Genomic DNA, 115,343 nt, shown 5'->3' with positions numbered 1-115,343 from the left:
TTGAGGATTAAAAACCTCTTTAGTACGGCTCAGAGTGTTATATAAGTGAAATTGAATTTGCATATTTTATTTACCAAAAACTGAAGTACATTTCTTTCAAAAGTAGTATGTTAATACTACTTTTGAAAAAAGTTTAAAATTCGGAGTATACATTAGCATGTGATATATTAAACATATTTTGGCTAAACAATTCATTGGTTAACAAATATTAGTAATTAATAGTTTACATAAGTTAACAAATATTATATAACTCGCCTCGTTTATATTAAAAAAATAATAACTAATCGAGGTTTGAATGAATTTACAAAATTCCTACTCAAAAAAATATGTTTTAACTTTTTTCATGTCAATATGTTTGTTGACTAGTAGCTTTTTAAGTACAAGTGCTAGAGCGGCAAACTTTAAAGATTTAGTTAGTAAAACCCCGACATGGGAAAAGTACAATTCAACACAACAACAAAACATTTGGAAAAATTTGACTCCAAATGAAAAAATCAAAAAATGGCAAGAAGCAGATTTAGTTCCTAGTTTTACTCAAGCACAAGATGATCTAGGAATAAAGTATAAGGAAACAGATTTATCAAGTTTTGTAGATAATACTAGAAATAAAGCAAGACACGCAAGAGCTAAAATTTTATTATACATCGAAAGAGTAAAACAACAGGATTTTGATACAAAAAAACAAGAATATATTAATCAAGGTGTAGTTCCTACAGATATAGAAGCAGCAACAAATCTTGGAATAAGTTATGACCCTAGCAAAATAGACAATAATGTAGAAAACGATCAAAAGGTACGTCGTGCAGCAAAAGACAAAAAAGCGGTAATCGAGCTATATATCAGCTCAATAAACAGAGATATTAAATACAAACATTATGTTGATAATGATATTATCCCTGAAATGAAAGAAGTAAGGACTGCTCTTAACATGAATAAAGATGATGCAGAATCTTTTGTTGCTTCAATAAGAACTGAAATTATGGAAAACGCAAAGGGACAATATATAGCCGATAGCCATATTCCTACAGAAAAAGAGTTAAAAAATAGGTTTGGTATATCTCGTGATGATAATAGAGACGGCTATATTAAGTCAATAAGACTTAAAGTTATGGACAAAGAAAAGCCACAATATATAGCTGATAATAGTATTCCTACAGAAAAAGAGCTAGAGAAGAAATTTGGTGCTGATAAAGATGAGGCAACAAACTATATCGCATCAATAGCAACTCAGATGATGCTTGGTAAAAAATCGTACTATATAGATAATAATATTATCCCTAACGCTGACGAATTAATGAATGAATTTAAGATAGGGAAAATAAAAGCAAATTCTTATATAGACCAAATAAGAGCCGGAATAGACGCAAACCAGTTGCTAAACAACAATGATACTACTACTAAACAGTCTGCCGGACACTCTCAAAAAAAGAGCGGAAGCAAACACAATTGGTATATGTCAAATCAAGGTACACATAATACAGAAACATCTTCAGGGGTTTCAAGGACATCTTCAGGAATTTCCACGGGTAGAAAAGAGAAACAACCATATTTTTTTGATCCTATAAGTACTTTTAAAACTCACTTTAATCATAAAAAAAATAAGGGTAATTTAACGCAGTCTCAACACAATATAAATAGAATAATACAACAAGAAGAAAATATTGAAGCATTTAACAATCTTATTAAAACAAATCCTATAGCAGCATTAAATCTTGAAGTAGATAGTAGTTATACACAAGAAGCAGTAACGACTATCTTAAGTGATTTTAATGATGATACTATTCAAAGGGTATTATTTAGCAATGATACGGGACAATTAGATTTCAATACCAATATTGACGTTAAAAATAGACCTATTTTAAAAAAATTATTAGAAAATAGTTCTTCTGAAGAAAAAACTAAATTTACTGAAAGAATTCAAGACTATGCAACACGAAATATATCTAATAGTCAATTTAAAGAAAAGGCACGATTAGATCTTATCAAACTAGCAGCAAGTAAAGATAAGAGTTCAGTAGAAAACTTTTTAGCTCTGCAATTAGAGTTAAAAAACAAAATGCAGCCGTATATTGTAAAAAGCACCTATATTTTAACACCAGAAATAGTAAAAGCAATAAATATAGAACTAAAAAATAAAGGGCTAATAATAGATAGTTTAACTAAAGACGATATGATTAAACTAGTCAAAGCATTAAATAAACAAACATTAAATTCAGCAATTAAAGTAATATTATCTGATAGTAACATACTCAGCAATGAAACCAATAAAATTTTAGGGTTAGCAGTAGGTAATAATGCAAATAATTTAGAACAAACACAAAGCGGCATTCCGAATCCACCACCTCTACCGCTAAACGGGGGTATTCCAAATCCGCCTCCTCTACCACTAAATGGAAGCATGCCACCCCCACCACCTCCCTTAAATTCTCAAGACTTTAGTAGCAACTCTAACAATTTTGATTTAAATAAGTTACAAGCAGAATATCCTCACATACATTCATTATATATTCAGTTTACTCGCAATACTACTGTTCAACCGAAAGTACCACTTCAACCTACAACTGCTAGTGCAACCAGCACAGACAGAAGCACGCCAGAGACAGCTTATGCCAAATTATATGCAGCATATAGAACTGAGACAGGAGGTAAAAAAGCTGATGATTTACAAGATCAGCTTATAAAAAGACAAGCTGATCTTACAAATGTTATACGTCAAATATTAACAGAATCATACGCCAACCAAGGAGCTGACGCGAAAACTCTTATAAATTTATTTAGCATTTCAACCCCTGAAATCGCAGAAAAAGCTAAAGAAGCTTTTAACACCCTTGTTCAAGACCCATATATACAAGATATAACCGTAAATGGTAAGAAAACAACAACAAGCGAAGAGATAATTAAAAATCTTTTCAATGAAGACACTGATGATGCAGTAAAACGTATTTTATTATCGTCATGTAAAATATCTGAAGAATTAAAGAGACCTATTAAACTTGAATTCAATAAATCAGAATTGATTAGAGAGTTACAGAGCAAACAAAATCCGTTTGAACAATTAGAATTTGCCTATACTAATGCACAATACTTCGATCAAGATATATTTGGTAATAGAGTCGAAGAGTTAATTAACAACCCTCACATATTAACTATAGCACAACAAGCTACTTTTTTAATAACAGAAGATACACACTTAAGAAAAACAATTAATTCTGATCAAGCACAGGCTAAACTTGATGATTTAAGAACAGCTATTTTAAGCACAATAAAATTTGAAGAATTAATTAAAGCAAATTTACCTCAACATGAGTTTATTGCTATAGTAAAGGAAAAAGAACCCGAATTATTACAAGAGTTTTTAAACGCTACTACTATCAAACTAACAGGTAATAATAATTTAGATCAATTAAGATTAGCTTTGCCTTCATTTACAGGCATGAGCAATGAACAAGTAAGAATTCTTACTAGTAAATTAAATATGCCTATAATATTAAAAGCTCTTCACGAGTGCTCGCAAGAAAAAGCTAAAAAACACATCCATACCGGAAACATGCCACCACCGCCACCGCCACTGCCGCCTGATTCACAAGATTTGGAATTAGCTTATCTAACAAGATTAGGGATTACTAAATCCAATGCAAATACATCTACTTTTAAAACAACTCCAAAAATTTATAACTTTAGCTCTGATATAGCTGTAAGATATAAAGAATTTGCTTTATCAGGACAAAAAGCAGCAGGACATAAAGCAAAATACTCTGATGCCAATTTATTTAAAAAAGCTATAGCGGAATCAGTAGCATTTGAGCATTCAAAAAAATTACCTAAAGCTCATCAAAATAATAAGTATTTTGCAAAAATCCAAGAAGCAGTCGACACTATGCACTCTAGCTTTATAGGTCCTAGAACTGAAATAGGGCAAGAAGTACATAATATTTATACTTCTAAACTTTTGGAATTAGCAAAAGATAAAGAATTTATTAAATATGTTAAAGATGATATTATACTTAGCAAAAAATTAACGGAGGTGTTTACTTCCGCTGACTCTGATTTTATAGATCCTAGAACTGAAATAGAACAAAAAATACATAATATTTATACACAGCAATTGACAAAATATCCAGAAGAAGCGGTAAAAGAGGCGTTTACTTCCGCTGACTCTGATTTTATAGGTCCTAGAACTGAAATAGGACAAGAAGTACGTAATATTTATACTTCTCAACTTTTGGAATTAGCAAAAGATAAAGAATTGTTTCTATTTGTTACACAATTACTAGCAGAGTCTACTGCACTAGAACAAAAATATGGTAGTGATATTCAATCAGAAAATAGTAACAATGAAAAGAAAATAGGACGTTTAGATCTGAAAACATTACGATTATTCCAACAAAAAAACGAAGCCACAAATGACGAATCCTCAACAAAGGATGATACACAACCTGAAGATAACAATAAAAAGTCAGAGCAATCTGATTCCAAAACCGTTTTATCACCGAGATTATTGTGTTCTAACGATAGCAAAAATGATAAATCATCAGATGACAAAAAATCACTTCTAGCATTAAGATCTAGTGATGAAAACGATAAAGGGTATGAAACTGATGAAGAAGAATTAGAAGAAAGCAATAGCACCACTGACGAAGAATTAAAAAAAGATATAGTTTTAGAAAGCGAAGATGAAGCTCTCGATGTGTCATTCAAAACTGAAGCAATTACAGAACAAGATGAGGCGACACAGAGACAACAGGTATCTGATGACACTAGTAGGAAAGTAGCAATATTAGTTAAGGCGACTTCAACTCTTCACAAACCTGTTCACTATAATATTTTAAGTGATAGATTAAAGGTTGCTGCAATAGGGGCCGGTGATGAAGAAGCTAGTATAAACAGAGGGGTATGGATTAGCGGCTTATACGGCATCAACACACAAGAAACTTGGAAGAACATTCCAAAATATCAAAGTCGTACAACCGGCATAACTATCGGGACTGATGCTGAATTCATCAATAGTCATGATGTTATAGGAATAGCTTATAGCCGTTTGGAATCCCTAATTAAATATAATAAAAAACTAGGGAAAACAACAGTTAACGGTCATCTTTTAAGCATTTACGGTCTAAAAGAACTAATTAAAGGTTTCTCATTGCAGGCTATAACATCTTACGGTCATAATTATATTAAGAATAGATCTAAAAGCATTAATAATATAATTGGAAAATATCAAAACAATAATTTAAGTTTTCAAACTTTATTGAATTATAAATATCGTACAAAATACGATTTATATTTTATTCCTAATATCGGTTTTAAATATGATTATTCAAGAGCTAGCAACTATAAAGAGTATAATGTAGATATAGAAAATCTCATGATTCAAAAGAAATCAAATCAATCATTTGAAAGTAGCCTTGGCGGTAAAATAGTGTTTAAGCCTATAGTGACCACAAACAATATAGTATTAACACCAAGTTTGTATGGTAATATTGAGCATCACTTCAATAATAAAAATACAAAAGTTAATGCAAAAGCGACTTTTAAAGGACAAACATTACAAGAAAAAATTATTATACCAAAACAACCTAAGCTTGGATATAATATCGGTAGTAATATACTTATGAGTAGAAAAAATATAAATGTTTTACTTGAGTATAATTATTATACGCATAAAAAGTATCAAAGCCATCAAGGACTTATTAAACTAAAAGTCAATTTGTAAATCACCAATAGAAAATTTAAATCAGGATAAGCTTTTCCTAAGAGCTTATCCTTTCTTAATGCATAAGCTTATTAACCAAACTCCTGCATTATAGAATACTGGAGTACTAATATAGTAAAAAATAGTTTAAATGAATAGCTATTAAGTACAAGATGACCTAATTGGTCCAAAGGAAAAATATTAAATAAACTCATAATCCCAATTACAATAAAAGTATCGATAAATAAAGAAATTGCCGTACTAAAATTATTTCTTATCCATAAATAGATATTAATATCAACAAGTTGAGCTATATAACAGGCAAAAGTTGATGCTAAAAAAGATATATGGTATTGAACCAAAGACTTTATGAAAAGTTATGTTGTCAACATTAGACCAATTAGTAGCTTCCAATTTATCCATGAGACTTATTATTAAAATTACTATTATATTAAAAATAATAGCAAGCTTTACACAAAAATTGGCTCTTTCTTTACCGTAAAACTCAGCTATTAAATCCGTTAATAAAAAAGTTAACGGGTAAAAAATTGCTCCTATAGATAATTCAAGAATATAAAAATTAAAAATATTAAGGTAAACAAATTTTTAATATATTAAGTTTCCTACTTATAATAAGGACTGTAAAAAACGTACATAAAATGATATAAATTTTTTCTTTTATATTAAATTCTATAGACATTTCTAAAATTATTTTAGGTGCAAAAATATTACTGTACTCTAATAATATATATTGGGAGTTCTGAAAACTATACTAAATTCTCTAATGTCATGCCATTGATCTATAGGTGTTGTTACATGACTCCTGTTATGTCACTCCCGCAAAAGCAGGAATCCAGTACTTTTATCTGTCACCCCGTGGCTTGACCACGGGGTGACACAGTGGATTTTACCGACCCACGCGACAATACCAACAAAGGTAGACAATGAAAAGTATGAGAGATATTACTAAGATAAAGCTGTAACTACTTAGCTATAGGTAAACTATTTTCTGCTTGATTTTCTTCAATTTCATTAATCTTAGAAACTAAATCAGATTTCTTTTTTGAGGAAAGGTTAGCAAGTACTATTGCATTTATTAAAAATAATGTTGTAAGTATTATAGTGCTTTTAGTAAGAAAATTACCGACTGTTTTAGCACTGACTACTCCCATATTATTACCGCCGCTTATACTACTAATTCCATCCGATCCGCTACGCTGCATCAGAATAACTATAATTAGCAATATTGCAATAGTAATATGTACAAAGAGAAGAATGTCTATCATATAATAAAATAATCGTTATCGTATTTTAAATGTAAATCATACATTAGTTTTATATTATTTGCAACTTAGCTTTATAAAATAAACATAATACTATAATAGTATCTGACAGACACTAGACTAAAATCAGCATATGAGTTCTTCAAGAAAGGTTAAAAACTCACAAAGCTTAGGATGTGTGGTGGTGCTACTAGGGGGAATTGAACCCCCGACCTCTTCATTACCAATGAAGTGCTCTACCCCTGAGCTATAGTAGCAAGATTATTTCAAACCCTTTTTGCCACATATTTGTTATTAAATCAAGAAAAATTTTGGAAATTCGTTTACTATTTACAAAAAAGCTCTTATGCTAGCTCTTCATTCGCGCCACTTATATGTACCCCATCATAAAATGCTACTGTAGTTTCATTAGCATGCATCCCACATTCTTTCTGTAAATAATCACTTAAAATCTTTAGTGTTTTTTCTTTGGTTTGGCATGGTAATATCATTTTATTATCTTGTACTAACTTGTGTAATTTGGGTATCTCTTCTGCAGTAACAAGCCTCATGTCCAAACAACCGTTTTCTTCTTGTTGTAGAAGGTCAGCCGTTACACTCGTAACTCTATGACATGTACCGAATAAGTCTAGATCTATTATTGAAATTGCTTCGTCACTAGTTACTTCTTTAAAAGTTCTGGAATGATTGATGTTATCCTCAGAGATACTGGCAAAGACTAATCCCTTTTCAGTTATTTTATGTTCACAAGCATCGCCATAGTAATAACTCTTAGGTTTAAAGACTACAATTTTGTTATTAAATTCAACTAGGTTTGCAGGTTTTGTAATTTTTTTCATATTTTATCTAAACTTCTATTTTTGTAGAAAGATAAGGCAATCAATGCAAAAATACAGCTTAATATGACATAATAAACTGCTGAGGTTACATGCCCTGTTTTGTGTACTAAATATTCAAAGACAAGAGGCGTAGTACCACCAAAAATACTTGTAGCAGTGTTATATGAAATAGAGAGAGCAGTGTTACGTATATTTGTAGGATACAATTCTGCTTGTAATGCCGGTTCAGGACCGATATAGCTAGCAGCAAGTATAGCAAGTATCAATTGTGAGATAATTACACTTGTGAAGGCCCCATTCTCAAAATTATTAAGTAAAAACGACGTTGTTACAATAATTATTATCAGATTAATTACAAAAATTTTCCTGCGACCTATAATATCGGATAGATAACCGCTTAATAAAGTTACGGCTATCATAATCACGTAAGACACACTAGCAAGGCTATTTACCTCATTTTCAGTAAAGTTGCGGCTGATTTTTAAAAACGATACCAAGTAAATTGTAGTTAGATAGAATATTATCGAACCGGGAGCATTGATAAAAATCGAGATTAATATATCAAACCAATAATTGGTAATGACTTTTTTTAACGGTGATTGTAAAATCTTTTTCTGCTCTCTTAGATTTTTAAAATTCGGTGTTTCGTGTGTATTTTTTTTAATATAAAATGCTGCAAAAAGAATAAAAAAACCAAGTAAAAAAGGTATTCTCCAGCCAAAACTATCAAATTGTGAAGCTGTTAGGATATTCTTAACGATATAAGAAACAAAAGAACCAAGCAATAAACCGGAGCATATACTAGACATTGAAATACTACCGGTGAAGCCTTGGTGTTTATGGCTAGTATGCTCAATAACAAAGGAAATAGAGCCGGTCAAAGCTCCTCCCATTGATAATCCTTGTAGAATTCGTACACAAATCATTAATATAGTCGCAGTTATACCGATAGTATGGTAAGTTGGTAATATTCCTATTAACACGGTTGGGACAGACATGCAAAATAACGCACTAGTTAAGGCTACTTTGCGTCCAAATCTATCACCGATAACACCAAAAAATATGCCACCCAACGGTCTTGCCAAATAACCTATAGCAAATACTAAAAAAGCTTGCAGTAAAGAAGTATTAGCATCCTCATTTGGAAAAAATTTTGTTCCTATTATGGGTGCAAAATAACCGAATAATACATAATCATACCATTCAAAAGTGTTAGCGATACCGCTTGAAAATACTAGTTTACTGCGATTCATGTTTTCTATTCATAGCTTTTTTTTCGGAATATATTATAAATAAGGTGGTAGGAATTATTATTACTGCTCCATGAAGTGTGCTTTTATCGGGAAATTCATTAAATATGAAATATGCCGCTATTGCCGAAATCACCAGCTCTAAATATCTATAAGGAGCGGTAGCGGTTGCATCTACCATGGAAAAAGCTTTAAGCAGGAAGAATAATATTAAGCTTCCGCTACTACCGAGTACAAACAATAAAGCTAATTCAAAACTACTAGGAGTTAGCCAATACTGCGATGCTACAGGTAACGACACTATAGCAGTTACTATTGCCGAATAAAATAGCATGCTAATCATCGATTCTTTTATTACGAATTTTTTATTAATAATATCAAGCATAGCAAATGAAATAGCCGCTAATACAAAATACAAAATTTCTGGGTTAAAATCCTCGGCATGCGGTTTAAGCGTAACAACAAGTCCTATAAATCCTACTACGGTAACCACCCATCTTGGCCAAATAATATTTTCGTTCAGAAAAAATACGGCAAGTATTAAAGTAAATAAAGGAATAGAAAAACTTACGACTGTTGCAGTAGTAACGGGAGCTATGGTAAGACCGTAAGTCCAAGAAGTCATACCGAAAAATAATAATAACCCTCTTAATATATGTACAAAAGGACGACTTGTTTTTAAAGTATTTTTACCATAATAAACAACAAAAGGTAGTAAAACTATGCTACTGAAAAAGAAGCGGAAAAAAGCTACTTCAAAGCTATGTAAACGAGTCCCAAGATATTTAGACATTACATCATTGGCACTACTACTTACTAAACTAAGTAAAAACCAACCTATACCGGTTAAATATGTTTTTAATGCATCATTCATTAATATGCTCCAATAATTTCTATAATTTTACTTAAATGTCTTGACTTTTAGCATAAAAGAATTCTATCTTTTATGACAATGGTATGAATATATAAACAAAAATTTTATATAATAATACGGTAATCAATTTTAAGCAAGTAAAGGTTATAATTATATGTTAAGAATAGTGAAAAAATTAGGGATAATTTTGTTTGTATCCAGCATAAGTATTAATAGTTTTGCTAAAAGCATGTATGATGATGTAGACTCTGCTCCTGACTATGATAGTACACCGTATTACGAAAACGAAGGCAGTTTAGTTTTCAAGATGCGTCTAGGAGGTGTTGTTTCAAGTGCTAAGCAAAAAGGATTACCTACTCCTACCTCTCCTCAACCTATTTCAGTAGGAGAAGTTGCAAAAAACGGTTATGGAGGTGATGCGTCCACTACTATATTCTTTAATAATTATTTAGCTACTGAATTATCACTTGGCTTTAATGTTTTACGCACTAAATATACATACCTTGCAGCCATTGCTCATAATTATGGCGTTGATAATGTCAAACTAGGAAAAAACAAACCTATTTATATGATTCCTGCAACAGTTACCGGACAATTTCATATAGCTCCTTACGGTGGAATAAGACCATATATAGGTATAGGTTATCACGGTTCTTATATGCTTACGCAAGCTACCGGTCTTAAAATTAGAAACGGACACGGTGCCGTAGGACAAATAGGTGTAGATTTTTATGCTAAAGATGACACTTTAATCAATATTGACGTAAGACAATTTTTCTTAAATCCTAAACTTGAGTATAAACCGAATTTAGTAGGTAATAAAACCGTGATCTCTAAAGTTAAACTTAATCCTTTAATAGTTTCTATAGGTATAGGATTTACTTTTTAGCCTTGTTGCATGGTTCTTGAAGCGTATTTGTCATCCCGCGACTTGATCGCGGGATCCAGTTTTTTTATTTTTTTGGATACCGCGGTCAAGCCGCGGGATGACACTAAATAGCTAATAATATAAACATACATTCACCTATGTCCCTACAAATTATCCAGTTATTATACTTAGTTGCGGCTGTTTGCTTTATTCTATCACTCAAATTCTTATCCTCACAGAAACAATCACGTTTAGGCAGTACCATAGGTATTTTGGGGATGGCGATAGCAGTCGTCGTTACTTTTTTCCTACCGGATTTTACTCATAAATTACCCATTATAGCAACCATATTATTAGGTGCTGTAATCGGCGGGATTATCGCACTTAAAATCTCCATGACGGCAATGCCTCAATTAGTAGCGGGATTTCACTCTTTTGTCGGTCTTGCTGCGGTATTTGTAGCTTATGCTACAGTACTTGCTCCTGAAAATTTTTCTATAGGAATAGCAGGAAGTTTACCGATTAATGCATTAATAGAAATATCAGTAGGCGTCTCTATCGGTGCTTTAACTTTTAGCGGTTCGATTATAGCTTTTCTAAAACTACAAGGCTTAATGAAAAGTAGCCCGTTAAAATTCTACGGTCAGCAATATATATGCTTATTAACGGCAATAATATTGGTTATTCTAGTAATATCGTTTATTCGTTCAGAGAATATATTTTTATTTAATCTAATAGTCTTTTTATCACTGTTAATCGGAGTATTACTAATAATACCGGTAGGCAGTGCAGATACGCCTGTTATAGTCTCAATGCTAAATTCTTATTCAGGTTTTGCGGCAGCAGGTATAGGCTTTACGCTTAGCAATAGCCTACTTATTATTACTGGAGCATTAGTCGGTAGTAGCGGAGCTATACTGAGCTATATAATGTGCAAAGCGATGAATCGCTCATTAATTAAGGTTATTTTTGAGGCGTTTTTGCCTGCACATACTGGAATTAACAAGGATATAGACGACGATAAAATAGCAAAAACAAGCTGCCCTGAAGATGCGGCACATTTACTACTTAATACATCATCGGTGATAATTGTTCCCGGTTACGGTATGGCAGTAGCCCAGTCTCAACATATCATAAAAGAGATGGTTGATATATTAGAACGTTCAGATATTAATGTACGTTTTGCCGTACATCCGGTAGCAGGCAGAATGCCGGGGCATATGAATGTTTTACTTGCAGAAGCTAATATAGATTATGAGAAAGTACTTGAGCTTGAAGAAATTAATCGAGATTTCGCTACCACTGACGTAGTGCTTGTGATTGGGGCAAATGACGTAACTAATCCTGCTGCTAAAAATGATCCGAACAGTCCAATTTATGGTATGCCGGTACTCGATGTCGAAAAAGCACGTACGATTTTGTTTATTAAACGCTCTATGGCATCAGGATATGCAGGTATAAAAAATGCGCTATTTTATCGCGATAATACTTTTATGTTATTCGGTGATGCTAAGAAAGTAGTTGAGGAGATAGTTAAGTTTCTAAATGAAGATTGACTTAAATAACTCTATTTGTTATAACTTCTTAAATTAAGCCAAAAAACAATTATCATGAATTTGCAAAAAACATTACCGCTTCTGCCAAAAGCTACGGCTATGTGGTTAATTGAAAATACTTCTTTAACTTTTAAACAAATTGCCGATTTTTGCGGTATTCATGAATTTGAAATAAAAGGTATGGCTGACGGTGAAGTAGCACAATCTATAAAAGGTTTAAATCCAATTGCAAACGGTCAGTTAACTTTAGAGGAAATTGAGCGTTGCAGTAAAGATCCTAATGCTAATTTACAAATTTCATATAGCCCTGCTGATGAATTGATGAAAAACCAGAAAAAACAGCGTGCTAAATACACTCCTATAGCAAGACGTCAAGATAAACCGGATGCTATATATTGGTTGTTGTCTAATTATCCGAACATCCAAGACCATCAAATAATTAAATTAATAGGTACTACTAAAATTACTATAGATGCTATTAGAACCCGTAGCCATTGGAATATGAATTCTATTCATCCTCGTGATCCCGTATTACTGGGGATCTGTAGTCAAATAGACCTGAATAAAATAGTAGAAAGCCTAAAGCCTCCACAAAATCCTACAAAAGAATCATAAAATTATACTAACTGCTATCCTGCGAAAAGCTTGCTTACGTGAATTATTTTGTGATTGTTACCCCGCCCCTTGATCAGCGTTATTGCGTGGCTCGTTTATGTCATTCCTGTATAGTCGGAACATTGCTGGATGGACCGGTAAAATCCACTGTGTCACCCCATGGCTTGACCCACGGGGTCCATAAAAAAAATCTAAAATACTAATATTATTAGTATTTTAAGCTAGATTCCGTGGTCAAGCCACGGAATGACAACGGATGTGTTTTTCAATCTACACTGACAATACTTTTCTCACAAACGGATTTTTTATGGATTAGAAAAGTGATTATTGCCTAATAAATCGTTTATCGCTAGGTAAAGTATAACTTTTATCGGTAGAACGATAGGGACAAATGTCAATTCCTCCACGCCTAGTATATACTATAGAAATAGAAAGAAAATCAGGACTTATAGCGTTTTTAATATCTGTAAAAATACGCTCAGCACACTGCTCTGCAAACTCATTACAATTTCTAAAAGATATTAAATATTTCAGAAAAGAATCATGTTTTAACTTTTTTCCTTTATATTTTATAACGATTGTACCCCAATCCGGTTGACCGGTTACTAGGCAATTTGATTTGAGTAAATTAGAATTAATCTCTTCTTCTACCAAAACATCTTCATACTCAATTAAACTATTATCGGGTGCACCGTAATTATTGCATACTATATCTAAATCATCGATATTTTTACCGCTTGGAACACCAAATTCTACTTTTGTATTTATAGGAAATATACGTCCTGTTACTTTAGCGTGTGTAACATTACTTAGATCCTGCAAGATAATTCTTTCTAGTTCTTTTACTGATTCAACAACAAAGTTATTAAAAGAATTTAGATATAATTTAAATGATTTTGATTCTACTATATTTTCAGAATCCGTCGGTATATAAAAAGTGCCTACTCCAACCCATGGCTTACCGTTCTTATTAAGACAAGATAGTTCATATGTATTCCAAACATCTACACCGTAAAACGGAAGATTATTACTATTTATTCCAAGTTCGTTTCGATTATTTATACGTGGAATTTTAAATAATAAAGTCACATCATAACTATCTTTATAAGTACTTTTTTTACCAAGTAAAGAAGTAGATAAAGGCATTAATTATGCTCCTTGTGCTAAAATTTCTTTTTGTTGTAACTCATCATATTCTTTTAGCATATAACCACGTCCCCACACCGTGTCGATATAATCTCTACCGCCAGCAGCATCACTTAACTTTTTACGAAGTTTACAAATAAATACGTCAATAATTTTCATTTCCGGTTCATCAACACTACTATATAAGTGATTTAAGAACATTTCTTTAGTTAAGATAGTTCCTCTTCGGAGTATTAATAGCTCTAAAATAGCATATTCTTTGTTCGTCAAATGTACTTTTTTGCCGTCAACTTCTACACTTCTAGTATCTAGGTTTATGCTAACCTTATCAAACCTAAATACTGATGCTGCATGACCTTTAGAACGTCTAACTATAGCTTTAATTCTAGCAATTAATTCCTCTCTTACAAACGGCTTGGTTAGATAATCATCGGCTCCGGAAGAGAAACCAGTAATCTTTTGATCCGTATCCGTTAAGCTAGATAAAATTAAGATTGGGGTTTTTATTTTTGCAGCACGCAATCTTAGTAATATCTCAAAACCATTAATATCCGGTAACATAAGGTCTAAGATTACTAAATCATAACCACCAACTTTACCAAGTCTTAACCCTTCCACACCAACTGAAGCTTTATCGCAAACTATCCCTTCTGAAGCTAAAGTTAGCTCAATTAAGTTAGCCATTTCCGGCTCGCCTTCAATTAACAAAACTCTCATTATTTTTCTCCATAAAATTCAATTTTTATATTGTGCTATAATTTAATTACAGTTAATTATTGTTAACTAAATTATAATTTTTTATCTAGTGCTTTATACATTCATTAATAACATAAGTAAAGAATATTTAATCAAATTGATAAAATTTTTACTATTAAGCTCTATCTGTGATTTAAAAACCATGGCGTTTAAAACGAAATTTATTAAATAATTAAATGATTTTCTTAGTTTTGATGCTCCGACATTTTCTTATGATATAAGGCACCAAAATCTATAGGATCAATCATTAAAGGCTGGAATCCTGCATCTTGAGTACAGCTAGCTATAATTTTTCTGGCAAATGGAAATATCATTGCCGGACAATGAACGGATAATAAAATCGGATGTTGTTCAGAATCAATATTAATTAAATTAAATACTCCAGCATATTTTAATTCTATCTGAAATAATTTATATTTCTCATTTCTTGCAATTGCCTCGATATTTAACTCTACTTCATAGAAATTTTCTTCCGATAAATTAGTAACATTTATATCTAGAGATAAATCAATTTGAGGGCGTTGATCCAAAGCCGCAAGAGAAGACGGGGCAGAAGGGTTCTCAAGAGATAAATCTTTTATATATTGTGCATGAACAGAAATATGCGGCATTGTATCATTAGTATCGGTATTTATTGTACTCATAAAAATCCTTATTAAAAATTAAATATAATTTTCTACATAAAAGAGTTATGTCAGCGGTAAAGTTACGCCTACTTGTTTCATATATTTTCCTTGGCGATCGGCATATGAAGTATCACAAATTTGATCACTCTTTAAAAATAAAAACTGACAAGCTCCTTCATTTGCATATATTTTAGCAGGTAATGGAGTAGTATTAGAAAACTCTAAAGTTACATGTCCTTCCCACTCCGGTTCTAACGGAGTCACATTTACTATTATACCGCATCTTGCATAAGTGGACTTGCCGACACAAATAACTAATACATCACGCGGTATTTTAAAATATTCTATAGTTCTGCCAAGGGCAAAGCTATTAGGTGGAATAATACACACATCTACTTCTCTATCAACTAAATTATATTCACTGAAATTTTTTGGATCAACCGTAGTAGAATTTATATTGGTGAATATTTTAAATTCATTAGATACTCTAGCATCATAGCCGTAAGAAGATAAGCCGTAAGAAATAATCTTTTCTTTATTATGCACTCTTACCTGCTTTTCCGCAAAGGGCCTTATCATACTTTGATTTATAACAGCTTCTTTTATCCACTTATCTGACATTATAGCCATAATCAAAACTTGATTTAATTAATAAACTAATGATTATAACTCATAATTATTTACAATACAAAATTTTTCTTTAAAACTATAAGTCTGAGACTACTTGAATAATGATAGTGATAATAATACAACATTTATATACTTAAAATTATTACAAATTAAAATAGTTTTTTATTGTTAATTCTGAAAAGTATTATTATATTCTAGCGTAGTTGATTTATATTTATTAATACTAAAAATTTATAGTAAATCTTATTATTTAAGTTTATAGGAGCTTTATTAAAGTGAAAAAATTATTATTAGCTGCAAGTATTATTTGCCTTGCATCGGCTGGTCTTGCCGAAGAAAATCCAACACCTATTATTTCTAATTCTGATACTGAAATAAAATTAGAAGGATTCTATTTATTTGAAAGCGGTTATATTAAACAGAATCATTTAATTTTATTTGATAAAAATGTAACTGATAACAGGAAAAAGCTAGGGTTTTACACGGAAGCAGCGTTTGCGGCCACTATTGCTAAAACTATCAATGATGTAATAGCAGGTGCTAAAATAGTGCTTCAGCCTACTACAAGAGCAAAAACCTCTACAAGTTATAATGGATCACATATCTTTATTGAAACTAGTTACGGTAAAGTAGAACTCGGCTCTCCTGCTGACGCAAGCACTAAGTTGCGTATTACCGGTAGTCAAGTAACTGCAGGTACCGGAGGATGGTATAGATATGCTCTACTTGACGGTCAATATATGCGATATAACGGTTTAAAATCGGATTTTGATACTAGTGCTAGCTTTTATCTTGAGTCATACTCTAATTCTTTTGATCAAATCAATGATAAAGCTGAGAAAGCTAGAAGATTGAATTTTTTCACGCCTAAAATAAAAGGCTTCCAAGCCGGAGTTTCTTATACTCCCGATACTGCTAATACAGGCGGTAATAGAGATATAAATAATCTAACACTTGAAAGCTCAGGCCGAAACGGAGTTAGTGTTTCTAAAACCGGAATAAAGACAGTTAAATTAGAGAATAACGAAACCATGACTATTAATCAGAATATTAGGGATGCTTTTTCTGCCGGCTTAACTTATGAACATGAAATTAGCGAAGATGCAGACTTAAAATTATCTATCACCGGAGAATACGGTAAACCTGCTCGTCGTCTTATTCATGCTAAAATGGACAGAACTACAATTCAAGTACTTAATACCTATAAGCTTTCTAATTTAAAAGCATATAATCTTGGAGCTGTATTTACTTACGGTAATTTTTCTTGTGGTGCTTCTTACGGTAATTTAGGTAAAAGCTTAACCGCTAAGGAATATTATAAAGTCGGTCGTGATACCTATTATTACAATGGAGCAGTTGCTTATGGACAAGGGCCTATAAAAACAAGTCTTGAATATCTTAAAACTTCAAGATATAAAAACACCGTTGATGCTGTAAGCCTCGCTACTGAATATAAGATCATGCCTGGTTTATTACCATATGCTGAAATTTCTCATTTCCAAGCTAAAGGTAAACCTGTATATTACCCTGAAGCACCTAGTAAAACAATACGAGGTACTGTTGGTCTTATAGGTACAAAACTTAAGTTTTAATTATTTACAAATAAATTGCCATCACTATTATAATCAAGGTATAAGATTGCTCTAAGCCTTGATTATTCCATTTTTTTAATTGAACTATCAATAAACTTTATAGTTCCGTCGTTGTAATAATCTTGTTTTCTCTTCTGTTCAATCTTTAAACCATTCTATTAGCTTACAGCTCTCTAATTCTTGTCAAATTATGCTTAGCTTTTGTACTTCAAGTACCGGCGAACCTTGAAAAATTTATGCTATACTGCCTTTTGATTAAATAAAATTATATATTTTACTTTTTTTATTTTTAGATATTGATTTTCTCTGATTACCATATATTGTGATACAACCATAATATATGGTAATCATGTGATATATGATTTTTATTATTTTAAAACAGGAGTAACACTATGAATCATGCTCAATTTACAAGCTCAGGATATTTCTTTGTAAATGGATTAAAAGCAGTTACAAGATATATGCCAACCGCTTCTAAATTATTATTTAAAGATGCATATAATTTTGTTTCTAGTTCCAACTTAAAAAAATATTTACAATATTACATGCTTTAAATATTCAGAAAATCTATACAAAAGACGGGGATTTTGAGGCAGCATTGAAGTTTTTTAATATGAAACAGGATAATTCTCTAAAGATAAAGATAGATGTACTCAGAACATCGAAAACCAGCATCAGGGGACAATGAAAATCTTTTCTCCCCTATATTAAATGTATTTAAAAACATGATGGAAACAAGTAACATTATAGATAAATATATTACTGCAATCCCTCATTTAATGAGTATAGATTTTACCTTAAAAAAAATTTCAAGCCCCAACCACGTTATAAGCAAATTTGATGCAATAAAGGTACCAGAGCACTTATGGCTGCCACTATTGAAAAACCTTTAATAGATACAATTAGAGAGGATTGTTCTACTATAATTCAATTTTTCAAAGATAGTAACGCTATTAACTGGTGTTTATAACCTTTTCGGTAATAATAATGAAGATTTTACATATTATCAATTAGAGGAAGGTTATCAGGATGATCAGGTTGATGTTATAGGAAGTAGGAGATAGTAACATCTATTAATTTAAATAGGTGAGATGAGTTTAAAAGCCTATAAAAACTTTTAATAATAGAACGGTACAAGCGAATTTATAAATAATTCGCTTGTATCAAACTATATAAAATATGCTATTTTTTTGTATATACTCAATCTTTATTATAATTATGATGAAAATCTATTATTTTTTGGGAAGCCCATAGGAGGTAATTTACCGGTACTACCTCTTTTGCCTAAAAATGCAACAATGTTTTTCTCAAGTTTTACTTTTCCATTGTTATTCCAACCTAAGCCGTCTTCTTTATTGAATATTTTAATATCTAGAAGCTTAGCATTCTTAAATTTTTGCAGCGTTACACCTTGCCCTTTTTTCATTTCAGGTATTTCATCTATATTAAATACCAGTAATTTACGACTTTCACCGATACAAGCAATACTATCCCCGTTTACAGGTAAACAAGCTATACATACATGACCATCCGGTACATTCATAATTTGCTTTCCTGTTTTTGTTTGAGCCATTACTTCATTTGAATTAACTAAAAACCCCTTACCTACACTACTTGCAAGTAATAAAAGCTGATCAGGTTTATAGACTAAAATATTCGTAATATCATTATTGCCTATATCCACAAGTAGCTTTATAGATTCCCCTGTTCCTTTACCTTTGGAAATATTATCGGCAAGCAAAGTAAAAAATCTGCCTTCTGAACTAACTATTAATATTTTATCAGTCGTGTAAGCTTCTAAAATAAATTTTTCTGCATCACCTTCTTTATATTTGATAGTCGATAAATCGGTGTTATGGCCTTTTAACGAACGCACCCACCCCATTTTTGAGCAGATAATAGTAATCGGCTCTTTAGTAATGAAAGCCGTTATATCAACTACTTGATTCGTAAGCGTTACTTCCTCAAAGCTTGTACGCCTTGCTCCTATTACCGTATTTAATCCAAATTTCGTTTGTACTGTTCTGATTTCTTTTTTAACTACTTTCCATAGTTCTTTAGGGTTATTTAGAATTTCTTCTAATATAGCTTGTTGCTTCTGCAAATTACTATGCTCATTAATAATTTCCTGCTCTTCAAGCTTGCGAAGCGAGCGAAGACGGGTATTGAATATCGCTTCTACTTGTATTTCGGTTAGTTTAAACCGCTCCATCATTATCGCTTTTGGCTCATCTTCTTCACGAATAATTTTAATTATCTCATCAAGATTTAGATAAGCTATCCTAAGCCCTTTTAGAATTTCTAAACGATGCTTGATTTTGTTTAAAAGATAAGTTGATCTGCGAGTAACAATATTTTGTCTATGATCTAGAAACTCTTGTAAAATCTCCAAAATATTCATTACTCTCGGCACGTTATTACTGCCGATCACATTCATATTTAACTGAATGCGGCTTTCTAAATTCGTTAGCTTGAATAGCGATTCCATAACTATTTGCGGATCACATCCCCGATCTCTCGGCTCTATAACCAACCTTATAATGTCTGTTGATTCATCTCTAATATTGCTAACAAGGGGAATTTTTTTATCCTTTAGTAATATTGCTATTTGTTCTATAAGTTTTGATTTCTGAACCTGATAAGGTATCTCGGTTACGACGATCTGATATGTACCGTAACTTAGCTCCTCTTTTTCCCATCTGCTTCTCACTCTAAGACTACCGCGTCCAGTAGTATATGCAGCATTAATAACTTCAGCTTTATCAATAATTATGCCGCCGGTCGGAAAATCAGGACCTTTGATAAAGTTCATTATATCGTTAATTTCAGCTTTCGGATGGTCGATTAAATGTATTAGAGCATCACAAAGCTCATGTAAATTATGAGGCGGTATATTGGTTGCCATACCGACTGCTATCCCTTCAGAACCATTAGCTAGTAAATTCGGAAAACCTGCCGGCATTATTACCGGTTCTAAATCGGCATCATCATAAGTAGGGCGAAAATCTACCGTATCTTTATCGATGTCCTCCATTAATAACGTACATATGTCCGTCATACGTGATTCGGTATAACGCATAGCTGCCGCATTATCACCGTCGATAGAGCCGAAATTACCCTGCCCATCAATTAAAGGATAACGCAACAAAAAATGCTGAGCAAGGCGTACCAAGGTATCATACACTGCCACATCACCGTGCGGGTGGTATTTACCTATTACATCACCGACCACCCTTGCACATTTCTTATAGCCGGAATTCGGCTCAAGCCTTAACTGTAGCATTGCGTATAATAACCTACGATGTACAGGCTTGAGTCCATCACGTACGTCAGGAAGCGAACGTGACATAATTGTTGATAACGCATAAGCAAGATAACGCTCTGATAATGCATTACCAAAGTCAATATTTTCTATTTTAGCTTCTTTCATAAGTTATTTAGTTTTTATTTATCGTCATTGCGAGCAGTTGTTGTTGCGTGGTTCTCTATGTCATTCCTGCGAAAGCAGAAATCCATCATAAAGCGAGATAAATCGAGCTTTTAATTTTAAGAATTTGCTGTGTTTATACTTTTTTTCTGGATTTCTGCTTTCGCAGGAATGACATAAGAGTATACAAATATCACTTCAACACACAACTCTGCTTATTATAAGCTAATTTCTTACAAACCGCTTTAGCTTGACTAAGACTACCATAATCACCGGCTAAGATTAAATAGAAAAATTTGCCGTCATCATATTTAACTTTTTTGGTTGTGATAACAACATTTTTAAGAATTTTCGGGAATTTCTTTTTTATTCTTTCCCCTTCTTTCATTGCTTCTGCTTCAGATTTTACCGAACCTAGTTGTACTTTATAACTTTCATTATTTTTACAATTTTTAGCATTACTAACCTTATCTTTACTTCCTTTTTCAAGCTTTATTATATTTAAATCCGTTTCATTTTTGGAGTTATTATTTGGCTCTATTAATGCAATAAGGTTAGATATTTCATCAAAAGATTCATCGCTTTGACTTTGGTTACGAGAATCTATACGCATAGGTTTCTCAGGGTCAGGAAGCAATTTTACGGTTTTAATATTTGTATCTTTAGCAATAAGATTTTCATATATCGTACTATGTACTGCTGCTATTTGGTTATTTTCTATTATAGACGGTTTTATTTTTGTAGGCAGCTCATCAGGATAAATAGTAATTACCGGCTTGCTATTCTGATAATATTGATAACCAAAATAAATAGCGGATATACATACTAAAAATACTAGAAATATTTTAATAAAAATATTATTGATCATATTTAGTAATTTGATAATAGAAAAACGTCATTGTGAGGAAAAATTGAAAATTTTGACGAAGCAATCTCAGGAGTATTATTTCATGAGATTGCCACGCAGCCTAAGGCTGCTCGCAATGACAACTCGGTATCCACACGAGCAATACCTCCTTGCAATGATGATGAAAACCTCACTACATTTTGTTCATTGGTTCTACACCTATCACTTCGAGACCGCTAGCTATAACTTTCCGTATGGCACTTGCAAGAGCAAGGCGTGCTAGAGTTAATTCTTTATTGCTCTCAATTACAAATCTATAATCGCTATTTTCTTTACCGAAATTCCACATAGAATGAACTTTTGAGGCTAAATTTATTAAATAAAATGCGATGCGATGCGGTTCAAAATATTTTGCAGCTGCTTCTAATGTTTTTGTCCAGCTAGCCAAAAGTTTTATAATCTCAATTTCTTCTTCAGAGGATAATAAAGATAAATCATACTTACCTGCTTCAAAGTGATTATAAGATTCAGGCATTAATTCTCTAGCTTTTGATAAAATAGATATCGTTCTCACATGTGCATATTGTACATAAAAGATAGGATTTTCTCTTGATTGTTCTTTCACTTTTACCAAATCAAAATCAAGTGGCTTATCATTTTGTCTAGTCAACATCATAAATCTTATGATATCTTTTCCTACCTCATGATTTACGTCTTGCACACTAGCAAAGCTCCCAAGACGTTTTGACATTTTAACCGGCACACCGTTTTCAACGAAATTGACCAATTGACAGATTTTAACGTCCACTTTAACCTGCTCCTTACCTAAAGCTTTAACTATTGCCTCAATTCTTTTAACATATCCACTATGATCGGCACCAAGTACATAAATTAAGTGATTCGCTCCCCGCTCTATTTTATCCTTAGCATATGCAAGATCAGAAGCAAAATAAGACCAACTTCCATCAGCTTTTGCTATAGGACGATCTTGACTATCACCATACTTAGTAGATTTAAATAATTTTTGAACTCTATTATCCCACTCTTCGTGAATTTTACCTTTAGGGGCAGGTAACGTACCTTCATAAATGAGCCCCATACGCTCCAGTAGTTTAACTGTTGCCTCTATCTCACCTTTATCATGCAATGATTGCTCAGAGAAAAATATATCATGTTTAATCCCTAAATCTGCTAAATCTTTTCTATTTAAATCAAGCATTTTTTCTACGGCAAAACTTTTGATTATTTTGAACCTTTCAGCATCGTTCATCGTTAATAATTTATTGCCGTATTCTTTCGCTAAAATTTGCCCAAGCGGAATTAAATACTCTCCCGGATATAACCCGGCAGGGATAGTCATTTGCTCACCTAAAGCCTCTTTATAACGTAATAATACCGTACTAACTAAATCATTTATTTGTGAGCCTGCATCATTAACATAATATTCTTTTGTAACGGAGTAACCTACCTTTTGCAAAATCCTTGCTAGCACATCACCATATACCGCACCCCTAGCATGCCCTATATGCATTGGACCGGTGGGATTTGCCGAAACATACTCGATGTTAATATTTCTGCTTTTATCTATATCAATTTCAAAAAACTTTTCTTCATGCTGTAAAATATCCTTTATTGATGCCTGCCAACTATCAGCTTTTATAGTAAAATTAATAAAGCCCGGTCCTGCTATTTCTATACTTGCAATATAAGGTAATGTTATAAGGACTTCTTTAAATTTTAAAGCCACTTCCCGAGGAGAAATACTTTCTTTAGCTGCAATAATCATTGCAATATTACTTGATAAATCACCGTTAAAACTATCTTTCGGTGTTTCAATAGTAGCAGTATTTGCTATTTCTTGATTATTATATAATTGCCTGCTTGCCACAATTATATCTTGTTTCAATTGATTAAATATATTCATAATTATTAAATGTTATTAAAATTCAGCGAATAGAATTCTTACAAACGCTCGTTAATAAGGAGGAATTTGTAGGAGACACAGAACGCAGCACCGCAGCGTACACTTTAGTACGTGAGGATGCGAGTACCGGAGCGACGCACAAATTACCCTTAGAAGCAAGTTATGTAGGAAGTCGAGCAGAGCTGATTATATTCCTGAATGGCAAAACGGTCAGTCATCCCTGCTATATAATCAGCAACAACTCTAGCTTTACTATATGTTTCATTAGAGTCTATTAGCATTTTCCAATTAACCGGCAATAAATTAATATCATCCATATAAACCTTAAACAGACCTTGTACGATTTTAGTACATTTAAGGCTGATGGCCGTAATTTTATTACTTTTATAAACTCGCTCATGAAGAAACTTCTTAGTTTCCTTAATATTTTCACTAGTTTTTTCCGTAAAATCCACTATCTGATAATTCAAGTTACGTATCTCATCTATGTTAGTAATTTTTTCTTTATTTAAATTTTCTTTTGTTTGCCATAATAAATCGGTAATTAACTCCTGTATTAGCTTACGTACTACCTCATAAATCAGACATGAGGAACTAATATTTTTAAATTTTGACTTGAGTTCAAAAACATGTTGATCAATATATTTAAGTTCAGCAAGACTATCAAAATCGATAATTTTAGCACCGATACTATCTTCCAAATCATGCGAAATATAGCTAATATCATCGGCAAGAGCTGCTATTTGAGCCTCTGCTGATGCATAGGTACTAAGTTCTAAATCATTTTGCTTATTATACTCTGCTATATATTCATTTATCTCTCCTAGTATAGGACCGTTATGTTTTACTATTCCTTCTAAAACTTCCCATGTTAAATTTACTCCATTATAAGCCGCATATCTTTTTTCAAGTAATGTTAGTATCTTTAAAGATTGAGCATTATGAGAAAAGCCGTTATATTCTCTCATACATTCATTTAAAGCCCGCTCTCCCGCATGACCGAAAGGCGTATGCCCAAGATCATGAGCAAGTGCTATTGTCTCAGCTAAATCATTTGATAAATTTAAAGTATTAGCGACCGAACGTGCAACAGTCGAAACCTCTAGAGAATGAGTTAGCCTATTTCTGTAATGATCTCCCTCGTGATTAATAAAAACTTGAGTTTTATATTGCAAACGCCTAAATGCATTAGTATGTATAATGCGATCACGATCACGTTCAAACTCGTTTCTATAAGAGGTCGGGATTTCCTTATATAATCTTCCCCTACTTTTAAGAGGATCAGAAGCGTATGAAGCAAGCATCGTTATCCTTTATTTTGAAAGACGTTGTTGTGTGGTTCTAACTTTTCGTCATTGCGAGAAAATTGCATAGCAATTGACGAAGCAATCATTCTGAACCGGAATTTTATTTAATAACTTTAGGAGTTTGTTATTATTTCATGAGATTGCCACGCAGCTTACGGCTGCTCACAATGCCGATTTGGTATCCACACAACAAAGCCAACTTGAAAAATATCAAGATATACTATATAATTTATGAGACTTTTACAAGGTAATTTTAAGTGACGATAACAATTACGGATAGAGCTTTTGAACGGGTTTGCGAGTTAGTAAAGCTAGAAAAAGATAAGAATTTAGTACTGCGAGTTTCGGTTGATAGCGGCGGTTGCTCAGGACTTATGTATAATTACGAACTAGTCTCAAAAGATAATATAGAGCAAGATGATTATGTCACTACTAAACATAATGCTACAATTATTATTGATCCTATCTCTCAAAAATTTATGCTAGATTGCACTCTTGATTTTATAGAAGAGCTAGGCAGTTCATATTTCGATGTTAGTAATCCGCAAGCTAAAGCAAAATGCGGCTGCGGTAATTCTTTCTCGGTGTAAATGCAAGTATTGCGAGTGGGCATTGTTATTAGAATGCCGATGTCATTCCTGCAACAGCAGCAATGACATCGCAACGTCAAACTTTTAATGTTAATCATCAAGTTGCATAGTTGCTCCACCTACCTCAACTTCGTCATTATTATCATAAGGAGGACGCTCTACTTCATTACTATTAACGTTATTATCTTTATCTTCTTCGTTATCTGAAGCATTACTATCTATGTTAATATAAACATGTTGTTCTTGGACTTGTTGAGCTATTAAACTTTGTTTTAATGTTTCAGCTTGAGATTTTCTTAAATTTAGTCCTTGTCCTTTACATTGCTCCGTGGAGAGAATTTTAAGGCCTTGAGATTGTCTTATTAAATCATCGCATACCAACCAGTCCGAAGTATTTCCTTCTTCTTGTTGTTGAGTTTTTAAATCCATTATTTCATCAGAGCAAACCTCGGTAATAAGTTTTACTAAGTCAGGACGACCATTTAACGATCTGCCCAAAGGATCATTATAAGTAAATATTATCTTATTTGTATCATTATCTTTACTAATCATCATACTTACCCAATGCCCATGTCCTGTATTAATCGGCATAAGTACAACTTTACCTTTGTTCTTCAAATCCTCATGCACTCCCTCTAAGTGCATCTCTTACTTGTTCAGGGCTTGTTAAATCAACATAGGGTACTATAGAGAATTTATTTTTGTCTATATTTGCTTCTAATATATTTTTTATATCATCTTCACTATACCAGTAATCCGATTCTTGTATATTTTCTATAGTGTAAAGCGGGGTACTTTTCGTTGGCGGCGGTTGTTGTGGATGCTTTTGCTGCGGCTGCATTAAAGCTTCTTCTTGTTTTTGAGGCTGCGTATCATTTTGTTTGTTTACTTCTTGTTGATCATTAGTCAATTGCTCATTTTGATTTTGTTGTACTTCTGGCTACTCCTTGGCTTACGGCTCCGGCAGTGAAACAAAATCATTTATTATAGTCTGTGTATCACTTAAAAATTTTGTTCTGTCAGCCTCTTTAGTAACTATACTCAGATCTTCCATCTTACCTTTGTCAAGTATTGAGCGTATAAAAGTAGTATTTTCCTCCATCTTCGTACTATAAACTTTATGCACTTTTAACAATACCTGAGAGCTAGCTATACTTGCAGCCTTTAAATATTCAAAAGCAGCTAGCGGTATTAAATTTAAATAAAAATTCCCCTAAAGATATAAAGATCTTTTTTTAAAGATAGATAATTCTCTACTTCTTTTTTATTCTTAGGTATGTTAAAAATTTCTCTAAGAATAAAACTACACTCTTCTATCGGGTCTATACTTAAACTTACCTTGAAATATTTTATTGCTTCAAGAAGCAATTTAATTACTATTTCGCTTTTATTTTCGTCCTTATAGAATCCTCCCTAAATTTAAAAACAATCCACCTATTTTTTTACAAATATTGCTAAAAATGTACGGAATTGTATCATGGCCATAGAGAAAGTTAAAATCTTTATCAATTTCCAGAGTATTAATATATTCTCTTATTGCTCTAAACCAATCTAATTCCGATTTACTATTTTCATAGATCATACCTAAATAATAATGAGCATTGGCTTTTATTGCATTTATAGATATAACAATATGCTCAGCTTGCGATCCCGTAAGTTTATTAAGCCATTCTAATGCTTCTTTATAATATTTTTTTTGTTCTTTATTAGATTCTACATTATCGGTTACTTGATAGTTAATATATCCTTTCTTCAAGAACAGTTAAGTTTGGAGTGTTTTTTTGTTCCAAAATATTATTAAAATACTCCGTCAAAAAATCATTTATGATCTATAAGTTGAATAAATAAATATTAATACTATTTAAAAAATTCTAAATAAGTAAATTTACAACAAAGATTTAAAGGCGAATTGGTGAAATTCTAATGATAAGAAAGTTCTATTTTTTACATTGTAAAAAATTATTACTTCTATTTTAAAATTGAATTAATAGGGGATATTTTTATATATATTTTGAAAGGTAAAATTTGAAGTTATTTTTCTTTTGTAATTTTATCATATTTTTTTAGTTTGATAAGAATGGACTCTAGATTATCCAACTTCATCATACATGGACCGTCGCTTGGAGCGTTATCGGGGTCTTGATGTACTTCCATATACATACCGGCAATACCTACAGAAGTTGCTGCCTTTGCAAGTAACTCTACATATTTTCTTTCTCCGCCGGTACTACTTCCTAGCCCGCCCGGCTGCTGAACGGAATGTGTGGCATCAAAAACTACAGGTACATTTAACTCTGCCATTATTGCAAGACTACGCATATCAGATACCAAGTTATTATAGCCAAAACATGCTCCTCGCTCTGTAAATAATATATCCTTTACTCCAAAAGCTTCTAGTTTTGTTTGCACATTTTTCATATCCCACGGAGCTAGAAACTGTCCTTTTTTTACTTTTACTATTTTACCTGTTTTTGCTGCAGCTTGAAGCAAGTCGGTTTGTCTACATAAAAATGCCGGAATTTGTAAAATATCTGCTACTTCGGCTGTTTCGGTACATTGACTCTCTGAATGAACATCAGTAACAATAGGGCAATCGAATTCAGATTTTACTTTTGATAAAATTTCTAAACCTTTCTCAATACCAAGTCCTCTAATCCCATGTACGGAAGTTCTATTAGCTTTATCAAAAGAAGATTTATAAATAAATGGAATCTCAAGCTTGCTAGTTAATTTAACAAGTTTTTCTGCCATAAACAACGCATGATCTTTTCCTTCAATCTGACAAGGCCCTGTAATTAGAACAAACGGTAAATCATTTCCTATTTTGATATTGTTAAGTTTTACTACTTTCTGCATAATTCTTAGATTTAATTAATTGAGCGAGGCACGGATTAGTGTTTCTCTGTTATATCAGGTACTGATTCATTTTCTATTAAGTCATTATTAATTATTAGTGTATAATATTTTTCTTTTATTGTCGTTAAATCATAACTACCATGATAATAACCTTCTAGGTTAATAATTTTTTTTAAATAAAAATTTACCTGCTCTGTTTCTAACGGTTCATCTATATTTTGTACAATAGACGACTTAATATTAATTAAATACGCTTTTATTTTTTTTAATTCTTTAATAATTATAAAAATATCATGCGGTTTTGTTACCAATATTCCTACAAACAAAATTAATAATATTTGCGTTAAAGACATATTTATATTAATTTCTTATGTTTATATTTTGGATTTAAAATACTTTCCCCGTTAATACTTAGCATATATTCATGATAATCTTGATAATTTCCTTCAAACCATGTAGCATTATTTTCTTTATCATATGATATAATATGAGTGGTTATTCTATCTAAAAACCACCTATCATGACTAATCACTAATACACAACCTGCAAAATCTAAAATAGCATCTTCAAGTGCTCTTAACGTATCAATATCTAAATCATTAGACGGCTCATCTAATAATATAACATTTGCTCCTTCTTTTAATAATTTTGCCAAATGTACTCTGTTACGTTCTCCACCTGAAAGTTGTCCAACTTTTTTTTGTTGATCACCGCCTTTAAAATTAAAAGCTGCACAATAAGCTCTACTTTTAATTATTCTATTACCAAGTTGTAATTCATCTAGACCTTCTGAAATTTCTTCCCATATAGTCTTATTATCATCTAAATGATCCCGTGATTGATCGACATAACCTAATTTTACCGTTTGACCAATTTTAATAGAACCACTATCTGGCATTATTTTACCTGTAATAATATTAAACAAAGTAGACTTACCTGCTCCATTCGGTCCAATAATTCCTACAATAGCTCCACGTGGAACTTTAAAACTAAAATCTGATAATAATATTTTATTATTAAATTTTTTAGCTATATGTTCTGCTTCAATAACAAGATCACCTAAACGAGGTCCGTTAGGTATAATTATTTGAGTAGGATCGGTTTTTTGTTCTTGTTGTTTATTTAATAACTCTTGATATGCTGTAATACGTGCTTTATTTTTTGATTGTCTAGCTTTTGGAGTTTGACGAATCCATTCAAGTTCACGATTCAATTGTTTTTTTCTATCATCGTCTTCTTTACTTTCTAAAGCTATTTTTTTTTGCTTCTGCTCAAGCCAAGAACTATAATTTGATTCCCACGGTATACAATTTCCACGATCTATTTCTAATATCCATTCTGTAACATTATCTAAAAAATAACGATCATGGGTAATTAATATTACAGTACCTTCATAATGCTTTAAATAATCCTCAAGCCAAGCAACTGATTCTGCATCCAAATGATTTGTAGGTTCATCAAGTAACAACATATCAGGTTTCTCTAAAAGCAATTTACATAAAGCCACTCTTCTTTTTTCTCCACCGGAAATTTTTGTAATATCTGCTTCTTTTGGTGGGCAACGTAAAGCAAACATTGCGACCTCTATTTCACGTTCTAGATTCCATCCATCACAATTGTCTATTTTTTCTTGCAATTCTGCTTGTTTATCAAGAAGCTTTTGCATTTCTTTATCAGTGATTTCAGCAGCAAATTTGTTACTTATATAATTAAATTCATCAATAAGTTTTTTCTTTTCATGAAGACCTTCTATGATATTATTAAAAACATTTTTACTAGCATCCAGATACGGTTCTTGAGGTAAATATCCTACTTTTATACCAATTTTAGCTGTTGCTTTACCTTCAAACTCTTTATCAATACCTGCCATTATTTTTAATAAAGTCGATTTGCCTGCTCCATTTGGACCTATTATACCGATTTTAGCTTTTGGTAAAAATGATAAATTTGTTTCTTTTAAAATTCGTTTACCATTTATAATTTTGCTTAAACCAACCATTTCATAAACATATTGATATGACATAAATTACTTATTTCCTTATATTATTATTTTACTCCGATATATATATATATTTACTACTGTATTGTATGAATTTATTGCTCTATGATCATATAATTCAAAATCAGACATTGTAATTTCTATCATTGTTTTTCTCGTTTAGATATTGATCTTAAGAAATAAAATGCTGTATATATACTTTAATTTTAGCAGCTTGAGGATTGTGTATACTTTTATACTTATAATTTTTCGTTCAAGCTTATTGATAATTTTTCCATATGCATTTTAATTTAATTTTAATAATATCAAGTCTAATTCTTCCAAATCTTTATAATGAAATATTAATTTTCCGCCTAATGGATAATTTTCTATTGTTATTTTTATACCAAATTTTTCTGATAAAGCTTTTACTAATAATTCTAGATCATTATCCGTAGCGTTGTCCTTTAAAAAACGCTTTCCTATTTTGTTATTATTGTTAGGGGATTTTGTATACTCATTTTTTTTATACCATTGTCTTACTAGTTCTTCTGTTTGACGTACATTTAAATCATTATTTATAATATGATCGGCTATTACTTCTGCATGTTCATGATTTATTAAACACCGAGCTTGCCCCATACTTAGTATATTTTCATTTACTTTATCTTGAATAGACTGCGGCAAATTATTAAGCCTTAATAAATTAGCTATATGACTACGACTTTTACCAAGCCTTTCAGCTAATTTTTCTGCCGTATAATTAAAATTTTCTATTAAATATTTAAAGCCACGAGCTTCTTCCATCACTGTTAAATCAGTTCTTTGTATGTTCTCAATTAATGCTATTTCCATACTCTCTCTAGCATCTAAATTTTTTATAATTACCGGTATCTCTAAAACTTTTGCTAATTTACATGCACGCCAGCGTCGCTCTCCTGCTATAATTTGGAAATTATTATCAACAATAATAGGCTGTAATAAACCATTATTCAATATAGAATCTGCTAATTCTTTTATTTTATCATATTCAAAGTTTTTTCTAGGCTGATTCTCATTTGGTCTTATTTTATCAATATTTATTATTTGTACTACTTCTGATTCTATAGAAATAACTTCTTCTCCAAGTAATGAAGATAATCCTCTTCCTAATCCTTTATTTTTCGCCATATCTTTCTAAGATTTCTTTTGTAAGTTCTATATATGCCACTGCTCCCGAACATTTATAATCATATATAATAGCCGGTTTTCCATATGAAGGAGCTTCAGATAGTTTAATATTTCTTGGAATAACGGTTTTAAATACTAATGCTCCTAAGCATTTTCTAACATCATCTTCTACTTGTTCAGTTAAACGATTACGTTTATCATACATTGTAAATAATATACCTGCAATCTTTATCTTAGGATTTAATTTTTTCTCTACAATTTCAATTGTTTTTAACAAATGACTCAATCCTTCTAAAGAATAAAAATCACATTGCATTGGAATCAGTACTTCATCGCTTGCAACTAAAGCGTTTACCGTTAATAAATTTAATGAAGGAGGGCAATCAATAATTATATAATCATATAATATTTTTATTTCTTCCAATAGCTTCATTAAAATATATTCTCGGTCCTTTAATTTTGTTAAGTCTAATTCAGCCGCAGATAGATTAGTGTTTGAAGTAATTATTTCTAAATTTGGTATATCTGTAGAAATTATTGCATCTTTCAATTCTATTAAATTTGTTAATACTTGGTATATAGTATTTTTGCGTTGTTGCTGACTAATTCCAAAACCGGTACTACTATTCCCTTGAGGATCAAGATCTATAACTAAAATTTTTTTATTTACAGCAGCAAAAGCTGTAGCTAAATTTACAGTAGTTGTAGTTTTTGCTACCCCTCCTTTTTGATTAACAATAGCAATTACTTTCATATCATTTTTGTTAAATTACTAACTTCTAGAATTTTCCCTTCTTCACAAGTAATACTTTGATGTATTAAATAACCAAATAACCATCTCTCTTTAGCTTCTACTATTTCAGTTAAATAATTTTTTCCTTTTAATAACAAAAATTTTTCTCGTACTGAAATATTTTTTATGCAATTAAATATTGTATTTAAGTTAGAGAAAGCTCTACAAGTTAATATACTACAATCTATTTCTATTTTTTCTATTCTTTGATTGATTATTTGTATGTTATTATTTGATATCTTTGATGCTTTTTCTAAAAATATACATTTACGTAAATCAGCTTCTATTAAACTTACTTGTGCTACCCCCGCTATAGATAATACTATACCAGGCAAACCGGAACCGCTTCCTATATCAACCAAATGTATTTCTTTATTATCAATATATTGTATTAATTGTAATGAGTCTAATATATGACGTTGCCAAAAATTATGTATAGTATTATCCGATACAAGATTGATTGATTTATTCCATTTTTTAACTAACTTTTGAAAAATTTCTAACTTTTCAATTATTTCACGTGGAACTTCCATCACTATATTTAGTTTTTAAATAAATTATAATAGCCGTAATTGCTGCAGGTGTAATCCCTGGAATTCGACGTGCTACACCAATAGTAGTAGGTTTATGGGAAGAAAGTTTTTCCTGTATCTCTAATGATATACTTGGTATTTTAAAATAGTCAATATTTTTAGGTATTAACTGCGCCTCTTCACTTTGAAATAAATTAATATCTGCGTGTTGTCTAGTTAAATATGAAGCATATTTTGCTTCAATATAGAGTAATTGCAAAATGTTATTATTTTGTGTTTCTTTAAGCATAGGAAAAATTTTAATAGCTTGTTCAACATTAAAATTAGGTATTTTAAATAAGTCTAATACTGTTTTATATGTACCATCCTGTGCAACCTGTATACCCATTTTAGCAAGTTTACTAGTAGTTAAAGACAAGGTATTTAATAATGATTTTATTTTTTCTATATCTTCACATTTTTTTGTGAATATTTTTTTACGTTTTTCTGATACGACTCCAATGTTCATCCCTAATTCTGTTAAACGTAAATCAGAGTTATCTGCTCTTAAAGATAATCTATATTCTGAGCGAGAAGTAAACATACGATAAGGTTCTATAGTACCAAATGTTGTTAAATCGTCAATCATTACTCCAATATAACTGTTTGCTCTTGTTAACATAAACGGTGCTTGATCTTTTACTGCTAAAGCAGCATTTATACCGGCTATTATACCTTGCCCTGCGGCTTCCTCATATCCTGTAGTACCGTTAATTTGCCCGGCAAAATACAATCCAGCTATTTTTTTTGTCTCTAGCGTAACACTTATTTCACGTGGATCAACATAATCATATTCTATAGCATAACCTGGACGTAAAACCTTTACATTTTCTAATCCTGGTATTGTTTTGATTAATTTATGTTGCACATCTTCAGGCAAAGAAGTAGAAATACCGTTTGGATAAATCGTATAATCATCTAACCCTTCAGGTTCTAAAAATATACGATGTTCTGATTTTGTACTAAATCTGACTATTTTATCTTCAATAGAAGGACAATATCGCGGTCCTATTCCTTCTATTTGCCCTGAATACATTGCGGATTTATCAAGATTCTCACGTATAATATCATGAGTTTCTGAGGTTGTTTTTGTGATAAAACAATTTATCTGAGAAACATTAACAATATTTGTTAATTCAGAAAAAGGACGAGGAATTTTATCGCCGGGTTGTAAAATTGTTTTACTATAATCAATAGTACGTCCATCAATTCGAGGCGGTGTACCTGTTTTTAAACGAGCCAGTTTAAAACCTATTTGTTTTAATGTATTTGATAATCCATACGAAGGCTCTTCATCTACTCTACCAGCAGGAATTTTTTTTTGTCCAATATGAATAAGCCCTGATAGGAAAGTACCTGTAGTTAATATAATTTTTTGACAAAGAATTTTGCTACCGTTATTTAAAATAACCGCTTCAATTTTAGAAGATTTAATTTCTATATCTTCCACTTTTCCATATAATATATCTAGATTAGGATAATTTGTTAATATTTGATACATCGCTTTTTTATAAAGCTTTCGATCAGCTTGAGCTCTAGGTCCCCAAACGGCTGGTCCTCTAGTCTCATTCAGCATTTTATAATGTATACCGGCTTGGTCTATAACATAACCCATTAACCCATCAAGTGCATCGATTTCTTTAACTAATGTGCCTTTTGCAATTCCACCGATTGCTGGATTGCAAGACATTTCGCCTAAATTTTCCGGTTTTAACGTAATTAAGAGAGTAGGAACTCCAAGACGTGCAGAAGCGGCGGCCGCTTCTACGCCTGCATGTCCACCGCCTATAACTATTACGTCATATTTTAGCATTAATTATTCTATAATTTCAGATTTATTAAAGAAAAATTCGATTTCTCTTTTCGCACTATTTTCACTATCTGAACCATGAATACTATTAGCCTCAATTGATTCGCCTAAATCTTTTCTAATAGTGCCTGCTTCAGCTTCAGCAGGATTAGTTGCACCCATAACTGTGCGGTTTAAAGTTATAGCATCCTCCCCCTTAAGCACTTGAAGTACTACCGCTCCTGAAGTAATATATTCAACTAAGCTATTAAAAAACGGTCTTGCTCTATGCTCATCATAAAAACATTCAGCTTCATATTTAGTTAAAAATTTCATTTTCTGGGCTACTATTTTTAAACCGGCATTTTCTAAGTAAGTATTAACTTGCCCTATTTTATTCCTTTTGATAGCATCAGGCTTAATCATTGAAAAAGTATATTGTATTGTCATTTTGTAACCTATTTATTATAATTATTAAATTTATTTTTTAGCTGAACGATTCCATATTAAAGCAAATAACCCTCCTCCTAAAAGAGCAGAAATACTGAAAAATATAAATACCCCATTCCAACCATAATTATCGCTAATCCATCCTACGCCGACTCCCGCAATAGCCGCTCCTAAATAACCAAATAACCCTGATAATCCATTAGCCGTACCGACAGCCTGACGGGTACTAAAATCAGCAGCTGCTATACCCACAAGGAGCTGAGGTCCTGAAACAAAAAAGCCTATTAAAGAAAGAATTACTATACTGAATAATTCACTATGAATAGGAAGTTTCCAAAATAAGACTAACAATAAGCTAAGCAATACCATACATATGGATGCAACAGGACCTCGACGACCTTGAAATAGTTTATCAGATAAAACACCTGCTATTAATGCCCCTGGGATACCTATCATTTCATATAAACCGATTTGTAAGCCTGCATTTGCAAGACTTATATTACGTAAATCTTTTAAAAATGTTGGAGCCCAATAAATTACTCCGGAACGTATTATATAAACAAACATGTTTGCTAAACAAACATACCATATTAGCTTATTACAAAAGACCATTTTAAGTAATTGTGGAGTTAATAGCTTCTCATAATCTCCTATAGCTTCAGGCGGATATTCTTTATATGCCTCTACGGTAGATAAACCTACTTCTTTTGGAGAATTACGAAGCCTATTATATAAAAAAAGTGATACTACACAAGCAACTACACCTGGAACAAAAAAAGCAGCTCTCCAATCAAATTTATCGATTAAATAACCGCAGCTTATCATAGCAAGGGCACCACCTATTTGATTAGAAGTTGCACCCATAGCCCATTTAGTTCCAAGTTCTTTTGAAGCGAACCAGTGAGTAAGCATCTTTGTTGCAGGAGGCCAGCCCATAGATTGAAACCAGTTACTGGCTATCCATAAAATTCCTATAAGCCATAAAGAATCTGAAAAACCTATTAGCATAGTAATGATCCCGACAAATAAAAGACCCAAAACCATAAATATCCGAACATTAACTTTATCGCTAATAAACCCGTTACAAGCTTTACTAACTCCATACATAATAGATGAAGCAGTTAATATCCAGCCAATTTGTGTTTTAGTAACCCCAAAATATGCTCTTATAGCAGGAGTTGCTATATTAAAATTCTGACGACAAAAATAAAAAGTTGCGTAACCTATAATAATAGAATACAAAATTCTTACTCGCCAACTATTATATTTTTTTACATATGGCGATCTTGGAGTTTTAATTTTGGATCTTGTATTTGTCATATTGTAAACTCTCCGACTATAAAAAAGCAAGTTTCAGAGTCTATTTTTCGTTTTATTTACCAAAACTTTATACTCTTTATTTAAACCTTTAACGGCATATATCCATAATATTACTATTACAAAGAATATAGAAGCAAAATAAGGAGTTGCCTCTACAAAACCAAATGCAGGAAATAAAATAAAGAATGTAGATTGAATAATAGCACCGCCTGATTTACCAAATCTTCCTCCGATAACTTCAACAGCAGCTTGCCCTTTTACTCGTAAATCCTTATCAAGCGGAATATACGCCATGTTTTTAGTGGCATCAAATAAAGAATATTTTACACCTTTACTTAAAACATTTTGAATCATACCGATCATAACAGCAAGTGCTAAAGGACCTGAAGCAAGAATACCTGTTAAATGCATAGCAATAACACTATCAAAAAAGATAAATGCAAAAAACGCTGCACCGGTAATTAACATCATTAATGGAGTTATCATAGCTGCAGTTAGCCATGATACTTTTCTTAAAAGATTACTACCTATAAGCATGAAAACAATTGCAACCCAACCCTGATAAAATTGGAACTTACCCATATATATAGTATAAGCCTCTTTTGTCGGATATAATTCTTTTACTTTGGATTTCCAAACACCTTCAACTAAATTTACTGAAACACCGTAAGCAATAAGTAACAATGCAATATAACCTACATACTTAGAAGTAAAGATCATTTTAAAACTATCTATTAATGACATTTTAGATTTAGCTTTCTTTTCTTTTACTAATGCCGGATCATAAAGTCTAGGATCAGTTAGAACGTTTTTATTCATCCATCTATATGTTAATATTACCAAAAAGCTACTTGTTATCATTATAACAAATAAAGGCACAAATTTTAGATGTTCTGCAACTATTTGAGTTTTTTCATGCAAGCAATATCCAATAATTACGGATGTTACAGGCAATGCTAAATTAGCAAGTAAACCAAACATTGAGTAAAAACGTTTAGCTTCATCGGTTTTAGTAATTTGGTTAGCAAATTGCCAAAATAATAAACTAAGCATCATTGTTCCCCAAAGCTCTGCCATAGTATAAAAAGATGCAAAACTCCATTTCCCAACTATTCTTATAAACCATTTGAAATTAGGATAAGCTAAACTCCAAGATTCTATGGTTTCAGGATCAGGATGAACTAAATCAGGGTAGGGGTAAAGAACAAACGCAAATAATGCAAAATACCCTAAGAAAAATGAAGTAATAACATAAAACACGTTTTCTTGCTTTAAAATATCGCAGAGCTTAACATAAATTACCATAGCGATTACGGCAGAAGGTAGTACTATATATGTTTTTAAGAAACTTATTGCTTCTGCCCCTATATCCGTTACTACAAACCCGTCTTTAATTGAACGAAGCGTTGAGTAGTTTAATAAAATACAGAACATCATAAACGCCATAGGAAGAAACTTCTTATTTTCATATCTTTCTATAGGCCAAATTACCTTTCTTAATTCCGAGAGATAATTGTCACTTTTGGAAGTACTCATAAATTAAATTTTTCTTATTTTGAAGATAAATATTGTACTAGAATATGTTAGAAAAGTCAAACCTATTGATTTTTTCTCAAAAGAAATTAAATAAAATTATTAACTATAGGATGCGTAAAAGAAATATGACAATTTATTTACTCGATTTTAGTTTCTATCTATAATTTTCTATTTATAAATTATTATAATAAAATTAAAATATATGTCCAAATTAAAAACAGCTCTATTATTAACTGCTATAATTTTTATAACAGGTTGTAAAAGTAATATGAAAAATGAAAACAATATTTCATTACCGCAATATGTAACTTTGAACATTCAAACCTTAAATAGTTCAGAGGATAAAACTATTAGAATAAAGGCAAAAACTTTAAACTTTCCGTTATCTTCAGAAGATTTACGTGATATATCTATTTTAGAAAAGAAATATGATCAAGAAGAAAATTGTGCAGGACTTGCTGCACCACAAATAGGCATATCAAAATGTATAATAATATTTGCAGTACATGAAGATGCAGAGTTAAAAAAATGGCGTCCTGACCTTAAGGATACAATGCCTAAAACTATTTGGATTAACCCCTCATATAAACCGATAGGTATTGATAAACATGAAGATTACGAGGGATGCTTTTCTGTTGAAAATGCTATAGGACCGGTAGCAAGATTCAAGAAAATTCATTATCACGCATATGATATAAATGGAAATCAAATTCAAGGTATCGCAGAAGGATTTTTAGCAAGAGTTATCCAGCATGAAATCGATCATCTAAACGGAAAAGTATTTTTAGATTATGTAGCTCCCCAAAAAATAATGACTAAAGAAGAATATTTAGAAATGCGTAAAAAAGCAATGGAGCAGGAAAATATAAAATCTTAGAGTTCTCTAAATCTCAAATATCATTCTAGCTAAAATTTGAGTATGTCATTCCCGCGAAAGCGGGAATCTAGAAAAAAGCGAAATTATCCGAGCTTTTAATATAAAAATTAAATATATTTGTATCTTTTAGTTACTGAATTCCTGCCTTCGCAGGAATGACATTGTTCCATGTTAGGGCAACGTAAATTTACTTTATATTATTTGGTATAATACTATTGCATCGGATACGGGACGCACGAGATGTTCGCCTAAAGCTTCATCTTCATCACCTGTTACATTATTTATAATTTTTCCGCCCATGAATAATGTAGAAGAACCGCCACCGTCTAAATTGATTGCCGATTCATATCCAAGGCTTAACATATAATCTGCAAGTTCTGTTTTAGTTAATCCTATCACAGTATCATTAACAAGGTGTTTTTCTAAAATTTTTAAAGCTTCAGGGATATTTATTTCTTTCTCTTTCCGTAATATTGATCTTACTTGCACAAGCTTAAGGTCTTTTACATGTTGCTTATAAATATGCTCAACTACAACTATAGTGCCGTCATTACGCACTCCTTAAGGCAGTACGAGCATGAGCCGGATCATCTTGCTTTGGATTATCTACAACATTTTTACCGTTTTGAATCAATAAGGGAATACCGGTTACTATTGAAGCAGTGTTACTTAAATTTATAAGCTTACCGTCTTTATTTGGAATAACAGATTTATCGTCTATTTCTACTAAAATTTTTGCACTAGCCTTGGTAATTTGAATATTGCCCTGATCTATAATTAACAAACTTTGTAGTTGTTGTCTAAGACTAAATAGCTTGCCGTCAATCATTAAAGTAAGGCTTGGTCTGCCGTCATCACTACCGGCGATTTCAAAGAATCCGGCATTAATAGCAGCAGCTGCATTAGTGCGGTGTGCCATAACGTTTACTGTTTCTCTGCCTATAACCTGATTATGAGCTTTAACTAGTTTTAACCCAAAATTCTTAGGATCAATAGTTAACACATGAATCACATGCTTATCTTTTTCATAACGATTATATGTTAAGCCTTTATATTCCTTTGCATATATTTTAAAACTGATTATTAAAGCAAGAAATAAGTAAACTAACCTAATCATATTGTTTTACTTTTTTTAACAATAAAATTTAACCATAATGCCTCTTTACTTGTAGAGAATCTCTTACTCTTTTCCGTCCATATTTTAACTATTTCAAAAAGCCTGTTAAAATAAGGTTTTATTGTATCTTCATGCATATTGTAAAAATCACGATCATCACGTTGTATAATATCTGAACCGTATCCGTAAGAAGCATAAAAAATACCTTCCGGCTTTAATGCAGCATGAATTTTTTATACACATTGATTGTTTCATTATAAGGTACATGAAGGAGAGTTGCTTGAGCCCAAACACCATCAAACGACTCCTTAAAATCGATATCTTGAAAAGTGGAGTGCAGTACATCTATTCCGGTTTCTTTTGTAGCTAATTTAACCATTTCGGTTGAACCGTCAAAAGCAGTAACTTGATATCTTTGACTTAAAAAATATTTTGTATCACGACCAACTCCGCAACCTGCATCTAAAATATGAGCTTGTTCAGGTAAATAGTTAGTAAATGCTTTATAGTTATCAGACAAATCTGCATTGATTGTTCTGCTATAAAACTCTTGAGCGTTATTATTATAATACTGTATATTTTTCATAATTTTATATTTTTCCCAACTATTAGTATATTTATACTCACCAAACAATAAAATACAAATAGAAAATACATATAATTTCTATTATATATTAGACTTCTTTTCGAACTCGCTTATAGGGAGGAATTTGGAGGAAACACGGAACGCAGCACCGCAGCGTATAAAAAAGTACGTGAGGATACAAGTACCAGATTGACGTACAAATTACCTCTAGAAGTAGAGTTCCAAAAGAAGTCTATTGACTATTAGACTTAAAAATGGTCTACTTATCAAGAATAAGGCTTAAGGTTTATATGATAAAAAAAATAATATTTGGAATAACTATTTTACTTAGTACAAGCTGCTTTGCCAATAGTACAACTTCTGACGGCTCAAAAAAAGATGCAGCAAAAACTAACGATGTTACAACACAAAAAATTATAGATGATTTTTCTGCTTACGCCGGTACTATAAAACCGGAAGTACGGGAGGAAATACAAAAATATAGAGTAGCAATAGTCAAGATTAATAAGAAGAAACGTGAACTATATAACAGCCTTTCCAAAGAGGCTCAAAATTTTTTAGCAGAGCAACAAAAATATAAACAAAAACTATCTATCTCTAAACTAACGGCAGAAAACGACCAAAAGAATAATACCGCTGATTCTAATGATAATAAGAGCAAAGATACAAAATAAATTACTTTTGCTCTTATTATCATTCTTAGCCGTTATTGTGCGGATCAAAAATCGTCATTGCAAGCAGCCATAGGGCTGTACGGCAATCTCATGAAATAATAACAAACTCCTGAGATTGCTACGCAATTTCCTCACAGTGACGGATAAACCTATCCATACAACAACTCCGCTTTTAGCTAGGTATTTCATAAATCTGCTCTACTACACCATCAAAACCCATTAAAAAAGTATAAACTTTTAATTGAGGGAATTTTTCTTTTATTATATCACGGGCCTTGTTTAAAATTGCTGCATGTGCTACCGTTTCTTTTTCCTTGGTATTTAGCTGTTCCTGACCTATAAGTATTTTATAAGCTCCACATTCTCTATGATCAAGAAAAACAATTTGTTTTATGTTATGTAATTCTTGCAAAATCTCAATAGTATCTTCTATTGTTTTTCCCCAATAAGTATATTTGTCGTTAACGAGGGCAAGCGATGCACCGGGCAGTGATACTTTATCAAAATTATCTTCTAATCCTAATTGCTTCATTAATTTATCTGTTTCGTCTATTAATCTAAAATCTACACAACTAATTAAAAGAGTAGAAGCTTCATTTAATGTGTTTAAATGTTCATTACTTACTTCTACCTTTACAACTTTCTTATTGGCAATTATATCATTTTTAGCAGCGTAAAGATTTAAACTAGACACCATAATAAACCCTAAAATTATATATTTTACATGTATCATAAAATTCTCCTATTTAAAAATATTTCTTACAGGCTTTAAAATAAGAATAACCTGTAATGATTGTTAAAAAAGCGGCAATCCATAAAATTATTTCCCCTACTATATCTAAATAAATAATTCCTGAACCTTTTGAGCCTAGTATCAATATCGATAAAGCAAACATTTGTAAAAACGTTTTTACCTTAGCGAGTCTCGATACAGGCATACTAACCTTTACTAGAGCTAAAAATTCCCGAAGACCGCTAACTAAAAATTCTCGTGCTAAAATTAATAAGCAAGGTATCTCATCTACATTATCTTTTTTTAGTAGCATGATAATAACGCAACCTACAAGTAGCTTATCTGCTATAGGGTCAAACATCTTGCCGAAACTTGTAACTAAATTATATTTTCTTGCAATATAACCGTCAAAAAAATCCGTAATACTAGCTAAAGCAAATAATAATGCCCCAAGTTTACGTGCAAGTGAATTATTTATATAAAATACCAGTATAATAACCGGAATTACCATTATTCGAGCAATAGTTAGATAATTAGGTAAATTTTTATCTATTCTCATTAATTAAATTTATTAATATAATATTGTTGAATGATGGATAGAATATTATTCCAAGACCAATATATTAAAAGTCCCACAGGAAAACTACTAAACATAAATAAAAAAATTAGCGGCATAAATTTCATTACTTGAGCTTGCATCGGATCCGCAGGTTCAGGACTCATTTTTTGCTGTAAGAACATAGTAATAGCCATTAAAATAGGCCATGCTCCAATCATTAAAAATGACGGCGGCGAGAACGGTAATAAGCCGAATAAATTAAAAATAGTAGTAGGGTCAGGTGCAGATAAGTCTTTAATCCAGCCATAAAACGGTGTTTGCCGCATTTCAATAGTTACATACAATACTTTATAGATGGAGAAAAATACCGGAATTTGAACAAGTATAGGTAAACAACCAGCTACCGGATTTACTTTTTCTTTTTTATATAAAGCCATAATTTCTTGATTTAAACGTGCTTTATCATCACTGTATAAATTTTTTATCCTATCGATTTCCGGCTGTAAATTTTTCATTTTTTTCATCGAACGATAAGACTTATTAGCTAAAGTAAACATTAATAGCTTAATTATAACCGTAACAATTAATATACTAACACCGAAATTACCGACATAGCCATAGAAAAAATTCATGGCGTAGAAAACCGGTTTGGTAATTATATAGAACCAGCCGAAATCAATAGCTCTATCAAATAATTTAATATCATATTGCTTTTCATATTTATCAAGCAAGTCTACTTTTTTTGCTCCGGCAAAAATTCTGCTTTTAATTGAAAAATTTTCGCCGGGCTTTATTATTTGTACCGGTGAAATAAAATCTACCTGATATCTTTCAGTCCCTTGCTTAAGAGCATAATTAAAATTCGAGCTGTAATTACTTGATTTATCCGGAATCAAGGAAGATAACCAATATTTATCGGTAATTCCTATCCAGTCAACCTTACTTGCTGCAAATTTTTCACTTTTCTTATCTTTAATATCATCATAAGAATATTCTTTAAGATTCTCGTCTATACACCCGATAGGTCCTTGATGTAATATATTCACCGCTTTCTCTACGGCAATATATTTACGATTTATTAAACCGTAAGATTGCACAGGAAGTTCTTTATCACTATAATTAACGATGGTTTGCTCTATAGTAAATAAATAGTTTTCATCGACAGTAATAGTAACTAAAAATTTAACTCCGTCTTCATTAACCCAAAATAAATGAACAGGTTTTTCAGGGCTTAATATTTCACTATCACTATTCCATATAGTATCGTTGTTAGGGAGTTTTACACTAGATAAATTACTCACTAAACCAATTTCAGCAAAATATGCATTTTCTGTATTAGACGGTGAAAATAATCTCACTTCAGGACTATTTTTAGATAAATCTTGTTTATATTTCTTTAATATTAAATCATCAAATCTAAGTCCTTTTAATGAAATAGAACCGGTGAGTGATTCAGATTCTATTTTAATACGCTGTATTTGACTTTCTTCTTGAACAACAATACCAGTTGCAGGTTCGACTAAAGCTTTTAACTGTTGTTTCTTTAAATTTTCTGCTTTCTGCACTGCTATTTGCTGTTGCTGTTTTTTTTGTTCAGGTTTTACAACAAAATACTGCCAACCGAAAATTATACTTAAAGACAGTATAATAGCGGCTACTAAATTAATTATATTATTATTCATTCCTAGGTCTTAAATTTTAATATTTTTAAAGCTTAAAGTTTTAAAGCATTTAGAGAAAATAATCAAGTAGTATATATACTTCTTTGCTTTCAAAAGTAGTGAATATCCAAGATGAAAGACGACTTCCATCTTGGATACAAATGCAATTTATTTTTTTACTACTTTTCATTTTACTTCGGATATATTATACCACTCCTACATTCTGAAATATTTTTAATTTAAATTCAGGAAGTATAGAAATGAAATGTTCAGAAATATTGTCCTGTATATTTTCATAACCTACTAAATTTACTTCTTTAACAAAGATATATATTTCTATAGGCAACCCATTAATCGTAGGTTCAAGCTGTCTTACTAGAAAAGTAAACCCTTCGGTATAAACTGCCGGATTATTTTTTAGATATTCCTGAATATATAATTTGAATAGTTTAATGTTGGTTAAATCTTTCTCTTCTTTATCAAGAGTGATTTTATCTATTACATCCTTTGATATATAAGGAGATTTTTTTAGTGCTTTTAAAATAGTAGCATCACAGAAGTTAATAGTTGCCATATTAATATTAAATACTCTCTTTACCCTTCTTGCTCCTGATTCACTAATTCCTCTATAATTAGTTATGTTAGAATTTAAAATGCTGTAAGTAGGAACTGTGGCAATAGATTGGTCAAAATTCCTAATTGTTACTACGGAAATAGTAATTTTTTCAACTGTTCCTTCAATTTCGCCTATACGTACCCAGTCTCCAATATTAATAATTTCTTGAGTAGTTAGTTGCAAGCTTGCAAGTAATCCTAAAACGGTATCTTTGAAAACAAATGTTAAAAGAGCTGTGGCTGCACCTAAGCTTGTTAAGAATGTACTAAGCGAAATATTTAATATATATGAAATAGTTACCATTGCTGCAATAACTATGACAATAATTTTTAATATTTGAAAATATAAGCTAAGCGGTGCATTTTTTGTAACGGCTTTGATTCTATTGTGATACAGATCTGCAAAAGCATCTATAAGCGTTAATAATAACATCGTCACAGATATACCAGTATATAAGATTACTATAGTATCTTCGATTCCCAGTAATACATGTGCTTTAAAAGAAGTATGATGAAAAATATTTCCCCAACATATAAAGTAAAGCGCTAATAAAGTATGTAATAAATAACGAAATATAGGATATTTTTTTATCCTTTCATAATCATCATAGTGATGTTTAGTTAAATAATTTTTTACAGGAATAAAAATTAATCTTTTAATTAGAAATATCACCGGTATAAGAGATACTAACATAACAAACAATAATACTAACTCAGTACTTGAGGTATGATATAGATCCATTAAATATTGCATATTTTACCTATCATTACTATTATAAATATAAATCTTTTTTATTATTACTAAGAATTTTATTTTTATCAATAATTTTAACTCAAAAGAATTTGGTATTGCTAAGCAAATATAGATACTGTCATTGCGAAGCCACGAAGCAGCTACGGCAACCCATAAAAATAATAAAAAACTGAATTACCTCGTCAATTACTTACATAATTTTCCGTAACTCAGACGTTAAATGAATTAAATAACTTATTTATCTATGACATTTCCTAATATCAATCCAATTATTTTCTCTATAGGTCCACTTGCTATCTCTTGGTATTCTCTTTCATATGTAATAGGAATTTTGCTAGGCTGGTTCTATGCAAATAAAATTATAGAAAAATTTAAGCCTCAAATTACCAAAAAAAATCTAGAAGATTTCATTACTTATGCCGTTATAAGCATAATAGTCGGAGGCAGACTAGGGTTTGTTTTATTATATAACCCTTCTAGATATTTTTCAAATCCAATAGATATCTTAAAAACTTATGAAGGCGGGATGTCTTTCCATGGCGGAGCTTTAGGGGTGATTATTGCTGCTTATTTGTTTTGCCGAAAATATAAAATTAATTTTTTAAGTCTCACGGATATAATAGCCCCTGTAGTACCTATCGGATTATTTTTAGGTAGAATCGCTAATTTTATTAACGGCGAATTATACGGACGTATTACAAATTCTTCTTTTGGTATGATTTTTCCGAATAGCGATTTGATGCCAAGACATCCTAGTCAATTATATGAAGCTTTTTTTGAAGGTTTAGTATTATTTAGTATCTTAGCATATGCAACATTTAAGCACAAAACTCTTAAAAAGTGCGGTTTAAACTTAGGAATATTTTTAACATTTTACGGTCTTTTCCGAATCACTATCGAAATATTTAGAGAACCCGACATACAAATCGGGTTTATTTTAGATAGCTTAACTATGGGACAAATTTTATCTGTACCTATGTTACTTTTAGGAAGTTATTTAATATGTCAATCGAATCCAAAATAAGACAATTAATTGATCAAAACGGTTATATTACTTGCGATGTCCTCATGCAGGAGGTATTAAACTTAAATCCTACTTCCTATTATAAGCAAGTAAAATCATTGGCTAGCGAAGGTGACTTTGTTACGGCTCCTGAAATTTCACAGCTATTCGGTGAAATTATCGGCTTATGGTGTATCAGAGAGTGGCAAAGAATTGGCTGCCCAAAAAGTCTTAGTTTAGTAGAGCTTGGTCCTGGTCGAGGTCTATTAATGCGTGATTTACTACGTACTGCAAAATTAGTACCGGAATTTTATAAAGCTTTATCAATTGCACTAATAGAAATTAATAAAAATTTTATTGCTCATCAAAAGGCTAATTTACAAGATATTAATTTACCGATTAGTCATCAATCATTTGTAGAAGATATACCACAAAAACCTACTATAATAATAGCTAACGAATTCTTTGATGCTATACCGATAAAGCAATATATTAAAGTCAAGGAATTATGGTATGAAAGAATATTTGTAGTGCAGCCGGTAGACGAAAGAATTAAATACGATAAAATAAGCATTAATAAGCAATTACAAGAATATCTGCTGCGTACTCATATTGAAGCAAAAGACGGGGCAGTACTTGAAGAATCTTATAAATCGATAGAAATTATAAAATTTATAGCGCAGCATCTAAAAAGACTAAGCGGCAGTGGCTTAATAATAGATTACGGCTATGATATAGCTCCGAATGGTAGAACTAGATATCAATATAATCAAACATTACAAGCGGTTAAAAACCATAAATATTGCCCCATCCTTGAAAATCTTGGAGAAGCTGATTTATCGGCACATGTGGATTTTTATACATTAAAGACGGTAGCTAAAAACAGCAAAATAAACGTAATAGATACAATATCGCAACGAGATTTTTTAATAGAAAACGGAATCTTATTACGCAAACAAACATTGCAAGACAAGCTTAATGATAGACATCTTTCCAAATTCGCTTATAGAGAGGAATTTAAAGGAGACACGAAACGCAGCACCGCAGCGTGCACTTTAGTACGTGAGGATGCGAGTATCGGATCGACGTATAAATTACCTCTAGAAGTAGAGTTTGGAAAGATGTCTGAGCAGGCACAAATAATAGAAAGACAGGTAGAAAGACTAATATCACCGAAACAAATGGGAGAATTATTTAAAGTATTACAAATTATGAATTAATTTAGGTTTTGTGGACATTTCAGCATGGCTTCAAATTCTTTTATACGCTCTTCGGTTTTTCCTGTAAGACACATAAGCAGTATCATTGGATATACGGAACCGCCATAAACCCCAAAACTTTGAAATTCACAATCAGCATCTCAGTACTTAATCCATAAATTTTGGGATTTTTTAAGTAAATTAACTTGTTCTTGTTTGTCTGAAATATGTTTTAATATTTCTTGGTATATTTGATTTAGTTTCTTATCAACTTTCTTATATTCTGCAGCGACACAATAATTCATGTCACCTTGTGTCATGGTATTATTACAAATTTTATCATTTGTAAAAATAATTAATTAAGAATCACACACCGTGACGTTCTGCAATTAAACTTTTTATTTTACCGATAGCTTTAGCAGGATTTAAGCCTTTCGGGCAGGTCTTAGTACAGTTCATAATCGTATGACAACGATAAAGCTTAAATGGGTCTTCTAAAGCTTCAAGACGTTCACCGGTATTATCATCCCTTGAATCGGCAATCCATCTATATGCTTGTAGTAAAATCGCAGGACCCAAATATTTATCACCGTTCCACCAATAGCTAGGACAAGAAGTAGAACAGCAAGCACATAATATACACTCATATAAACCGTCAAGCTTTTCTCGGTCTTTAATCGACTGTAACCTTTCAGAGTTTGAAGGGGTAGGGCTATCGGTTTTGAGCCAAGGTTCTATAGATTCGTATTGTGCATAAAAATGCGACATATCAGGTACTAAATCTTTCACTACTTTCATATGAGGAAGCGGATAGATTTTGATATCGCCTGATATATCTTCTATTGGTTTTATGCATGCTAAAGTATTTGTACCGTCAATATTCATTGCACAACTACCGCAAATTCCTTCCCGACAAGAACGCCTAAAAGTTAAAGTAGAATCGATTTCATTTTTGATTTTAATTAAAGCATCTAAAACCATCGGTCCGGTTTTGCTTAAATCTATCTCAAAACTATCGATAGTAGGATTCTCATCAAGATCAGGGTCATACCTATAAATTTTTATCTTTTTAGGTTTAAGCATTTCCTCTTGTTCTTTATGCTCTCTACCTTTTTTTACTACTGAATTTGGCGGTAACCTTAACTCTGCCATTTAAGTACTCTCTTAAAATTTGTTTTTAGAACTATACAAAATAATTAGCTAATTCACAATCTTTCATACCTGTTACGTGGATGACATTAATGTCTCTAGGTTGCCATGCTACTTACAGTTACTCACAAGGTATTGCCAGCGTGGATACCGATGTCATTCCCGCAGAAGCAGGAATCCAGAAAAATTAGTATTAACAAAATAAACCTAAAAAAACAAGTTTTTTGTAGGTTTTACTGGATTCCCGCTTCTGCGGGAATGACATCAAGAGCATTTACTGGTCCATGCAACAATGCCTACTCACAATGACGATATTTATAGTTAGCAATCCATATACGAAGATCAACTTTAAAATTGGCTACGTCGTTTTACAAGTACTGCGGTACTCACGTATTAAGTATACGCTGTGTTCCTCGTCTTGTGAACTCCTGGCTCTTTTTGAAGTTGATCTTCGTATATTCCATTATCCATTAAACTGCTCTTATTGAGTCATATATATTTGCTATTATTTGTGGAATTACTGAATTGCCTATAACCCTTTAATCCATCTGCAACATAATGATCTTGAGGGAAACCCATTAAATATTTACATTCATTGATTGTTAGTCTTCTTATCTTATCATTTATATAATAAAGATCGGTTCTAGCACCGACACCGCCACCAAAAGCTGATAAAGTGAATGACCGAAAGGGCTGTAAATCCTTTCACCTTGACCGCCTTTATTAACTTGACCAATCCTAATTGGCTTTAATTGCTTTTCAACCAGTGTTTTATCTAAAATAACATTATCTCTATTAATATATAAGTTTTTATCAACATCCTGTTCTAAAATATCATTAAGAAAAATCCTTTCATAAGACTCTTCCGGTTTTACATATTTGAGTGTATATTCACTGCTAAAATCTTTTCGTAAACAAACAAAATAAACTCTTTCTCTTTGTTTGCAGTACTCCGTACTCCACAAATAATGCAGCATTTAACACATTTCTATATACTTTATAGCCAATCTCATCTAACTTTAGTCTATAGTTTCAATTACGCTGCCATTATTAATATTCAGAATATTTTTAACATTCTCAAGTAATAATATATAGGGTTTGTGATATTGTGCTATTCTGATTATTTTATACAAGAGTCTACATCTCCTATACCAAGCCTCTTACCTGAAATACTAAAAGATTAGCAAGGAAAACCGGCACATAAAATATCATGTTTAGGGATTTTGGTTTCTGATATTTTCGTAATATCACCGTATGGCTTATCACCGAAATTTCTTTTATATGCTTCTTGTACGTCTTTGTCTATATCAGAAGAAAACACACATTCAAGACCCTTTATTTCCAAGGCTTTTCTAAAACCACCGATACCACAAAATAAATCTATAAATTATACTACTAAACTTAGGAAGCGGAATTTTCTTTTTTAGCTTTAGTTGTTTTTGTTTTCTCAGGTGCTTTTTCTTTATCTATTTTTATAGTAGATGAATCATTAAAAGGAAATTTATTCTCCTCTTCTGAATCTAAAGCTCTACCACTAAGTAAATTTTTAATTTGCTGACCGGACAATGTCTCATATTCAATTAAAGCATTTGCTAAGGTATGAAGTTGATCTATATGTTTTGTTAAAATATCTTTTGCAAATTCATATCCTTGCGTAATAATTCTTTTAACTTCAGCATCAATTAATTCTGCAGTAGCTTCCGAGGTTTCATTATTAGGTTGTCTACCATACATATCGTCACCACTTGAACCGTGAAATATCGGTCCTATTAAATCACTTAAACCTGCTTTTGTAACCATCGCTCTTGCAATATTAGTTGCACCTTTTATATCCGACGAAGCTCCTGAGGTAACCTTATTTCTACCGAAAATAATTTCTTCCGCTACTCTTCCTGCCATATAAACTGCTATAGATGATTCCATCTGTTCACGATTCTGAGAATATTCATCAGTTTCAGGAAGTCTTTGCACCATCCCAAGAGCATTACCACGCGGTATAATCGTGGCCTTATGAATAGGTGATGCTGCAGGACAATAAAGTCCTACTAATGCATGTCCGCCTTCATGATATGCAGTCAACCTTTTTTCTTTCTCCGACATTGCAATAGAGCGACGTGCCACTCCCATCAGCACCTTATCTTTTGCCTCTTCCATGTCGTGCATATCTACTTCTTTCTTACCAAGCCTTGCAGCAATAAGAGCAGCTTCATTAACTAAGTTAGCAAGTTCAGCACCGGAAAAACCCGGGGTACCGCGAGCAATAATTCGTGCTAGTACCGTACTATTATATTTAATTTTCTTTAAATGTACTTTTAGAATTTGCTCACGACCGTTTATATCAGGGTTTGCAACGGCAATTTGACGATCAAACCTACCGGGACGCAGTAATGCACGATCAAGAACGTCAGGACGGTTTGTAGCTGCAATGATCACAACTCCCTCGTTTGCTTCAAATCCATCCATTTCGACTAACATTTGGTTTAAGGTTTGCTCACGTTCATCATTACCGCCACCCATACCGATACCTCTATGGCGACCTACCGCATCAATTTCATCGATAAAGATAATACAAGGAGCATTACGTTTACCCTGTTCAAACATGTCACGCACACGGCTTGCACCGACACCTACAAACATTTCAACAAAATCAGAGCCGGATATGCTAAAAAACGGAACATTAGCCTCACCTGCAATTGCTTTAGCAAGAAGTGTCTTACCGGTTCCGGGAGGACCTATAAGTAAGCAGCCTTTCGGTATTTTACCGCCAAGCTTTTGGAACTTGCTTGGATCTCTTAAAAAATCTACTATTTCAGTTAATTCTTCTTTTGCTTCATCTATACCTGCTACATCTTTAAAGGTAATTTTTGGTCCTTTATCTGATAGCAACCTAGCTTTAGATTTTCCAAACCCCATGGCTTTCCCGCCTCCATGCATTTGACGCATGAAAAAAACCCAAACACCTATCAATAAAAGCATAGGAAACCAAGAAATTAAAAAGCCTAAAAAGGTATTCATTCTTGTTTCAAGAGGCACTACTTCAATATTAACGTCATTGCTAGTAAGACGATTTACTAAATCAGGATAATCAGGAGCATAAGTGTTAAAAGTAGAGCCGTCATTTGAAGTGCCTTCAATTACTCTACCCTGAATTTTTACCGCATTAACGGTCTTTTCATCAACTCGTGTTAAAAAATCCGAGAAAGTTATATTATTTCTTCCACCAAGTAAACCGTCAGATTGGAACACATTAAAAAGTAATATTATAAAAACAAAAAGTGCTGCCCAAGCTAAAATACTTCTACCTTGATTATTCATCGATATAAAACCTAATAAAAATTTTTATTGGTATAAGAGGTCTATAAATAAATTTTAATTAGTAGTTAAAATTTATTTACAGATAACCTCTTAAATACCGGTGTTAGCAAAAATGGGTGAAACGAGATACAAAATTTGGAGCAAAAGATACTTCAAAGTTCCACATGTCATTATCATAATATGATATATGTGGTATTGCTATAACTTTTTCAAGTATTTTAATGATAGGTAAGGTCAATAAAACTGCATTGTGGTTTTTGCAGGATAGATTTTTCAAAGGTTCTAAATCTAATTGTTTCTTTATTATTTTATAATCTTCTAACGATAGATGAGTTACAAAACAATTTGGAGTTTCTTGATTTTTTGTGATACAAAATCTATTATCCCAAATAACGGATTTATCTAGTAATATTTTACTCTCAGGTAATTTTTTGCCGAATTCCCTGTATATAAGTAACTCGTTTTGTATACGCTTAATTATACAGCCATGAAGTGTATTCTTAAAGTTTACGTCTTGAGTAATTAATTTCAAAATAGGTTCTACCGAATAAAAACGAGCTGCTCTAGATTGTCCACTAATTATTATCAGTAAAAAATTAATTATTTGTACTTTCACCTCATTTGAAAACTTATCAAATTTAACTAAATCAAGAAAAGCAAAGCCATATTCAAAAATCTTGACCGCTTCAGCTATCGCCGATATTAATTCAGGCTTCAACTCGTTTTCTATAAGTTTGTTGGTTTTAAGTTGTTGTGAAATTATTGCGGCTTTAGACATCGTTCCAAACTTCGCTTCTAGAGATAAAATTGATCCACGCAATAATGCCTCCTCACCTACGCTTGTGTACGCTGCGGTGCTGCGTTCCGTGTCTCCTTTAAATTCCTCTCTATAAGCTGGTTTGGAACGATGTCTAATATAATCTGCACCTTTAGCTAATTTTTGCCTAATAACATTTCGTCTATATTTATCAGATGAATTTGACTCATCTTCAAACCATTTTATATTATGACTGACTAAATATTCTACTAATTCACTTTTTGGAATATTATATAGCGGTCTAATTATTTGTATATTATTATACCAATTGATATTACTGCTACTAAGTCCAAATATACCGCTATTACGCTCTAATCTTAAACAAAAATTTTCTACGTAATCATCTTCATGGTGAGCAGTTAAAAGTACTAATATATCGAGTTCTAGACATAGATTTGTCATCAAATCATAGCGTCCTTCTCTTGCTCTTTCTTGTAAATTGGAAAAATTATTTTGATGGTCAAAAGATAAACTATAATGCTTGCGATTTAGACTATTACTGATATTTTGGATATAATGGGTCTCTTGCTTCGACTGTTCCCGTAAGTTATGATCAACCGATATAACAAATAATTCTATATTATTTTTTTCTGCCCAAATATTAGCAAGATAAAGAAGTGCTACCGAATCGCTCCCACCAGATACTGCAATCGATATTTTAGATAAGCCAAAATTACCTATTAGATTATTGATATTATACTCAAATTTTTCATATAGCATGGTTGAAAAATGTTAGTATTGTAAAGTGTTTGGATATTGAAACGTAGTAGTATATCATTTCCGCGTAGGCGGGACATTGTTGCATGGCTCTTATGTCATTCCTGCGAAAGCAGGAATCCAGAAAAAAAGTATAAATACAGCAAACTTTTGAAATTAAAAGCTCGATTTATCTCGCTTTATGCTGGATTCCCGCCTACGCGGGAATGACATCGAGCAAGTTTCTCAATCCATACAACAATGCTCTGCTTTTGCAATGGTAACAAAAAACCACACAATTAGATGATAAAGAAAATTTATGCTGACTCAGCTAAATCTTCCGAAGTTTCAGTCTTTTGTTCGCGTAAATAATCTTGTGCTTCTGATTCTGATCTTGCAACAATAACCATAACTATAGCATTAAGCTCTGCATGGAGTCTTATTTCAACTGTATAAATTCCGGTAGATTTAATTTGTTTATCAAGAATAATATTTGAATGAGAAATATTATAAGATACATTTTCAGATAATTTATCGGCTATTTCTTTATTAGTAACCGAACCGAAAAGTTTACCGTCATCTGATGTTTGACGGATAAAAACTAATTTTTGATCTTTAATAAGAGCATTAATTTTTTCTACTTCTTCTCTTATTTGCTTATCTTTTGCTTCAAATTCGTGTTTTTGTTTAACTATTAGCTCTTTATTAGGCTCAGTAGCTCTAATAGCTAATTTTTGCGGTAAAAGATAATTACGACCAAACCCGTCTGCTACTTTGAGTATGTCGCCAATTTTTCCTAATTTTCTTACGGGTTTTATTAATATAATTTCCATGTATTATGCCTTTATTTAGCTTGAAATACAAAAGGTAATAACGCTAAAATTCTTGCAATTTTAACAGCATTATTTAGCTTTCTTTGTTTCTTTGCACAAACATTTGTGATCCTGCTTGGTAACATTCTACCGCCTTCAGAGACAAATTTTATTAAAAGCTCAGGATTTTTATAATCAATAACAGGTGCATGAGGCACAGAAAGAGGGCATCCTTTACGTCTTCTAAAAAATACTTTTTTAGCAGTTTTATCTCCTACCTTGCGAGCAGCTGTTTCACTAGCATTATTACTTTTTAACATTCTTTAACCTTAATTCTTACAAATTTAATTATTAATCGTTACGTCAATTACCGGAGTATTCTCTGTACTCTGATTTTTTAATATCGGTGAAGGTTCACTACTAATTGAATCTGCTTGAATTGTAAGAAATCTAATGATATTTTCATTAAGCTTCATTTTTCTTTCTAGCTCTTCTTTTACATTACCAGTAATATCTAGACCTAAAAAATAATAATGTCCTTTTTTGTTATTACCGATTTTGTAAGCTAAAGTTCTTACCCCCCAATATTCTTTTTTGATGATAGTGCCATTATTATCTTTAATAATTTTAGCAAAATCATTAACGATTTTATCTATATCGTTTAATGATACGTCTTGGCGTATAATAAAAACTGATTCATAAAAGCTCATGATATATAAGAATCTCCAACAAACAAACTTTAAAATAAAGCTATTTATAGCAACTAAAACTATTAAATTCAAGTATTATCTTTACAAAATTATTATTTCTTTGTTTCTTTTTATAAAAAGTTTGCTATAAACCCTAATAAATTAGAAAATTATTACAAAAATTTTTAATTATTTACTAAATATTGATGAAGATTAATTCAGTGTTTGATAAGCTATTACCTGAAGTTTTAATTATAGAAGAAAAAAATAAAAAAAGTGTTAATATTTCTTTTAAGTAATGATATAGAAGAGAGCAGGATTTAATATAATGAGGGCTTCAACTCTAGAAAAAGCATTAACTTATTTTTTTAGTCAGCCGCTTGCTATCATGATTATTAGTGCAGAATTACAAGAAAATCCTTTAATAACAATAAATAACGTTAGAAAAATTAATAAATTTTCTAAAACGCCTATAATATAGGTACTTTAATTGAGACGTTCCAAGTCAGCTGTACAAGATAATATTATTAAATTTAAGAATCTAAATATTGAAAAAGTATACAAAGACGGACTGAATATTCGTCTAGGTCCTACTGAGTTTAAAATTTTACGACTTTTTTTCAGGTTCCAAATGAAGTATTTTCGCGTCAAGAAATAATAAAATATTTATGGGAAAGTGAAGAGATCTTTAATGAACGTCTCATAGATGTTCATATAAATAGGATTAGAGAGGCCTTAGGGAAAGACAATTTAATTATTACAACCGTTCGTTTTATCGGTTATTGTCTAAATAAGGATAACTAGAATTTTATTATCAAAATTTTCTTTGTATTTATGCATTAAGTATGTTATTAATGTCCATTAATATTTATGTATAATAAATATAATTAAGATTTTATTCGTTGCCGATTTATATATTTTATAACTAAAAACTGTAAATTTTATGTTAAGTAAACTAAATAAGCCCGCTTTATTTGCTTTAATATTTTATCCTATTTTTATTATATCTCTTATAGTTAAATATTCGTTTGATTATGGAATAGGGCTAACTGAAGTTATTTTTATAATTGCTAGTTATTATATTAATAATATTACCGTTGGGATCGGTTTGCATAGGTTATGGTCTCATAATGCTTATAAAATAAATAAATATGCCGAGTTTGTCTTAATTATGCTGTCTGCAGGGACATTACAAGGACCAGCTTTATCTTGGGCATCGAATCATTATAAACATCATAGATATACGGATCAAGACCAAGATCCGCATACTCCTTTAAAATTTGATAATAAATTTTTAGGCTTTATGTGGTCTCATATAGGATGGATGCTAGTCGGAAGCGGTAGCTATAAGTCTATTGATCGCATTACTTGGGCTAAGCACGGGAAAAACAATTTATTAAAATGGCAGCTAAAATATTATTGGCAAATAGCAGCTTTTATGAATATTGTCGTGCCTTTATTTATCGGTTACTTAGTCGGCGGTACTATACAATCGGCATATGCAGGATTTTTATTTATGGGGCTCGGTAGATTCCTACAGCAACAAGCAACCTTCTGCGTTAATTCTTTATGCCACTTTGCCGGTAGTAAAAAATATTACAAAGGCACTGCCGGAGATATTTGGTGGATGGCATTATTCTTACTCGGTGAAAATTGGCATAATTACCATCATGCTTTTCCTTCAGATTATCGTAACGGTGCAAAATGGTATCATTTTGACGTTCACAAATGGATAATATTTTTAATGAGTAAAATCGGTTTAGCTTCAGAACTTGAACGTACTGCAAAAGTACGTATACAGGCAAAAATGCAAGAAACTTTAAGCTATCTTAGTGAAAAACAAAAGCAAAAATTGACTTTAATGCAAACTAAAATAGATCATTTATTAGAAAATCTATGCTTAAAAATTAAAGAGCTTGAAGAATCATCTATTACTATTAAAGAACAATTTAAAAAATCTTTTGTAGAAATACAAGAATCACTTAAAAATTTAGCGGAGCAAGTAAGTTCTACAACGCAAATAACAGAAAAACCTTCGGAAAAACTATTAAAAATAGTTAATAACAAAATTATTGATGCCGAACAATCTATTTATAAGCTGTATAATCAATTAAATACCTTAAAGGTATCTAATTAGGCATTATTAAATAAAGATAGATATCGTGATTGCAAGCGGGTGTTGGTGTTGTCGCATGGATCCTGTTATGTCATTCCCGCTTACGCGGGAATGACATCGGTATCCACGTGGGCAACACCTTCTCACAATGACGCAAACTATCATTTTTTACTTAACAACGCCTCTAATTAGTTTCAATTTGAATGATAAAAATTTTAGGTATAGAATCAAGCTGTGATGATACAGCTGTTTCTATAATCACCGAAAATCGAGAAATCTTATCTAATATAATCATTTCACAAAATACAGAACATACAGTTTTTGGAGGGGTAGTACCTGAAATTGCTGCACGTTCTCACTTATCACATCTAGATAAAGCATTAAAAAATGTTTTAAAAGAAAGCAACACTAAATTAACGGACATTAGTACAATTGCCGCAACTTCCGGTCCAGGTTTAATCGGCAGTGTTATAGTTGGCTCAATGTTTGCAAGATCGCTAAGCAGTGCTTTAAAAAAACCCTTTATTGCAATTAATCATTTAGAAGGTCATGCCTTAACCGCAAGACTAACCGATAATATTCCTTATCCTTATTTACTCTTGTTAGCTTCGGGCGGACATTGCCAATTTGTAGCAGTTTTAGGCCTCGGAAAATATAAAATACTAGGATCTACTATAGATGATGCCGTAGGCGAAGCCTTTGACAAGGTAGCCAAAATGCTAAACTTAGCTTTTCCCGGAGGACCTGAAATTGAGAAAAGAGCAACACTTGGCGATCCTAATAAATATAAATTTCCAAAACCTATAATTAACAGCGGTAATTGCAATATGTCCTTTTCAGGGCTTAAAACTGCCGTGCGTACTTTAATAATGAATTTAAAGGAAATTAATGACACTGTAATCAATGATATAGCGGCAAGTTTTCAATTTACTATAGGAGAAATTCTAAGTAGTAAGGTACAAGATGCTATTAGAGCATATGAACAAATAACAAATAATTTTGATAAGAAGAATATAGTTATTGCCGGCGGTGTCGCTGCTAATAAATATTTACAAGAAATATTAAGTAGTTGTGCTAAAACATATGGTTATCGGCTTATTTATCCACCTATCCACTTATGCACCGATAATGCTGCAATGATTGCATATGCAGGACTTGAGCGTTACAATAATAAGTTATTTACTCCTTTGAATTTCTGTCCAAAAGCTAGGTGGAGTTTAGAGGATATTAGTAATTAAAATTTATTTACTGATATCCTCTAAGAAGAAATATAATTTTTTAATATTGACACTTCTTAATTTAGTAGTATGATATGTAATTACCATGTTTCATGGTAATTACATATATAAAAAAAGAGGTAAGTTTATGAGTAATAGCAATTATGAAAACATATACAAAGCATTTAATTGTTTTTCAGAAGCAGCCAATTCTGCCTATTCAGCCGCAAATACTTTTTTAGAACTACCTAATGTATTTAATAAATATCCTACTGTTATTTCTTTAATTTTTTCTAAAACAGCAAAATTAGACTCTAATATAACCAATATAATTAAAAACGGTGTTATTATATATGAGATATCAACAACCTTAATAGGGGCCGTAAATACTTTTTATAAAGATAAAAAACTAGTCGATAAAATATTAAAAGACGGACAGAATGCTATTGATAAGCTTATTGAAACAACAACCTATTTATCGCCAATAGTTACAGATATTACAAATTCTTACTTAGTTGATCCGTATAAAGAAGAAAAAGCACTATTATTTGACTTACAAATTCCTAACTCTACTAGTAGTGATTATTATAAATTATCAGGTACTGAAAGTATAACATTAGCTGAAATTGAATGTTATTAATACTAATTAATAGAATTTTTTATTACTTTTTCTAGATGACCATACTCCTTTTAGTTGTGGTCTTATTGCATTGCTCGTTTTGTGTCATTCCCGCGAAAGCGGGAATGATATCAAACGCGTTTTTTGAGCCATGCAACAAATCTTTTAATAGCCCGCAATGACAAAATCAATAATTATTAGACAGTGCCTTTAACAAGAATAGTGGATTATGCGATAATGCGTTATTCGGAAAAAATTAATCAACTCATTGTTACCTTCAATTCTTTATTATCCTTTGCATTTATTTTAACCGTTTTACCGCTACTTATTTCGCCTGCTAAAATCATTTTGGCTAAATTATTTTGTATTTCCCGCTGGATAAGGCGTTTTAAGGGTCTTGCTCCAAAGCTTGGATCATAACCTTTTTCGGCTAAATAATTTAAGACAGATTCATCAAATTCAAGAATAATATTTTGTGCTAGTAAAATTTTCCTTAAGCTTTCAAGCTGTATCTTAACTATATCATGAATATTATTACGATTTAGGCGATGGAATAATATAATCTCGTCTAGTCTGTTTAAAAACTCAGGTTTAAATACTGCTTTTACATATTCCATAACCTCATCCTTTACTTTATATGTATCTTCGTCCTCTTTCTGATTAACGAGTATCTCAGCACCTAAATTAGACGTTAAAACTATTATAGTATTCTTAAAATCAACCGTTATACCTTGACTATCTGTTAATCTTCCCTCATCAAGTATTTGCAGCATAATATTAAATATGTCGGGATGGGCTTTTTCAACCTCATCAAATAATATTACCTGATAAGGACGGCGTCTTACTGCCTCCGTCAACACCCCGCCTTGATCATATCCGATATAGCCGGGAGGAGCTCCTATCAGGCGAGAAATAGCGTGCTTCTCCATATATTCCGACATATCTATACGAAGTATTGCATTACGGTCATCAAAAAGAAAACCAGCTAAGGCTTTGGTAAGCTCGGTTTTACCGACTCCGGTCGGTCCTAAGAATAAGAACGAACCAAGCGGGCGGTTAATATCTTGAATCCCTGCACGTGATCTTCTTACCGCATCACTAACACCTTTAATTGCCTCATCCTGCCCTATTACCGATTCTCGTAATTTCTGCTCCATCACAAGCAGACGCTCACGTTCACTTGATAGCATCGTATCAATTGGAATACCAGTAATACGTGAGATAATACTTGCTATATCGCTTTCCGATACAATTTCTTTTAACAGCCCTTTATTATCCATACTTTCGGCTTCCTGAATCTTTTTCATAATCTCAGGTATAATTCCGTATTTTAGCTCACTAGCTTTAGCGAGATTAGCATCACGTTCAGCACGTTCAAGCTCGTTTCGGCTACGGTCTAGTTCTTCTTTGAGCTTTTGTGTTTGCTGTAGTTTAGACTTTTCAGCTTGCCATTTAGCTCCCATATCATAGGATTTAGACTCTAATTTTTCTAATTCTGTAGTTAAATGCTCTATTTTCTTTTTAGAATGCTCGTCATTTTCTTTTTTAAGTGCTGCAAGCTCTATTTTTATCTGAATAATACGACGGTCCAGCTCATCAAGCTCTTCTGGTTTACTTGATAGCTCTATTTTCATACGGCTACAAGCTTCATCAATCAAATCAATAGCTTTATCAGGTAAATAACGATCGGTAATATAACGGTTTGATAACATCGCTGCTGCAACTATTGCACTATCGGAAATTCGCACTGCATGATGCAGCTCATATTTTTCTTTAATTCCTCTAAGTATTGATATAGTATCCTCAACCGTCGGCTCACTCACGTAAACAGGCTGAAAACGACGAGCAAGTGCCACATCTTTCTCGATATATTTACGATATTCCTCTAGAGTAGTAGCACCGATACAATGCAGCTCACCACGAGCAAGCATCGGCTTTAGTAAATTCGAGGCATCCATAGCACCGTCGGTTTTTCCCGTACCGACTAATAGATGCAATTCATCGATAAATAAAATAATTTCACCGCTTGATTCTTTGATTTCGCTAAGCACTGCTTTAAGACGCTCTTCAAATTCGCCTCGATATTTAGCTCCCGCTATTAAAGCTCCCATATCCAGCTCAATAATACGGCAATTAATAAGCGATTCAGGTACGTCCTTACTAAATATTCGTTGTGCAAGCCCCTCTATTATAGCAGTTTTACCGACTCCAGGTTCACCGATCAATACAGGATTATTTTTCATACGTCGTGATAGTACCTGCACCGTTCTTCTTATTTCTTCATCACGCCCGATTATCGGGTCAAGCTTACCGCTTTCGGCAAACTCTGTTACGTCTCTGCCGTATTTCTTTAGAGCATCGTAACTATTTTCTGCCGATTCGGTATCTGCTTTTTTGCCTTTACGAAGCTGTAAAATAGCTGCTGCTATTTTTTTATTATTAATTCCATTATTCGTTAAAATTTTACCGGCTATAGTATTATCATAAGTTAATGCTTCAAATATACGCTCTATGGTTACAAAGTTATCCCCACTGTCTTTAGCAATGCGACTAGCTTTTTCTAAAACTTTAAGAGCTTCAGCAGAAGAATAAACTTGCCCCCCTCCCTCAACCTGAATTTTTGGGATTTTATTTAGTTCTAGCTGAACTTGATCTTTTAATAAGTTTATATTACCGCCGGTATTATTAATAAGGGTTTGAATTATACCTGTTTCTTCACTTAAAAGACTAGATAATAAATGCAAAGGTAATATTTGCTGATGATCATTTTTAGCAGCAAGTGATTGGCTACTAGCTATCACTGATTTAGCATGTGCAGTAAATTTATCAATATTCATATAAATAACATATTTTAATTAATAAAGTTAAATATTTTTAACTAGACTATTTTTATATAATAATTTTTAATTAAAATAACAAGAGATGCACAACTACATATAGAATTTTATAATGCTTTCATCATTAAGAAAACAATTTGATAACGATAAGGGGTTTTTATTAAATCATACAAAAGAATTTTTACACACCCGGAGTAGGCGTTCCTTTAGAAACACATAGAGCTAAAATTGAAGGGCAAAACGGTGAAACTCCAATATTAATACGTGACGGTCGTAACAATCCATGAAAAAATTGTTTTAGGCACTAAAGCTTTTGAAATGTAATATTTAAATGCTATCAGAGGAGCGATAGACATAGCAAAGGGCGAAAATAAACCTGAGCTTGTGCTGAAATTAAATAAAGAAGCAATAAAATTTATTAATAGTTTTAATGCTTTGAATATGGAAAAATCACAAGAAAATATCTCAAAAAATATGCAAGCTGAAATTGACAGTGTTGCTGAATTGCTAGGAAAAAATGGTATTAAAAATGCTCATAAAAAATTAAATGTTGCTAAAGATTTTCAAAATTTCAATGATGAGCATTGTAATATAATAACTTTGTCAAAAGTCATCAATGATGAGGGAAAAGAGCATATTGTAGTCGAAGTGGAAGTAGCTTTTAAAGGCTTGACAGAAGAACAAAAGCAAGAATATCAAAATAGAGACGGTAAAAACTGGTATAATGTAATGCCTGATGGGAGAGGAAGCTTGTTGATCAGTATACTGATACAATTTAAAACGGTAGGCATGTTATCCCAACCCAGTGACGACAAATTGTTGGCATGAAAAACGCCTTTGAGAAAATTGAGGCAATAACCGACAAAGACGGTAAAAATTTTGAAACATTGCTTACATCTAAACATGCAGGTACATTAGCCTCGATTTCAAATGATATAGATTCTAGACAAAAAATTACCGACTTAAATGCACGCAAGCCCAAGAATGGCTTGAAGACGGCGTTACTCTTCATACTAATACATTAAACTCAGGTCCTATAGGAGAGCTGGCAATGATCCCACAATTGTTGATCAGACAAAAAAATCTATGGAAAATGTCGGTGGGAAAAATACTAATACTCCTTTTAATTTATTTAGGCTTATAGGAGTAACAAATAACTTTGCAGGAGTGAGTGATACTTTAAACAAAATAGCAGAAAATTTACCGACTGAAAAAGGAATTGATGAATTAAAAGCACATATTAAACCTAGAAGCAAATTTGAACGTTTTTTTAGGATAAATAAACCTAAAGGAAATGCAGCAGAAATAATTAACAATGCAAATTTAACGGATCAGGAAAAAGAAATATTAAAAAAACTGTAACATTAAGAAAAAATATTGAGCAAGCAGATATTCCTTTTAGAGTATCCTTCGAGACAAAACTTCCTTTTATATCTTTTGATAAAGAAAATATTAATCTAAATATATCAGATGTCTTAAGTAATTTAACAGCGAAAATAAGACAAAATAAACAAGAAACTAAAACCACTAGTTTAATAAATTTACCTCAGGAAGAAATATTAACAATGTGTGCTAGCGGTAAAGATAGAGAAGGGCTTAATGAACATAATAAAATATCTCAAGCAGTATCAAAAATATACCGGTATAAAAAAAGAAAACAGACATCGATAAACAATCACTTAAAAACTGTCATATTGCTCAGCAAGCAGGTAGTATTTATGCAGGCGGTGCAACAATAGGTTGTTACGGCACTAAAAAAGAAAATAAAAGAGTCATTCCAAAAAGTAGAAAAGAAACACTTGCTGCTATAATGGCATTAACTGCTAAAACTAATAAAATTGAAGACAAAAAAAGATGGATAAAAAGATAGATGCAGAATATGAAAAAATCACCCTAGAGAATCTATCGCAATACGCAGTGATAGGAAAGTTGTTAAACCGTTAACTAAATCGGTGTCACAGCTTAAACCAAGTATAACCCCACCGATTAAATTTAATAAAAGTCAAAATATAGGTATGGAGAAATAATGTCAGAACTTGCAATTGTAACAGGCGGTACTAGAGGAATAGGTAAAGCTACCGCTTTAGAATTAAAAAATAAGGGTCTTACGGTAGTTGCTAATTTTTTCAGCAATTACGACGCTGCTAAAGGAATGGAAGAAAAATACGGTATAAAAACCAAATGCTGGAATGTTGCGGATTTTGAAGAATGTAGAAAAGCAGTAAAGGAAATTGAAGAGGAGTTTAAAAAACCGGTAAGTATTCTTGTAAATAATGCCGGTATTACCAAAGATAAAATGCTATATAGCATGAGTCATCAAGATTGGAATGAGATTAACGTTAATCTCAATTCTTGCTTTAATATGTCTAGTAGCGTAATGGAGCAGATGCGAAACCAAGATTACGGTCGTATAGTAAATATCAGTTCAATTAATGCTTAAGCAGGGCAAGGTTGGGCAGACTAATTACTCTGCTGCTAAAGCTGGAATTATCGGCTTTACTAAGGCCCTTGCTCGTGAAACTGCTTCTAAAAATATCACCATTAACTGTATAGCTCCAGGGTATATTGCAACCGAAATGGTAGGAGCAGTACCCGAAGACGTGCTTGTTAAAATCGTTAATAGTATCCCCAAAAAAAGACTAGGACAGCCGGAAGAAATAGCTAGAGCCGTGGCATTTTTAGTTGATGAAAATGCCGGATTTATAATAACAGGTGAGACTATTTCTATCAACGGCGGCCATAATATGATTTAAACAATTAACTAATAATAGATTAGAATATGAAAGAGATCGTAAACCAATTAATCTCTAAAGGAAGAGAACTTTTAAGTAAAAATGAATATAAAGAAGCACTTAATATATTTTTACCTTAATTAAACAATATAAAGGTTTTCTACATATCTATTATTATGAAGGCATCATTTACTTGTGTTGGGGAGAGTATTATAATAATGTTGAACAAACAGACCTTTACCTTAAGGCAGTAGCTTCATTACGACAAGCAGCTCTATATACATCTAAACCTAAAGATACTGATTTTTATTAGGAAAAGCTTTTTATAAAGCAGGCAAATTAAGCAAAGCTGGTACTGTACTTAACAAATATATAATATCTTGTCCAGAGAATGAAGAAGAATTTCAGGAAATTCTCAGTCAAATAATTCTAGAACTTAATAAAACTACTAATTCACCGATGTTATCGAGAGATAGTAGTCAATTATCGTTTAATAATAAAGATTCGCATGATATAATAGAAGTGAGTCAAACATTAAATGCATTAATAAGCATAATAGCTAAACATGACCACGATATAGCTCGACATGCGCAAGCAATTGCAGACATAAAAAAATGTTACAATCTGCAAATGTTAGGTATACTGCAGATATAAACAACCAAATTAAAGAATTGAAAGTCATTAACCCTAAATTAGAAGAATATTATAATAGTATGGCTTTACACAATGTATGTATTGCTGCTAGTGCTGTATAAGTAGCGGCCTAGTAGTTCCCTGATGCATGGGCATTTGGAACGTGTGAGTGCCTCTTCTCTTATAAAATGGGTTTGTTATCTTGGCGACATAGCAGCGTCCGGTTTTTTAAATTCTATTGCCACTGCTCTAATAGCAGTTCTGCACATGATGCCGGTGATAATATGTTTAACTCTAAGGAAGAAAAAAAGCTAGTAGATGTACTTACTAAATTTTGTAAAATGATTAATAAACAATCTGATATAACCATACCTGTAGGACAAGATCTACAGAGATTAGCTTTACTTTTTGCTAATTTAAGGAGTATAGAAATCAAAAAAAATAATGAGACAGATTTCAGTAATTTCTTTACGACTAAATTGCCAATGCAAAATAAATTTTTTCGTTATGATACCAATAATACCAAAGAAATGAATAGTAATCCTATGGAAAAATTAGCGTTTCAAGATGCTATTTCTTTGATTAGTTATATGTATCCATCATGCAGAGGATATATTAAAGAGTTCTAAATCGTTGTTAACTCAAATTTTAACTACTACAAAAGAAGGATTAAGCACATCATCATGGGATGATATAACGAAAACTACTCCCGGCAATGTAGAATACGATTTATGGCAAATGGAAAAGCAAGTACCTGAATCTGAAATAATCACTGAGAAAGCAAAAAGCGGACAGCTGCGAAGTATAAAGATATCTTGCTTTTCGGTTGATTGCTCAAAGCCATTTTTGAAAAAAATAGCGATTTCTTCAACCGGCATCAGAAGAAGAGTTGAAGATTTTCTTAATCAAAAATATTTTGCTGATAAATTTACTGAAGAAAAACAAGGTTGTTTTGTCTTATTCTTAACATATAAAATATTTAGATATGGTAATAAGGTATGTCTCGAATATTTTAGCGAGCAACAGCCGGAGCTAATTACAAAAATTTTTGATGATTATCCTCATTTATTTTTTAGGAGAGAGGCAATTAAAATATGTATTAAAAATGAAGATGGTAGACAAAAAGCATTAGATGCAATAAAGTTAAAATCGTCAGATAAATTTTTTAAAGATTGCTTTGATACAGTATTCCCTAAGGTAGATGTTGTTGTAAACCTCATATTTGAAGAAGAACCTAAACCGAAGCACGTACCCTACTAATGAGCCTGAGCTTGTATTTAACTTAGAGCTCATACCTTTAAATATAGACGAAAATGATGATGTACTACCAACAGGTAATGTAGAAAATAACCACTAAATTTTTAAAATGACTAGCATATATCACATTCTTGACCGTGTTCCTGCTATTTATAAGCAGGACATGGAAATAGAGTATGAGCATTTGGCTATGCAATTAATTAAGTCCGGTAAATTACGGATAGATACCGATGATTGCTGCAATTTTGCAAGGTTTACCGAACCTGCTCTTAATATAAGCTTAATGGTTAGTCAAGAAGAGCTAACAAGCCCGCATTTAATCCCTGAAACTACCAAGCTTTTTCAAAATTTATACAGAAATTCCGCTTCAGATCAAAAAATAAAATCAATTTTCGATAATTTAAAAAAGCAAATACAAAAGCTACAGCCGGTTAAGAAAGAAGTAACCGAAATGCTAGCACGTATTTTTGTTCAGTCGGCTCATCCGATCGTAATAAGGTGGCTTCTTCTTAATAAGACGGAAGTATTTCTTACCTACTCACATAATATCGGCGATATGATGGATATGGTTAGCTGGCAACGAGTAGGCGGTAATAGCGGTATGCAAAGCACTAACGGCAAGGACGTAGCTATTTTTGTTTCATGCGGCGGTAATCCTTTTGCTGAAAACAATAAAGATCATCCGACTTACGGCAACGGCTTTGCTGCGGCAGCAAGACTTCAGATTATCGCAGCCCAAGAGCTTGGGCATTTTGCCGATATAAAAAGAGATGATAAAGGCAGGCAAATAACTCGCCATTCGGCTAATTTTTCCGGTACTAAAGCTACCGATAAAGTACGAATTGCTAGAAAAAATGACATAATACATTGTCATAATTTGCTGAGTAAGCTCCTTAAAGCAGGTATGCAAAAGCAATTAGATTATGAAACGAAACTTAAATTTTATAATGCAAATAAAGTTAGCGGCTTAAAAGTTTATGCTATAAAATTCATGATTTTTATATATAAATTTCGGCTTTTAAATTATAGCAGTAGGAATAATCTAATATTTGTAAGAAAATTTAAAACCGATGAATATATGGCATTAATGATTTATGCTATGTTTAAAGATATGCAAGCTAATTTATCACCGGCAGCTGACGTGTATAAAAATAAAAACCCTGAAATTGAAGAAGCGATAGCCTGCATTGAAGCCTTAGCAAGAGTACCGCAACAAGCCGTAAAATGGGGATATTTAACTACCAAAGAAACTATGCATGACCTTTATAAAATATATTATAACGAGGTTATACCTTCTTTAATTACTAGCTATAATGCTGTCACCGGTGAAAATTATCAACGTGATTTTAAAAAGCCAAAAAGTAATTTCTTTTCTAAAATCAATATCTTTAGTAACAAAAAGTTAGTACTAAAACCGGTTAGGGAATTATGAGTATACTGATGTGAAATGAAGAATGGTAGACGAAGATTAACTTCAAAAAGAGCAAGGAATTCACAAGGCGATGAGGTATTGCTGCGTAAATTACAGTTATACGTTGCAAGTAGCTCAATATTCTTATGAGCGGTAAGTAAACTTGCACCTACATTATAGCCGACTTTCGGTGTGCTGCTACTTGTAGTGTTCTCAAAGTAATTATCTGCCCAAATAAATCTAACTTTCACCTTAGGTTGCTTATTGCTAAAGCTATTTTCTACGGAAGCATGTAGTCCCGGTACTATTTGAGTATCGTTTGATAATCTCTTAGGAGCGGTTAATTTTATGCCTGCAATCCCTTTAGTTAAGTTACCGGACTTACCAGCGACATACATATTATTCACACCTGTACCATTATCTTTATATGATACCGATATTAGGCATTAAATTTATACCGTCCATGGCAGAGAATTGATAACCGACATTACCCTCAAAACCATAAGCTTTGCTTGTATATTTACTGCTAGCCATTTTATAGCTATTAAGTCCGACCGATCTTAAGTCCTTTTTGTTGATTTTACTGTTACTTGCTGAAAATATTTCTTGTAATATAAGGCCATTACTAAATTGTGGTTGACCGTATAGAGCAATAATATCGCTTTCTGCCGATAATTTGTCACCAGTGCTTGAACCTTTAAACTTAAAGTCAGAGTTCATACGGCTATATGCGATACCGACAAGACTATTTTCCCCGATGTAAAGCTCACCGCCGATCGTGCCCCGCCGGATACCGCGTACCTTTATAGCTAGGATTACCTTTATATACATCTTGATTACTTGAACCGAAAGTACCGGCAACCCATAATCCTTTTTTAGTAATTATAGGGTTTGCTTCATCACCTGCTGCAACGGCTATCATAGTACCACCTGATAAGTGATTATTAATATTAGTAGTTACTGCTTTAGCTGTAACATTTGCTACACTAACCGATCTTGTTCCTTGCTCGGTTAAATGCTCTACTACTTTTTTTGTATTATCAGGTGCAACTTGAGCTAAGTTTGCTACGAATAATAAGGATTGTTCTTGTTTTGTTTTACTCACTACAACAGTATCATCATTAGCTACTTCTTTAAGCTCAGCTTTATTATTTACTAATTACTTAGCAAGCTCTACAGCGTGTTTTTCAGGATTTTGCATAACAAGTGCAGATTTTTCTCTAATCACTTCTTTTTGTGCTTCCGCTACAAAAGTATTTTCCATATGGACAACGATAGTATTATTGATTGCCTCAGCTAATTTTTGCGACTCAGTTTTTTAACATATTCCTCTGCTACTCTTATTTCGTTAGCTTGACGTTGCTAACTCCGCTTGCAGTCTTTGCGCTTCTATTCTTCTATTATTTTTTTCAACCACTGCTCTTTCGTTAGCCTCTTGTTGTGCTAATCTTTCATTTTCATTTCTTCTTTCTTCTTGCTGTTGCTGAGCTTGCAGTCTTTTGCTGTTCAGCTCTTTCGTTAACGCTGAGCTTGTGCTTGTTGCTGTGCTTGTGCATCTGCCGGTACTACTAAACCGGCTAGGTTAGCTTGTGTCTCTGCATCAACTTGATCTTGTCTAGCTTGAACCAATTCTAGATCTATATTATCAATTGGTTATTGTATCTACGGAGCGTTACGAATATCAAATAAAGCTTGCTGTGCTCGGATTTTGTTCCCCTATACGGCTCCTGCACGTGCAGCATTTAATCGTTGTTGTGCATCTGCTAATTGTTGCGGATTCTCGGCTTGTATTCGTGCTAGTCGCATTCTGTGCTTGCCTTAACCTTAAGTTTTCTCTGTCTACTTGTTGCTGAACCCTCACCGGAGCCGCTACCATATCTTGCTGTAGTCGTGCTTATCTCTGTCCTAACGTATCTACTGTTTCTCTTGCTACTATTACGTTTCCTACTATCGCTGTTTCCGCTCTTGCTTGAGCATGTGCCGGTTGTGCCGCTGCTTGCACTCCTACTTGTTGTACTTGTAATCCTTGCAGTAAAGCAACGGTTCCGGTAGCTGCAGTATAAGTATATCCATATTACTCATCCTCAAAATTGATAGGGCGGCTCTACATCATTCGCCGTGTGAGCCCTATTAATATTAATCACAATATTTGTACCGAATGCCGTAGGGAGATTTTGAAAAACTATACCGCTTTCTCCTAAAGCATTTATAGTAATATTGCCTTCAAGTACTACATCGCCGGTAAGAATTACGTTACGTCTAAGATCGAATGTCGAACCGTTAATGTTAGCATTACCGTTAATTGTAATGTCCTGCGTGCGAATATTATAAGTCCCCGAATCAAAATTAGTTTGTCTAGAATGAATATCATTATGCAATTTGTGTTCATGATTACCTTCAAACGTCACTTTAGAAACTTGTTTGGTTTGTGAGCCGATTTCATAAATATCAGGAGTCTTTACGAAAGTTACCTCTCCTCTCATAGTTTTAGTAGTAGTAATATTACCGGTAACATCTTTCTCTTTGTCTAGCTTGTCCATCTCGCTGCAGTACTGCAACTTGTCTTCTCTTTGTGCATTTGTTAAGTCCAGCTGTGCTACAAATTAACCCTTACCTTCCCAAAACTTATAAAGTCTAAATTCCCTGTATTTATTACACCACCGTTGCGATGTTTCATATCAACTTTTTCTTTAAATACAAGCTCAATAGACTCAACGGCACTAATATCATTACCGGTAATGGTTAGCTCAGAACCTGTTCCATTACCGCTTGTAAGCTTTAACTTTGCTTTTGCATTATTATTGGCTCCATATGCAAGAGGTGCTCCTAAAGCATTTTGAACTACCCTTTGAGTTTGCGGATTTTCAACGTTAGTTATATTGTTAATACTAACTCTTGTAGTTGGATTGCCTTCAATAACAGTAAATACCCCATTAAAACCATAAATATTAATATCATTAATATTAATCTTTTGGGTAAAATTAACCCTATGGTTATTTTCTATGATAATAATATTGTCATTATCTTGCGGAAGATAATGGTTGTGATTATATCTCCAATCATTCATCGTACCTGTACCTATATTAGAAGATGGATTTCCCGCCGGAATAATATCCGCTGCGAAGCCTTCTATGCTTGCAAGTAGCCCGATACTACTTACTGGTTGCTAGTAAAAGTTTATTAAAAAAAGTTTTTTTCTTATTAGTCATAATTTCCCCTATAACTTATTGCTTTTAATGATTTTACCACTTAACTTATCGGTCATTATAAACTATTTATTTACGACACACAATAATTAATTAATAAGTTTACTATTAGTTAATATTTATTAATTATTTACGATGGCGTGATTTCCTTGCAATGACGTCAAAATAACATCCTATTCATCATCTATATTAGAAAGCTCATCTTGTAATTCTTGAGAAAATACATCCTCATCATCGTTAGAATCATTCGATTTCTTAAGAGAGTGTTTGAAATTATTTAGGTCTTTATTTTCAAATATTTCAATAGATTTTAAAGTCTCGTTTGGAATTATAACTATAATATTTTTACTTAATTCATCTAAATAATCAGTGGTAACGGAAACTTTCAGTACTCCTCCATATTTGCTCTGTTTGCTACTTACTACAAAATCTTTTAAAGATTTACTTTTAAAATAGTTTTCAGAAGTAAAGATCATTGTTATAAAAAATAGTACTAACGAGATAGTAGTACCTACGGCAAATCCTGCTAATAGCCCTAAAAATCTGTCAATAAAACCGTTTCTCATAAATGAAATTATAGCAAGAAATTTATAAACTATAAAAACACATAAAATTAAAGCAATAACATAAGATATAACACCGACAATAATTATTCTTATAACCTCATTATCCATATATTTCCCGATTAGGTCAGAAATATATGGATATAAAAAATATCCTAACATTATAGAAGTAATAAAACCGAGTATTCTAGTTGCAAACCCGATTATGCCTTGATATAAGCCGAAAAATGAGAAAAGAGTAATAATAGCAAAAATAGTAATATCAAAAAATGTGATCATTATTGTTAACTTCTATTGAATAATTGGATTTAAAGCTTATATATTATATAATTAAAAAGTTTTATTTATGGGCGATAAAATTTTTCATAACTTATCCGGTAAAACACTAGTTGCTACACCGCATGTAATTACAAAAGGCATTTACCATAAATCCTTAATTTATATGTTATCACACACGGAAGAAGGAGCAATAGGATTAATATTTAACCGCTTAGTAAATCATATAGATTTAAAATCGTTTTTTAAAATAAAAAATGACAAAATAACAACCCCGGTTATGGTTCCTATATATCTTGGCGGACCCATAGAACATGAAAAAGGGTTTTTTCTTCATTCTAGCGATTATAATAAAAATTTATTATTGGATTTCCATAATGATTTAGCAGTAAGCTCTAATTTAGAAATTTCAGAAGATATAGCTTTCGGTAAAGGACCTAAAAATAGCTTATTCATTGTCGGTTATACAGCATGGAAACCAGGGCAGCTTGAAGAAGAATTAGAGAAAAACCTATGGCTGGTTATGGATTGTAATAAAGAATTTATTTTTGCCGATAATCCTGAAAGTAAATGGCATAATGCATTAAAACACTTAGGCATTGATGAAATACATTTCTCATCACAAATAGGAAATGCTTAGAGATTATCTGTTAACCATTTTTCGGTAAGCCTAAGTAATAATGCTTTAAAAATTTTCCCTGACTGCTAATTAAATACACAAAATTAGAATGTTGTAATTCATATTTGTTTGTTTTTACATCAAATATTTTGGATGTATAGAAGAAGACCTTAAATTGATCTGCCAATTGTTCAATATCTTGGACTCTCCCCGTTAAACCTATAAAATTATCATCTATTTTTTCTAAATATTTTTTTAATACCTCACTTGTATCATGCTCAGAATCTAGAGTAATAAAAACTACTTGTACTAAAATATTCTCTTTCTTCAAAATCTTAATAATATCTTCTACTCTTTTTAGTACTTGATTGTCATATAAGGAATAGGTAGTACCAAAATAAATCAAACTTAAATGACCTTGCAAATGGGTACTATCAAATTTCTTTCCTTCTTGATCTATAAGAGTAAACTTAATTTTAGGCGAATCGTCCATATTACTAGTTTTCGCACCAATCTTAAGCTTGGACGGAGTTAATGAAGAATACAATAAAAATATTATGCTCGTAATCATAGCTAGAGCTATAAAAATTTTTATAATATACATTTGGTTTTTATTATTTCTCATAACCTAAGTAATTATCAATATTTATTTATAATAAAACTTATTCTTATAATATATGAAATAAAAATCATCTTTCACTATATTAAATATCGTAATATCTAAATTGTGATATTTTTAGTTAAAATTAATTTATTTATTAACTAAATTGAAATTTTTTGAGTTAATCTTAAAGTTAAGATTATTAAATAAAACAACAACTAAGAAACGGATTAATTATGTACAATTATACCGCTTATGTAAAACGTTTAAATGATAAATTTAAAAAACAAGAACATACGAAAATAGTAGATAGTACTATTTCTGAAGACCATTTATTTCAAATACTAAATGACAACAACAATGCAACTCAACCGATACAAACACTCCTAAATCAAAATTCGTTTGAAATAACAAATAATATTGAACACAATAAAGCAGAAAATATGAGGGATATAATGATGTTGAAAAAAGAAGAAATAAAGGAAGCAGAAATGGAAAATTTTATATCCGATATGTTAAAAGATAAAAATTTTATCGACTTAATTAATAAAAATAGTGAGAAATATGAATCTATTATTGATAGGAGTAATAAAGCTATAATTATATTAGGGCAAGAGCAAGAAGATTTAAATCTCATAGCTAATTTTCTTAAAGACGGTGAATTAATATTAGAAAGTAATGAGTATGGAGATTGGGACTTCTCAAAAAAAAGTCTAACAGCAAGTTCAAATACTTTAGATAGTTTTTATATAAAAAACGAAAAATATTTAACATATAACAGTTCTTATTTGGATGCTGCTAATTCATCCTCTGAATTTACTATTGACAAATTTTTCCTACAAAAAATTCTCTAAGTACGACTCCTACTAAATTTATATTAGCAATAAAAAATATTGAAACCAAAAACTCTAACTCTTCCCTTGTCAAAGCCAATCTAGAAAAACTTGTCGGTATATTTGAACAATTTACTAAATTATTGAGATATATTGATATAAATGAAGGTAATTTATCTATAGTAGTGACCGATAGCCCAAGCAAGCAATAATCATACTCGTATATCTAAAATTATTGATGACATTATAAAACTCGGTAATTTTAGCGATGAACACAAGAGTATCATTAATAAAATAAAAGATTCTATTTATTACCTCAAGCTAGCGAGCAAGCAAAAGACTATACAAATCTATTAAATATTAGAGATGATAATTATATCATTCTAGATGAATATAATAAAATAACAATCGACGGCGAAAATTTAACATATATTTTAAATTCTATAAATGTAATTAATAAAGAAGTACCAATTAGTATCAATGAGCTTAAAACATATATAGAAAAAAATGGGAACAAAATATAGAAAATAATTTAAGTTTTGAAGATGTTTTGCCTAAAACAGACAAATTGAAACAATTAATAGATATAGTAAATTATTATAAACAGTTAGAAGACAATGCCAAAACTATAGGAAATTTCTTAGAAACCGTTAAAAAATTAAATCAGCTTTTAGAAACACCGAAATCAGAAAATAAATTAGAGAATCTTCTAAATTACCTTAAATATTTATCTAACATCAAATTTTCCGAAAAAGAAAATTTGGTTACACTTAATTCTGCAAAATGGTTTAACGATTTATTTAGTAACCTCGGGGCATATAATATAAAAGAAAAGTTATTAGAATCATTTAAGCATACAATATGCAAAGATAAAGATTCATTTTATAAAAAATTAAATGAAACTATTGAAAAATTTTATGAAGATATCAAAAATAACGATGTTTTAGACTTAAAAGCAATCAATAATATATATACTTAAAAAACTTTTTACAGCATATTAACAATTCTAGCACTGATGTTGAAAATTTAGATAATATTAAATTATTTTTAACAAAGAGCTTTAAGAATTTTAATAATATATTAGGTATAACTATAAATAATAGCATTAGTAATTTAGAAAAACTAATAGACTCAGTCAGCAAACAAGAAGCTAAATCTCTTTGGAGGTATATTACCGCCTCTAAATCTATTACAGAAATATCTCAAAATCTCGATAAAGTAATATATGATAAGCTTTTACATCAGCCTGTATTACCTGATCAAGCGCTACCTATTTATAATTTATTAGAAAAATTACTAAAAGAAACTCATAAATCTATTAATGATTGTTATAAAAATTGTTATAAAAACGAAAACTTATATAAAAACATCAGTTAGCAGAAATTTATTGTCAACAAGCACAAATCTGTACACCTAATGGCTCAACAAAACTATCTAAAGACTCAATAGGATTGTATGAAAACGCTGCTAACCTTGGTTCTGAAGAGGCAAATATAAAACTTGGGAAGATTGAATTTAAGAGCGGAAATTATGTAAAAGCTTTAGAATATTTTAAAAATACTACTCATATATCTTATGCAAAAGAAGCTTTTAATAAATTATTACATCTCAAAGAATCAGAACTAAAAAAGAAAATACAGCAAAAGAATCCGCAAGATATAGCTAAATTAGCATCAGAAATAATTGAATTATATTCAAGCCAAGGTGATTTTTATAACCAATATAATCTAGATATATCAGAAAAAAGTCTGCAAGATTCACTAAAAGTATTTTGTCTTAATACGAAAGCTCTCATAGAAGAACAAGGAAGACCTCTAAACCTTATGGAATATTATATGATTTGTCTAAAGAGTTAACATCAATAATTTCTTCACCGTGTAGTCAACTTAAACTTATACAAAAAACTGAAAAATATAAAAATTTAGCAGAAAAATTTAAAGAAGAAAAACTAGAAACTGATTATACGAATATTACGACAAGCTGGTCACATGATTCATACTTTAAAGAACCTTTACTTAAGTTTGATGATGTAAACCTTAATTCTTCATTTGACCATCATTATTATGATAATAATGAAGATTCTAGCAATATGTTAGGTGCTTGTTATAATTCCTCAGAGTATCCCTCAATGAGAAAAATTTAATATCTCTTAATACAATTTTTATAGACAAGCAGAAATGTGGTGCTAGTATAAAAATAGCTATATTTAACGATGAATTAGATTATGACAAATAATCAATTTTCCAAAGATACCAAAAAAATTGCTGATCAAATAAAAGATGCATTAATGGGTATTAGTGACAATCTTGTACTTGAAAGTAAAGAGGTAGAGGAAATTTTTGAAGAATTAAGCCAAAATGAAGAATTTGAGTATGAGATGGAACGAATGCTTGCTATCTTAAATGAACAAACTATGGATTTAACTCAACTGCAAAGTCGGATTATCTTATTAATCCGTAAGTATTTAGGTAAAACTAAAAACTTAAAGCTTAAAATGCTTAAAATGGATGAGAAGCTCATTAACAAGAATGTTGCCGAAGTCAGTAATTATTTAATGCATCAGCATTCTAAAATAGTTAGAGATGCTAATAAAAACCTTGCAAACCCAAAAGACAAATTACAAGGTTTAACCAAACAAGCTAGAATAGACTTAAAACGTTTATTAAAAAGCTTTGCCGTTTACCAAATTTATATGTTTATGAACCCAAAAAGAATAGCAGGCGAAACGAAGCTAATGAACTTCGCCTATAATATGATCAGAGGGGGCATGAAACTCGCTCAAAAATATGAAGGCGGCAAGGCAAAAGACATTAAATCATATTCACCTAGACTTATTAAAAAACTTGAAAAAGCTCATGCCGGCTTTAAAAAAAGTGGCGGTATATCAATTTAACTACTGTATCTTTTTATAAAGAGCTTATACTAAACTAACATTAAGATTATGGATAGGTATCAAGCTTTCAACTTAAATTATGCATGTAAACTTAATATTTCGGAACTAATAACTTGGGTACATCTTGGCTGCAGTACTCAAGAAAAACACCACGCTCAACCTGTAAAAATTAACATAAAACTCTTTCTCTCAATTCCTCCCCTTGCTACTGTAACGGATAATATAAACGATACTGTTTGTTATGCAGAAATCGTACGGCTAGTACAAAAACTTTCTCAAGAAAATCACTTTAATCTTATCGAGTATTTAGCCGTACAAATATATGATATTATTTATCAAAATTTTATCGAATCTAAATTAGAAAAGATTTTTCTAAACGTAACCGTTACTAAATTAAAATCACCGGTTTCAGGAGTGCATGGCGGAGTTTCTTTTTCTTATTCAGGAAAGGAGACACTATGATTTATATTTCTATAGGCAGTAATTTAGGTAATAGACTTGTAAATATTAAAAAAGCTCTAAATTTACTCAAAAGTTGTGATTTTACCACCTAATGCAGATAAAGCTTGGGATAAATCATATTTAAATATGGTGGTGCAGGGCAAAAGTACTTTAACGCCTAGTAAACTTCTAATTGAGTTTAAAAAGATTGAAAACAACTAGGGCGAGCAAGCTTTTACGATAAATGGTTTCCAAGAGTTATTGACTTAGATATCCTACTTTGGAATAATTGCCATATAGATTTACCTGATTTAAAGATACCGCATCCTGAATTATTAAACAGACCGTTTCTTATTCATCTAATTGCAGGTTTAAGCTTTGGAATGTCGTTATTCATGTCCGATCAATAATTTTACAACAATAAAACTTTTGCAGAAATAGCACATTTAATTGAAAATCAAGGAGTTATACGCTCTCTTGTTTTAAATCCTCAATTTGTCGGTATTTTAAACATTACTCCTGATTCTTTTTCTGATGGAGGATTGAGTTTTCATAAAGAAGATGCCGTTAGAAATTTTGTATGCTTGATAAATGAAGGGGCTACAATAATTGAACTTGGATCACAATCAACACGTCCTTCTGCTTTAATTATTAATGAAGATAAAGAATATGCAAGGCTTGATAATATTCTTGAAGAGCTTAAGGAAGTTATAGTCAGTATTGATAGTTTTACTCCTGAAGTAATTAAACGTGTTTAAAAAAAATACCCTATTTCCTGTATCAACTTGGTTAAAAATAATCTAGATGATTATTACACTACGATTAATTGCCGATTATAATTGTAAAATTATTACTATGCATTCATTAACCATTCCACCGCAAAAACAAAAATGTCTTGATTTCGATAAATCTCCGCTTGCTAGCTTAAATATATGGACAGAGCAAAAAATAACAAAATTAGAAAAATGTGAATTTGATAAAAAAATATCATTCTTGATCCTGGAATTGGTTTTGGAAAATCCGTTTATCAAAATTTATATATATTACAACATATTAAAGAATTTAAAAAAATATGTTGTAATATATATAAATTCTAGGATGTGAGATATTGGTAGGACACTCACGAAAATCTTATATTTCTGCTTTTTATAATTCCAAAGCACCGGAAAGAGACTTAGAAACAATAGCAATATCAAAATATTTAATGGAAAACGTAGTTGATTATGTACGAGTGCATAATGTTTATAGAGCATCAAAGATTTTTTGTAGCAGACCATATGATTAAATATGTATAGTTAAATGCATTGATCTTATATACTAAGGAGTTTGAATATTTTTATCAGACGGTAAAAAATAATATTATAAGTCATGGGACGAAAAACCTTTCACTCTATACCTGCAAAGATTTTAAAAAATTGTATTTGTATTGTTTTTTCAAGAAATACACCACCATTACAATCTTATAATAATATATTTTTTATTAAATCTTTAGATGACTTTAGGTAATAAAACCTTTTACTGATAAGAAAATTTTTATGGTTGGAGGGGCAGAAATAGCGACTCTTTTCCTAGAGCAAAATCTTATTGATGAATTTTTACCTACAAAAATAAATAAAAATTATGATGGAGATACTTTTTTACCTCTTAATCTTTTAGCAGAATGGCATTCTGTAATAATAGATAAAACAAACAATTATCAGATTTATAAAATTACTAAGAGGTTATCAGTAAATAAATTTTAATTAGTAATTAAAATTTATTTACTGATAACCTCTAAAAGGAGGTAAGATGCAATTTTTAGAACAGCTTAATATAAAAATCTTGAGCAATATAACCTTTTAAATCATCCATTTTATCAATTATGTAGAATATGGGAAAACTTACTCATTCTACTTTACAAATTTACGCAAAAGAATATTATCATCACGTTACAGCTTTCCCACGTTATATAAGTGCAATACATTCCAAATGTAGTGATATACAAGCTAGACAAATATTACTTGGTAATCTTATAGAAGAAGAACAAGGTGAAGAAAATCACCCGGAACTATGGAAACGTTTTGCTGAAGGACTTGGATATTTAAGAAAACCAACTCACTTCAGAACCTAAATTAGACTCAACTCAAAAACTTGTTCAAGGTTATTTGAAATTAACAGAGAAATCTTTTTCTATAGGTCTTGGAGCACTTTATGCTTATGAGCGTCAGACTCCTAAAGTATTTGACTCTAAAATTCAAGGGTTACAAAAATTTTATGGAATTTCAGATTACAGAACTTTACAATATTGTTCATAGTAAAGTTGATCAATGGTGTATACACAAGAATGTGCAAATTTAATTAATAATTTAAGCTCAGACGGTATAAATGCAACGTATCAATAATTTAACTATTATTCTCTCATAAAATGAAAAATATCTTCCTACATTCCTTAAGTCTTGAGAATTATCGTAATTTTAAAAATCTTGAACTAAAAACAGATAATACACCAATAATTTTAATAGGTGAAAACGGTAGCGGTAAAACTAATATTTTAGAAGCTATATCGCTATTTTATCCAGGAAGAGGGCTGAGATCAGCAAAACTTGCCGATATATGCAAAACTTCAGAAGATCATTGTCTAGTTAAAGCTCTATTGCAAAGTAAGCTAGGACTTGCAGAATTTACCACCCAATTTAAACGTAGTTCTAATAGAAGGATAACTGAGTATAACGAAAGTAAAATAGCCAATAATGAGTTAAGTAAATTCACTAGCATGGTATGGCTGACTCCGCACATGGAAGGAATCTTTACAAGCAGTAGCAGTGATAGAAGAAAATTTCTTGATAGAATAGTTTATAATTTTGATCCAAAGCATACAGAGCTAGTTAGTAAATACGAATATTACATGCATGAGAGAAATAAAATTCTAGTAGAAGATATAAGAGATGATAATTGGCTTAAAATTATTGAAGAAAAGATGGCTGATATTTCTAACCATATTGCTAATAATCGCTTAAAAACCTTAGAATTTATGCAGCACGCAATAGATGACCTTGAAAATGAATTTCCAAAAGCCGATTTATCGATTGACGGCATTGTTGAACAAAAAATATTAAACGGCGAAGAAAATATTGTTAGTTTTATTACTGCAGAACTTTATCAAACAAGAAACAACGATAAACTACTTGGTCGCACTAGTTTTGGAGTTCATAAAAGTGACTTTTTAGTAAAGCATCAAAAGAAAAATATCTTAGCCAAATTCTGTTCTACCGGTGAACAAAAAGCTATATTAATTGCAATAATCCTTGCTGAAATGAATTATGCTATAAAGCTAACTAAAATAGCACCGATTTTACTTTTAGATGAGGTCTTTGTGCATTTAGACGACAAAAGACGTCAATATTTAATCGAATTTTTTACCGGTTTAAACATGCAACTATGGGTTACCACTACCAATCTAGAGGGAATAGAAAATTTTGCAACTAAAGCACAATTGATTAAGTTATAGTTTGTGTAATAATGTCATTCTTGCGAAAGCAGGAATCCAGAAAAAAAGTATTAAATACAGCAAATTTTTGAAATTAAAAGCTCGATTTATCTCGCTTTATGCTGGATTCCTGCTTTCGCAGGAATGACATTGAACACTTTTCTCGCACCATGTAACAACGCCCGCTAAAAGCGGGAATGACATCAAGAGTATTTTCTGATCCATACAATAAAGCACTATCCCAATCAGATTCACAAGAAAAATTTACAATATCCTTCTTGATTTTTATCGCACCTCTTAAAAAACCAAAATAACTATTATTATTTTTCATAAAATAACACTTCACTTACATATTATATGAGCATTAGTTAAATTTAAAGTTTTTTGTATATAAATATATTGCTTAATCTTTTAAAACTGCTTAAAATTAATTTTTAATTTATGTAAATACTATGACAAAACAAGCTAATAAAATATCCTATGATGAAGTACCTTATTCTCCATTTACTTTCAGTTATACCTCCCCACCTTATTTAAGAACTATCGGCAAGCTATTCGGGCTAAACCCTCCACCTCTTGAAACTGCTAAAATACTTGAACTCGGTTGTGGAATCGGTGTTAATCTGCTTAACTTTGCTGAAACATATCCTAAATCACAATCTCTAGGTGTTGACTTATCCAAAACACAAATAGAATTAGGTAAAAAAATTATCAGTGATTTGAAAATAAAAAATGCCGAACTAAAGGCATTATCTATATTGGACCTTGATGAGTCATACGGTAAGTTTGATTACATAGTTTGTCACGGCGTATATTCATGGGTACCTGAAGAAGTACAAGATAAAATACTCGCAGTCTGTAATGAACTGCTAAATCCGAACGGCATAGCTTTTGTAAGCTATAATACGCTCCCGGGCTGGAATATGCAGGGAACAATACGTGAAATGATTATGTTCCATTCAGAGCTATTTAATACTAGCCACGATAAATTACAGCAAGCTAGATTACTTTTAAAGTTCATCAATGACTCATTAGAAAGCTCCACAACGCCTTATTCTAATTTCTTACGAGATGAAACAAAATTATTATCTGCATATACGGACTCATATGTATTACATGAATATTTAGGCGAAATTAATACAGGTACATACTTTCACCAATTCATAGAAAAAGCTCAAAAAAATCATCTAAATTACTTAGGTGATACATCGCTTACTGCAATGTTTATCGGTAATTTACCTACTCAGGCAGCAGAAAAGCTACAAGCCATTAATGATATTGTTCGTACTGAGCAATATATGGATTTTATCACTAATAGAAAGTTCCGCTCGACATTATTATGTCATCAAAACATACCTATAAACAGAAAAATTGAATTTAATAATTTAAAAGAGTTTTTTACTAGCCTTAATATTAGACCGGTAATTCTAGAAAAAGCTGTTGATTTAACTAACGAACAGGAAAATGTCAGCTTCTATTACGAAAATTTACCTGAGCCTTTTATTTCAACCACTTCGCCGATCATGAAAGCTATTTTATATGTATATGCTGAAAATATTAGCAATCCGATAAGCTTAGAACAAGTAGCAAAAGAAGCTTTTAAAAAGCTTGGTAAATATCAATTACAAGATTTCTTAGCAGCATTAGAACAGCATTTTATCATATTCATTTTTCAAGGTTATCTCAAAATATTTGAGACCAAACCTCATGCTATAGCAACTATCACCGAAAAACCTAAAACTAGCGAATTTGCAAGATACCAAGCAAAACAAGCACATTTTAATAATGTAACTAGCGTGTTTAGCGTCACTAATAGACTTAACGATATGGTAGGTATACCGATACATGAAAAATATATTTTAGAAATGTTAGACGGTACGCATAATATTAATGATATTAAGAAAGGCGTTCTTGAAAAAATTAATTCAAAACTTTTAACTGCTCGTGACGATAAAGGACAGGAAGTAACAGATCCAAAATTATTAAAAGAATTTGTTGACTATGTAGTTAATACATCCCTTGAGAAATTCCGGATGAATTATCTGTTAGTAGAGTAATTAAAATGTTCGTGGTCAAGTCTGCTTTGTTGCATGGATCAGCTTTTCCATTATTGCGAGTAGTCGTAAGACTACAGCCAATCCATAAAAATATAATCTGAGTAAATGAAGAGTAGCTATACGAAGCTCAACTTGGAAAAGAGCAAGGAGCCTGTAAGCCGAGGAGTGGAGCGTATACTTAAATACGTGAGCATCCGAGGACTTACAAAGACGACACAGCCAATTTTTCAAGTTGAACGAGTATAACTATGCTACTAATTTTTCACGCAATACTTCAACTAACTTATTAATTGCTTCGGTTGGGTGGATGTTTTCAAGGATAGCAAGCTCGCCTGCAAGTCTATTTAAAGCTGATTCGTAGAGTGTTCTTTCACTGTAAGAACGATCATTATCAACATTTTTATGTAAGTCCCGTAATACTTCGGCTATGGCTACAATATTACCTGAGTTAATTTTGCCTTCATATTCTTGGGCTCTTCTACTCCACATTCTATTTCCTTGTTTTGGTTTACCTTGAAGAGTTGAATATATGACATCTAAATCTTTTCTGCTTGCAACTGCTCTAAGACCAACAACCGCAGCTCTACTAACAGGCACTTTTAATGTCATTTTATCCTGCGAAAAGGAAATTACATATACTTTAATTTCAGTACCTGCAATAGTATGATATTCTATATTTGTTATTTCACCAACTCCATGTGCAGGATAGACAATTCTCTGCCCTATTTTAAACTCGGATTTTTGTTCGGTTTTATGTTCGGATTGTGTTGTATTTGCCATTATTAATTCCTCCGTAGTGGTTTTAATGCCTAAGAACTTAATGTTAGACATTATTTTCTATAGTATAGCACATTTTGCTTTTATTATAAAGTAGAGATTTTTATTGAAATAAAATTGATACGATCTTATTGTAGATAATATTAATAAGTTAAAGGAATAAATATGCGAAGTATTTTTATTGTACTAATATTTTTATTATTTTTGAGTAGCTGTTCAGAAGAAAAAGCACAAGATAAGAAGCATGAGGAAAAACAAATAATAGAGCACGAAACTCTACAAAATAACGAAACTTCTAAAGAAACGAATCAGGAAGCCGTAAATTCTGAAAATACGGCTGAATCAATAGTTCCTGCTAATGATAATAATCAGACTGATGAAGTATCAACGCCGGCTTCACAAGAACAAGAACCAAAAAATCCTGCAATAAAACCTGTTAAAGTCACTTTTAAAGTTGATGATAATGATATGGTTCTCGGTAACAAAAAATCAAATGTTATAGTAGTCGAGTATTTTTCTCCTACCTGTCCGCATTGTGCTTATTATCATCAAACAATTTTTCCGGAACTTAAGAAAAAATATATTGATACTAACAAAATTGCATATGTGGTTCGTGAATTTATTGCTACTAAACAAGATTTAGATGCTGCAATTTTAGCCCGCTGCAAGGGGGATACAAATAGTTTTACACAACTTCATAATATTATATTAATACAACAAGATAAGTGGGCATATAGCAATAAATACAGAGAATTATTAACTGATATAGGACAACTTGGCGGTATTTCTCCAGAAGAATATAAACAATGTTTAAATAATGATAAAATTACTGAAATACTAATTGCTAATACCAATTTTGTAGCAAAAGCACCCCAATTTATAGGTACTCCTTCTTTCTTCGTTAACGGAGTACAAACAGGAAGTTATAGCATAGATACTATTTCCACAGCAGTTGATAAAGCTTTAGAGGAGCAGAAAGAAAAAGCAAAAAATGAAATGAGCTTGTAATTTAGATCGTCATTGCGAGCAGTCGTAGACTGTGCGACAATCTCGTTAAATATCCTGAGATTGCTTCGTCGACGCCTATGGCGTCTTCTCGCAATGACGGAGATAAACTAATGAATACGGAAAAACTAAAAGATATCAAAGCAAGAATTAAAGACTTAAAAACTCCTAAGTTTTCTAATCCTAAAATTCGGCAAGAAATTAGCCCGTTCACTATCGCTGTAGATTTAGTTTCAGGTACAATGGTAGGTGTCGTAATTGGAATATTTACGGATAAATTTTTTAATTCTAAACCTTTATTTCTTATTATATTTACAATAATAGGAATGATTGCCGGCTTTAACATTATAAGGCAAAAAGTAAATAATAAAAAGTAAGGAAATGACGCATAGCCCTTTAGCACAATTTGATATCAAAAAATTAATAGACATCAAAATGTTCGGTTTTGACGTCAGCTTTACTAATTCGAGTATCTATATGTTACTTGCTAGCATCTTAGCTCTAACTTATTTTTACTTAGCTTTTTATAACCGGAAATTAGTACCTTCTAGATTACAAGTGAGTGCTGAAATAGTTTATAATCTTGTAGCTGATATGTTAAATCAGAATATAGGAGTAAAAGGACGTAAATTTATTCCGTTAGTTTTTAGTTTATTTATTTTCATTTTATTCTGTAATTTACTTGGTATGACACCTTATAGCTTTACTACTACTAGTCATATTATCGTTACTTTTACCTTGGCAATTCTAGTATTTTTAACGGTAACTATAGTCGGTTTTGTAAAACACGGCTTACGTTTTTTAACCCTTTTTTTACCGCACGGTACTCCTTTATGGTTAGCACCGTTGATGATAGTAATTGAACTATTTACATATTTAGCAAGACCGGTTAGTTTATCATTGCGACTTGCCGCTAATATGATGGCGGGACATGTTTTATTAAAAGTAATAGCCGGTTTTACCGTTTCATTAATGATTTACTTGAAATTCCTGCCAATCCCTCTTATGATGATACTAATTGGGTTTGAAATTTTTGTTGCAATACTTCAAGCTTATATTTTTACTATTTTATCTTGTATGTATCTTAATGATGCTATTAATTTACACTAGGCTTTTTGCACAACTTGCTTCTAAAGATGATTAGATAAAATTTTTTGATTAATTAAAAGTGAGGTTTTTTATGGATATGGTTTCTTTAAAATTTATTGGTACAGGATTTATGGCTATCGGCATGTACGGTGCAGCTTTAGGCGTTAGTAATATATTTAGCTCTCTACTTAGTTCAATAGCACGAAACCCTTCGGCTACAGAAAACTTACAAAGAATGGCTCTGATCGGTGCAGGTCTTGCTGAAGCAATGGGACTTTTTTCCTTTGTAATTGCTATGTTACTTATTTTTTCTTAAAATTCATTTTTAAATGAGATGCCTCAATTTGATATTGCTACCTATCATTCACAAATTTTTTGGCTTATCGTGACTTTCGGCTTATTGTATATCTTTGTTTATAAATTTATAACTCCAAAAGCTGAAGAAATTTTTAATAATAGACAGACAAATATTCAAGATAATATTACGCAAGCCGATACATTGACCATAGAAGTAGAAAAGCTAAATAAATATTATAACGAGGAAATAGACAAAACAAATACTGAAATAGATAGGCTAAAAAAAGAAAAAATAGACTCTTTAGAATCAGAATTTTTAATTAAAAAAAAGAATCTAGAGCAAGATTTAAAAAATGCTATAAATCAAAACATTGAAGATATAAATTTAGCTGCTAAGCAATTTAGAACTAATAAAAGCGCAGCAATCATAAAGCTTGCCGTTAATATTATTGAAAAAATAACCGGCACTAAAGCAGATATGAATTTACTACAAAATATAAAAGTAAAATAATGAATTTCCTAGATGAGAGCTTCTGGCTTGCCGTTAGTTTTGTAATTTTTGTATATTTAGTTTATAGACCGGCAAAAAAAGCCATTTTAAATTCTTTAGATGCTAAGATTTTAGAAGTCCAAGAAAAAGTTCTAAAAGCTGAAAAGTTAAAAGAAGATGCTGCTTTGCTCTTTAAACATACCAACGCACAAATAAAGAAATTAGAAACTTTACGCTCTCAAATGATAGAAGAAAGTAATGAAGTTACCAAGAAAATCATTCAAGAAAAAACTAAAGAAATTGAAGAATTTTTAGAGCATAAAAAATCTGATGCTATACAGTTAATGCAAAACCAAAAATCAACCGCAAGTAAAGAGCTACAAGATGAATTTTGTGACGAAGTGATAAAACTTGTATCCGAATATTTTCAATCAGTTAAGCTTTCAGAAAGTAACATTGCTAAAAATTTAATGGATAAATCTGATTTTCCTCAGGATAAGGGTCTACATAGCCACACTAACCACTAGCTAGCAATTTAAATTGCTTCATCATTAACACACATACCCGTAAGTAATATCGAGCCATCAATAAAATATTCAGGATGTTCGTTTGTTATCTTATTTGTTAATTCAGGATAGGCTCTAACAAATTCTTTTACACAAGTGAAGTTTTTACTAGAGCTGTTATTAATCGCTCCTAAGCAAATCGCTTCAAAACATAACATTTTAGCTATTTCTATATTTTTAAGGTCAGATAAAACTCCTAGTTGTTTTGCTAAATATCTATCGCCTAAATAGCCTTTCACCCCCCAATTTCCTAAGATTGAGAACTTACTATTCCACTTATCTTTAGCAGCATTAATATATATTTTATTTAAAACATTCTTTTGTATTTTTTGTTTAATTTCTAATGTAACTTCCTCAAAATCGCCTCTTTGTAATATAAACTCCCTAGTTTCTTTCATTATTTTTTATAAATTCTGGTGCAATTTTTTGAGATAAGTTTTTAGCCTTGTAGTGACCTAAACCTAAAGTTTGTACGTACATTAAATAAGATTGTTTATAGAACTCTATATAGCTTCGTATGTATTATCTAATTTTCATAAATCACTCCGATATTATTAAGAGAGCTAGCAATAAAAGAAGGATGCACACTAATTCATGATCGATTTTTAAAGCTTTCTTATAATATTTTAACGATTCTTCAAATTTACATAATATATATTCATTATAATAACCCATTTTTTGATATAAATTTGCCTTTCTACATTTATCAATTTCAATATCATCATTTAATATTTTTACTACATGGGGATAAAATATTTTAGAATTTCCCAGTCTTCACTTGGAACATCTGTTAATATTGGAAATAAATCATCTAAGATTTCTGCTAGTCTTGTATAAATCTCTTTTTCATCTATCGCATGTTCTTTATATTTATTTATATATTGCTTTGTTATAAATTGCATTAATCTATGTAATTGTAAGCCGGCTTGTCTATTTTGGTATTTTAGATTCATTATCGATAATGCTTCTAACCTTTTTATAGGTTCTTGTAGCTTTTCTTTATCTATTAAAAATAATTCTTTGAAAATCTCTATACTGATAAAATCAGGGTCTACATCTGCAGAATATTGTAATATCTGCCAAGCTAAAGGTGATTTTTCTAATAATTGTAGTAATAAAACGGTTTCTATATGATCATCTTTGCTATTGTTAAAGTAATTAATGTAATCATTTACTTTAAGTAATTTATTTGCTTTTTTAAATACTGCTTTAGATAGCCTATAAGGTGATGCAGCATCGTGTTACTATCAAAGTCTTCTACTAATTTATCATCAATATCTTTCTTGTTTAATCTATTTTTTAGAGATTTCTTTAAATATAATATCGCTTCTTTTTTACTAAAAGACTCTAATATAATATTTTCTATATCATCACTTAAATTATTATTTTTAGTAGTAATTATCACTTGTGCCTTATCATTAAGTATATTAATTATACTGTTAAGATAATGCTCTATATCTTTATGATCTTCAACATTATCAAAAATAAATAATATAGCTGAATTTAAATTAGCAATCCTCTCATGGACTAATCTTATTATGTTTTCTTCCTTTTCATCTATTACGTAAATAGTAAATTCTTTAGCAAGTTGTCTATATGCTTCAAGGACTTTGTCTGCAGAATCTGCGTTAATAAAACGTACTATTTTCTTTTGCGCTTGTGTTTGTCTATCTCCATATTTTATAGCTAGAGTGGTTTTACCGGCTCCAGCGAAAGCACTAACTGTTACAAATCGTTTTTCGTTTAAAGTTTCTTCTATTTGTTGTAATATTTCATTACGGACAATCAGATTATAAGTTAATAAAGGGGGTAAATTGCTAATTATATTTCTGTAACTTTAATTGATTCATTAGGAGTATAAGCATTGCAGTCTTTTAATACTTTCTTTGCTTCCCTACTTACTTCAATTAACCTTAAAATTTGCTCTCTTAAGTCATCTACTTTAACTTTAGGTAAGTTTGTAAATATATAATATTTGCCATATTGAGGTTTTATTTCATATAGTTCTTTTATTACTTTTAACTGTTGTTTTATTAAATTTGGTATTTCTTTTTTATCTATACTCAATTTGCTCAACTGTGTGCTAGATACCAATCGCTACTGCCCTTATTATTTGTATTTGCTATATCTACAGACAAATTTACTTCTTTTATACGATAATGACCTTTGTAAGAAAGTTTAAATTTTCCCTCAGGGGTTATGATCTCTTTTGATAGGCAACCTTGTGCGGCATTATTTTCTAAATGCTTATAAACCTCTAAAAATTGTCCGGTTGCAATATTACCGCTTATAAGCTGATCGATTACCTCTAAGAAGCTTCCAAATGTCGTTGCAGTAGCATTTTTATATATTAGATTGCTTGCTAAAGGTATAAATATCAAGTGCCTTATTTATTAGCGTATTATCTTTAGGATTATATTCTATGCGAGGCCAATCTAGTACTTCCTCATACTTTATAGGTTTACCGGTTTTTGGATCAAAAGCATCTAGCATTGGATCAAGTAAATAACCGGATAATGATAATACGCCTTCTAACAAGGGAGCACATAGTTTTTAATTAGCGGTGTTTTATTTAATATATTTATTATCTTACCTGTATGCTTTGGAGTAATTTTAGGAAATAATCTATATACTTTATTAATATGCGGATTACAGACATTTACAAAATTCGGAGCTGATAAATAAGTTTGTTATATTTAAATTCTTTACGTCAAAGGTAGTTTCATGGCTATACATCTGCGGCTGAAGATTTTCTGTAGCTAAACCCGGGCTATCGAATGTGATTGCCTTTGCTTTTGGATAATGAAAATCTCTATGAGCACAATATAAACTAAGCTCTGCGAGCCATACACACCTAAAGAATGACTTGTGAAAGATAAATTATAATTATTCTCTTCAGCATATTTGGTAATCTCCTTTGTAGCTTCATATGCGGCCGCTTGCTCCCCCACTATCTGCCCATCTAAAATACTTTTAAAATGAGCTTTAAACGGTGAATTAGTTTTGAGCAAATCTAATTTTTCAAATGTAGTGTACCTCGATAGGTAAGTACCATTTGTTTTACTTTTTCATTTACATATGCTACTGCGTAATATCTACCTATTTCAGGCTTATTAAATATTTTAAATACTTTCCAGTCTTTTAATTGTTCATTTCGGGTTTTGACCTTTTCATTATTTTCTTTTTCTACAGCAAACTCTACAATATCATGTCCGTAGAATCCATATAAGCATGTAAACTAAATAAACCATGGACAAAGTCCGTAAGGTGGTGCTTATAGTTTTGATTATTTAAGATAATTTTACTTTCAATCTTTTGTACAAGCTCACTAGAAGCATTAGGCATCTTGCCCCAGCTTATACATTACCGATAAAATTATTATTTTGGATTTTAGCGGCTATTTTCTCTAGCTGCGGAAGCGTTAAATGTAGATTGCTAAAATCTAAATGAACAAATGAAGGGGCATGCTTTTCTAGACACACTATAATTGTTTGATAGTCACTTATAGTTTGAGAATAGTTAACTAGATTTTTTGAAGAAAACACATCTGCTTTCATAAATATACTTCATAAAAATTGAACTGAACTTTGCGTTTTCAACCGAATTTTTTGAAGCATTATAAATTAAAAGTTATTATTTTTATTCTGAATTTAAAAATTAGATTATTTAAGATCTTATATTATAGGAAAATATAGAATGGTGACCCCTACGGGACTCGAACCCGTGTTCCCACCGTGAAAGGGTGATGTCCTAACCGCTAGACGAAGGGGCCTTAATTTGGCAATATAGATATATTTAGTCATACCGTGGCTATGACCACGGCATGACAGTAAGTTAGAAGTTTTATACAACACCTTTGCAAATATTGCAAGTATAAAAATTATAGGTTTACCTTAAGCTTAACACTACCTTGATGACTTCTATAATGTTTATTTAGATAATAATTATAATCCAACGAAATAGTAGTATTTTTGATACTGCCTATAATACCCGTTCCTAAATTATAGGATGTTTTCGGTTGTTTCGGTATTAGATAATTATGTTTGAATGTATTATCAAATATTTTAACAACTCTATTTATTCTTTGGGTTTTCTCTTTAAAATTATGTTCTACCGCTCCTTGGAATGTTAGACCTAAATTATTAAATTTTAGAGCATCTTTTAAAGGTACTGTGACTTTAGTACCGACAATTCCGGACAATATATTATTCTCTTTCATTGTAAGAGCTATTTCTTGTACGTTAATACCGGTTTCATGATATACCCCGTCTCGTGACTTCCCGTATCTTAAGCCGATATTCGGGGTAATAATGAGCTTGCTCTGCAAAAGATAATTATAATGCAGTAATGCTTCCGCATTATAACTATGATTACGATGTTTTACATTACTTCTAATTTTAGTATCACCATATGAATAAGTTGTTTTATCTTTAATAAAGTTTTTAGAAGCAGAGACTAAAGCTTGTAGTGCAAAATTTTTCGGTAATTCTTTTTGTCCGTAAATAGAAACCACATGACTATTAATAAGTTCTTTATCATTATTTTTACTATTTTTAAATTTAAATACTGAATGAACATTACTATAAGCTATACCTACGATATTATTGTCGATTTCAGCATCGAACCCGATAGTAGCACCTTTGTTAGTACCTCTATAACCGGTCATATTTTCAACGCGTCCATGATTATTAGTGCCGTACATACCACGCATCCACAAACCTCTTTTTATATGAGACTCTTCTTCATCACCGGCTCCTACTGCTACCATATTATTAGACATATTCATAGATGCATCTAATCTGTTACGAATCATATTATTTACAATAGTATTAACAACTTTCACTTGATTTAAAGTAGGAGCGTTTTCTGAAATTTGCGTTTGCATTTCTTTTTTTGCTTCCTGTTCAAGAGGAATAGCCGTATCAACTTCCGTTATTTTAAGATTACCCCCATCGGAATCGGATAATTGCCCTATTGTTTCTTCTTCCTCTTCAAACCCTGAATCATAACTTTCTTTATCTTCACTACCATCGCCTAATGCTAAACATTCCTTTTCTCTATCGTCACTTAATGCTAATGCACACTCATTACTTGATGCAAGTGCAGGTAATGAAGATAATTGTCTACTTACTTCTGTTACTTCTGTGTCTTCTTGTTCTTCATCTCCTGCAGGTAAGGTAGATTCTGATTTACCATCCGACACTAACATGTCTTGTAACAATAACTGAGCAAGAATATCTGCAGCTTCTTCGCCTGTATACTTCTCTAGAAGTAACGAAGAAATTTTTTCATCATGTTCTTGTAATCGTGCATTCATTGCTAAAAGCATTTTTTCATCTAATTCCTCTACATCCTGTATACGATTACTTATATAAGCCATTGCTTCCTTAATATGATTAAGTTCCTCACTTCTAGAACTTGAGCCAGGCAATTCTTCTATTTTTTGTATTTTATTGCTTAATACTCTTATATAGGTATCTACATAATCTTTATCAATTTCTATAGTTAGAGTATCTACCGGAGTTACAACATCACGACTACTCAAATCATCACCATTAGATAAGCTGTTTATGCTACCAACTGAAGATGAACATGAAAATACCGGCTTACTCTCAGTTACCTTAGCTTTATAATCATTGGCTATTTTTTCATCATGTTTAGATTCTAATTCCCCTAATTTCATAACATTAGAATTGTTTAAATCCTCTAAGCCACTAACCGAAGGTGAACGGGATAGATTTGATTCTGCATCACTAAGTAAACTGCTTATGTCACCAATTGAATAGGAACGTGATATTGATACATCTGTGCTTGAATACTCTTCATTTAAAGAAAATGCTGCTTCTATGGCTTTCCTTTTTTCTTTTAATTGTGATTCTTTTGAAGATAAGTCTCGTGCTTCTACAGCTAACCGCTTAAATTCTAGGTTTTCTGGATCTCGATATTGATTCAATTTGGCAATAGCTTGCTTTTCCTTAACTATTCTAGCTTCCTCTACTTTTAATAGTTTATCTTCTAAATCCAAATAATCTAATTTCTTGTCAAGCTCGGCACTTCTGAATAATGGTATAGGTAATTTTCGTTTACTAGTATTCTTGTAACTTATAGATGGCTTAGGTTGCTCTGTCTTATATATTGTTTCTGATGCTAAATTCTCATCACTAACCGACTCATATATAGTAGATAATGGCTGTGTACCTTTTTTAATAGTACTATCAACCAAATTTGGTAAGCTATTCATATTAGCAGTCGGCATAGAATGGCTATTTCCCCAATTTGGATTAAATCCAACATCTGCATCTGTTTTTATATTATTAAAGTGTTTATCTGCTCTGCTTTTAATAGCATCTATTTTTTTTTCTGCTTTTGCATTATATGCTTTTATATCTTCCGGTTTGTGTATTAATACCTGCTGTAGTTCTTGAGAGATTTTAATTGTTTCGTGGTAATCATTTTCTATTTCCTGTAAAACTAAATTAAGTGATTTTTTTTGTGAAGGACTGGTTGTTTGCAGTATTGTGGTTCTCTTTGCATCTAAAAGGCTTACAAGCTGAGTTGCCTTTTTTGTGAATCCACTAACTACACTTAAACTAGACTCCTTATGATTCTCATTTCCCCAGGCGTGGCCAAATCCTCCCTCTTGATCTACTGTTCTTTGCTTTGAGGTTTCTCCATCTCTTTTCCTTTTTCTGTTCTCTGCATCATTTGTTTGCAAAATTGACCCTACTTTTGATACAGCTCTCTTTATTATATTACCTTGTTTTTTCTTACTAGAACCTGAATAGGTACTTTCTTCAGTTAAAGTTTCTTGAGGTACATTTGTATTCATTCTTTGGTTATACGCTGCATCCCAACTCGCTGATAGTTGATCGAAATCATAGGCTGACGACAAATTTTGACTTTCCAAACTCCTAAAGCCTGAATCAAAACGTTCTTCTTGTGAATGTAAATCTAGCCCTAGATCATTCTGCACACCTAAAGTTTCGGTACGCATTTTTTCTGATTGCAATTGTTGTATCTCCGGAATACTTCCACTTACATTATTTTTCCTCGATGAGTCACTTTTAGCTGAAGACGAGCGTGATAATATTGGAGTAGCGCTTTTTCTTGACTTCTCTTCATACTCTGCATAAGACTGAAATATTTCCACTTGCTCATATACTTTTTGAGTTTCCGGAACTCTAGCTTGCTGAATGTCATATAATTTCGAGAACAAACCTTCATATGCCTTTATACTGGCAAGATGTGCAATCTCACCTAATTTTTGATTAAATTGATCCGCACTTAACTTTCTCATTTCTGTCGCTAAACTATCCATTACACCATCTATTTGAGCTTGATTTGACTGATTTGGCTGTATGCTATTCAAATAATTAATGTATTGTGAAGCCTTAGCCTCGTAAATATCTTTTGAATGATCTGTTTCTTTACCTAAAGTGCCGCTTGATAAGCTCCCCAAGCCTGAATCCATACTTTTAGGGTTCTCTATTTCTTGACTCGGCAATATTACTATATAAGGTTGCTGCTGAACTTTTATTGGTACTAAGTACTCCTCTTCATCCTCTGGTTGTTCACCTAAAATTCTCTGAACCCCATGACTTAATGGCATGGTTGGCTTTGCTTTTGGCGGCTGCTTATAAGTAGAACCGGTAGAACTATTATAAACAGCAGGAGTTAATAACTTTAGATTTGCCATCTCATTTAATTGTTCAGAATAACCATTCATTTTATCTTGCATGGTTCGTAATGCCGTTCTACTTGTTTCTTTTTTCGCACTAGCAGCTACTTCTTTAGCTTTATCTGCTGCCGTTTTTATAGCTTGTTCTTGTTTCTTTATTTCTGATAACTGCTTTTGTGCTTCTTGTTTTTTCTTTTCTCTTTCTGTTCTTTGCTTATCCTCTGCTTGTCGCTGTTTTTTTGTTTTTTCTGCAGCAATATGTTGTTGATTTTTTTGTACTAATACACCTTGCTGAGCCTCATTAATTCTTGCTTGCTGTGCTTGAAACGCACTAACTTGGGTTGACGCCGTTGTAACCGGAACTGTTTCCTGCGATTCTATCGAAATTTTATTTGCTGGAATATCTATTTTTTCTATTTTCTGAAATAATCTATCTGCTTTATTGTTTTTACTTGTTAACTTTTTTTCAAGTTTCTTTATTTTATTTTTATCTTCACCACCTACTTTGATTTGTGTTTCTATCTTTTCAGCTTTTGACTTGAGTGTTTCTATTGTTTTTTGTGCTGAAGTTAGCTGCATATACAACTTCTGCAATGATTTTGTATTTTTTGTATCTGTGGTATTTTTTTGAATAGCCTGTGTTACTTCAGCTAACTTGATTCCTATCATCTCATTAACTCGTGATATATTACTTACCATTCCTGCTGCAATTTCAGTACTGCTTTTTTTTATAGGCAACGGTACAAATGTCGACTTCGGAGGAACTTCTGGTTTAACCTGCGAGCTAGATTGCACTGTCTGTTGTTGCGGGTCGCTACTGCTAAACGATAATCTGCGTGCTGCCTTTGAGTTTGTGTTTGGTGGTGTATTAGCTCCTAAACTATCATTTGGTTTAGAATCTGAAGTAGACTGATACGGAGTCACCGGTGTTGATGATGGAGTACCAGGTGCCGTAGTATAATGTTCAGGTGATATCAGGGTAGTATTTGGTGTATTAGGTGCAGTGACAAAACTATTATTTGAAGCTGGGCTAACAGTAGGTGAAGACGCTGTTATTATAATCTCTGGTTTTTGAAGCATTTGTTCTGTCGGTTCAGGAGTATAAGTATTTTGAATTTGCTCTGTTTTTTCAGTGCCTACAAATGTTTTGCGTCTAGTAATTGGTCGTACTTTTCTTGCTTTCCCGACATCAGACTTACTACGTGCTACCACTTTATAATGATCCTCTACAGGAACATCTTTTAATGGATTAGATGCCTTAGGTTTGTTAGATATTTTCATTTCTCTTATTTCAGATGGAGTATATGTGTTTATTTCCGGTTCCGGTACAATTACTGTTCCTATCTGCTGCGGGGTATTTGTCGTATCTTTGTTTCCGTTTAATTGTGACAAATTATTCAACAATTTATTACTGAGGTCGATACGAAATGCTTCTTTACTCATCGCCATACCCTCAAAAGGTATTGCAATTATTGCTCCTACTGAAATAGAGGCAAGCAGAGAATATTTTAAAAATCTTGATTTTTTTAGTAAATGTTGTTCTGTTAACTTATTCATTATAAATATCTCAATTTAAATTAAAATTTTTTATATACATAAACGTTGGATATTCTTCTAATAAATAAGTTAATAAAAAGCAATATATAAAGTTAATTTATCTTAACCTATAATTACAAGAGAATTTTGTTCTAATTATTGAAAATATAACAGATATGACGTATAATGTATTTTTAACTTTTGATAGAAAATACTACAATATTTTAAAATAACTTTGGAAACGGAGTATAATAATTTAAATATTTGGTACTTTGTTAGTTTTATTTTTACGGTATTATTGTTTATTTTCGCTTGATTTTGAACTTTCATTTACAACAAATTTTTTCATTTTTTGTGTTTGTTTAATATTAACCTTTACTAGAAATTCTAATATATTTTTACAGTTTATTTACTGAGTGATTATTGCTTTTATTTTTGGCATATTCATCTCTAAATATTGTGTGACAAATTTACACATAGCGAAATGCTTTATAAAGCTATCATCACTAAAATTAGCGGTAAAATAGAATCGATAAAACCGACTATTATATAGGAGGATAAGTAGTATTAAGTCGTATAAAGATAGAAAAAATTAATCGTAACTTACAAAAAGTTAAAATTAGTATACCGAAAAAATATATACAAGAAATTAGGGTAAATAACCGAATTACTTTGCTTGCTAAGCTCTATAAGCCGCAAAATAGTATACTTACCCGGGGATTATGATTTTGGTTTTTACGCTTATCTATCGGATATTGGAGCAAACGGCTATGCGATGTCTGAGCCGCAAATTATAGAACGTAATGAAACAAATTTTGATAGTTTTATTTATAGAGTGCGTTCCTATATTTATAATAATTTAATAGAAAAGCTAGGATCTGCCTTTTACCATGATCGGGTTTGATAACGATATTCTAAAGCTTATGGGGATTCTTTATTGATATAATAATAAAATCAGCCGCCTATTTTAATAGTTCACCAGCTGCTGTATGGTATTTCGGTTATATTACCAATTTCAGCATATTACTCTTTTTATTCGGCTTTTTTGGATTTGTATATGGAAAACCGCTTGGCGTTTGCTTGGTCTTGCAATCATGGCAATATCTTTTATATTTATGTTCTACTCCCCAAAGCCGGAATTAATATTTGATGCAAATCATATGGCCATATGGCGGTAGGCGTTAAAGATAGAGAAAATAAACTAGTAATACATGCTGATAAAATACCTGCTTTCAATAGAACTTACTGGGCTAATTGGTTTGGACAAAAAGATAGTATGGTGTTACCTTAGAGAATAATATTTTTTAACCAACTATGGACAAAAAATTGTCATTAATAAAGATAATCATTGTGAGAAAGCCGAAATTCATATTAATCTCAATTATAAATCTAAATGCCGCGGGAGCTTAATATCGAATAATGCAAGTTACACACAAAATACTAAAAATCCCCTCAAAAGGATATAGAAAAATCTTGAGTCTCTTAAATGAAAAAGGACAAGCAAGACTTATAGGTGGCTGCGTACGTGATACGTTACTAGATCTCTTGCATAACAAAACTAATAAAGAGGAATTTGCTGGATCGACGTACAAATTACCTTTAGAAGCAAGTTATCCAAGAGATCGACTTGAGAAAGGTAGCTACGATATAGATATAGCTACTAATTTGACACCTAGTGAAGTAACAAATATTTTATCTGGAGCTAAAATAAAAACTATTCCGACCGGTTTAAAATTTGGCACGATTACGGCTACTTTAAATAATGAAAAATTTGAGATCACGACTCTTAGGAAAGATATTGAATGTAACGGCAGACATGCCAAAGTAATATTCACCAACGATTTTGCCGAAGATGCCGCAAGACGAGATTTTACTATTAATGCTTTAAGCTATTGTCCCTTTAAGAACGAGATATATGATTATTTTGAAGGGTTTAAGGATTTGCAGCAGGAAAAGGTTGTATTTATAGGGGAAGCTCTAGATAGAATTAAAGAAGATTATTTGCGAATTCTACGCTTTTTTCGGTTTTCTAGCTATTATGCGAATCAGCTTGATGATGGCAACTTTAAAGCATGTAAAGCTTTAAAAGACGGCTTAAAAACTTTATCACGAGAGCGAATTAAAAGCGAAATGGATAAAATTATTGTTTCAAAAAGAGCAGCACAAATTTTAAAAGCTATGTTTGAAATAGGAATATTAGAACTAATATTCTCTATCCAAAATTATGAAATAAAATTTTTTGAGCAGGCAAATGATTTTAAATTAGAATTAGTGACTCGATATGCACTCTTATTATATTGTCAAAAAGATTTTAATTTAAAGGTCTTTCTAGATTGGAAATTCTCAAAACATGAAGCAATGCAAATATTATCAATAACGAACTTTCTGAATGACGCTAAATTTAACATGAAAAAAATTTGGTTTGAAAAAAAGAATTATAAGGAATATTTATTAGCAGCCAGCATAATCGGTAAATTAAATCATTCACAAGTAAAAGAATTTATCCTTAAATATGATGCGTTATTACGTCCTAAATTCCAAGTAAACGGTAATGATTTGTTAAATATGAATATAGAAAAAAAAGAGATAGGAATAAAACTAGAATATCTAAAAAATTTTTGGATAGAGCAGGATTTTAAACCTAGTAAATTAGAGTTGTTGGAGAAATTATGAGAGCTAGTACATCACACTGTCATTGCGAGGAAAAATTGAAAATTTTGACGAAGCAATCTCGTGCCAAAATCCTAAGATTGCCACGCTCCTTTCAGTCGCTAGCAATGACGATTTGGTATCAACGCAAGCAAGCCTTCGCAGGGATGATGACATACCTAGCATTACTATTCCTTACATTCCTCAGCCTTACTAGCTATGCTAAGCCTAAGATAGTTGTAAGTATTACGCCAATCGGTAGTATTGTTTCGATGCTTGTTAAGGATAAAGCGGATATCGAGAGCTTAGCTATTAGTAGTGATTGTCCACATCATTATAATTTAAAACCTAGTGATTTAGTAAAAGTCAAAAATTCCGATATAGCAATTTATATTAATGAACAATTTGACGGTTTTGCCGAGAAATTAATTGATAATTATAGCAAAAACATTATAAAAATCAGTGATATTAAATCTTTAACCACTATAAAAGATAATTGGCATATTTGGCTTGATCTTAATAATGCTGTGATTTTACTACAGGAATTTGCACGAATATTTAGTGAAAATTTTCCTGAGCTACAAGAAGATATTAATAATAACCTTTCAACAGCACTTAAAGAATTAAATAAGCTACAAGAGATTAAAAATAATGAGCTTGCAACGATAAAAGACGTAATTTTATTAAGTGACAGTAGCGAGTATTTTTTTCTTAATACTAATATTAAAACTGCAAAATTATATAGCGAAAGTCAAACAAGCCTCCGATATATAAGCAAGCTAGAAGATTTAATTAAAGAGTCTAATAACAAATGTCTTGTTTTCAGTAATGAACAAAATTCACGATTATACGACAAATTAAACGCTAAAATAATAATATTAAATAGCGAAAACTGGAATGTGCAGAATATAGATTCCAACACTTTTCAGAATCAATATTTACAAATGATTTATCAAGTTAAAAAATGCATACACTAAATAGCGAAGAAGAGACAAAGAAGCTTGCAAAGCTTTTAGCACAAAGCTTAAAACCAAATGATATAGTTTTACTTAACGGTGACCTTGGAGCAGGTAAAACATTTTTTTGTCGTGAAATTATTAAATATTTTTGCGGTGAAAATACAAGCATTATAAGCCCGACTTTTAATTTACTGCAAACGTATAATAAAGCATCTAACTTCACTATATATCACTATGACCTGTATCGTCTTAAATCACCTGAAGAAATTTATGAACTTGGATTTGAAGAGGCATTATTAAACGGCAATTTAATTTTAATAGAATGGTCTGAAATTATTAAGCATTTACTTACTCCGCCTTTAATCGAAGTAAATCTAGAAGTATTAGATAATAATAAACGTTTATGTAGTATAATAACAAATTATAAAGAAAATTCACAAGAATCTTCCCTTATTGATTTTTTACAAGATTCTCCGCTATTCGATACAAAACTTGATATTCAAAGAGATAAAAGCCCTACTAGAAAAGTTAAGTTATAATTATGAACTATTTAATTTTTCTTTTAAATAATTTATAAACTTCTCCATCATTTCTTTTTCCTACAAGAAAGATATTTAATATCTTATTTAAAAAAATCCTTACTCTCTTCCTCTGATAAAAAACCGCTTTTACTCGCATTTTTTGCTTGCATTGCCCACCAATACATATCTTCAAGCTGATTAAATTTCTCATATTCTTGATGTGATATAAGAACAACTATGGGCTTACCGTATTTATAATTACCGGTGATTTTACTGCTTGATTCATCAACTCCCCAAAATGATTTTGAGCTTCTTTACTACTAATACTTTTCATATTGTTACTCTATTTAGTTTGTATAATTATTATATTAGCTATGATAAGCTATTATCAATATAATAACTTACTAATATTTTCCCTGCTTCTAATACTTCATTTTCAAAATCATCTTTATTGGAAAGAAGGAAATTATCTTCAAGAGGTTTATCTTTAAAATAAGGATGACTAAATGAATGATTAACCCATGTTATTTGTAAATAACCGTTTTCTTGTTGTTTTAATAACCATAAGAATTTTTTTCTGTATGCTTATTAATCCATAATCCTGAAACACATATAGCAATCGGAATAGTTTTATTTAGTTTGATCGATAATTCTACGAACTTTTTAAAAAAATCTTCTTCAAAGCTTTTGGAAGAAGGACACATGTCAATTGTCAAGAACTATCCTCTTTATACATGCTACTCCTCGTAGCACCGTAATTTTGTTGTATATAAGGTGCAGAGCTATATTTATTTAAAACTTTAATATACGGAGTTTTACTTAATTTTTTTAGAAGATTTTCTTTTTCTATTTTATTCGTAGGTAAAATTACCAGCTCTTGTAGGGCTATTTCAGTTTTAAAAGAATTCGGGTCTACTAAAACGAAATATGATTTTTCATTATTTAAATAAGAACGAATTCTTATTTTTTTCAGCAATTACATGCAAAAATACCGGTTTATAATCAGTTATAATTACTGCTTTTTCACTTGCATAGCTTAAACTAAAAAACAATATTACAAAAATAAAACTTAAAATTCTTTTAATTTATTTGTCTCCATAACGCTCGTATAAAATTCCGCAATTTTCTCTTTTACAGCTAGAGGATCGTTCATTAAATTAACAGCACCTCTAAACTCTGCTGAATTCGGTAAACCGCTACTATCATATAACCAGCCAATATGCTTTTACGTGCAATAGGTACACGCGCCCACAGATTTCACCATAATAATCAAGTATTATCTCATAATGCTCGGTTACGATATCTAGCTGCTCTGCTATAGAGGGAGCAGATTTTTCTTCACCTGTTTTAAGATAATGATCAATTTGTGAAATAAGCCAAGGTTTGCCATATGCTCCTCTACCGACCATAATACCGTCTGCACCGGATTTTTGTAGGGCTTCTTTTGCCTTAGCAAAATTAGTAATATCACCGTTAGCAATAACCAGAATCTTTACCGATTCTTTAACTGATCGTATAAAATCCCAATCGGCATTACCGGAATAAAACTGGCATCTAGTTCTACCGTGAACGGTAACCATCTGAACACCTGAGCTTTCAGCAATTTTTGCTAAAGTCGGAGCGTTTTTCGTATTATCATCCCAACCCATACGCATTTTAACGGTTACCGGCAGCTTAACCGCTTCAACGGTAGCTTCAAAAATTTTACAGCTGCTCATCCCTCATTAGAGCCGAGCCTAAATAACCGCCTACTACTTTTTTCACCGGACAGCCAAAATTAAGATCGATAATTTGTGCCCCCATACCCTCTCATTTTAGCAGCTTCTGCTATCGCATTCGGCTCACAGCCTGGGGCTAGCTCTGTACGCAAGCACTTGTTGCATCATCACGCATAATGGCACTTTTTTTAGTGACTGCATAGATTCCACAATCATTGCTCTACTTGCTACCATTTCAGAAACTACAAGCCCTGCACCAAATCTTTTCACCAATTTTCTAAATTCTAAATCCGTAATACCCGACATTGGAGCTAGTATAATATTTAAAGAAAGCTCAATATTGCCGATTTTGATCATAAAAACCGAAAAATAAACACTCATAATATCATAATTAAGTATTTTTGTCTAATATTACTAATTAAGAATAGACAAAAGCCGATTAATCTATTATAAGCTTAAGTTATATTTCTTTTTCTTACACCCTAATAAATGAAAGAATAGTATAGACGAAGATCATCAACTTGGAAAAGAGCAAGGAGTCTGCAAGCCGAGGAGCAGAGCGTATACTAATACGTGAGCATCCGAGGACTTACAAAGACGACGAAGCCAATTTTTCAAGTTCATCGAGTATATACGGCCACGTAGCTCAGTCGGTAGAGCAAAGGACTGAAAATCCTTGTGTCGTTGGTTCAATTCCAACCGTGGCCACCACCATTCCTTAACTTTAAATCCCGTTATTTTATATCTTCAATTAAATTTCTATTGCATCTGTAAACTTATTTGATGAAATATTATATAATCAACTAATATCTTTACTAGAAAAATTAACGCGTGTAATAATACACGCAAAAGATGAAGATAAAAAAGAAGTTGAAAAATTAATTGATAAAATAAAAAATACTAATTTATTTAATCAATCCGATGAGGATGGTAATAATACAGCCTTAATTTTAGCTGCTGATGCAGGTTTAGAAGAAGCTTGTTTTTAAAACTTATTCCCAAGATATCTGACGAGGGGCTATTAATACGATCGAGAATATACGTGGTCAACCTGCATTAACAAAGGCTATGTGGCGTGATTTAGATAATGTTTGTATAGAGCTTATTCCAAGAATGTTTGAGGAAAATATTAACGCTATTGATAAATTCAGAAGGACATTGTTAATGCTTGCAGCCAAAAAAGGCATGATAGCAGTTTCTCTAGAATTTATTAAGCTGCTGCCACCTTGAGATGATTATTCGTGCTGATAATAATGGGAATATGGCTGCAAGCTACGCAGATACGGACAAAAAGCATTTGCCGAGGTAAAAGGGAATTATTACAAGAAAAACAACAAAACTTATTAAAAAATTTAGCTTCATTTCTAAATAAAACTTTTTTAAATAACAATGGTTTAGATAATTTTTTTAAAATTGCATATGCTACAAAATTCTATAAAAAAGTGAAAGTAAATAAGGAACTATTAGCATCTTATTTACAAGAACAAAATAATAATCCTGAATCTATTATAATAACAAGTAATTAATTTTATATAACAAAAAGTAATTTTCATTACTTTTTAAAGCTCGTATGTTCAATACAAAATCATTCTTATCATTAGATAAAAATTTTAACTAAGTTTAGATATTAATACAGTGCCAAGAATAATTGAACGAAATAAACCAAGCGATGCTTTTAAAAGTTGTTTATACCATTTGGATAAATTTCACGTAATAAGTCTTTGTCTTTAATAAAAAAATCTAGATATGGCTCAATAAATAGCTATTCTTTCTTCTACTGTTTTAGTGTTCATAACGTCTTAGTTCTCCTTAGTTAAACTTAAATGATTCAAGTTTGATCACCAAGAAGCTAAGTTAAAGCCCGATTGGTGATCAGGGAGTTAGAAACACCGTCAACAAGAACAGCTGAGTAGTTTTTAGGCTTAAAGTTAATACTCTAAGCCCTAAACATGACTACTACCTCCCCGACCGTAAAATATCGAGGAATAAACCAATTTAACGGTGATTTTACCGCCTTTTGATGGAGGTTTCTATACTCCAGAACAACCTTAGCTGTTCCAAGATGATTCTAAGCAAAACTTTAAACAAGTCAATATGATTTCAAAAATTGGTATTGCTCACATGACTCGTTTTATGTCATTTCCGCTTTCGCGGAAATGACATCGAGCGGGTTTTCGAGCCATGCAACAAAGCTTATAGTCGTTTGCAATGACGATATCAATCTTTATTTTGCAATACCTTTTATGCTATCTGTAAAACAAGATTAAAGCGAATAGCGGGTTATCCACTCGTGTTGTTATAATGGCTATCATTAGAATCGTTTACTCCTAGTCCTGCAAGCATTATATTCTCCATTCTCGTCACATAGTCACAAGTTGCAGAATAACCTGAATTTATTAATGCTTCTTTTTGTTCAGCTGTGATATCAAAACTTAAAGCTGATATATTATGATCATCAATAAAAACTGTTCTATCATGATTCTGAAAACAACTTATCAAGTCAGAGCTTGTGAGAACTTCAGCTAATGCATATAGTTGATCCACAACATTAGTAGTATCCACCAAAACGGTTTAGGTTCTGTACCATTCTGATAAGCTTCTAATATTTCTTTATTAATTGGTTTAAACCCAAGAGTTTTATAATTTTTATTATCTGTTTGAGGAAGGTTTCGTGCTGCAGTTTTATCATCAAACACCTCAACCGGGTAATTATTTCGTAACTCCACCATCCACATATGTTGAAACTACTCCTTGAACAGTTTTTTGTACGGGCTGAAAATATATAGGAAAAGCCCCTGAAGCGTATACGAATTTTACGACTTTCTCATCAGGAGCATTTTCATAAGATAGAATTTCCGGAAATTGAGTACTGAGATTAGTACACACTACGTATATAAGTCTATATTTGTTTTTTGACTGTCATGTAGCTGTTTAAAAGTAAAATCGGGGTCAAATCCCTTGTCTTTTAATATTGCCCTAAAAATTCTTCTAGATATTTCTCAGAATTTAACCCTCCGTAGAATACAAGATTATACACTTGGTCCCATTTACTAGTATGATCTGAAAATTTATTAAAATCAATTTTCTTAAGTATATCTTCCCTCCGGTTGATATCCTAGTGCTATGGAGAAAGCAGCTATTTGCACCACCGGAAGCTCCAACTACTTTCTGGATATTTTTTTAAACAATCTTTGTCTTTTAATGCCTTTAAAGCCCCTGCATACGCGATGACTTTTATTCCACCACCTGCAAAGGCTAAGTTGTTTATTTCTAACATTTTCAATACCTTGATTTAGTTAATATAATTTAGGCTTTATAACAAGAAATTAGATTATTAATATTTTTGTAAAAATTGATAAGATTTGTATTAAAATAGCTACAATATATTAATTTAATTCTTCTTAATAAAACGTAAATTAATATTAACTAAATATTTTTCTAGATATTAAGATAAATATTAGGTTTATATTAATACAAATTATGACTTTTTATCTATTTTTTTCCTAGATCTTACAATCAAGTAGACGTTGTTGCGTGGATCGGTTTTTCCGTCATTGCGAGGAAATTGCATAGTAATTGACGAAGCACAATCTCAGGAGTTTGTTATTATTTCATGAGACTGCCACGCAGCCTACGGCTGCTCGTAATGACGATATCATTCTTTACTTAGCAATACCTTTTTATGCCACCTGTAAATTTTGTTGCATAATAAAACTATCACTTATATACTGTCGCTAATGATTAATTTGCTTAAAGTTATATGGTAAGTAGTAATTTTTATAAAAATCTAGGGCCACGAAAACTAACGGCAATTATAGATTTTTTACACGATATTATAGAACCTCCTAAGATTCATGAAGATATAGCTATTCATGATATTAAAATTCTGCAGGAAGCATCACCAAATGATATTAGCTTTTTAAGCAATCCTAAATACTCCGAATTTTTAAAAACTACCAAAGCTGCTGCTTGTATAGTGCCGAAAAATTTTACGGGAGAAGCAAATCCAAATACTGTTTTATTACACACCCAGAACTCATATTTTGCTTACGGCAAATTAATAGATTTTTTTTATGCTCCTATTAAATCATACCCTGCTAAAATAATGAAATCCGCTATTGTTGCAGATTCAGCGACTATCGGAAAAAATTGTTATATAGGTCACAATGTAGTTATTGAAGATGATGTTATTATAGGTGATAATAGTATTATAGAAGCCGGAAGTTTTATAGGTAGAGGCGTAAATATCGGCAGAAACGCTAGAATAGAACAACATGTTTCAATAAATTACACAATTATAGGCGACGACGTCGTAATACTTGCAGGTGCAAAAATTGGACAGGACGGGTTTGGATTTTCTACCGAAAAAGGCATACATCACAAAATATTTCATATAGGAATAGTTAAAATTGGCAATAATGTTGAAATCGGTGCAAACACTACTATTGATAGAGGATCACTTCAAGATACAATTATAAAAGATTTATGCCGCATAGATAATTTAGTACAAATAGGGCATGGCGTCAAAATAGGTAAAGGCTCTATTATCATAGCACAGACAGGTATAGCAGGAAGTAGCACGATCGGTAAATATTGTACTCTTGGAGGGCAAGTAGGAATCGCCGGACATCTAAATATAGGCGACGGGGCACAGGTAGCGGCACAAGGCGGTGTAGCACAAAATATAGAAGCAGGTAAAATTGTCGGCGGCAGCCCTGCAGTTCCTATCATGGATTGGCATAGACAATCTATTATTATGAAACAATTACTAACCTCTAATAGCAAATTAAAAAAGTAGCTTGCTATTGAAAAGAGCTTTGTTGTTGCATGAATACCTGAGTCGTCATTGTGAGCAAGCCATAGGCATAGGCTACGTGGCAATCTCATGAAATAATAACAAACTCCTGAGATTGCTTCGTCAATTGCTATGCAATTTCCTCGCAATGACAGAAAATTTACATTAAAGAAGAGACCTAAATAAATGATCATAGATATTACCGAAATCATGGATTGGATACCTCATCGCTATCCATTTTTATTAGTAGATAGAGTACTTAAAATCGATCCTAACAAATCAATAACAGGTATTAAAAACGTTACTGTTAACGAACCGCAATTTACAGGACATTTTCCGGCAAGGCCTGTTATGCCCGGTGTTCTAATGGTTGAGGCTATGGCACAATTAGCTGCTATATTAGTTGCTAAATCTTTAGGCTCTACTAAGAATAAAGAAGTGTTTTTAATGGCTATCGAAAATGCAAAATTTCGTAGAATTGTTCAGCCGGGGGATACTATGCATATCCACGTTGTTATTGATCAGCAAAGAGCTAACGTATGGAAATTTTCAAGTACGGTTACGGTCGAAGGTGAAATAGCTGCAGAAAGTAAGTTTACCGCAATGATTAAAGATAAAGCATAGGGACATATAGTGTCAAATTCTAATATCCATACTACAGCTGTAATTACAGAAGGTGCAAAGCTCGGTAAAAACGTAAAAATCGGACCGTATTGTATTATAGGTCCTGAAGTGGTGCTTCATGACAATGTCGAGCTAAAATCCCATGTAGTAATTGAAGGGATTACCGAAATCGGCGAAAATACCGTAATCTATCCTTTTTCATCAATAGGTCAACCTCCACAAATCTTAAAATATGCTAATGAGCGATCAAGCACGATAATCGGCTCTAATAATACTATTAGAGAATATGTTACGGTACAAGCAGGAAGCCAAGGCGGCGGAATGGTGACAAGAGTAGGAAATAATAATTTATTTATGGTCGGCGTCCATATAGGTCATGATTGTAAAATCGGCAATAATGTAGTATTTGCTAATTATGTAAGCCTAGCAGGTCATATTGGGGTAGGTGATTACGCAATAATCGGCGGGCTGTCTGCCGTACATCAATATGCTAGAATCGGTGAATATTCGATGATCGGCGGGCTATCGCCGGTCGGAGCAGATGTAATACCGTTTGGGCTTGTAAGTAGCAAACGTGCGGTGCTTGAGGGCTTAAATCTAATCGGTATGAATAGAAAAGGGTTTGATAAAGTAAAGTCTTTAAGTGCTTTAAAAGCTATCGAAGAAATCTTCTCAGGTGAAGGTAATTTTGCTGAGCGTATAAAACAAGTTGCCGAGAAATATAACAATAATTCTATAGTAATACAAATTATCGATTTTCTTAATCAAGATAGTAGTAGAGCATTTTGTCGTTATGATTTACACCGTGGAAAAAGCTAGATAATTAGTGAAGCAATACGTATATATCTTAAACAACTAGAGAAAATTCAGACCTAGCCAAAGAAGCTAAACGTCAATCCTTATTAGCTAGTAAAGAAAACAATCCTGATGCCGACTTATGGTAAAACACAATGAAGAAAGTTGGTTAGATGAATGGAAATAATATTAAAAAAAGATATATTGTTGCTTGGTGTAATATCTGGAGATTATGGTAAACCTCGCCCCGCTGTTGTTGTTCAATCTAATTTATATAAAAATCATCCCAGTATAAAACAGTTTGTCCTCTAACAACGGATTTTAATAGATGCCCCAACTTTTCGCCTGTTATTGACTCCTACAGAGCTAAATGGTCTTAATTTAGGATCTCAATATTATGGTTGATAAAATTAGTGCTATAAGAAGTGATAAAATTCAAAAAAAATTGGTGAATTATCACCTGAACAACTAGAAGAGTTAATTGAAGCTATTAAATCATGGATGAATTAGCCAATAATTTTCTCATTTTTTCTTGCAAAGAGTTTTGGCGTAAACGAGTTTTCAAGCTCTTAAAATCAACTATTTCTGCATTTTGATTTTGCTGGCTACATGCAAAAATATATTTCTGCTCTCCTTTAACTTTTTGAATACATTGTCCGCAAATTCCTTTCATCATACATTGCATCGATGAATTAACGCTAACTATTATTTTTGTATTTTCACTGAATATTTCATTTTTTAGACTTTGCAATTCTTCTATTATTTCAGGAGAAGCATTAATTATTACTATATCCACTGAAACTAATTTACGGATTTTTATATCAGGATAGGTAACAAATATAACTTCATTATTATTTTCTTTTAGAACTTTTAATAAGCCTATATTACCGGCTTCGAAATCAACAATAACTATTTTTTTATTTTGAGGTATTTCTAGCGGCGAACCTGTTGGTCCCATTAAAACTACTTTCTCATTTTCGGATAATGTTTTACATAAGCTAGTAGATTTACCGACTTCAAAAACTATAAAACTAATTAAGCCTTTTTCTACATCAATATCGATAGGGCTTAAGGCTACAGGCTCTATTAACTTAGCAGCATCTTCAGAATAATTTTGTAAGCGAAAAAACTGTCCGAACTTAAAATTTTTAGCAGCAAGCGGCGAATGAATTATCAACTCAAAAGTTTTATCATCTAAAATATTTATTTTATTAACCCTAGAAGTCAGCAAATAATCAAGCTGCGTACAAAAATCTTTATAACTACCTTTAAAGCTAGGATTATTATTTATAAGCCTTTTATTAATAGCGTCGTACCCTTCTTTGGTACTAGCAAGAGCCTTCACCACACTACCCGAATATTTAGGATTACAATCACCGAAATAACTATATTTATCCTCATCGAATTGAGTGTTATTTTCTATACCGATTGCCATAATCACGGTTTTGGTTTTGATGTTATTGCGAGGAAATGCGTAGCATTGACGGTTTCGATTCTCAAACTCCACAGATTCCACATGACCGTATTTATCAACATTAATCCTTAAAGGTTGCATATTTTCCTTAAAATCAACACCGAGTGCTAATGCATATATTAGCTCCTCGTGATTTAATTTATATGCCGGCGAATCTTGCAATCTTCCACGATAGTAAACAGTAGCACCCCCAAGCTTATTAAAAACCTTTCTTAATTCTTCATTATTCTTAGCTTCTTTAAACAATTCTGCATGAGCAATAAATTCTTCAGCTATTTCTTTATCTTCCTCCGTTAAATCTTTTTCTATATAATCTTCGGCAAATTCCTCTACTTGTTTTTTATAGTAATATAAACTTTCCGTTGCTGCGTCTAAGGAAGTAAGACCGCCGCCTATTACCGCAATCGGCATCCTAATTACCATATTAGTATTAGAATTTTTCAAAAATGCCCCTCCACTTTGCAAAGTCATTAAGAAATCAGAAGCCGTTTTTACGCCCTTAGCTTTAAAATTTTCTATATCTAAAACTTTCGGCTGACCTGCTCCAATGCAAAAAGCTATATAGTCAAAACCCAAATCGAAAGCTTGTTCTTTCGTTATATTAAAATCTAAAGCTACTCCGTCATAATATTTGAAATTATTATTTCTCTCTAATATCAGCCGCAATATATCGAGATTGTTTTTATCCCACCGAATGGTAATCCCATATTCCGCTACTCCTCCAAATCCTCTTGGCATTCTTTCCGATAACAAATTTTTATATTCATGCCAAAATTTTATAGGCTTATGAACATCAAAAGGCAGTAGAGTAATTTTTAAACCGTCAATAGCTACAACATTATGACCTGACCGTAATAAATAATAGCTAAGACTAAAACCTGCAGGACCAAGACCGGTAACTAAAATATTATAATTAGTAGGTTCTTTCGGAAGCGGTGCATAAATATTAAGCGGATTCCAGCGAGTAAGCAGTAAATATATCTCTAAGCCGTAAGGTAATTTAAGCGTTTCTTCTAAAATATTTGATTCTATTAATGGGATATTTACCGGATCTTGCTTTTGGTAAATACAAGCTTTTGAGCAATCATTACAAATCCTATGACCTGTTGCTGCAACCATCGGATTATCAATAACTATAATAGCAAGAGCACCTAGGTTAAAACCTTGTGCCTTAACATAGTTCATTTCAGAAATTTTTTGTTTTAACGGGCAACCTTGTTTTAAATCCGTCATTGCGAGCGACTGCAAGGAGCGTGGCAATTTCATCAAATCTCCTGAGATTGCCACGTCGCTTCGCTCCTCACAATGACGATTCTGAGGTTGCAGTAATCCCTTAGAACAGCTATCCTTATCCTGCTTATGGCAATAAATACAATAATGAGAATGGTTTAAAGCTTCATCTAGATTTAAAAAAGAATCTGTATAGTCAAAATATACTCTCTCATTTTTTTGATATTTTAATATTTTTTTATCGTCTATTAGATTTTCTTTATCTAGTTTTTGTGGAAGGTTGAATAGGATGTCATCCTGTGGCTTGATACCCTCACACGAATAAACCCTATACGCAGCATACCTAGCTGCTATGTCTAATTCTTCTGCAAAATTTTCTTCTGCCTGTTGCCATATAATTATTTGTTTGGCAAATTCTCTAGAAGTAAAATTCGTACCTATTAAATCAGTTAGCTTTAAATACACATCTTCAAAATCAATATCTTTTATTTTTTCCGGTGGATATTTTTTTACGGCAACACGTTGAACAAATTTTCTTTTACATTCATAAATAATATCAAAATTTTTATGTTTTAACCTTGATATCGTTATTTCTTTTGAAATACAAAATAACTCTGCTAAAAAATCGTCTAAATGAGGAGAAATTTTTAGCAAAAATTCGGAATAATCTTTTGGAATAATGGAGAGAGGAGTCGATCTAAATAACATTAAATCTTTATGCAAAGATCTATCGGCTTTAAAGAGATAATCTAAAAATATTTGATCTAATTTTTTAAGTCCGGTTAAATCTAATTCATTAAAATCTAGATTAAAACCAAGTTTCATAAATAATAAATAACTCTTTTAGAAAATTGTCTATAAATTAAATAACTGATACAAACAGTAATAAATGCAACTATAATAGACTTAACTATCAGCATCATATCCGGTAATGTTCCGTCAATCACCAACGCTTGTACGGGTCTTATAACTAAAAAGAACGGATTAAATTCAAAATATATCTTTTTAGACTCCGGAATTAGCGAATATGGATAAACTATCGGTATACTCCAATAAATAACTCCAAGAATAACACTCAACATTTGCGGAATATCTCGAATATACGGCGTTAAAAATGCTACAGCGACAGAACCGCTAATCACACATATTATTAAGGGCAAAATTAATATCGGCATAAATATTATTTGCCAAGAAAATTTTTCTGGAAATAATAAAATAAAAGCAAAATACATTGCCGAAAATGAGCAAATTAAAGTATATAATTGCCCTAAACTATCCGCAACAGGAAAAAAAGTCTTAGAAATTCTAACTTTTTTTATTATTTGATCACGTGTAACTAAAGAACTTGAACAAATCGTTAAGCTGCTTACTATAAAACTCCACAAAGGAATACCGCCGACTAAGTTCATTACCATAAATTCTCTCGGCTGTCTTAATAAAAAACCGAAAAAATATGAAATTACCATTATGTGAATAAAAGGCTGAATTAAACTCCATAAAGAACCTAAAAAAGAATCTTTATTTTGCCTAATTATAGAAGTTTTAACTAGTAATGCTATTGCCTGCCAGTATTTTTTAGAAAAAAAATACTTTATCATTTATGAATTTCCTTGTTGTTGGTTATAGATTTTAAACATTTCCGATGGTGTACCATCACCTATAATATTGCCATCTTTTAATAAAATACATCTATTGCAATTATCTTTTATAATTTCTTCTTGATGGCTTACTATTATTGAAATAGGAGTTTTTTTAAACTTATTCTTCATTAAACTAAGAGATTTTTCTATAAAATAGCTATCGCCTGCCGCAAAAACTTCATCAAGTAATAGAATCTGCGGATTTTGAAATATCGATACAGAAAAAGCAAGGCGTGATAACATACCGGAGCTATAAATTTTTATCGGTAAATCAATTTTACTACCAAGTTCTGAAAAATCTATAATTTCTTTTTCAATTTTTTTGCTATATTTATCCAGCATATTATTATATAGCATTAACATTTTTATATTTTCACGACCAGTTTGCTCAGGCTCAAAACCAACTCCCATATCTATAATTGCCGCAATATCTCCATGAACTTTGACTGTACCGGATTTTAACGGATATATTCCGGCGATTAGCTTTAGAAGCGAACTTTTTCCCGAACCGTTACTCCCTATAAAAGCTATTTTTTCTCCTTCATAACAAGAAAAATTAATATCGTTTAATATAGGTATATTTGGAGAAAGAGAGACTCCTTTTTTCAAGAAGAAATGCTTTAAACCTTGAGCTCTTTTATGAGTATCAATACCTTCAACATAACCATTAGTTATCTCTATAAATACTTTTGGATGGCTAAGTGACATAAAATAAATATTAAATAGATTTATTAATCCAATCTAAAAGAGACTTTTTTTGTTGCAAACCTATTTTAGTATCTTTTTGTTCACCATTTTTAAATAACATTATCGTTGGAATACTACGAATATCGTATTCTGAAGGAGTGTTAGGATTTTCATCAATATTCATTTTAAGTACTTTTACTTTGCCTTGTAATTCTTTACTGATTTCATCTATTATCGGTGTTAACATTTTACACGGTCCGCACCATTCTGCCCAAAAATCAACCAGTACAGGTAAATCTGATTCTAATACTTCCTTTTTAAAAGAGCTATCCATTACGTTATTTGCCATAAATTCCTCTATGTTTTTATAACATTGTCCATATGGCTTTTATATCATTCCCACGTAGGCGGGAATCCAGTAAAACCTATAAAAAACTTGTTTTTTTAGGTTTATTTTATTAAATGTGTAACTTCTATATAAATATTTGAAGTTATTTTTCTGGATCCCCGCCTACGCGGGGATGACATCGAGTAGGTTTTTCAATCCATGCAACAAAGTCGCTTTTAGCTAGGAATGACATAGTGTTGTTTTTGGATTCATATGGACAACATCTATATTTATAAATAAAATTATAAAGTACAGGCTTCTACTTGTAAATAATGAAAATCTTTTTATTTATTATATTTATTTTTTTTATTATAATATATTCGCATTATTAAAGCTGCTGTTTCCTCTATTGATCTAGTCGACACGTCAATTACCGGCCAATTTCTTTGATCACAAATTTTTCTGACTTCTAGGCACTCTTTTTGTACTATATTAAAATCTGTATAGCTTTTATTTTCGTTAATTTGTAATAGATTTAATCTGGCTTCTCTTATCTCAATTAACCTATTTGGATTAATAACGAGTCCTACTACCAATTGATCTATGTCTTTTTCTATAAAATCAGGAAAGGGGCAATTATAAACATAAGGAATATTGGCAGCTTTTAAACCGTTATACGCTAGAAATACGGAAGTCGGTGTCTTAGAAGTTCTAGAAGGACCTATTAATATTATATCAGCCTCTGATAACTCATTAAGCATTTGTCCGTCATCATGTCTTATAGCATAATCTATGGCATTAAGTGTATCAAAATAAGTTTTATCAAATTTATAATTGTAATTCTGTTCTTTTTCTATTTCAATACCTGAAAAAACAGACATTTCTTTAATAATTTTACCTATTACAGAAATACATGGAATTTTTAATTCATAGCAAAATTTCGTTAAAGCTTTTCGGAGTTCTTGATCGGCAATCGTGTATAATACTATCCCACGTTTATATTCTATTTTACTTAATACTTCATTTAGCAATTCCAAATTTCTAATCATTGGCCAATGATATAATTTTGGTTTTACGGAAGTAAATTGTGCAATGGCAGAATTTGCTGCATATTTTGCAGTTTGCACGGAAGAGTCTGAAACCAAGTGAATAACTAGCTTTGTCAT

117 protein-coding genes, 3 tRNA genes and 20 pseudogenes (1 of these 140 running past the window's edge) are annotated in these 115,343 nt (G+C 31.7%); 62 read left to right on the top strand and 78 right to left on the bottom strand.

The window, feature by feature from the left end:
- Nucleotides 1–63 carry the 5' end (the start) of a cysteine--tRNA ligase gene (gene cysS, locus RMA_RS00660; protein WP_012152404.1) on the bottom strand. Its footprint begins 1,317 nt before the window's first position, so only the first 63 of its 1,380 coding nucleotides appear in the window; its start codon is at nucleotides 61–63; its stop codon lies off the left edge, out of view.
- Nucleotides 64–295: 232 nt separating this feature from the next.
- Between cysS and RMA_RS00655 the strand changes: the two genes are divergently transcribed.
- Nucleotides 296–5,713: an autotransporter outer membrane beta-barrel domain-containing protein gene (locus RMA_RS00655; protein WP_012152403.1), complete on the top strand. Its 5,418-nt coding sequence runs from the start codon at nucleotides 296–298 to the stop codon at nucleotides 5,711–5,713.
- A 45-nt stretch (nucleotides 5,714–5,758) separates the two neighbouring features.
- Here RMA_RS00655 and RMA_RS00650 read toward each other — a convergent pair.
- From RMA_RS00650 to RMA_RS00620, 6 genes and pseudogenes are all read right to left on the bottom strand, one after another.
- Nucleotides 5,759–6,392 (bottom strand): annotated as a pseudogene (locus tag RMA_RS00650) (queuosine precursor transporter).
- A gap of 283 nt (nucleotides 6,393–6,675) precedes the next feature.
- The gene (gene secG / locus RMA_RS00645) at nucleotides 6,676–6,978 is read right to left on the bottom strand and encodes a preprotein translocase subunit SecG (protein ID WP_004996773.1); all 303 of its coding nucleotides are present in this window, start codon (nucleotides 6,976–6,978) and stop codon (nucleotides 6,676–6,678) included.
- Between the two features lie 179 nt (nucleotides 6,979–7,157).
- Nucleotides 7,158–7,232 (bottom strand) — tRNA-Thr (locus RMA_RS00640).
- Nucleotides 7,233–7,319: 87 nt separating this feature from the next.
- On the bottom strand, nucleotides 7,320–7,532 hold the full coding sequence (locus RMA_RS11865; RefSeq protein ID WP_041404934.1) for a hypothetical protein: 213 nt from the start codon (nucleotides 7,530–7,532) through the stop codon (nucleotides 7,320–7,322).
- 278 nt (nucleotides 7,533–7,810) lie between these two features.
- Nucleotides 7,811–9,067 carry an MFS transporter gene (locus RMA_RS00625; protein WP_041404477.1) on the bottom strand — a complete coding sequence of 419 codons (1,257 nt, stop codon included), beginning with the start codon at nucleotides 9,065–9,067 and terminating at the stop codon, nucleotides 7,811–7,813.
- Nucleotides 9,054–9,938 (bottom strand): DMT family transporter, encoded by an 885-nt coding sequence (locus tag RMA_RS00620; protein WP_017443411.1) that lies wholly within the window; start codon nucleotides 9,936–9,938, stop codon nucleotides 9,054–9,056. The genes RMA_RS00625 and RMA_RS00620 overlap by 14 nt, the downstream gene beginning before the upstream one ends.
- A 154-nt stretch (nucleotides 9,939–10,092) precedes the next feature.
- Between RMA_RS00620 and RMA_RS00615 the strand changes: the two genes are divergently transcribed.
- The 3 genes from RMA_RS00615 (at nucleotide 10,093) to RMA_RS00605 (ending at nucleotide 12,977) form a co-directional block, all read left to right on the top strand.
- Complete coding sequence (locus tag RMA_RS00615; protein WP_012152399.1) at nucleotides 10,093–10,827, top strand: OmpW family outer membrane protein; 735 nt, start codon at nucleotides 10,093–10,095, stop codon at nucleotides 10,825–10,827.
- Between the two features lie 137 nt (nucleotides 10,828–10,964).
- Nucleotides 10,965–12,362: an NAD(P)(+) transhydrogenase (Re/Si-specific) subunit beta gene (locus RMA_RS00610; protein ID WP_014365195.1), complete on the top strand. Its 1,398-nt coding sequence runs from the start codon at nucleotides 10,965–10,967 to the stop codon at nucleotides 12,360–12,362.
- 54 nt (nucleotides 12,363–12,416) lie between these two features.
- Entirely contained in the window at nucleotides 12,417–12,977 is a 561-nt protein-coding gene (locus RMA_RS00605; RefSeq protein ID WP_014365196.1) for a cell cycle transcriptional regulator TrcR, read from the top strand.
- Nucleotides 12,978–13,301: 324 nt separating this feature from the next.
- On the opposite strand, the gene queF is transcribed toward RMA_RS00605, so the two are convergent.
- From queF to dcd, 4 genes are all read right to left on the bottom strand, one after another.
- Nucleotides 13,302–14,123, bottom strand: coding sequence for an NADPH-dependent 7-cyano-7-deazaguanine reductase QueF (queF, locus tag RMA_RS00600; RefSeq protein ID WP_012152396.1), 822 nt, complete (start codon nucleotides 14,121–14,123; stop codon nucleotides 13,302–13,304).
- A 3-nt stretch (nucleotides 14,124–14,126) separates the two neighbouring features.
- A complete protein-coding gene (gene ctrA, locus RMA_RS00595) occupies nucleotides 14,127–14,840 on the bottom strand; it encodes a response regulator transcription factor CtrA (RefSeq protein WP_014365198.1) in 714 nt (237 codons plus the stop codon).
- A gap of 224 nt (nucleotides 14,841–15,064) precedes the next feature.
- A complete protein-coding gene (gene secB, locus RMA_RS00590; protein WP_041404476.1) occupies nucleotides 15,065–15,523 on the bottom strand; it encodes a protein-export chaperone SecB in 459 nt (152 codons plus the stop codon).
- Between the two features lie 45 nt (nucleotides 15,524–15,568).
- The gene (gene dcd / locus RMA_RS00585) at nucleotides 15,569–16,135 is read right to left on the bottom strand and encodes a dCTP deaminase (protein ID WP_010420471.1); all 567 of its coding nucleotides are present in this window, start codon (nucleotides 16,133–16,135) and stop codon (nucleotides 15,569–15,571) included.
- 275 nt (nucleotides 16,136–16,410) lie between these two features.
- On the opposite strand from dcd, the gene RMA_RS00580 reads away from it, so the two are divergent.
- A complete protein-coding gene (locus tag RMA_RS00580) occupies nucleotides 16,411–17,727 on the top strand; it encodes a porin (protein WP_041404475.1) in 1,317 nt (438 codons plus the stop codon).
- Nucleotides 17,728–18,119: 392 nt separating this feature from the next.
- The gene (locus RMA_RS09730; RefSeq protein ID WP_187145893.1) at nucleotides 18,120–18,281 is read left to right on the top strand and encodes a hypothetical protein; all 162 of its coding nucleotides are present in this window, start codon (nucleotides 18,120–18,122) and stop codon (nucleotides 18,279–18,281) included.
- Between the two features lie 662 nt (nucleotides 18,282–18,943).
- Here RMA_RS09730 and parC read toward each other — a convergent pair.
- The 3 genes from parC to argS all read right to left on the bottom strand — a co-directional run bounded on the left by parC (nucleotide 18,944) and on the right by argS (nucleotide 23,925).
- Nucleotides 18,944–21,157, bottom strand: coding sequence for a DNA topoisomerase IV subunit A (gene parC / locus RMA_RS00570; RefSeq protein ID WP_012152391.1), 2,214 nt, complete (start codon nucleotides 21,155–21,157; stop codon nucleotides 18,944–18,946).
- Between the two features lie 190 nt (nucleotides 21,158–21,347).
- Nucleotides 21,348–22,022: an SPOR domain-containing protein gene (locus RMA_RS00565; protein WP_014408156.1), complete on the bottom strand. Its 675-nt coding sequence runs from the start codon at nucleotides 22,020–22,022 to the stop codon at nucleotides 21,348–21,350.
- Between the two features lie 172 nt (nucleotides 22,023–22,194).
- The gene (argS, locus tag RMA_RS00560) at nucleotides 22,195–23,925 is read right to left on the bottom strand and encodes an arginine--tRNA ligase (protein WP_041404473.1); all 1,731 of its coding nucleotides are present in this window, start codon (nucleotides 23,923–23,925) and stop codon (nucleotides 22,195–22,197) included.
- 29 nt (nucleotides 23,926–23,954) lie between these two features.
- Here argS and RMA_RS12180 point away from each other — a divergent pair.
- Nucleotides 23,955–24,161 (top strand): annotated as a pseudogene (locus tag RMA_RS12180) (palindromic element RPE1 domain-containing protein); the annotation flags it as partial.
- Here the strand turns inward: RMA_RS12180 and RMA_RS00555 are convergent.
- On the bottom strand, nucleotides 24,075–25,229 hold the full coding sequence (locus RMA_RS00555; protein WP_041404472.1) for a deoxyguanosinetriphosphate triphosphohydrolase: 1,155 nt from the start codon (nucleotides 25,227–25,229) through the stop codon (nucleotides 24,075–24,077). The pseudogene RMA_RS12180 and the gene RMA_RS00555 sit on opposite strands and share 87 nt — an antisense overlap.
- 260 nt (nucleotides 25,230–25,489) lie before the next feature.
- Here RMA_RS00555 and RMA_RS00550 point away from each other — a divergent pair, with 260 nt between their 5' ends.
- A complete protein-coding gene (locus tag RMA_RS00550) occupies nucleotides 25,490–25,822 on the top strand; it encodes an iron-sulfur cluster assembly accessory protein (RefSeq protein WP_012152387.1) in 333 nt (110 codons plus the stop codon).
- A gap of 90 nt (nucleotides 25,823–25,912) precedes the next feature.
- Here the strand turns inward: RMA_RS00550 and RMA_RS10460 are convergent, their stop codons facing one another.
- From RMA_RS10460 to tlc1, 14 genes are all read right to left on the bottom strand, one after another.
- The gene (locus RMA_RS10460; protein ID WP_238375500.1) at nucleotides 25,913–26,440 is read right to left on the bottom strand and encodes a hypothetical protein; all 528 of its coding nucleotides are present in this window, start codon (nucleotides 26,438–26,440) and stop codon (nucleotides 25,913–25,915) included.
- A gap of 4 nt (nucleotides 26,441–26,444) precedes the next feature.
- Nucleotides 26,445–26,732 carry a hypothetical protein gene (locus RMA_RS00540; RefSeq protein WP_049749336.1) on the bottom strand — a complete coding sequence of 96 codons (288 nt, stop codon included), beginning with the start codon at nucleotides 26,730–26,732 and terminating at the stop codon, nucleotides 26,445–26,447.
- Between the two features lie 42 nt (nucleotides 26,733–26,774).
- Nucleotides 26,775–26,957 carry a hypothetical protein gene (locus tag RMA_RS09720; RefSeq protein WP_041404931.1) on the bottom strand — a complete coding sequence of 61 codons (183 nt, stop codon included), beginning with the start codon at nucleotides 26,955–26,957 and terminating at the stop codon, nucleotides 26,775–26,777.
- Between the two features lie 264 nt (nucleotides 26,958–27,221).
- A complete protein-coding gene (locus RMA_RS10455) occupies nucleotides 27,222–27,578 on the bottom strand; it encodes a hypothetical protein (protein ID WP_238375499.1) in 357 nt (118 codons plus the stop codon).
- A 275-nt stretch (nucleotides 27,579–27,853) separates the two neighbouring features.
- The gene (kdsA, locus tag RMA_RS00520; protein ID WP_014365212.1) at nucleotides 27,854–28,678 is read right to left on the bottom strand and encodes a 3-deoxy-8-phosphooctulonate synthase; all 825 of its coding nucleotides are present in this window, start codon (nucleotides 28,676–28,678) and stop codon (nucleotides 27,854–27,856) included.
- Nucleotides 28,679–28,713: 35 nt separating this feature from the next.
- Nucleotides 28,714–29,031, bottom strand: coding sequence for a DUF2672 domain-containing protein (locus RMA_RS00515; RefSeq protein WP_014365213.1), 318 nt, complete (start codon nucleotides 29,029–29,031; stop codon nucleotides 28,714–28,716).
- Between the two features lie 2 nt (nucleotides 29,032–29,033).
- Complete coding sequence (ettA, locus tag RMA_RS00510; protein WP_012152384.1) at nucleotides 29,034–30,701, bottom strand: energy-dependent translational throttle protein EttA; 1,668 nt, start codon at nucleotides 30,699–30,701, stop codon at nucleotides 29,034–29,036.
- A gap of 261 nt (nucleotides 30,702–30,962) precedes the next feature.
- A complete protein-coding gene (locus RMA_RS00505; protein WP_012152383.1) occupies nucleotides 30,963–31,826 on the bottom strand; it encodes a ParB/RepB/Spo0J family partition protein in 864 nt (287 codons plus the stop codon).
- On the bottom strand, nucleotides 31,813–32,580 hold the full coding sequence (locus tag RMA_RS00500; RefSeq protein WP_012152382.1) for a ParA family protein: 768 nt from the start codon (nucleotides 32,578–32,580) through the stop codon (nucleotides 31,813–31,815). Before RMA_RS00500 ends, RMA_RS00505 begins: the two co-directional genes overlap by 14 nt.
- A complete protein-coding gene (gene rsmG / locus RMA_RS00495; protein ID WP_148194434.1) occupies nucleotides 32,577–33,152 on the bottom strand; it encodes a 16S rRNA (guanine(527)-N(7))-methyltransferase RsmG in 576 nt (191 codons plus the stop codon). The genes RMA_RS00500 and rsmG overlap by 4 nt, the downstream gene beginning before the upstream one ends.
- The gene (mnmG, locus tag RMA_RS00490; protein ID WP_012152380.1) at nucleotides 33,136–35,004 is read right to left on the bottom strand and encodes a tRNA uridine-5-carboxymethylaminomethyl(34) synthesis enzyme MnmG; all 1,869 of its coding nucleotides are present in this window, start codon (nucleotides 35,002–35,004) and stop codon (nucleotides 33,136–33,138) included. The genes rsmG and mnmG overlap by 17 nt, the downstream gene beginning before the upstream one ends.
- 3 nt (nucleotides 35,005–35,007) lie before the next feature.
- Nucleotides 35,008–35,430, bottom strand: a complete 423-nt coding sequence (gene ndk, locus RMA_RS00485) for a nucleoside-diphosphate kinase (protein WP_010420526.1) — start codon at nucleotides 35,428–35,430, stop codon at nucleotides 35,008–35,010.
- Nucleotides 35,431–35,460: 30 nt separating this feature from the next.
- Entirely contained in the window at nucleotides 35,461–36,750 is a 1,290-nt protein-coding gene (locus RMA_RS00480) for an MFS transporter (protein ID WP_041404470.1), read from the bottom strand.
- A 33-nt stretch (nucleotides 36,751–36,783) separates the two neighbouring features.
- Complete coding sequence (tlc1, locus tag RMA_RS00475) at nucleotides 36,784–38,286, bottom strand: ATP/ADP exchange transporter Tlc1 (protein ID WP_012152377.1); 1,503 nt, start codon at nucleotides 38,284–38,286, stop codon at nucleotides 36,784–36,786.
- Between the two features lie 202 nt (nucleotides 38,287–38,488).
- Between tlc1 and RMA_RS00470 the strand changes: the two genes are divergently transcribed.
- Nucleotides 38,489–39,163 carry a peptide deformylase gene (locus RMA_RS00470; RefSeq protein WP_041404469.1) on the top strand — a complete coding sequence of 225 codons (675 nt, stop codon included), beginning with the start codon at nucleotides 38,489–38,491 and terminating at the stop codon, nucleotides 39,161–39,163.
- Nucleotides 39,164–39,355: 192 nt separating this feature from the next.
- Here RMA_RS00470 and RMA_RS11860 read toward each other — a convergent pair whose 3' ends face one another.
- The 4 genes and pseudogenes from RMA_RS11860 to RMA_RS10435 all read right to left on the bottom strand — a co-directional run bounded on the left by RMA_RS11860 (nucleotide 39,356) and on the right by RMA_RS10435 (nucleotide 40,866).
- Nucleotides 39,356–39,526 (bottom strand): phosphodiester glycosidase family protein, encoded by a 171-nt coding sequence (locus tag RMA_RS11860; protein WP_148194433.1) that lies wholly within the window; start codon nucleotides 39,524–39,526, stop codon nucleotides 39,356–39,358.
- Nucleotides 39,518–40,082 (bottom strand): annotated as a pseudogene (locus RMA_RS10445) (phosphodiester glycosidase family protein); the annotation flags it as partial. The gene RMA_RS11860 and the pseudogene RMA_RS10445, both read right to left, overlap by 9 nt.
- Before the next feature lie 194 nt (nucleotides 40,083–40,276).
- On the bottom strand, nucleotides 40,277–40,417 hold the full coding sequence (locus RMA_RS10440; protein WP_041404468.1) for a hypothetical protein: 141 nt from the start codon (nucleotides 40,415–40,417) through the stop codon (nucleotides 40,277–40,279).
- A gap of 77 nt (nucleotides 40,418–40,494) precedes the next feature.
- Complete coding sequence (locus tag RMA_RS10435; protein ID WP_231288539.1) at nucleotides 40,495–40,866, bottom strand: class I SAM-dependent methyltransferase; 372 nt, start codon at nucleotides 40,864–40,866, stop codon at nucleotides 40,495–40,497.
- A 90-nt stretch (nucleotides 40,867–40,956) separates the two neighbouring features.
- On the opposite strand from RMA_RS10435, the pseudogene RMA_RS07860 reads away from it, so the two are divergent.
- Nucleotides 40,957–41,106 (top strand): annotated as a pseudogene (locus RMA_RS07860) (palindromic element RPE1 domain-containing protein); the annotation flags it as partial.
- 50 nt (nucleotides 41,107–41,156) lie between these two features.
- Entirely contained in the window at nucleotides 41,157–41,540 is a 384-nt protein-coding gene (locus RMA_RS00445; RefSeq protein ID WP_041404467.1) for a hypothetical protein, read from the top strand.
- A 172-nt stretch (nucleotides 41,541–41,712) separates the two neighbouring features.
- On the opposite strand, the gene RMA_RS00440 is transcribed toward RMA_RS00445, so the two are convergent.
- The 4 genes from RMA_RS00440 to RMA_RS00425 all read right to left on the bottom strand — a co-directional run bounded on the left by RMA_RS00440 (nucleotide 41,713) and on the right by RMA_RS00425 (nucleotide 45,862).
- Nucleotides 41,713–42,273, bottom strand: a complete 561-nt coding sequence (locus tag RMA_RS00440) for a carbonic anhydrase (protein WP_012152373.1) — start codon at nucleotides 42,271–42,273, stop codon at nucleotides 41,713–41,715.
- Nucleotides 42,274–42,286: 13 nt separating this feature from the next.
- Nucleotides 42,287–42,832: a CDP-diacylglycerol--glycerol-3-phosphate 3-phosphatidyltransferase gene (gene pgsA, locus RMA_RS00435; protein WP_012152372.1), complete on the bottom strand. Its 546-nt coding sequence runs from the start codon at nucleotides 42,830–42,832 to the stop codon at nucleotides 42,287–42,289.
- Complete coding sequence (gene yidC / locus RMA_RS00430) at nucleotides 42,832–44,514, bottom strand: membrane protein insertase YidC (protein WP_012152371.1); 1,683 nt, start codon at nucleotides 44,512–44,514, stop codon at nucleotides 42,832–42,834. Before yidC ends, pgsA begins: the two co-directional genes overlap by 1 nt.
- Nucleotides 44,515–44,698: 184 nt before the next feature.
- Nucleotides 44,699–45,862 carry a mechanosensitive ion channel family protein gene (locus RMA_RS00425; protein ID WP_012152370.1) on the bottom strand — a complete coding sequence of 388 codons (1,164 nt, stop codon included), beginning with the start codon at nucleotides 45,860–45,862 and terminating at the stop codon, nucleotides 44,699–44,701.
- A gap of 244 nt (nucleotides 45,863–46,106) precedes the next feature.
- Here RMA_RS00425 and lgt point away from each other — a divergent pair, with 244 nt between their 5' ends.
- Both lgt and RMA_RS00415 read left to right on the top strand, forming a co-directional pair.
- On the top strand, nucleotides 46,107–46,886 hold the full coding sequence (gene lgt / locus RMA_RS00420; protein WP_014365122.1) for a prolipoprotein diacylglyceryl transferase: 780 nt from the start codon (nucleotides 46,107–46,109) through the stop codon (nucleotides 46,884–46,886).
- Nucleotides 46,865–48,085 (top strand): class I SAM-dependent methyltransferase, encoded by a 1,221-nt coding sequence (locus tag RMA_RS00415; protein ID WP_041404466.1) that lies wholly within the window; start codon nucleotides 46,865–46,867, stop codon nucleotides 48,083–48,085. Before lgt ends, RMA_RS00415 begins: the two co-directional genes overlap by 22 nt.
- Here the strand turns inward: RMA_RS00415 and RMA_RS11855 are convergent.
- The 11 genes and pseudogenes from RMA_RS11855 to rpsF all read right to left on the bottom strand — a co-directional run bounded on the left by RMA_RS11855 (nucleotide 48,082) and on the right by rpsF (nucleotide 55,563).
- Nucleotides 48,082–48,369 (bottom strand): annotated as a pseudogene (locus RMA_RS11855) (lysozyme inhibitor LprI family protein). The gene RMA_RS00415 and the pseudogene RMA_RS11855 sit on opposite strands and share 4 nt — an antisense overlap.
- 61 nt (nucleotides 48,370–48,430) lie before the next feature.
- Entirely contained in the window at nucleotides 48,431–49,216 is a 786-nt protein-coding gene (locus tag RMA_RS00405) for a succinate dehydrogenase iron-sulfur subunit (protein WP_012152367.1), read from the bottom strand.
- Nucleotides 49,217–49,702: 486 nt separating this feature from the next.
- Nucleotides 49,703–49,792 carry a hypothetical protein gene (locus tag RMA_RS10425; protein ID WP_238375496.1) on the bottom strand — a complete coding sequence of 30 codons (90 nt, stop codon included), beginning with the start codon at nucleotides 49,790–49,792 and terminating at the stop codon, nucleotides 49,703–49,705.
- A gap of 44 nt (nucleotides 49,793–49,836) precedes the next feature.
- Nucleotides 49,837–50,190 carry a DNA methyltransferase gene (locus RMA_RS00400; protein WP_049749335.1) on the bottom strand — a complete coding sequence of 118 codons (354 nt, stop codon included), beginning with the start codon at nucleotides 50,188–50,190 and terminating at the stop codon, nucleotides 49,837–49,839.
- A gap of 42 nt (nucleotides 50,191–50,232) precedes the next feature.
- Entirely contained in the window at nucleotides 50,233–50,346 is a 114-nt protein-coding gene (locus RMA_RS11615) for a DNA cytosine methyltransferase (RefSeq protein WP_081427847.1), read from the bottom strand.
- A gap of 50 nt (nucleotides 50,347–50,396) precedes the next feature.
- Nucleotides 50,397–50,558 (bottom strand): annotated as a pseudogene (locus RMA_RS11610) (DNA cytosine methyltransferase); the annotation flags it as partial.
- A 56-nt stretch (nucleotides 50,559–50,614) separates the two neighbouring features.
- A complete protein-coding gene (gene ftsH / locus RMA_RS00390; RefSeq protein WP_041404465.1) occupies nucleotides 50,615–52,528 on the bottom strand; it encodes an ATP-dependent zinc metalloprotease FtsH in 1,914 nt (637 codons plus the stop codon).
- 103 nt (nucleotides 52,529–52,631) lie between these two features.
- Nucleotides 52,632–54,065 carry a tRNA lysidine(34) synthetase TilS gene (gene tilS / locus RMA_RS00385; RefSeq protein ID WP_012152365.1) on the bottom strand — a complete coding sequence of 478 codons (1,434 nt, stop codon included), beginning with the start codon at nucleotides 54,063–54,065 and terminating at the stop codon, nucleotides 52,632–52,634.
- Between the two features lie 293 nt (nucleotides 54,066–54,358).
- Entirely contained in the window at nucleotides 54,359–54,874 is a 516-nt protein-coding gene (gene rplI, locus RMA_RS00380; RefSeq protein ID WP_012152364.1) for a 50S ribosomal protein L9, read from the bottom strand.
- Between the two features lie 11 nt (nucleotides 54,875–54,885).
- Entirely contained in the window at nucleotides 54,886–55,173 is a 288-nt protein-coding gene (gene rpsR, locus RMA_RS00375; protein WP_012152363.1) for a 30S ribosomal protein S18, read from the bottom strand.
- 24 nt (nucleotides 55,174–55,197) lie between these two features.
- Nucleotides 55,198–55,563, bottom strand: coding sequence for a 30S ribosomal protein S6 (gene rpsF, locus RMA_RS00370; protein ID WP_041404464.1), 366 nt, complete (start codon nucleotides 55,561–55,563; stop codon nucleotides 55,198–55,200).
- Nucleotides 55,564–55,870: 307 nt separating this feature from the next.
- On the opposite strand from rpsF, the gene RMA_RS09705 reads away from it, so the two are divergent.
- From RMA_RS09705 to RMA_RS00350, 5 genes are all read left to right on the top strand, one after another.
- Nucleotides 55,871–56,023 carry a hypothetical protein gene (locus RMA_RS09705; protein WP_156405194.1) on the top strand — a complete coding sequence of 51 codons (153 nt, stop codon included), beginning with the start codon at nucleotides 55,871–55,873 and terminating at the stop codon, nucleotides 56,021–56,023.
- Nucleotides 56,024–56,196: 173 nt separating this feature from the next.
- Nucleotides 56,197–56,346 (top strand): helix-turn-helix domain-containing protein, encoded by a 150-nt coding sequence (locus RMA_RS10415; RefSeq protein ID WP_337998668.1) that lies wholly within the window; start codon nucleotides 56,197–56,199, stop codon nucleotides 56,344–56,346.
- 139 nt (nucleotides 56,347–56,485) lie between these two features.
- A complete protein-coding gene (locus RMA_RS00360) occupies nucleotides 56,486–57,679 on the top strand; it encodes an acyl-CoA desaturase (RefSeq protein WP_012152361.1) in 1,194 nt (397 codons plus the stop codon).
- 182 nt (nucleotides 57,680–57,861) lie between these two features.
- Nucleotides 57,862–58,896, top strand: a complete 1,035-nt coding sequence (gene tsaD, locus RMA_RS00355) for a tRNA (adenosine(37)-N6)-threonylcarbamoyltransferase complex transferase subunit TsaD (RefSeq protein WP_012152360.1) — start codon at nucleotides 57,862–57,864, stop codon at nucleotides 58,894–58,896.
- A 127-nt stretch (nucleotides 58,897–59,023) separates the two neighbouring features.
- Complete coding sequence (locus tag RMA_RS00350; RefSeq protein ID WP_041404927.1) at nucleotides 59,024–59,515, top strand: DUF5424 family protein; 492 nt, start codon at nucleotides 59,024–59,026, stop codon at nucleotides 59,513–59,515.
- A 239-nt stretch (nucleotides 59,516–59,754) separates the two neighbouring features.
- Here RMA_RS00350 and clpB read toward each other — a convergent pair whose 3' ends face one another.
- Nucleotides 59,755–62,331, bottom strand: coding sequence for an ATP-dependent chaperone ClpB (gene clpB, locus RMA_RS00345; RefSeq protein WP_041404463.1), 2,577 nt, complete (start codon nucleotides 62,329–62,331; stop codon nucleotides 59,755–59,757).
- A gap of 384 nt (nucleotides 62,332–62,715) precedes the next feature.
- On the opposite strand from clpB, the gene RMA_RS10410 reads away from it, so the two are divergent.
- The 8 genes and pseudogenes from RMA_RS10410 (at nucleotide 62,716) to RMA_RS00300 (ending at nucleotide 68,385) form a co-directional block, all read left to right on the top strand.
- Nucleotides 62,716–63,159: a hypothetical protein gene (locus tag RMA_RS10410; protein ID WP_238375495.1), complete on the top strand. Its 444-nt coding sequence runs from the start codon at nucleotides 62,716–62,718 to the stop codon at nucleotides 63,157–63,159.
- Nucleotides 63,160–63,417: 258 nt separating this feature from the next.
- On the top strand, nucleotides 63,418–63,693 hold the full coding sequence (locus tag RMA_RS10405; protein ID WP_041404462.1) for a hypothetical protein: 276 nt from the start codon (nucleotides 63,418–63,420) through the stop codon (nucleotides 63,691–63,693).
- Between the two features lie 664 nt (nucleotides 63,694–64,357).
- Nucleotides 64,358–65,084, top strand: a pseudogene (locus RMA_RS00320) (SDR family oxidoreductase).
- A gap of 438 nt (nucleotides 65,085–65,522) precedes the next feature.
- Entirely contained in the window at nucleotides 65,523–65,717 is a 195-nt protein-coding gene (locus RMA_RS07815; protein ID WP_081427845.1) for a hypothetical protein, read from the top strand.
- Nucleotides 65,678–65,818: a hypothetical protein gene (locus RMA_RS09695; protein WP_187145917.1), complete on the top strand. Its 141-nt coding sequence runs from the start codon at nucleotides 65,678–65,680 to the stop codon at nucleotides 65,816–65,818. Before RMA_RS07815 ends, RMA_RS09695 begins: the two co-directional genes overlap by 40 nt.
- 162 nt (nucleotides 65,819–65,980) lie before the next feature.
- A complete protein-coding gene (locus RMA_RS00315; protein WP_238375494.1) occupies nucleotides 65,981–66,325 on the top strand; it encodes a hypothetical protein in 345 nt (114 codons plus the stop codon).
- 197 nt (nucleotides 66,326–66,522) lie between these two features.
- Nucleotides 66,523–67,053 (top strand): annotated as a pseudogene (locus RMA_RS07505) (hypothetical protein).
- A gap of 9 nt (nucleotides 67,054–67,062) precedes the next feature.
- Nucleotides 67,063–68,385 (top strand): DUF2748 family protein, encoded by a 1,323-nt coding sequence (locus RMA_RS00300; protein ID WP_014365140.1) that lies wholly within the window; start codon nucleotides 67,063–67,065, stop codon nucleotides 68,383–68,385.
- 47 nt (nucleotides 68,386–68,432) lie between these two features.
- Here RMA_RS00300 and RMA_RS10400 read toward each other — a convergent pair.
- From RMA_RS10400 to RMA_RS00275, 4 genes and pseudogenes are all read right to left on the bottom strand, one after another.
- Nucleotides 68,433–69,195, bottom strand: a pseudogene (locus RMA_RS10400) (autotransporter outer membrane beta-barrel domain-containing protein); the annotation flags it as partial.
- Nucleotides 69,131–69,469: a hypothetical protein gene (locus tag RMA_RS10395; RefSeq protein ID WP_238375493.1), complete on the bottom strand. Its 339-nt coding sequence runs from the start codon at nucleotides 69,467–69,469 to the stop codon at nucleotides 69,131–69,133. The pseudogene RMA_RS10400 and the gene RMA_RS10395, both read right to left, overlap by 65 nt.
- A gap of 899 nt (nucleotides 69,470–70,368) precedes the next feature.
- Nucleotides 70,369–71,368, bottom strand: a pseudogene (locus RMA_RS07805) (hypothetical protein).
- Nucleotides 71,369–71,743: 375 nt separating this feature from the next.
- Nucleotides 71,744–72,412, bottom strand: coding sequence for a CvpA family protein (locus RMA_RS00275; RefSeq protein ID WP_014408071.1), 669 nt, complete (start codon nucleotides 72,410–72,412; stop codon nucleotides 71,744–71,746).
- A 67-nt stretch (nucleotides 72,413–72,479) separates the two neighbouring features.
- Here RMA_RS00275 and RMA_RS00270 point away from each other — a divergent pair, with 67 nt between their 5' ends.
- Complete coding sequence (locus RMA_RS00270; RefSeq protein ID WP_012152354.1) at nucleotides 72,480–73,049, top strand: YqgE/AlgH family protein; 570 nt, start codon at nucleotides 72,480–72,482, stop codon at nucleotides 73,047–73,049.
- 10 nt (nucleotides 73,050–73,059) lie between these two features.
- Here RMA_RS00270 and RMA_RS00265 read toward each other — a convergent pair whose 3' ends face one another.
- Complete coding sequence (locus tag RMA_RS00265) at nucleotides 73,060–73,653, bottom strand: SCO family protein (RefSeq protein ID WP_012152353.1); 594 nt, start codon at nucleotides 73,651–73,653, stop codon at nucleotides 73,060–73,062.
- A gap of 212 nt (nucleotides 73,654–73,865) precedes the next feature.
- Here RMA_RS00265 and RMA_RS09690 point away from each other — a divergent pair, with 212 nt between their 5' ends.
- From RMA_RS09690 to recF, 14 genes and pseudogenes are all read left to right on the top strand, one after another.
- Complete coding sequence (locus RMA_RS09690; RefSeq protein ID WP_238375492.1) at nucleotides 73,866–74,483, top strand: hypothetical protein; 618 nt, start codon at nucleotides 73,866–73,868, stop codon at nucleotides 74,481–74,483.
- A 529-nt stretch (nucleotides 74,484–75,012) separates the two neighbouring features.
- Nucleotides 75,013–75,270: pseudogene (locus RMA_RS12175) on the top strand (hypothetical protein); the annotation flags it as partial.
- A 643-nt stretch (nucleotides 75,271–75,913) separates the two neighbouring features.
- Nucleotides 75,914–76,318: a hypothetical protein gene (locus tag RMA_RS10385; protein ID WP_238375490.1), complete on the top strand. Its 405-nt coding sequence runs from the start codon at nucleotides 75,914–75,916 to the stop codon at nucleotides 76,316–76,318.
- A complete protein-coding gene (locus tag RMA_RS00245; RefSeq protein ID WP_041404460.1) occupies nucleotides 76,303–76,605 on the top strand; it encodes a hypothetical protein in 303 nt (100 codons plus the stop codon). The genes RMA_RS10385 and RMA_RS00245 overlap by 16 nt, the downstream gene beginning before the upstream one ends.
- Before the next feature lie 81 nt (nucleotides 76,606–76,686).
- Nucleotides 76,687–77,355 carry a DUF5394 family protein gene (locus RMA_RS00240; RefSeq protein ID WP_041404459.1) on the top strand — a complete coding sequence of 223 codons (669 nt, stop codon included), beginning with the start codon at nucleotides 76,687–76,689 and terminating at the stop codon, nucleotides 77,353–77,355.
- 48 nt (nucleotides 77,356–77,403) lie between these two features.
- Nucleotides 77,404–77,817, top strand: a complete 414-nt coding sequence (locus RMA_RS00235; protein WP_041404458.1) for a dihydroneopterin aldolase — start codon at nucleotides 77,404–77,406, stop codon at nucleotides 77,815–77,817.
- Between the two features lie 239 nt (nucleotides 77,818–78,056).
- The gene (locus tag RMA_RS10380) at nucleotides 78,057–78,206 is read left to right on the top strand and encodes a hypothetical protein (RefSeq protein ID WP_337998667.1); all 150 of its coding nucleotides are present in this window, start codon (nucleotides 78,057–78,059) and stop codon (nucleotides 78,204–78,206) included.
- 132 nt (nucleotides 78,207–78,338) lie between these two features.
- Nucleotides 78,339–78,554 (top strand): dihydropteroate synthase, encoded by a 216-nt coding sequence (locus RMA_RS10375; RefSeq protein WP_041404457.1) that lies wholly within the window; start codon nucleotides 78,339–78,341, stop codon nucleotides 78,552–78,554.
- 228 nt (nucleotides 78,555–78,782) lie between these two features.
- Nucleotides 78,783–78,893 carry a dihydropteroate synthase gene (locus RMA_RS11605; RefSeq protein WP_337998666.1) on the top strand — a complete coding sequence of 37 codons (111 nt, stop codon included), beginning with the start codon at nucleotides 78,783–78,785 and terminating at the stop codon, nucleotides 78,891–78,893.
- An 11-nt stretch (nucleotides 78,894–78,904) separates the two neighbouring features.
- Nucleotides 78,905–79,081, top strand: coding sequence for a hypothetical protein (locus RMA_RS09090; RefSeq protein WP_274377916.1), 177 nt, complete (start codon nucleotides 78,905–78,907; stop codon nucleotides 79,079–79,081).
- Nucleotides 79,082–79,109: 28 nt separating this feature from the next.
- Nucleotides 79,110–79,538: pseudogene (locus tag RMA_RS10370) on the top strand (dihydrofolate reductase); the annotation flags it as partial.
- Nucleotides 79,539–79,666: 128 nt separating this feature from the next.
- Nucleotides 79,667–79,906 carry an iron-containing redox enzyme family protein gene (locus RMA_RS07780; protein WP_081427843.1) on the top strand — a complete coding sequence of 80 codons (240 nt, stop codon included), beginning with the start codon at nucleotides 79,667–79,669 and terminating at the stop codon, nucleotides 79,904–79,906.
- A 34-nt stretch (nucleotides 79,907–79,940) separates the two neighbouring features.
- Nucleotides 79,941–80,177, top strand: a pseudogene (locus RMA_RS07775) (pyrroloquinoline quinone biosynthesis protein PqqC).
- 23 nt (nucleotides 80,178–80,200) lie between these two features.
- The gene (gene recF / locus RMA_RS00205) at nucleotides 80,201–81,283 is read left to right on the top strand and encodes a DNA replication/repair protein RecF (RefSeq protein WP_012152351.1); all 1,083 of its coding nucleotides are present in this window, start codon (nucleotides 80,201–80,203) and stop codon (nucleotides 81,281–81,283) included.
- Nucleotides 81,284–81,356: 73 nt separating this feature from the next.
- On the opposite strand, the gene RMA_RS07770 is transcribed toward recF, so the two are convergent.
- Complete coding sequence (locus RMA_RS07770; RefSeq protein WP_148194395.1) at nucleotides 81,357–81,593, bottom strand: hypothetical protein; 237 nt, start codon at nucleotides 81,591–81,593, stop codon at nucleotides 81,357–81,359.
- 121 nt (nucleotides 81,594–81,714) lie between these two features.
- On the opposite strand from RMA_RS07770, the gene RMA_RS00200 reads away from it, so the two are divergent.
- Both RMA_RS00200 and RMA_RS11850 read left to right on the top strand, forming a co-directional pair.
- The gene (locus RMA_RS00200; RefSeq protein ID WP_041404456.1) at nucleotides 81,715–83,319 is read left to right on the top strand and encodes a methyltransferase regulatory domain-containing protein; all 1,605 of its coding nucleotides are present in this window, start codon (nucleotides 81,715–81,717) and stop codon (nucleotides 83,317–83,319) included.
- 105 nt (nucleotides 83,320–83,424) lie between these two features.
- A pseudogene (locus RMA_RS11850) lies at nucleotides 83,425–83,555 on the top strand (palindromic element RPE5 domain-containing protein).
- Between the two features lie 10 nt (nucleotides 83,556–83,565).
- On the opposite strand, the gene RMA_RS00195 reads toward RMA_RS11850, so the two are convergent.
- Nucleotides 83,566–84,099: a CarD family transcriptional regulator gene (locus RMA_RS00195; RefSeq protein ID WP_008581156.1), complete on the bottom strand. Its 534-nt coding sequence runs from the start codon at nucleotides 84,097–84,099 to the stop codon at nucleotides 83,566–83,568.
- 162 nt (nucleotides 84,100–84,261) lie between these two features.
- On the opposite strand from RMA_RS00195, the gene RMA_RS00190 reads away from it, so the two are divergent.
- The 6 genes from RMA_RS00190 (at nucleotide 84,262) to RMA_RS00165 (ending at nucleotide 87,504) form a co-directional block, all read left to right on the top strand.
- Entirely contained in the window at nucleotides 84,262–85,104 is an 843-nt protein-coding gene (locus RMA_RS00190; protein ID WP_041404455.1) for a DsbA family protein, read from the top strand.
- Nucleotides 85,105–85,214: 110 nt separating this feature from the next.
- On the top strand, nucleotides 85,215–85,478 hold the full coding sequence (locus RMA_RS00185) for an AtpZ/AtpI family protein (protein WP_014365153.1): 264 nt from the start codon (nucleotides 85,215–85,217) through the stop codon (nucleotides 85,476–85,478).
- Between the two features lie 4 nt (nucleotides 85,479–85,482).
- The gene (locus RMA_RS00180) at nucleotides 85,483–86,211 is read left to right on the top strand and encodes a F0F1 ATP synthase subunit A (RefSeq protein WP_014365152.1); all 729 of its coding nucleotides are present in this window, start codon (nucleotides 85,483–85,485) and stop codon (nucleotides 86,209–86,211) included.
- A gap of 70 nt (nucleotides 86,212–86,281) precedes the next feature.
- The gene (locus RMA_RS00175) at nucleotides 86,282–86,506 is read left to right on the top strand and encodes a F0F1 ATP synthase subunit C (protein ID WP_014365151.1); all 225 of its coding nucleotides are present in this window, start codon (nucleotides 86,282–86,284) and stop codon (nucleotides 86,504–86,506) included.
- 18 nt (nucleotides 86,507–86,524) lie between these two features.
- Entirely contained in the window at nucleotides 86,525–86,998 is a 474-nt protein-coding gene (locus tag RMA_RS00170) for a F0F1 ATP synthase subunit B' (protein WP_012152344.1), read from the top strand.
- Nucleotides 86,998–87,504 carry a F0F1 ATP synthase subunit B gene (locus RMA_RS00165; protein ID WP_041404454.1) on the top strand — a complete coding sequence of 169 codons (507 nt, stop codon included), beginning with the start codon at nucleotides 86,998–87,000 and terminating at the stop codon, nucleotides 87,502–87,504. Before RMA_RS00170 ends, RMA_RS00165 begins: the two co-directional genes overlap by 1 nt.
- An 8-nt stretch (nucleotides 87,505–87,512) precedes the next feature.
- On the opposite strand, the gene RMA_RS10365 is transcribed toward RMA_RS00165, so the two are convergent.
- From RMA_RS10365 to RMA_RS00110, 10 genes and pseudogenes are all read right to left on the bottom strand, one after another.
- The gene (locus tag RMA_RS10365) at nucleotides 87,513–87,941 is read right to left on the bottom strand and encodes a hypothetical protein (RefSeq protein WP_238375488.1); all 429 of its coding nucleotides are present in this window, start codon (nucleotides 87,939–87,941) and stop codon (nucleotides 87,513–87,515) included.
- 128 nt (nucleotides 87,942–88,069) lie between these two features.
- Nucleotides 88,070–88,254, bottom strand: a pseudogene (locus RMA_RS10360) (tetratricopeptide repeat protein).
- A 26-nt stretch (nucleotides 88,255–88,280) separates the two neighbouring features.
- On the bottom strand, nucleotides 88,281–88,496 hold the full coding sequence (locus RMA_RS10355; RefSeq protein ID WP_231288546.1) for a hypothetical protein: 216 nt from the start codon (nucleotides 88,494–88,496) through the stop codon (nucleotides 88,281–88,283).
- Nucleotides 88,497–88,714: 218 nt separating this feature from the next.
- Nucleotides 88,715–89,302 (bottom strand): AAA family ATPase, encoded by a 588-nt coding sequence (locus RMA_RS10350; protein WP_238375596.1) that lies wholly within the window; start codon nucleotides 89,300–89,302, stop codon nucleotides 88,715–88,717.
- Between the two features lie 62 nt (nucleotides 89,303–89,364).
- Nucleotides 89,365–89,610, bottom strand: a complete 246-nt coding sequence (locus RMA_RS10345) for a hypothetical protein (RefSeq protein ID WP_238375487.1) — start codon at nucleotides 89,608–89,610, stop codon at nucleotides 89,365–89,367.
- Nucleotides 89,611–89,615: 5 nt separating this feature from the next.
- On the bottom strand, nucleotides 89,616–89,924 hold the full coding sequence (locus RMA_RS10340; protein WP_041404452.1) for a hypothetical protein: 309 nt from the start codon (nucleotides 89,922–89,924) through the stop codon (nucleotides 89,616–89,618).
- Complete coding sequence (locus tag RMA_RS10335) at nucleotides 89,887–90,081, bottom strand: hypothetical protein (RefSeq protein WP_041404451.1); 195 nt, start codon at nucleotides 90,079–90,081, stop codon at nucleotides 89,887–89,889. The genes RMA_RS10340 and RMA_RS10335 overlap by 38 nt, the downstream gene beginning before the upstream one ends.
- Before the next feature lie 818 nt (nucleotides 90,082–90,899).
- Entirely contained in the window at nucleotides 90,900–91,100 is a 201-nt protein-coding gene (locus RMA_RS10330) for a hypothetical protein (protein WP_014408087.1), read from the bottom strand.
- Between the two features lie 140 nt (nucleotides 91,101–91,240).
- Nucleotides 91,241–91,315, bottom strand: a tRNA-Glu gene (locus RMA_RS00115).
- 108 nt (nucleotides 91,316–91,423) lie between these two features.
- A complete protein-coding gene (locus tag RMA_RS00110; RefSeq protein ID WP_041404450.1) occupies nucleotides 91,424–96,778 on the bottom strand; it encodes an autotransporter domain-containing protein in 5,355 nt (1,784 codons plus the stop codon).
- Nucleotides 96,779–97,433: 655 nt separating this feature from the next.
- Between RMA_RS00110 and RMA_RS00105 the strand changes: the two genes are divergently transcribed.
- From RMA_RS00105 to tsaE, 6 genes and pseudogenes are all read left to right on the top strand, one after another.
- A complete protein-coding gene (locus tag RMA_RS00105; RefSeq protein WP_041404449.1) occupies nucleotides 97,434–97,661 on the top strand; it encodes a hypothetical protein in 228 nt (75 codons plus the stop codon).
- Nucleotides 97,636–97,747: pseudogene (locus RMA_RS11845) on the top strand (ComEC/Rec2 family competence protein); the annotation flags it as partial. The gene RMA_RS00105 and the pseudogene RMA_RS11845, both read left to right, overlap by 26 nt.
- 104 nt (nucleotides 97,748–97,851) lie before the next feature.
- Nucleotides 97,852–98,065: pseudogene (locus RMA_RS11840) on the top strand (hypothetical protein).
- Between the two features lie 111 nt (nucleotides 98,066–98,176).
- Nucleotides 98,177–99,430 carry a CCA tRNA nucleotidyltransferase gene (locus tag RMA_RS00095; protein WP_041404448.1) on the top strand — a complete coding sequence of 418 codons (1,254 nt, stop codon included), beginning with the start codon at nucleotides 98,177–98,179 and terminating at the stop codon, nucleotides 99,428–99,430.
- A complete protein-coding gene (locus tag RMA_RS00090) occupies nucleotides 99,427–100,383 on the top strand; it encodes a metal ABC transporter solute-binding protein, Zn/Mn family (protein WP_041404447.1) in 957 nt (318 codons plus the stop codon). Before RMA_RS00095 ends, RMA_RS00090 begins: the two co-directional genes overlap by 4 nt.
- On the top strand, nucleotides 100,371–100,904 hold the full coding sequence (gene tsaE / locus RMA_RS00085; RefSeq protein ID WP_012152339.1) for a tRNA (adenosine(37)-N6)-threonylcarbamoyltransferase complex ATPase subunit type 1 TsaE: 534 nt from the start codon (nucleotides 100,371–100,373) through the stop codon (nucleotides 100,902–100,904). The genes RMA_RS00090 and tsaE overlap by 13 nt, the downstream gene beginning before the upstream one ends.
- A gap of 217 nt (nucleotides 100,905–101,121) precedes the next feature.
- Here the strand turns inward: tsaE and RMA_RS10165 are convergent, their stop codons facing one another.
- The 3 genes and pseudogenes from RMA_RS10165 to dusB form a co-directional block, all read right to left on the bottom strand.
- Nucleotides 101,122–101,220, bottom strand: coding sequence for a type II toxin-antitoxin system Phd/YefM family antitoxin (locus tag RMA_RS10165; protein WP_014408094.1), 99 nt, complete (start codon nucleotides 101,218–101,220; stop codon nucleotides 101,122–101,124).
- Nucleotides 101,221–101,276: 56 nt separating this feature from the next.
- Nucleotides 101,277–101,971, bottom strand: a pseudogene (locus RMA_RS00075) (hypothetical protein); the annotation flags it as partial.
- Nucleotides 101,956–102,961 (bottom strand): annotated as a pseudogene (dusB, locus tag RMA_RS00070) (tRNA dihydrouridine synthase DusB). The pseudogenes RMA_RS00075 and dusB, both read right to left, overlap by 16 nt.
- A 278-nt stretch (nucleotides 102,962–103,239) precedes the next feature.
- Between dusB and RMA_RS00065 the strand changes: the two are divergent.
- The 3 genes from RMA_RS00065 to RMA_RS10320 all read left to right on the top strand — a co-directional run bounded on the left by RMA_RS00065 (nucleotide 103,240) and on the right by RMA_RS10320 (nucleotide 104,130).
- Nucleotides 103,240–103,315: transfer RNA gene (locus RMA_RS00065), tRNA-Phe, on the top strand.
- Nucleotides 103,316–103,672: 357 nt separating this feature from the next.
- Nucleotides 103,673–103,834: a hypothetical protein gene (locus RMA_RS10325; RefSeq protein WP_187145916.1), complete on the top strand. Its 162-nt coding sequence runs from the start codon at nucleotides 103,673–103,675 to the stop codon at nucleotides 103,832–103,834.
- An 11-nt stretch (nucleotides 103,835–103,845) separates the two neighbouring features.
- Nucleotides 103,846–104,130, top strand: coding sequence for a hypothetical protein (locus tag RMA_RS10320; protein ID WP_148194394.1), 285 nt, complete (start codon nucleotides 103,846–103,848; stop codon nucleotides 104,128–104,130).
- A 754-nt stretch (nucleotides 104,131–104,884) separates the two neighbouring features.
- Here the strand turns inward: RMA_RS10320 and RMA_RS10315 are convergent.
- From RMA_RS10315 to RMA_RS09675, 4 genes are all read right to left on the bottom strand, one after another.
- Nucleotides 104,885–105,148, bottom strand: a complete 264-nt coding sequence (locus RMA_RS10315) for a hypothetical protein (RefSeq protein WP_049749331.1) — start codon at nucleotides 105,146–105,148, stop codon at nucleotides 104,885–104,887.
- The gene (locus RMA_RS10310) at nucleotides 105,127–105,333 is read right to left on the bottom strand and encodes an alpha/beta hydrolase (protein ID WP_238375486.1); all 207 of its coding nucleotides are present in this window, start codon (nucleotides 105,331–105,333) and stop codon (nucleotides 105,127–105,129) included. Before RMA_RS10310 ends, RMA_RS10315 begins: the two co-directional genes overlap by 22 nt.
- Nucleotides 105,314–105,490 carry a patatin-like phospholipase family protein gene (locus RMA_RS10305; RefSeq protein ID WP_238375485.1) on the bottom strand — a complete coding sequence of 59 codons (177 nt, stop codon included), beginning with the start codon at nucleotides 105,488–105,490 and terminating at the stop codon, nucleotides 105,314–105,316. The genes RMA_RS10310 and RMA_RS10305 overlap by 20 nt, the downstream gene beginning before the upstream one ends.
- A gap of 250 nt (nucleotides 105,491–105,740) precedes the next feature.
- On the bottom strand, nucleotides 105,741–105,881 hold the full coding sequence (locus RMA_RS09675) for a hypothetical protein (RefSeq protein ID WP_014365225.1): 141 nt from the start codon (nucleotides 105,879–105,881) through the stop codon (nucleotides 105,741–105,743).
- 483 nt (nucleotides 105,882–106,364) lie between these two features.
- Between RMA_RS09675 and lpxD the strand changes: the two genes are divergently transcribed.
- From lpxD to RMA_RS10300, 4 genes and pseudogenes are all read left to right on the top strand, one after another.
- Nucleotides 106,365–107,402 (top strand): UDP-3-O-(3-hydroxymyristoyl)glucosamine N-acyltransferase, encoded by a 1,038-nt coding sequence (gene lpxD, locus RMA_RS00045; RefSeq protein ID WP_012152338.1) that lies wholly within the window; start codon nucleotides 106,365–106,367, stop codon nucleotides 107,400–107,402.
- 183 nt (nucleotides 107,403–107,585) lie between these two features.
- Nucleotides 107,586–108,023, top strand: coding sequence for a 3-hydroxyacyl-ACP dehydratase FabZ (fabZ, locus tag RMA_RS00040; protein ID WP_012152337.1), 438 nt, complete (start codon nucleotides 107,586–107,588; stop codon nucleotides 108,021–108,023).
- Between the two features lie 9 nt (nucleotides 108,024–108,032).
- A complete protein-coding gene (lpxA, locus tag RMA_RS00035) occupies nucleotides 108,033–108,842 on the top strand; it encodes an acyl-ACP--UDP-N-acetylglucosamine O-acyltransferase (protein ID WP_041404445.1) in 810 nt (269 codons plus the stop codon).
- Nucleotides 108,843–109,025: 183 nt separating this feature from the next.
- Nucleotides 109,026–109,290: pseudogene (locus RMA_RS10300) on the top strand (type II toxin-antitoxin system PemK/MazF family toxin).
- Nucleotides 109,291–109,308: 18 nt separating this feature from the next.
- On the opposite strand, the gene RMA_RS00025 reads toward RMA_RS10300, so the two are convergent.
- The 5 genes from RMA_RS00025 to RMA_RS00005 all read right to left on the bottom strand — a co-directional run bounded on the left by RMA_RS00025 (nucleotide 109,309) and on the right by RMA_RS00005 (nucleotide 115,343).
- Complete coding sequence (locus RMA_RS00025) at nucleotides 109,309–112,347, bottom strand: FAD-dependent oxidoreductase (RefSeq protein WP_012152335.1); 3,039 nt, start codon at nucleotides 112,345–112,347, stop codon at nucleotides 109,309–109,311.
- Nucleotides 112,344–113,120, bottom strand: coding sequence for an ABC transporter permease (locus RMA_RS00020; RefSeq protein ID WP_012152334.1), 777 nt, complete (start codon nucleotides 113,118–113,120; stop codon nucleotides 112,344–112,346). Before RMA_RS00020 ends, RMA_RS00025 begins: the two co-directional genes overlap by 4 nt.
- A complete protein-coding gene (locus RMA_RS00015) occupies nucleotides 113,121–113,870 on the bottom strand; it encodes an ABC transporter ATP-binding protein (RefSeq protein ID WP_041404444.1) in 750 nt (249 codons plus the stop codon).
- Between the two features lie 10 nt (nucleotides 113,871–113,880).
- Nucleotides 113,881–114,198 carry a thioredoxin gene (trxA, locus tag RMA_RS00010; protein ID WP_041404443.1) on the bottom strand — a complete coding sequence of 106 codons (318 nt, stop codon included), beginning with the start codon at nucleotides 114,196–114,198 and terminating at the stop codon, nucleotides 113,881–113,883.
- A gap of 323 nt (nucleotides 114,199–114,521) precedes the next feature.
- Nucleotides 114,522–115,343, bottom strand: a complete 822-nt coding sequence (locus RMA_RS00005) for a pyruvate, water dikinase regulatory protein (protein WP_012152331.1) — start codon at nucleotides 115,341–115,343, stop codon at nucleotides 114,522–114,524.

This window comes from Rickettsia massiliae MTU5 (assembly GCF_000016625.1).
Classification (GTDB): Bacteria; Pseudomonadota; Alphaproteobacteria; order Rickettsiales; family Rickettsiaceae; genus Rickettsia; species Rickettsia rickettsii.
The sequence above is the reverse complement of the archived record's forward strand: the minus strand, read 5'-3'. Positions and strand labels throughout refer to the sequence as shown.

What these genes read in the sequence shown, in the direction of transcription:
- RMA_RS10425 (WP_238375496.1), bottom strand. Translation starts at nt 49,792, where the DNA reads ATGGGTTTCCCTCAAGATCATTATGTTGCAGATGGATTAAAGGGTTAT.
- RMA_RS00605 (WP_014365196.1), top strand. Translation starts at nt 12,417, where the DNA reads ATGAATTTGCAAAAAACATTACCGCTTCTGCCAAAAGCTACGGCTATG.
- RMA_RS00655 (WP_012152403.1), top strand. Translation starts at nt 296, where the DNA reads ATGAATTTACAAAATTCCTACTCAAAAAAATATGTTTTAACTTTTTTC.
- RMA_RS10435 (WP_231288539.1), bottom strand. Translation starts at nt 40,866, where the DNA reads ATGAAAAATATACAGTATTATAATAATAACGCTCAAGAGTTTTATAGC.
- rplI (WP_012152364.1), bottom strand. Translation starts at nt 54,874, where the DNA reads ATGGAAATTATATTAATAAAACCCGTAAGAAAATTAGGAAAAATTGGC.
- lgt (WP_014365122.1), top strand. Translation starts at nt 46,107, where the DNA reads ATGACATTTCCTAATATCAATCCAATTATTTTCTCTATAGGTCCACTT.
- queF (WP_012152396.1), bottom strand. Translation starts at nt 14,123, where the DNA reads ATGCCTTTATCTACTTCTTTACTTGGTAAAAAAAGTACTTATAAAGAT.
- RMA_RS00400 (WP_049749335.1), bottom strand. Translation starts at nt 50,190, where the DNA reads ATGCTGCATTATTTGTGGAGTACGGAGTACTGCAAACAAAGAGAAAGA.
- RMA_RS00195 (WP_008581156.1), bottom strand. Translation starts at nt 84,099, where the DNA reads ATGGCAAATACAACACAATCCGAACATAAAACCGAACAAAAATCCGAG.
- recF (WP_012152351.1), top strand. Translation starts at nt 80,201, where the DNA reads ATGAAAAATATCTTCCTACATTCCTTAAGTCTTGAGAATTATCGTAAT.
- RMA_RS00275 (WP_014408071.1), bottom strand. Translation starts at nt 72,412, where the DNA reads ATGATCACATTTTTTGATATTACTATTTTTGCTATTATTACTCTTTTC.
- RMA_RS09690 (WP_238375492.1), top strand. Translation starts at nt 73,866, where the DNA reads ATGTACAATTATACCGCTTATGTAAAACGTTTAAATGATAAATTTAAA.
- RMA_RS00200 (WP_041404456.1), top strand. Translation starts at nt 81,715, where the DNA reads ATGACAAAACAAGCTAATAAAATATCCTATGATGAAGTACCTTATTCT.
- RMA_RS00415 (WP_041404466.1), top strand. Translation starts at nt 46,865, where the DNA reads ATGTCAATCGAATCCAAAATAAGACAATTAATTGATCAAAACGGTTAT.
- RMA_RS00180 (WP_014365152.1), top strand. Translation starts at nt 85,483, where the DNA reads ATGACGCATAGCCCTTTAGCACAATTTGATATCAAAAAATTAATAGAC.
- argS (WP_041404473.1), bottom strand. Translation starts at nt 23,925, where the DNA reads ATGAATATATTTAATCAATTGAAACAAGATATAATTGTGGCAAGCAGG.
- RMA_RS11860 (WP_148194433.1), bottom strand. Translation starts at nt 39,526, where the DNA reads ATGTTAAGCCTTGGATATGAATCGGCAATCAATTTAGACGGTGGCGGT.
- RMA_RS00445 (WP_041404467.1), top strand. Translation starts at nt 41,157, where the DNA reads ATGATAAAAAAAATAATATTTGGAATAACTATTTTACTTAGTACAAGC.
- RMA_RS00300 (WP_014365140.1), top strand. Translation starts at nt 67,063, where the DNA reads ATGACTAGCATATATCACATTCTTGACCGTGTTCCTGCTATTTATAAG.
- RMA_RS09705 (WP_156405194.1), top strand. Translation starts at nt 55,871, where the DNA reads ATGAGGGCTTCAACTCTAGAAAAAGCATTAACTTATTTTTTTAGTCAG.
- RMA_RS00170 (WP_012152344.1), top strand. Translation starts at nt 86,525, where the DNA reads ATGCCTCAATTTGATATTGCTACCTATCATTCACAAATTTTTTGGCTT.
- RMA_RS00440 (WP_012152373.1), bottom strand. Translation starts at nt 42,273, where the DNA reads ATGATACATGTAAAATATATAATTTTAGGGTTTATTATGGTGTCTAGT.
- RMA_RS00235 (WP_041404458.1), top strand. Translation starts at nt 77,404, where the DNA reads ATGGATAGGTATCAAGCTTTCAACTTAAATTATGCATGTAAACTTAAT.
- RMA_RS07780 (WP_081427843.1), top strand. Translation starts at nt 79,667, where the DNA reads ATGGGAAAACTTACTCATTCTACTTTACAAATTTACGCAAAAGAATAT.
- RMA_RS00515 (WP_014365213.1), bottom strand. Translation starts at nt 29,031, where the DNA reads ATGTCTTTAACGCAAATATTATTAATTTTGTTTGTAGGAATATTGGTA.
- RMA_RS00005 (WP_012152331.1), bottom strand. Translation starts at nt 115,343, where the DNA reads ATGACAAAGCTAGTTATTCACTTGGTTTCAGACTCTTCCGTGCAAACT.
- tlc1 (WP_012152377.1), bottom strand. Translation starts at nt 38,286, where the DNA reads ATGAGTACTTCCAAAAGTGACAATTATCTCTCGGAATTAAGAAAGGTA.
- RMA_RS00090 (WP_041404447.1), top strand. Translation starts at nt 99,427, where the DNA reads ATGAGAGCTAGTACATCACACTGTCATTGCGAGGAAAAATTGAAAATT.
- RMA_RS00620 (WP_017443411.1), bottom strand. Translation starts at nt 9,938, where the DNA reads ATGAATGATGCATTAAAAACATATTTAACCGGTATAGGTTGGTTTTTA.
- ndk (WP_010420526.1), bottom strand. Translation starts at nt 35,430, where the DNA reads ATGACAATACAATATACTTTTTCAATGATTAAGCCTGATGCTATCAAA.
- RMA_RS09695 (WP_187145917.1), top strand. Translation starts at nt 65,678, where the DNA reads ATGTTACAATCTGCAAATGTTAGGTATACTGCAGATATAAACAACCAA.
- RMA_RS00565 (WP_014408156.1), bottom strand. Translation starts at nt 22,022, where the DNA reads ATGATCAATAATATTTTTATTAAAATATTTCTAGTATTTTTAGTATGT.
- RMA_RS07815 (WP_081427845.1), top strand. Translation starts at nt 65,523, where the DNA reads ATGTTATCGAGAGATAGTAGTCAATTATCGTTTAATAATAAAGATTCG.
- ftsH (WP_041404465.1), bottom strand. Translation starts at nt 52,528, where the DNA reads ATGAATAATCAAGGTAGAAGTATTTTAGCTTGGGCAGCACTTTTTGTT.
- RMA_RS00500 (WP_012152382.1), bottom strand. Translation starts at nt 32,580, where the DNA reads ATGAAAGTAATTGCTATTGTTAATCAAAAAGGAGGGGTAGCAAAAACT.
- ctrA (WP_014365198.1), bottom strand. Translation starts at nt 14,840, where the DNA reads ATGAGAGTTTTGTTAATTGAAGGCGAGCCGGAAATGGCTAACTTAATT.
- RMA_RS00270 (WP_012152354.1), top strand. Translation starts at nt 72,480, where the DNA reads ATGGGCGATAAAATTTTTCATAACTTATCCGGTAAAACACTAGTTGCT.
- kdsA (WP_014365212.1), bottom strand. Translation starts at nt 28,678, where the DNA reads ATGCAGAAAGTAGTAAAACTTAACAATATCAAAATAGGAAATGATTTA.
- RMA_RS10310 (WP_238375486.1), bottom strand. Translation starts at nt 105,333, where the DNA reads ATGGTGGAGTTACGAAATAATTACCCGGTTGAGGTGTTTGATGATAAA.
- RMA_RS00015 (WP_041404444.1), bottom strand. Translation starts at nt 113,870, where the DNA reads ATGTCACTTAGCCATCCAAAAGTATTTATAGAGATAACTAATGGTTAT.
- tsaE (WP_012152339.1), top strand. Translation starts at nt 100,371, where the DNA reads ATGCATACACTAAATAGCGAAGAAGAGACAAAGAAGCTTGCAAAGCTT.
- tilS (WP_012152365.1), bottom strand. Translation starts at nt 54,065, where the DNA reads ATGCTATATGAAAAATTTGAGTATAATATCAATAATCTAATAGGTAAT.
- yidC (WP_012152371.1), bottom strand. Translation starts at nt 44,514, where the DNA reads ATGAATAATAATATAATTAATTTAGTAGCCGCTATTATACTGTCTTTA.
- RMA_RS00405 (WP_012152367.1), bottom strand. Translation starts at nt 49,216, where the DNA reads ATGGCAGAGTTAAGGTTACCGCCAAATTCAGTAGTAAAAAAAGGTAGA.
- mnmG (WP_012152380.1), bottom strand. Translation starts at nt 35,004, where the DNA reads ATGCTAAAATATGACGTAATAGTTATAGGCGGTGGACATGCAGGCGTA.
- RMA_RS10355 (WP_231288546.1), bottom strand. Translation starts at nt 88,496, where the DNA reads ATGAATCTAAAATACCAAAATAGACAAGCCGGCTTACAATTACATAGA.
- secG (WP_004996773.1), bottom strand. Translation starts at nt 6,978, where the DNA reads ATGATAGACATTCTTCTCTTTGTACATATTACTATTGCAATATTGCTA.
- RMA_RS00240 (WP_041404459.1), top strand. Translation starts at nt 76,687, where the DNA reads ATGACAAATAATCAATTTTCCAAAGATACCAAAAAAATTGCTGATCAA.
- RMA_RS00165 (WP_041404454.1), top strand. Translation starts at nt 86,998, where the DNA reads ATGAATTTCCTAGATGAGAGCTTCTGGCTTGCCGTTAGTTTTGTAATT.
- RMA_RS00110 (WP_041404450.1), bottom strand. Translation starts at nt 96,778, where the DNA reads ATGAATAAGTTAACAGAACAACATTTACTAAAAAAATCAAGATTTTTA.
- secB (WP_041404476.1), bottom strand. Translation starts at nt 15,523, where the DNA reads ATGAGTACAATAAATACCGATACTAATGATACAATGCCGCATATTTCT.
- RMA_RS10365 (WP_238375488.1), bottom strand. Translation starts at nt 87,941, where the DNA reads ATGAAAGAAACTAGGGAGTTTATATTACAAAGAGGCGATTTTGAGGAA.
- RMA_RS00315 (WP_238375494.1), top strand. Translation starts at nt 65,981, where the DNA reads ATGTTTAACTCTAAGGAAGAAAAAAAGCTAGTAGATGTACTTACTAAA.
- rpsF (WP_041404464.1), bottom strand. Translation starts at nt 55,563, where the DNA reads ATGAGCTTTTATGAATCAGTTTTTATTATACGCCAAGACGTATCATTA.
- pgsA (WP_012152372.1), bottom strand. Translation starts at nt 42,832, where the DNA reads ATGAGAATAGATAAAAATTTACCTAATTATCTAACTATTGCTCGAATA.
- RMA_RS10405 (WP_041404462.1), top strand. Translation starts at nt 63,418, where the DNA reads ATGGAAAATGTCGGTGGGAAAAATACTAATACTCCTTTTAATTTATTT.
- RMA_RS00265 (WP_012152353.1), bottom strand. Translation starts at nt 73,653, where the DNA reads ATGAGAAATAATAAAAACCAAATGTATATTATAAAAATTTTTATAGCT.
- ettA (WP_012152384.1), bottom strand. Translation starts at nt 30,701, where the DNA reads ATGTCATATCAATATGTTTATGAAATGGTTGGTTTAAGCAAAATTATA.
- RMA_RS09675 (WP_014365225.1), bottom strand. Translation starts at nt 105,881, where the DNA reads ATGTTAGAAATAAACAACTTAGCCTTTGCAGGTGGTGGAATAAAAGTC.
- RMA_RS10325 (WP_187145916.1), top strand. Translation starts at nt 103,673, where the DNA reads ATGTGGCGTGATTTAGATAATGTTTGTATAGAGCTTATTCCAAGAATG.
- RMA_RS00020 (WP_012152334.1), bottom strand. Translation starts at nt 113,120, where the DNA reads ATGATAAAGTATTTTTTTTCTAAAAAATACTGGCAGGCAATAGCATTA.
- parC (WP_012152391.1), bottom strand. Translation starts at nt 21,157, where the DNA reads ATGAAAGAAGCTAAAATAGAAAATATTGACTTTGGTAATGCATTATCA.
- RMA_RS00625 (WP_041404477.1), bottom strand. Translation starts at nt 9,067, where the DNA reads ATGAATCGCAGTAAACTAGTATTTTCAAGCGGTATCGCTAACACTTTT.
- RMA_RS00185 (WP_014365153.1), top strand. Translation starts at nt 85,215, where the DNA reads ATGAATACGGAAAAACTAAAAGATATCAAAGCAAGAATTAAAGACTTA.
- RMA_RS10165 (WP_014408094.1), bottom strand. Translation starts at nt 101,220, where the DNA reads ATGAAAAGTATTAGTAGTAAAGAAGCTCAAAATCATTTTGGGGAGTTG.
- dcd (WP_010420471.1), bottom strand. Translation starts at nt 16,135, where the DNA reads ATGGCTATAATGTCAGATAAGTGGATAAAAGAAGCTGTTATAAATCAA.
- RMA_RS10440 (WP_041404468.1), bottom strand. Translation starts at nt 40,417, where the DNA reads ATGCATGAAGATACAATAAAACCTTATTTTAACAGGCTTTTTGAAATA.
- RMA_RS10330 (WP_014408087.1), bottom strand. Translation starts at nt 91,100, where the DNA reads ATGAAAGCAGATGTGTTTTCTTCAAAAAATCTAGTTAACTATTCTCAA.
- RMA_RS00025 (WP_012152335.1), bottom strand. Translation starts at nt 112,347, where the DNA reads ATGAAACTTGGTTTTAATCTAGATTTTAATGAATTAGATTTAACCGGA.
- lpxD (WP_012152338.1), top strand. Translation starts at nt 106,365, where the DNA reads ATGGTAAGTAGTAATTTTTATAAAAATCTAGGGCCACGAAAACTAACG.
- RMA_RS00470 (WP_041404469.1), top strand. Translation starts at nt 38,489, where the DNA reads ATGTCCAAATTAAAAACAGCTCTATTATTAACTGCTATAATTTTTATA.
- RMA_RS00360 (WP_012152361.1), top strand. Translation starts at nt 56,486, where the DNA reads ATGTTAAGTAAACTAAATAAGCCCGCTTTATTTGCTTTAATATTTTAT.
- RMA_RS00425 (WP_012152370.1), bottom strand. Translation starts at nt 45,862, where the DNA reads ATGCAATATTTAATGGATCTATATCATACCTCAAGTACTGAGTTAGTA.
- tsaD (WP_012152360.1), top strand. Translation starts at nt 57,862, where the DNA reads ATGATAAAAATTTTAGGTATAGAATCAAGCTGTGATGATACAGCTGTT.
- RMA_RS00480 (WP_041404470.1), bottom strand. Translation starts at nt 36,750, where the DNA reads ATGACAAATACAAGATCCAAAATTAAAACTCCAAGATCGCCATATGTA.
- RMA_RS07770 (WP_148194395.1), bottom strand. Translation starts at nt 81,593, where the DNA reads ATGAAAAATAATAATAGTTATTTTGGTTTTTTAAGAGGTGCGATAAAA.
- fabZ (WP_012152337.1), top strand. Translation starts at nt 107,586, where the DNA reads ATGATCATAGATATTACCGAAATCATGGATTGGATACCTCATCGCTAT.
- rsmG (WP_148194434.1), bottom strand. Translation starts at nt 33,152, where the DNA reads ATGGAAGTTCCACGTGAAATAATTGAAAAGTTAGAAATTTTTCAAAAG.
- rpsR (WP_012152363.1), bottom strand. Translation starts at nt 55,173, where the DNA reads ATGTTAAAAAGTAATAATGCTAGTGAAACAGCTGCTCGCAAGGTAGGA.
- RMA_RS00555 (WP_041404472.1), bottom strand. Translation starts at nt 25,229, where the DNA reads ATGCTTGCTTCATACGCTTCTGATCCTCTTAAAAGTAGGGGAAGATTA.
- RMA_RS00505 (WP_012152383.1), bottom strand. Translation starts at nt 31,826, where the DNA reads ATGGCGAAAAATAAAGGATTAGGAAGAGGATTATCTTCATTACTTGGA.
- RMA_RS00095 (WP_041404448.1), top strand. Translation starts at nt 98,177, where the DNA reads ATGCAAGTTACACACAAAATACTAAAAATCCCCTCAAAAGGATATAGA.
- RMA_RS00615 (WP_012152399.1), top strand. Translation starts at nt 10,093, where the DNA reads ATGTTAAGAATAGTGAAAAAATTAGGGATAATTTTGTTTGTATCCAGC.
- RMA_RS09730 (WP_187145893.1), top strand. Translation starts at nt 18,120, where the DNA reads ATGAATCATGCTCAATTTACAAGCTCAGGATATTTCTTTGTAAATGGA.
- clpB (WP_041404463.1), bottom strand. Translation starts at nt 62,331, where the DNA reads ATGAATATTGATAAATTTACTGCACATGCTAAATCAGTGATAGCTAGT.
- RMA_RS00190 (WP_041404455.1), top strand. Translation starts at nt 84,262, where the DNA reads ATGCGAAGTATTTTTATTGTACTAATATTTTTATTATTTTTGAGTAGC.
- RMA_RS00610 (WP_014365195.1), top strand. Translation starts at nt 10,965, where the DNA reads ATGTCCCTACAAATTATCCAGTTATTATACTTAGTTGCGGCTGTTTGC.
- RMA_RS00350 (WP_041404927.1), top strand. Translation starts at nt 59,024, where the DNA reads ATGAGTAATAGCAATTATGAAAACATATACAAAGCATTTAATTGTTTT.
- trxA (WP_041404443.1), bottom strand. Translation starts at nt 114,198, where the DNA reads ATGGCAAATAACGTAATGGATAGCTCTTTTAAAAAGGAAGTATTAGAA.
- RMA_RS00175 (WP_014365151.1), top strand. Translation starts at nt 86,282, where the DNA reads ATGGATATGGTTTCTTTAAAATTTATTGGTACAGGATTTATGGCTATC.